At 73.4% G+C, this 115,343-nt stretch carries 89 protein-coding genes and 1 pseudogene (2 of these 90 cut by a window edge); 40 read left to right on the top strand and 50 right to left on the bottom strand.

What is annotated here, in order from left to right:
- Positions 1–451, bottom strand: the 5' portion of a protein-coding gene (locus J421_RS31440; RefSeq protein WP_025415106.1) for an alpha/beta hydrolase family protein. It extends 419 nt beyond the left edge of the window; 451 of the gene's 870 nt are visible here — the first part of the coding sequence; it begins with the start codon at positions 449–451; its stop codon lies beyond the left edge, outside the window.
- 100 nt (positions 452–551) lie between these two features.
- On the opposite strand from J421_RS31440, the gene J421_RS31445 reads away from it, so the two are divergent.
- Positions 552–2,582: a S9 family peptidase gene (locus tag J421_RS31445; RefSeq protein ID WP_025415107.1), complete on the top strand. Its 2,031-nt coding sequence runs from the start codon at positions 552–554 to the stop codon at positions 2,580–2,582.
- A 198-nt stretch (positions 2,583–2,780) separates the two neighbouring features.
- Here J421_RS31445 and J421_RS31450 read toward each other — a convergent pair whose 3' ends face one another.
- From J421_RS31450 to J421_RS31460, 3 genes are all read right to left on the bottom strand, one after another.
- A complete protein-coding gene (locus J421_RS31450) occupies positions 2,781–3,971 on the bottom strand; it encodes a metal-dependent hydrolase (RefSeq protein ID WP_025415108.1) in 1,191 nt (396 codons plus the stop codon).
- Between the two features lie 21 nt (positions 3,972–3,992).
- The gene (locus J421_RS31455; RefSeq protein WP_025415109.1) at positions 3,993–5,549 is read right to left on the bottom strand and encodes a Type 1 glutamine amidotransferase-like domain-containing protein; all 1,557 of its coding nucleotides are present in this window, start codon (positions 5,547–5,549) and stop codon (positions 3,993–3,995) included.
- Between the two features lie 131 nt (positions 5,550–5,680).
- Positions 5,681–6,682, bottom strand: coding sequence for a S41 family peptidase (locus J421_RS31460; protein ID WP_025415110.1), 1,002 nt, complete (start codon positions 6,680–6,682; stop codon positions 5,681–5,683).
- Positions 6,683–6,944: 262 nt separating this feature from the next.
- Here J421_RS31460 and J421_RS31465 point away from each other — a divergent pair, with 262 nt between their 5' ends.
- From J421_RS31465 to J421_RS31480, 3 genes and pseudogenes are all read left to right on the top strand, one after another.
- Positions 6,945–8,525 (top strand): N-acyl-D-amino-acid deacylase family protein, encoded by a 1,581-nt coding sequence (locus tag J421_RS31465; protein WP_025415111.1) that lies wholly within the window; start codon positions 6,945–6,947, stop codon positions 8,523–8,525.
- 195 nt (positions 8,526–8,720) lie between these two features.
- Positions 8,721–10,921 (top strand): annotated as a pseudogene (locus J421_RS34865) (penicillin acylase family protein).
- Between the two features lie 17 nt (positions 10,922–10,938).
- Complete coding sequence (locus J421_RS31480; protein WP_025415114.1) at positions 10,939–11,730, top strand: metallophosphoesterase; 792 nt, start codon at positions 10,939–10,941, stop codon at positions 11,728–11,730.
- Positions 11,731–11,829: 99 nt separating this feature from the next.
- Here J421_RS31480 and J421_RS31485 read toward each other — a convergent pair whose 3' ends face one another.
- From J421_RS31485 to J421_RS31500, 4 genes are all read right to left on the bottom strand, one after another.
- The gene (locus J421_RS31485; protein ID WP_025415115.1) at positions 11,830–12,192 is read right to left on the bottom strand and encodes a hypothetical protein; all 363 of its coding nucleotides are present in this window, start codon (positions 12,190–12,192) and stop codon (positions 11,830–11,832) included.
- Positions 12,193–12,374: 182 nt separating this feature from the next.
- Entirely contained in the window at positions 12,375–13,733 is a 1,359-nt protein-coding gene (locus J421_RS31490; RefSeq protein ID WP_025415116.1) for an ammonium transporter, read from the bottom strand.
- The gene (locus J421_RS31495) at positions 13,733–14,134 is read right to left on the bottom strand and encodes a P-II family nitrogen regulator (protein ID WP_025415117.1); all 402 of its coding nucleotides are present in this window, start codon (positions 14,132–14,134) and stop codon (positions 13,733–13,735) included. The genes J421_RS31490 and J421_RS31495 overlap by 1 nt, the downstream gene beginning before the upstream one ends.
- Before the next feature lie 292 nt (positions 14,135–14,426).
- Positions 14,427–14,924, bottom strand: a complete 498-nt coding sequence (locus J421_RS31500; RefSeq protein WP_158509015.1) for a TonB-dependent receptor plug domain-containing protein — start codon at positions 14,922–14,924, stop codon at positions 14,427–14,429.
- A gap of 191 nt (positions 14,925–15,115) precedes the next feature.
- Here J421_RS31500 and J421_RS31505 point away from each other — a divergent pair, with 191 nt between their 5' ends.
- Positions 15,116–18,178, top strand: a complete 3,063-nt coding sequence (locus tag J421_RS31505) for a SusC/RagA family TonB-linked outer membrane protein (protein WP_025415119.1) — start codon at positions 15,116–15,118, stop codon at positions 18,176–18,178.
- Between the two features lie 56 nt (positions 18,179–18,234).
- Complete coding sequence (locus J421_RS31510; protein WP_025415120.1) at positions 18,235–19,833, top strand: RagB/SusD family nutrient uptake outer membrane protein; 1,599 nt, start codon at positions 18,235–18,237, stop codon at positions 19,831–19,833.
- An 85-nt stretch (positions 19,834–19,918) separates the two neighbouring features.
- On the opposite strand, the gene J421_RS31515 is transcribed toward J421_RS31510, so the two are convergent.
- Positions 19,919–20,308 (bottom strand): TonB-dependent receptor plug domain-containing protein, encoded by a 390-nt coding sequence (locus J421_RS31515; RefSeq protein WP_158509016.1) that lies wholly within the window; start codon positions 20,306–20,308, stop codon positions 19,919–19,921.
- A gap of 252 nt (positions 20,309–20,560) precedes the next feature.
- Between J421_RS31515 and J421_RS31520 the strand changes: the two genes are divergently transcribed.
- Entirely contained in the window at positions 20,561–21,901 is a 1,341-nt protein-coding gene (locus tag J421_RS31520; protein WP_025415122.1) for an MFS transporter, read from the top strand.
- 315 nt (positions 21,902–22,216) lie between these two features.
- Here the strand turns inward: J421_RS31520 and J421_RS31525 are convergent, their stop codons facing one another.
- Positions 22,217–25,246, bottom strand: coding sequence for a hybrid sensor histidine kinase/response regulator (locus J421_RS31525; RefSeq protein ID WP_025415123.1), 3,030 nt, complete (start codon positions 25,244–25,246; stop codon positions 22,217–22,219).
- Positions 25,247–25,334: 88 nt separating this feature from the next.
- Positions 25,335–25,952: a PepSY-associated TM helix domain-containing protein gene (locus tag J421_RS31530; protein WP_025415124.1), complete on the bottom strand. Its 618-nt coding sequence runs from the start codon at positions 25,950–25,952 to the stop codon at positions 25,335–25,337.
- 84 nt (positions 25,953–26,036) lie between these two features.
- Between J421_RS31530 and J421_RS31535 the strand changes: the two genes are divergently transcribed.
- From J421_RS31535 to J421_RS31560, 6 genes are all read left to right on the top strand, one after another.
- Positions 26,037–27,785, top strand: coding sequence for a sensor histidine kinase (locus tag J421_RS31535; RefSeq protein ID WP_104023574.1), 1,749 nt, complete (start codon positions 26,037–26,039; stop codon positions 27,783–27,785).
- Positions 27,786–28,007: 222 nt separating this feature from the next.
- Positions 28,008–28,478, top strand: a complete 471-nt coding sequence (locus tag J421_RS31540) for a (2Fe-2S)-binding protein (RefSeq protein WP_025415126.1) — start codon at positions 28,008–28,010, stop codon at positions 28,476–28,478.
- Positions 28,475–30,685, top strand: a complete 2,211-nt coding sequence (locus J421_RS31545; protein WP_025415127.1) for a xanthine dehydrogenase family protein molybdopterin-binding subunit — start codon at positions 28,475–28,477, stop codon at positions 30,683–30,685. The genes J421_RS31540 and J421_RS31545 overlap by 4 nt, the downstream gene beginning before the upstream one ends.
- Before the next feature lie 123 nt (positions 30,686–30,808).
- Positions 30,809–31,921, top strand: coding sequence for a hypothetical protein (locus J421_RS31550; RefSeq protein ID WP_025415128.1), 1,113 nt, complete (start codon positions 30,809–30,811; stop codon positions 31,919–31,921).
- Between the two features lie 118 nt (positions 31,922–32,039).
- Positions 32,040–35,486 (top strand): WD40/YVTN/BNR-like repeat-containing protein, encoded by a 3,447-nt coding sequence (locus tag J421_RS31555; protein WP_025415129.1) that lies wholly within the window; start codon positions 32,040–32,042, stop codon positions 35,484–35,486.
- 102 nt (positions 35,487–35,588) lie between these two features.
- Positions 35,589–35,936: a PilZ domain-containing protein gene (locus J421_RS31560; protein WP_025415130.1), complete on the top strand. Its 348-nt coding sequence runs from the start codon at positions 35,589–35,591 to the stop codon at positions 35,934–35,936.
- Positions 35,937–36,008: 72 nt separating this feature from the next.
- Here the strand turns inward: J421_RS31560 and J421_RS31565 are convergent, their stop codons facing one another.
- Positions 36,009–36,512, bottom strand: a complete 504-nt coding sequence (locus tag J421_RS31565) for a TraR/DksA family transcriptional regulator (RefSeq protein WP_158509017.1) — start codon at positions 36,510–36,512, stop codon at positions 36,009–36,011.
- A gap of 192 nt (positions 36,513–36,704) precedes the next feature.
- Entirely contained in the window at positions 36,705–37,136 is a 432-nt protein-coding gene (gene gspG, locus J421_RS31570) for a type II secretion system major pseudopilin GspG (protein WP_025415132.1), read from the bottom strand.
- A 156-nt stretch (positions 37,137–37,292) separates the two neighbouring features.
- Here gspG and J421_RS31575 point away from each other — a divergent pair, with 156 nt between their 5' ends.
- The gene (locus J421_RS31575) at positions 37,293–40,355 is read left to right on the top strand and encodes a M14 family zinc carboxypeptidase (RefSeq protein ID WP_104023576.1); all 3,063 of its coding nucleotides are present in this window, start codon (positions 37,293–37,295) and stop codon (positions 40,353–40,355) included.
- Positions 40,356–40,455: 100 nt separating this feature from the next.
- Here J421_RS31575 and J421_RS31580 read toward each other — a convergent pair whose 3' ends face one another.
- Both J421_RS31580 and J421_RS31585 read right to left on the bottom strand, forming a co-directional pair.
- Complete coding sequence (locus J421_RS31580) at positions 40,456–43,062, bottom strand: serine/threonine-protein kinase (RefSeq protein WP_025415134.1); 2,607 nt, start codon at positions 43,060–43,062, stop codon at positions 40,456–40,458.
- A 61-nt stretch (positions 43,063–43,123) separates the two neighbouring features.
- Positions 43,124–44,659 carry a protein kinase domain-containing protein gene (locus J421_RS31585; protein WP_025415135.1) on the bottom strand — a complete coding sequence of 512 codons (1,536 nt, stop codon included), beginning with the start codon at positions 44,657–44,659 and terminating at the stop codon, positions 43,124–43,126.
- A gap of 113 nt (positions 44,660–44,772) precedes the next feature.
- On the opposite strand from J421_RS31585, the gene J421_RS31590 reads away from it, so the two are divergent.
- A complete protein-coding gene (locus J421_RS31590; protein WP_158509018.1) occupies positions 44,773–47,178 on the top strand; it encodes an ABC transporter permease in 2,406 nt (801 codons plus the stop codon).
- Between the two features lie 173 nt (positions 47,179–47,351).
- On the opposite strand, the gene J421_RS31595 is transcribed toward J421_RS31590, so the two are convergent.
- The gene (locus tag J421_RS31595; RefSeq protein ID WP_025415137.1) at positions 47,352–47,915 is read right to left on the bottom strand and encodes a Rieske (2Fe-2S) protein; all 564 of its coding nucleotides are present in this window, start codon (positions 47,913–47,915) and stop codon (positions 47,352–47,354) included.
- Positions 47,916–48,124: 209 nt separating this feature from the next.
- Between J421_RS31595 and J421_RS31600 the strand changes: the two genes are divergently transcribed.
- Entirely contained in the window at positions 48,125–48,670 is a 546-nt protein-coding gene (locus J421_RS31600) for a CHRD domain-containing protein (protein WP_025415138.1), read from the top strand.
- 67 nt (positions 48,671–48,737) lie between these two features.
- Here the strand turns inward: J421_RS31600 and J421_RS31605 are convergent, their stop codons facing one another.
- Together J421_RS31605 and J421_RS31610 are read right to left on the bottom strand one after the other, a co-directional pair.
- Positions 48,738–51,374 carry an ABC transporter permease gene (locus J421_RS31605; protein WP_025415139.1) on the bottom strand — a complete coding sequence of 879 codons (2,637 nt, stop codon included), beginning with the start codon at positions 51,372–51,374 and terminating at the stop codon, positions 48,738–48,740.
- Positions 51,375–51,389: 15 nt separating this feature from the next.
- The gene (locus J421_RS31610; RefSeq protein WP_025415140.1) at positions 51,390–51,728 is read right to left on the bottom strand and encodes a PadR family transcriptional regulator; all 339 of its coding nucleotides are present in this window, start codon (positions 51,726–51,728) and stop codon (positions 51,390–51,392) included.
- Between the two features lie 130 nt (positions 51,729–51,858).
- Here J421_RS31610 and J421_RS31615 point away from each other — a divergent pair, with 130 nt between their 5' ends.
- The 3 genes from J421_RS31615 (at position 51,859) to J421_RS31625 (ending at position 56,780) form a co-directional block, all read left to right on the top strand.
- Positions 51,859–52,206, top strand: coding sequence for a PadR family transcriptional regulator (locus J421_RS31615; RefSeq protein WP_025415141.1), 348 nt, complete (start codon positions 51,859–51,861; stop codon positions 52,204–52,206).
- Entirely contained in the window at positions 52,203–54,890 is a 2,688-nt protein-coding gene (locus tag J421_RS31620; protein ID WP_025415142.1) for an ABC transporter permease, read from the top strand. The genes J421_RS31615 and J421_RS31620 overlap by 4 nt, the downstream gene beginning before the upstream one ends.
- 213 nt (positions 54,891–55,103) lie before the next feature.
- A complete protein-coding gene (locus J421_RS31625) occupies positions 55,104–56,780 on the top strand; it encodes a hybrid sensor histidine kinase/response regulator (protein ID WP_025415143.1) in 1,677 nt (558 codons plus the stop codon).
- A gap of 20 nt (positions 56,781–56,800) precedes the next feature.
- On the opposite strand, the gene J421_RS31630 is transcribed toward J421_RS31625, so the two are convergent.
- Together J421_RS31630 and J421_RS32490 are read right to left on the bottom strand one after the other, a co-directional pair.
- Positions 56,801–57,808 (bottom strand): class I SAM-dependent methyltransferase, encoded by a 1,008-nt coding sequence (locus J421_RS31630; RefSeq protein WP_025415144.1) that lies wholly within the window; start codon positions 57,806–57,808, stop codon positions 56,801–56,803.
- 52 nt (positions 57,809–57,860) lie between these two features.
- On the bottom strand, positions 57,861–58,703 hold the full coding sequence (locus tag J421_RS32490) for a helix-turn-helix transcriptional regulator (protein ID WP_158509019.1): 843 nt from the start codon (positions 58,701–58,703) through the stop codon (positions 57,861–57,863).
- Positions 58,704–58,858: 155 nt separating this feature from the next.
- On the opposite strand from J421_RS32490, the gene J421_RS31635 reads away from it, so the two are divergent.
- On the top strand, positions 58,859–59,068 hold the full coding sequence (locus tag J421_RS31635) for a hypothetical protein (protein ID WP_148306670.1): 210 nt from the start codon (positions 58,859–58,861) through the stop codon (positions 59,066–59,068).
- An 83-nt stretch (positions 59,069–59,151) separates the two neighbouring features.
- On the opposite strand, the gene J421_RS31640 is transcribed toward J421_RS31635, so the two are convergent.
- Positions 59,152–60,507 (bottom strand): tetratricopeptide repeat protein, encoded by a 1,356-nt coding sequence (locus J421_RS31640; RefSeq protein WP_025415147.1) that lies wholly within the window; start codon positions 60,505–60,507, stop codon positions 59,152–59,154.
- Between the two features lie 143 nt (positions 60,508–60,650).
- On the opposite strand from J421_RS31640, the gene J421_RS31645 reads away from it, so the two are divergent.
- The 5 genes from J421_RS31645 (at position 60,651) to J421_RS31660 (ending at position 64,271) form a co-directional block, all read left to right on the top strand.
- On the top strand, positions 60,651–61,490 hold the full coding sequence (locus J421_RS31645) for a beta family protein (RefSeq protein ID WP_025415148.1): 840 nt from the start codon (positions 60,651–60,653) through the stop codon (positions 61,488–61,490).
- A gap of 38 nt (positions 61,491–61,528) precedes the next feature.
- The gene (locus tag J421_RS31650) at positions 61,529–61,798 is read left to right on the top strand and encodes a hypothetical protein (RefSeq protein ID WP_025415149.1); all 270 of its coding nucleotides are present in this window, start codon (positions 61,529–61,531) and stop codon (positions 61,796–61,798) included.
- Between the two features lie 206 nt (positions 61,799–62,004).
- A complete protein-coding gene (locus J421_RS31655; RefSeq protein WP_025415150.1) occupies positions 62,005–63,186 on the top strand; it encodes a S41 family peptidase in 1,182 nt (393 codons plus the stop codon).
- A complete protein-coding gene (locus tag J421_RS33355; protein ID WP_158509020.1) occupies positions 63,168–63,575 on the top strand; it encodes a hypothetical protein in 408 nt (135 codons plus the stop codon). Before J421_RS31655 ends, J421_RS33355 begins: the two co-directional genes overlap by 19 nt.
- 162 nt (positions 63,576–63,737) lie before the next feature.
- The gene (locus tag J421_RS31660) at positions 63,738–64,271 is read left to right on the top strand and encodes an outer membrane beta-barrel protein (RefSeq protein ID WP_158509021.1); all 534 of its coding nucleotides are present in this window, start codon (positions 63,738–63,740) and stop codon (positions 64,269–64,271) included.
- 12 nt (positions 64,272–64,283) lie between these two features.
- On the opposite strand, the gene J421_RS31665 is transcribed toward J421_RS31660, so the two are convergent.
- Positions 64,284–67,484: a protein kinase domain-containing protein gene (locus J421_RS31665; protein ID WP_025415153.1), complete on the bottom strand. Its 3,201-nt coding sequence runs from the start codon at positions 67,482–67,484 to the stop codon at positions 64,284–64,286.
- Between the two features lie 296 nt (positions 67,485–67,780).
- Here J421_RS31665 and J421_RS31670 point away from each other — a divergent pair, with 296 nt between their 5' ends.
- Complete coding sequence (locus J421_RS31670; protein WP_148306671.1) at positions 67,781–70,168, top strand: Ig-like domain-containing protein; 2,388 nt, start codon at positions 67,781–67,783, stop codon at positions 70,166–70,168.
- Between the two features lie 77 nt (positions 70,169–70,245).
- On the opposite strand, the gene J421_RS31675 is transcribed toward J421_RS31670, so the two are convergent.
- Positions 70,246–70,650: a hypothetical protein gene (locus J421_RS31675; protein ID WP_148306672.1), complete on the bottom strand. Its 405-nt coding sequence runs from the start codon at positions 70,648–70,650 to the stop codon at positions 70,246–70,248.
- 703 nt (positions 70,651–71,353) lie between these two features.
- On the opposite strand from J421_RS31675, the gene J421_RS33360 reads away from it, so the two are divergent.
- From J421_RS33360 to J421_RS31690, 3 genes are read left to right on the top strand one after another with little or no spacing between them, the layout of a single operon-like run.
- Complete coding sequence (locus J421_RS33360; protein ID WP_025415156.1) at positions 71,354–71,647, top strand: HNH endonuclease; 294 nt, start codon at positions 71,354–71,356, stop codon at positions 71,645–71,647.
- 33 nt (positions 71,648–71,680) lie between these two features.
- Positions 71,681–72,955, top strand: coding sequence for a serine hydrolase domain-containing protein (locus J421_RS31685; protein WP_148306673.1), 1,275 nt, complete (start codon positions 71,681–71,683; stop codon positions 72,953–72,955).
- An 18-nt stretch (positions 72,956–72,973) separates the two neighbouring features.
- Positions 72,974–73,513: a DUF2127 domain-containing protein gene (locus J421_RS31690; protein WP_025415158.1), complete on the top strand. Its 540-nt coding sequence runs from the start codon at positions 72,974–72,976 to the stop codon at positions 73,511–73,513.
- Here J421_RS31690 and J421_RS31695 read toward each other — a convergent pair.
- From J421_RS31695 to J421_RS31705, 3 genes are read right to left on the bottom strand one after another with little or no spacing between them, the layout of a single operon-like run.
- Entirely contained in the window at positions 73,510–74,424 is a 915-nt protein-coding gene (locus J421_RS31695) for a pseudouridine-5'-phosphate glycosidase (RefSeq protein WP_104023581.1), read from the bottom strand. The two genes, J421_RS31690 and J421_RS31695, sit on opposite strands and share 4 nt — an antisense overlap.
- 23 nt (positions 74,425–74,447) lie before the next feature.
- Complete coding sequence (locus J421_RS31700) at positions 74,448–75,083, bottom strand: HAD family hydrolase (protein ID WP_025415159.1); 636 nt, start codon at positions 75,081–75,083, stop codon at positions 74,448–74,450.
- A 10-nt stretch (positions 75,084–75,093) separates the two neighbouring features.
- Complete coding sequence (locus tag J421_RS31705; protein WP_025415160.1) at positions 75,094–75,966, bottom strand: AraC family transcriptional regulator; 873 nt, start codon at positions 75,964–75,966, stop codon at positions 75,094–75,096.
- A 119-nt stretch (positions 75,967–76,085) separates the two neighbouring features.
- On the opposite strand from J421_RS31705, the gene J421_RS31710 reads away from it, so the two are divergent.
- Genes J421_RS31710 through J421_RS31720 form a run of 3 tightly spaced genes read left to right on the top strand, consistent with a single transcriptional unit; the run spans position 76,086 to position 79,547 of the window.
- Entirely contained in the window at positions 76,086–77,066 is a 981-nt protein-coding gene (locus J421_RS31710) for a phytanoyl-CoA dioxygenase family protein (protein ID WP_025415161.1), read from the top strand.
- A gap of 53 nt (positions 77,067–77,119) precedes the next feature.
- Positions 77,120–77,737, top strand: coding sequence for a TetR/AcrR family transcriptional regulator (locus J421_RS31715; protein ID WP_025415162.1), 618 nt, complete (start codon positions 77,120–77,122; stop codon positions 77,735–77,737).
- 4 nt (positions 77,738–77,741) lie between these two features.
- Complete coding sequence (locus tag J421_RS31720) at positions 77,742–79,547, top strand: family 43 glycosylhydrolase (protein WP_025415163.1); 1,806 nt, start codon at positions 77,742–77,744, stop codon at positions 79,545–79,547.
- On the opposite strand, the gene J421_RS31725 is transcribed toward J421_RS31720, so the two are convergent.
- The 4 genes from J421_RS31725 to J421_RS31740 all read right to left on the bottom strand — a co-directional run bounded on the left by J421_RS31725 (position 79,531) and on the right by J421_RS31740 (position 83,998).
- A complete protein-coding gene (locus J421_RS31725) occupies positions 79,531–80,319 on the bottom strand; it encodes an SDR family oxidoreductase (protein WP_025415164.1) in 789 nt (262 codons plus the stop codon). The genes J421_RS31720 and J421_RS31725 overlap by 17 nt on opposite strands.
- A 166-nt stretch (positions 80,320–80,485) precedes the next feature.
- On the bottom strand, positions 80,486–80,863 hold the full coding sequence (locus J421_RS31730) for a cupin domain-containing protein (protein WP_025415165.1): 378 nt from the start codon (positions 80,861–80,863) through the stop codon (positions 80,486–80,488).
- 88 nt (positions 80,864–80,951) lie between these two features.
- A complete protein-coding gene (locus J421_RS31735) occupies positions 80,952–83,651 on the bottom strand; it encodes an ABC transporter permease (RefSeq protein WP_104023583.1) in 2,700 nt (899 codons plus the stop codon).
- On the bottom strand, positions 83,648–83,998 hold the full coding sequence (locus tag J421_RS31740) for a PadR family transcriptional regulator (protein ID WP_025415167.1): 351 nt from the start codon (positions 83,996–83,998) through the stop codon (positions 83,648–83,650). The genes J421_RS31735 and J421_RS31740 overlap by 4 nt, the downstream gene beginning before the upstream one ends.
- Before the next feature lie 133 nt (positions 83,999–84,131).
- On the opposite strand from J421_RS31740, the gene J421_RS31745 reads away from it, so the two are divergent.
- On the top strand, positions 84,132–84,461 hold the full coding sequence (locus J421_RS31745; RefSeq protein ID WP_025415168.1) for a PadR family transcriptional regulator: 330 nt from the start codon (positions 84,132–84,134) through the stop codon (positions 84,459–84,461).
- A 16-nt stretch (positions 84,462–84,477) separates the two neighbouring features.
- Positions 84,478–87,186: an ABC transporter permease gene (locus J421_RS31750; protein ID WP_104023584.1), complete on the top strand. Its 2,709-nt coding sequence runs from the start codon at positions 84,478–84,480 to the stop codon at positions 87,184–87,186.
- A gap of 7 nt (positions 87,187–87,193) precedes the next feature.
- On the opposite strand, the gene J421_RS31755 is transcribed toward J421_RS31750, so the two are convergent.
- Genes J421_RS31755 through J421_RS31775 form a run of 5 tightly spaced genes read right to left on the bottom strand, consistent with a single transcriptional unit; the run spans position 87,194 to position 91,446 of the window.
- Positions 87,194–87,976 carry a hypothetical protein gene (locus tag J421_RS31755; RefSeq protein ID WP_025415170.1) on the bottom strand — a complete coding sequence of 261 codons (783 nt, stop codon included), beginning with the start codon at positions 87,974–87,976 and terminating at the stop codon, positions 87,194–87,196.
- A 10-nt stretch (positions 87,977–87,986) separates the two neighbouring features.
- Entirely contained in the window at positions 87,987–89,747 is a 1,761-nt protein-coding gene (locus J421_RS31760; protein ID WP_025415171.1) for a hypothetical protein, read from the bottom strand.
- Positions 89,744–90,367 carry a DUF3052 family protein gene (locus tag J421_RS31765; RefSeq protein WP_148306674.1) on the bottom strand — a complete coding sequence of 208 codons (624 nt, stop codon included), beginning with the start codon at positions 90,365–90,367 and terminating at the stop codon, positions 89,744–89,746. The genes J421_RS31760 and J421_RS31765 overlap by 4 nt, the downstream gene beginning before the upstream one ends.
- Position 90,368: 1 nt before the next feature.
- Positions 90,369–90,914: an SRPBCC family protein gene (locus tag J421_RS31770; RefSeq protein WP_025415173.1), complete on the bottom strand. Its 546-nt coding sequence runs from the start codon at positions 90,912–90,914 to the stop codon at positions 90,369–90,371.
- 40 nt (positions 90,915–90,954) lie between these two features.
- Positions 90,955–91,446: a MarR family winged helix-turn-helix transcriptional regulator gene (locus J421_RS31775; RefSeq protein WP_025415174.1), complete on the bottom strand. Its 492-nt coding sequence runs from the start codon at positions 91,444–91,446 to the stop codon at positions 90,955–90,957.
- A 115-nt stretch (positions 91,447–91,561) separates the two neighbouring features.
- On the opposite strand from J421_RS31775, the gene msrB reads away from it, so the two are divergent.
- A complete protein-coding gene (msrB, locus tag J421_RS31780) occupies positions 91,562–92,068 on the top strand; it encodes a peptide-methionine (R)-S-oxide reductase MsrB (RefSeq protein ID WP_025415175.1) in 507 nt (168 codons plus the stop codon).
- 181 nt (positions 92,069–92,249) lie between these two features.
- Here the strand turns inward: msrB and J421_RS31785 are convergent, their stop codons facing one another.
- The 6 genes from J421_RS31785 to J421_RS31810 all read right to left on the bottom strand — a co-directional run bounded on the left by J421_RS31785 (position 92,250) and on the right by J421_RS31810 (position 98,696).
- Complete coding sequence (locus J421_RS31785; RefSeq protein WP_025415176.1) at positions 92,250–93,185, bottom strand: carbon-nitrogen hydrolase family protein; 936 nt, start codon at positions 93,183–93,185, stop codon at positions 92,250–92,252.
- A 39-nt stretch (positions 93,186–93,224) separates the two neighbouring features.
- Positions 93,225–94,058 carry a DUF3108 domain-containing protein gene (locus tag J421_RS31790; protein WP_025415177.1) on the bottom strand — a complete coding sequence of 278 codons (834 nt, stop codon included), beginning with the start codon at positions 94,056–94,058 and terminating at the stop codon, positions 93,225–93,227.
- Positions 94,059–94,139: 81 nt separating this feature from the next.
- Positions 94,140–94,820: a hypothetical protein gene (locus J421_RS31795; RefSeq protein WP_148306675.1), complete on the bottom strand. Its 681-nt coding sequence runs from the start codon at positions 94,818–94,820 to the stop codon at positions 94,140–94,142.
- 158 nt (positions 94,821–94,978) lie between these two features.
- A complete protein-coding gene (locus J421_RS31800) occupies positions 94,979–95,482 on the bottom strand; it encodes an Rrf2 family transcriptional regulator (protein WP_025415179.1) in 504 nt (167 codons plus the stop codon).
- A 77-nt stretch (positions 95,483–95,559) separates the two neighbouring features.
- Positions 95,560–98,337 (bottom strand): ABC transporter permease, encoded by a 2,778-nt coding sequence (locus tag J421_RS31805; RefSeq protein ID WP_025415180.1) that lies wholly within the window; start codon positions 98,335–98,337, stop codon positions 95,560–95,562.
- On the bottom strand, positions 98,337–98,696 hold the full coding sequence (locus tag J421_RS31810; protein ID WP_025415181.1) for a PadR family transcriptional regulator: 360 nt from the start codon (positions 98,694–98,696) through the stop codon (positions 98,337–98,339). Before J421_RS31810 ends, J421_RS31805 begins: the two co-directional genes overlap by 1 nt.
- Positions 98,697–98,836: 140 nt before the next feature.
- On the opposite strand from J421_RS31810, the gene J421_RS31815 reads away from it, so the two are divergent.
- Positions 98,837–99,181 (top strand): PadR family transcriptional regulator, encoded by a 345-nt coding sequence (locus tag J421_RS31815; RefSeq protein WP_025415182.1) that lies wholly within the window; start codon positions 98,837–98,839, stop codon positions 99,179–99,181.
- Between the two features lie 20 nt (positions 99,182–99,201).
- Entirely contained in the window at positions 99,202–101,838 is a 2,637-nt protein-coding gene (locus J421_RS31820; RefSeq protein WP_104023587.1) for an ABC transporter permease, read from the top strand.
- A gap of 85 nt (positions 101,839–101,923) precedes the next feature.
- Here the strand turns inward: J421_RS31820 and J421_RS31825 are convergent, their stop codons facing one another.
- From J421_RS31825 to J421_RS31855, 7 genes are all read right to left on the bottom strand, one after another.
- Entirely contained in the window at positions 101,924–103,141 is a 1,218-nt protein-coding gene (locus J421_RS31825) for a pilus assembly PilX N-terminal domain-containing protein (RefSeq protein WP_025415184.1), read from the bottom strand.
- The gene (locus J421_RS31830; protein WP_025415185.1) at positions 103,138–104,082 is read right to left on the bottom strand and encodes a hypothetical protein; all 945 of its coding nucleotides are present in this window, start codon (positions 104,080–104,082) and stop codon (positions 103,138–103,140) included. The genes J421_RS31825 and J421_RS31830 overlap by 4 nt, the downstream gene beginning before the upstream one ends.
- Positions 104,073–104,456, bottom strand: a complete 384-nt coding sequence (locus J421_RS33365; RefSeq protein WP_025415186.1) for a type IV pilus modification PilV family protein — start codon at positions 104,454–104,456, stop codon at positions 104,073–104,075. The genes J421_RS31830 and J421_RS33365 overlap by 10 nt, the downstream gene beginning before the upstream one ends.
- Positions 104,453–104,977 carry a pilus assembly FimT family protein gene (locus J421_RS31840; protein WP_025415187.1) on the bottom strand — a complete coding sequence of 175 codons (525 nt, stop codon included), beginning with the start codon at positions 104,975–104,977 and terminating at the stop codon, positions 104,453–104,455. The genes J421_RS33365 and J421_RS31840 overlap by 4 nt, the downstream gene beginning before the upstream one ends.
- Positions 104,978–105,061: 84 nt before the next feature.
- Positions 105,062–106,132 (bottom strand): M15 family metallopeptidase domain-containing protein, encoded by a 1,071-nt coding sequence (locus J421_RS31845; RefSeq protein WP_148306676.1) that lies wholly within the window; start codon positions 106,130–106,132, stop codon positions 105,062–105,064.
- 383 nt (positions 106,133–106,515) lie between these two features.
- Positions 106,516–108,069: an amidase family protein gene (locus tag J421_RS31850; protein WP_025415189.1), complete on the bottom strand. Its 1,554-nt coding sequence runs from the start codon at positions 108,067–108,069 to the stop codon at positions 106,516–106,518.
- An 82-nt stretch (positions 108,070–108,151) separates the two neighbouring features.
- Positions 108,152–108,577: a TraR/DksA family transcriptional regulator gene (locus tag J421_RS31855; protein ID WP_158509022.1), complete on the bottom strand. Its 426-nt coding sequence runs from the start codon at positions 108,575–108,577 to the stop codon at positions 108,152–108,154.
- Positions 108,578–108,771: 194 nt separating this feature from the next.
- Between J421_RS31855 and J421_RS31860 the strand changes: the two genes are divergently transcribed.
- Positions 108,772–110,097: an NCS2 family permease gene (locus tag J421_RS31860; RefSeq protein ID WP_025415191.1), complete on the top strand. Its 1,326-nt coding sequence runs from the start codon at positions 108,772–108,774 to the stop codon at positions 110,095–110,097.
- 238 nt (positions 110,098–110,335) lie between these two features.
- Here J421_RS31860 and J421_RS31865 read toward each other — a convergent pair whose 3' ends face one another.
- Together J421_RS31865 and J421_RS31870 are read right to left on the bottom strand one after the other, a co-directional pair.
- Entirely contained in the window at positions 110,336–110,563 is a 228-nt protein-coding gene (locus tag J421_RS31865; protein ID WP_025415192.1) for a hypothetical protein, read from the bottom strand.
- A gap of 49 nt (positions 110,564–110,612) precedes the next feature.
- Positions 110,613–111,905, bottom strand: a complete 1,293-nt coding sequence (locus J421_RS31870; RefSeq protein WP_025415193.1) for an MFS transporter — start codon at positions 111,903–111,905, stop codon at positions 110,613–110,615.
- 110 nt (positions 111,906–112,015) lie between these two features.
- On the opposite strand from J421_RS31870, the gene J421_RS31875 reads away from it, so the two are divergent.
- The gene (locus J421_RS31875; RefSeq protein ID WP_025415194.1) at positions 112,016–114,364 is read left to right on the top strand and encodes a bifunctional salicylyl-CoA 5-hydroxylase/oxidoreductase; all 2,349 of its coding nucleotides are present in this window, start codon (positions 112,016–112,018) and stop codon (positions 114,362–114,364) included.
- On the top strand, positions 114,361–115,343 hold the 5' end (the start) of the coding sequence (locus J421_RS31880; RefSeq protein ID WP_025415195.1) for a protein kinase domain-containing protein. Its footprint extends 1,747 nt past the window's final position; only the first 983 of its 2,730 coding nucleotides appear in the window; the start codon lies at positions 114,361–114,363; its stop codon lies off the right edge, out of view. The genes J421_RS31875 and J421_RS31880 overlap by 4 nt, the downstream gene beginning before the upstream one ends.

Consider the following 115,343-nt stretch of genomic DNA (forward strand, 5'->3'; position numbering starts at 1 on the left):
TGCTGTGCCCGACGAGCGCGACGCGCCGCGGATCCACGCGGTAGGTACGCGCGGTGTCCGCCTGCCGCGCCCAGCGCACCGCCGCGGCGACGTCGGCCTGCGCGTTCGCGAACGTGAACGTGCCGCCGCTGCCCCAGCTGCCGCGGTAGTCGATGTACAGCACGTTCGTCCCCGCGCGGCGCAGCGCCTGCGCGATGTCGATGTTGCGCTCGTTGCCGGGATAGCCGTGCAGCAGCACCACGAGCGGGTGCGGCCCCTTGCCCTGCGCGACGAGCATGAACGCGTTCATGCGCGCGCCGCCGCTCGTCAGCGCGAGCTCGGCGAAGCTCGCGCGGAACGCGGTGTCGCGCGGCGCGGGGTCGGCGGCGATCGGGTCGACGGACTGCGCGCCGAGCGCGCGCGAGAGAAGCGCGACGCACGACGTCGCGAGGAGGACGCGGAAGGATCGCATGAGCGGGGCGGTGGAAGCGCCGGAGAATAGCGCACCGTCGAGGGCTGGCGCGACCGGACGGCCGCTCTATGTTCGCGTCGAACCTCCGACCCCGCGCGCCATGCCCATCAGGAGCGTCACCGTCCTCGCGCTCTGCACCGCCGTCGCCGCGCCGCTCGCCGCGCAGCCGCAGCACTTCACGCTCGACCACCTGCGCAAGGTCGTGGGCGTCGGCGGCGTCGAGATCGCGCCCGACGGCCGCACCGTCGTCGTCACGGTCACGCGGCCGAGCTACGAGCGCGACAAGAACGAGTCGGAGCTGTACGCGGTGGACGTCGCGACGGGCGCCGCGCGCCAGCTCACGTTCGAGCGGCGCAGCGTCGGCGGCGCACGCTTCTCGCCCGACGGCCGCACGCTCGCGTTCCTCGCTCCCGACTCGGCGAAGGAGATGCAGATCTGGCTGCTGCCCATGGCCGGCGGCGAGACGCGGCGCCTCACGTCGCATCCCACCGGCGTCGAGCACTTCGCGTGGCGCCCCGACGGCGGCGCGATCGCGTTCGCGGCGAGCGACGAGCGCCCGAAGCGCGACGGCGAGGAGCGCTTCCTCACGACGTTCACCGTCGGCGATCAGGACCTGTTCCTCCGCGAGCGCGTCGAGCCGCAGCACGTGTGGCTCGTCGAGACGACGTCCGGGCAGGAGCGGCGGATCACGAGCGGCGCGTGGTCGCTGGAGTTCGTGCTGCCGCCGGGGAGCCCGCCGTCGGGACTGAGCTGGTCGCCCGACGGTCGCACCATCGCGCTCGCGCAGGTCCCGGCCGCGCAGTCGGGCAAGCTCGACTCCGTGCACGCGGCGCTGCTCGACGTCGCGAGCGGCGCCGTCAGGCCGCTCACGTCGGCGCGCCGCTTCGAGAACAACCCCGTGTTCTCGCCGGACGGCAGCTCGGTCGCCTACTGGTACCCGCGCGATGGGCGCTACGACCTTGGCTATGGGAACGAGGTGTACGTCGCGCCCACGTCGGGCGGCGAGGGGAGGAGCGTGACGAGAGCGCTCGACCGCAACCTGTTCGGCGCGCAGTGGCTCGCCGACGGCGCGTCGCTGCTCGTCGCGGGGAACGACCGCACGTCGGTGGGCGCGTGGATCGTGCCCACCGGTGGCGGCGCGCCGCGCCGGCTCGACACGGGGGGCCTCGTGATCAACGGCGCGTTCGGCTACGACATCGCCGCCGCGTCGCACGCGCCCACCATCGCGTTCACCGCGACCGCGTCGGACCGCCCGTCGGAGCTGTACGTGATGGACGGGCCTAACGGAAAGCCGCGCCGCCTCACGAGCTTCAACGCGTGGGCCGACGACGTCGCGTGGGGGAAGCTCGAGCGCGTGACGTGGAAGAGCGGCGCGTTCGAGGCCGACGGCGTCGTCGGCTATCCGCCCGACTTCGACCCGTCGAAGAAGTACCCGCTCGTGCTCTACATCCACGGCGGGCCCACGGCGTCGTCGAAGTTGTCGTTCAGCAGCACGGCGCAGCTCATGGCGGCGCAGGGCTGGATCGTGTTCCAGCCGAACTATCGCGGCAGCGACAACCTCGGCACCGCGTTCCAGGCGGCGATCGTGAACGACGCCGGCGCCGGCCCGGGGCGCGACGTCATGGCCGGCGTCGCGATGCTGCGTGCGCGCCCGTACGTCGACGCGACGCGCACCGCCGTCACCGGCTGGTCGTACGGCGGCTTCATGACGAGCTGGCTGATCGGCAACTACCCGAACGAGTGGAAGGCCGCGATGGCCGGCGCGCCGGTCACGAGCTGGGAGGACATGTACAACTTCGGCGACGGCAGCGTGACCATCCGCTACGCGTTCGGCGGCTCGCCGTGGACCCAGAACCGCATGGCCGCCTACCGCGCGCAGTCGCCGATCACGTACGCCGCGCGCATCCGCACGCCGACGCTCGTGATGTCGAACATGGAGGACTTCCGCGTGCCGCCGACGCAGGCGTTCGCGCTCTACCGCGCGATGAAGGACAACGGCGTCGAGACGCAGTTCGTCGGCTTCACGGGCCGCACGCACGCGTCGTCCGATCCGGTGAACGCGCGCGAGCGGCTGCGGCTCTGGGTGGACTGGGTGCGCACGCACATCGACGGACCGAGAGTCGTGCCGTGAGCGCCGTGCTGGCGACGGCGCTGGGTACGGCGCCGGCGATACGGCGCCGCCGATACGGCGCGATGAAGCGCTAGCGACGCCAACGTCGCTCGACCACGCGGTACGGCGCCGTGCAGCGATGCGAGCGTCGTTTGCGCGTCATCGCGCCTCTCCGCCAGCGCGGTCTCGCCCGCGCCCTCCCGAGCGCTGTTCAGCCGCCTAACGCAGCATCTCGACCCGTGGCGGCGTCCACGGCGGCACGTGGCGCGGGCACTCCTCCGGCGCGTCCGTCGTGGTGACGCCGGCGAAGCCGCCGCGCCCGAACCGCGCGTCCCAGAGGTCGATCTCCCCGGGATGCGACCACACCGGCACCCGCACGAACCGCAGCGCCGCCGCGACGACGCAGTTCCGCGCGAGCGTCGCGAGCTCCGCCCGCGGCGCGCTCCACTCGCCGCCCCACGCGATGCGCGTCGTGGACGTGCGCGACGGCGGGCCGAGGCCGCGAGCGGTGGGCGCGGGGCACCGCTCCGCGTCGCGCAGGGCCGGCCATGGCGCGACCGTCGCCGACGACACACGGTACGTCGATCCGTCGCGCTCCACGACGAGCGCCGAGTAGCACGTGGGGTCGCCGACGAGCGGCGTGAGCGCGGCGTCGGCGTAGGTGGGTCCCACGGCGGTCCGCACCCGGGCGCGCGCGGCCCACGACGAGACGAGGAACGTCGCCTCCACCGCGATCCACGCTCCGGCCGCGAGCGCCGCGCGCCGTCGCTCGGCGGCGAGGATCGCCACCCCCGTCCACGCCACGGCGCCCAACGTGAGCAGCACTGCCACCGGGCGCTGCACCATGTCCACCGACCACGCGGCGCCGACGATCAGGAGGAGCAGCAGGCCGACGAGCACGCGCGTCGCCGGCGCGCGCGCGAGCAGCAGGAGGGGCGGGATCGACACGATCCACAGCCACGGCTCGACGATGAACACCGCGTCGCCGTAGTACCACCGGTCGTCGAGCGGCCAGAACGGATGCACGCCGTAGCTGTTCGTCCAGTCGAGCGCGAGGTGCGTGAGCAGCGTGCCGGCGAGGCAGACGACGAGCAGCCAGCCGCGGTCGCCCGCTGCGCGGAGCGGGCGGCGGAGCGCGAGCGCGATGCCCCACACGGCGAGCCCGAGGAGCGTCGCGACGACCACCGTGTGCGTGTGGCCGCGGTGGTGCAGGAGGTAGCCGAGTCGGCCGACGCCCATCGCGTCGCCGGCGTACAGCAGGTCCGCGTCCGGCAGCTCGGCGCAGATCACGCCGACGGCGGCGGCCGCCCGACGAAACGGCTCCGACGGCGCGCCGCCGCGGGCGCGGCGGATCGCGACGACCGATTCAGCGAGTACGAGACCCGCGAGCGCGTGCGTGACGTTGTCCACCGCGCGCTCGGCCGCCGGTGCCTAACGCAGCCGGTCGGCGATCCGTCCCGCGATGCCCCGCGCGTCCGCGTCGTCCGCGTCGGTGAGCACGATCACCGTCGCGCGGCGCGCCGGCACGCGCACGAACGCCCCGCGGCGGCCGTCGTCCATCGCGTACGCCGCGAGGCGCCCGTTCGGCTCCGTGCGCCACCCCAGCTCCTCCCCCGGCAGCGGCGCGCCCGCCGACGCGGCCGTCGTGTCGGCGAAGACGCGCGCCGGGCTCTCCAGCGCGAGCGCGAGTCGATACAGCTCGTCCACGTTCGACTCGACGCGGCCGTCGATCGCGACGACGGTCTTGTGCGCGCCGATCGGCGTGAACACGCGCCGGTCGACGAGGCGCGGATACGGCGTACCGGCGCGCGCGGAGAGCAGCGCGGCGAGCCGCGCGCCGCCGTCGGGCACGCGCCGCGTGCCGGTGAGGTACTCGCGCACCGTGGCGCCGCCGGCGAGCGTGTCGTCGAGCGACAGCTTGCCGTCGCGCGCGAGCAGCCGTGCGGCGAGCCCGTGGAACACGTCCGCCATCTCGCCGAGCGGGATCTCGGGCACCGTGGTCGCCGGCATGTAGCGCGGGTGCGCGGCGACGCCGTATCCCTTGTCGACGAGCACGCGCCCGCCCTGCGCCACGAGCACCGTCGCCGCGCGGCCGCGCGCCGCGACCGGGGCGAGCAGCGAGTCGACGAACGCCTCGCTGATCGACGCACCGGCGATCGCGCGCCGCATCACGTGGCGCGCGCCGAGGTCGTAGCGGTCGCCCGGGTGCAGCGTGAGGAACGGCTTTCCCGCGTCCGTCGCGTCGCGTCCGCCGTACACGAACGCCTGCCCGCGTCCCACGATCTCCGCGGTGTCGCCGCGCACCACCCACGCGGTCCCCTCGTCCTCCGAGATGCCTAACAGATCGGGGTGGCGCGGGATCAGCGAGTCGGCGAGGTCGCGCAGCCGCTCGCGCGCCACGACGTGCTGGTCGATCGCCACGCCGCGCAGGAAGCCGAAGCCGGCCTCGTAGCCGGGCGCCATGACGACCGTGTTCCCCTCGCGCGCGCCGCGCAGCAGATAGCTCGCGAGGATCGACGCCCCGGCCGACGAGCCGCCGACCACGCCGCCGCGCGCGAGGACGTCGTGGAACGCGCGCTCCGTCTTCGTGCCGGCGTACGAGTCCACGAGGTGCCACTGCCGGCCGCCCTCGAACCACACGCCGCCCGCCTTCTTCAGCGGCGCGACGAAGCTGTCGGCGTCGGCGACGGTGCGGCTCACCGTGTGGAGCACGACCACGTTGCGCGCCCCCGCCGCCCGCAGCCCGCGCGTGCCGCGCCAGTCGGCCGGGTACACCGAGTCGCCGCCCGCTGTCGGCACGTCGACGATGAGCGCGTCGGGACCGCCGGCGAGCTCGATGAACCGGGCGTAGACCTCCGGGCCTAACGAGCCGCCGCCGACCACGATCACGGCGCCACGCGGCGGCCCGACCTTCGGGCTCTGGGCGACGGCGGGAGGAGCGGCGAGGACGAGCGCGAGTGCGGCGGCGACGACGATGCGAGGTGTCATGGTCCCGAACGTAAGGGGCTGACACCGGACCGGGGGAGGGGTGGGCGAGCGCGGTACGGCGCCGTGCCGCGCGGTGAGACGCCGTTCGCGCTTCATCGCGCCGTATCGTCGGCGCAGCATCGCCCGCGCCCTCACCGGCGCCGTTGAAGAGCGGCGAGGGCAGCGTCGAGGTACGGATCCCGCCCGGAGGCCGTATCCGCCGCCGTCCACGGCACCGCGATCGCCGGCGGCAGCCCGCGCCACTGGTACACGAAGCCGTCGGGCGTCGACTGCATCGACTGCGGCACGCGCAGCGTCCACCCGTCCGACAGCGTCATCGTGCGCGGGTTGCTTCCGAGGCCGAGCGTCGTGTCGCCGACCGTCGTGACGTGCGGCAGCGCGCGCATCATGAGCGTGAAGTCCTCTGCCGAGCTGCCGTCGAACCGATTCGTGACGAGCGCCACCGGCCCGGTGAAGCGGCGCGCGCCGGCCGGCGACAGCGACATCGACGACGCGGACCCGAAGTCGCCGTGGCCGGACCCGGAGCGGAAGCGCGTCACGCGGTAGACGCGCGTGCGGTCGTAGAAGCGCGCCGCGACGTCCTGGCCGATCCGCTCGTCGCCGCCGCCGTTGTCGCGGATGTCGACGACGATCGACGGCACGGCGCCGAGTCCCGCGAGCGCGTCGTCGATCTCGCCGCCCCAGCCGCTCCCGCCGAAGCTGCCGATGTAGACGTAGCCCGTGCCGTCCTGCAGTCGCGCGAAGTAGATCCGCCCCGAGCGCGTGGACCGGACCGGCTCGGCGAAGTAGCCGCGCCGCACGAGATCCGGCGCGAAGTGGTGCGCGTACGCGATCGGCGGCGGCCCGAAGACGCCGTACGGCGTCGCGAGATCGGCGTGGTAGTCGTTCAGCCGTCCGATCATCGCGCCGAGCAGCCGCGCGCGCTCGCGGTCGTCCGTCGCCGCACCGACGCTGTCGCGGTAGGCCGCGCCGAGCGCCGTCCAGTCGATGTGCCCGAGGTCGAAGAACGCGTAGTGGCGGTCGAACGCGTCCCACACCTCGTCGAACAGCGTGGCCGGGCGTGGTGACGTCGGCTCGCCTCGACAGCCGACGGCCAGGAGGAGGACGAGGAGGGCGCGGCGGGGGAGGGACATCGGCGGCGGGAGAGGGGGAGGCAGCGATCGCGTGACGCTCCCTGGACAGTCGGGGGCGCCGGATCCCCACACACCGGGTGCACGGCCGACTCAACGGCGAACCCGGCGGGTCCGTAAGGTCGGTGGGCAGGACGCCCCGGATCGTAGTTACCAGGGGGGCTCCCCCCCCTTCGCCCAAGGTTCGTCGCGCGCGCTCGCGCCGCGGTACCATTCCGACGCCGCTCGGCGCCACCCCGACGCACCGCCCACCCGCCCGACCCGCATGCTCCGAGGCCTCTCCGCCGCGCTCGCCCTCGCGTTAGGCACCCTCACGCTCGCCGCGGCGACGGCTGCCGCGCAGCAGCCGTACGACGTCGTCATCCGCCACGGCCGCGTCCTCGACGGCAGCGGCAACCCGTGGTTGTACGCCGACGTCGCCATCAAGGGCGACCGGGTCGTCGCCGTCGGGGACCTCCGGAACGCGCGCGCCGCGCGGACGATCGACGCCACCGGGCTCTACGTCGCGCCCGGCTTCATCGACGTGCACTCGCACGCGGGTCCCGGGCTCGCCACCGCGCAGCTCTCCGGCGGCGTGCCGCTGCTCGCCGAGGGGATCACCACCGTCATGGTGAATCCCGACGGCGGGGGGCCGGTGGATCTCGTGCAGCAGCGTGCCGCGCTCGAGGCGCAGCATCCGGGCGTCAACGTCGGCCAGCTCGTGCCGCACGGCTCCGTGCGCTCCGCCGTCCTCGGCATGCAGGACGTGAAGGCCGACTCCAACGCCATCGCGCGCATGCGTGCGCTAGTGAAGGCGGGGATGGACGCCGGTGCGTTCGGCCTCTCGAGCGGGCCGTTCTACGCGCCGGGCAGCTTCTCCAACACCGAAGAGCTGGTCGAGCTGTCGAAGGTCGTCGCGCCGTACGGCGGCGTGTACACGAGCCACATCCGCGACGAGTCCGACTACACCGTGGGCCTCTCGGCCGCGGTGGACGAGGTGATCCGCGTCGCGCACGAGGCGCGCGTGAAGGGGATCGTCACGCACATCAAGGCGTTGGGCCCGCACGTGTGGGGCATGTCGTCCAAGCTCGTGGCGCGCATCGACTCCGTGCGCGCGGCGGGCGACGAGGTGTTCGTCGACCAGTACCCGTACGAGGCGTCGGGCACGGGGCTCGTGCCGTCGCTCTTTCCGCGGTGGGTGGAGGTGGGCGGGCGCGACTCGCTGCGCGCTCGCCTCGCCGACATGTCGCTCCGGCCGCGGCTCGTGAAGGAGATGCGCGAGAATCTCGACCGGCGCGGCGGCGCGTCGCGGCTCCAGTTCCAGCGCTACGCGCCCGACCACTCGATCGAGGGGAAGACGCTGCAGCAGGTCGCCGACGAGCGGAAGCTGGATCCGATCGACGCGGCGATCGCGCTCGCCGCGAAGGGCGACGCCGGCATCACGTCGTTCAACATGGACGAAAAGGACATCGCCACGTTCATGCGCCAGACGTGGACGATGACGTGCTCCGACGGCGACCTGGTGCCGATGGGGCAGGGGGTGCCGCACCCGCGCGCGTACGGCACGTTCCCGCGGAAGATCCGGAAGTACGTCGTCGAGGAGAAGGTCATCCCGCTCGAGACGGCGATCCACTCCATGACCGGCCTCCCCGCCGCCGTCTTCCACGTCGCCGACCGCGGCACGCTCCGCGCCGGCGCGTTCGCCGACGTCGTCGTGTTCGACCTCGCGAAGGTGCGCGACAAGGCGACCTACACCGAGCCGCACCAGCTCTCCGAGGGAATGGTCTACGTCCTCGTGAACGGCAAGCTGGCCGTCGACGGCGGCAAGGTGACCGACGCGCGCGGCGGGCGCGTGTTGCGGCGCTGAGCAAATGCATCGACCGCCGAGGGCCGCAGAGCGCCGCAGAGCCTTTGCATTTGAACCACAGAGGACACGGAGGACAACCACTTTTATTGGTGTCCTCTGTGTCCTCTGTGTCCTCTGTGGTAAGAAGCCGTTGAAGTAGTTGTCGTTCTCTGCGGCCCTCTGCGGCCCTCTGCGGTTCAAACACACCGTGCACTCATGTCGTTAGTCCGCTACGCTCTCGCCTCCGCCGCCGCGCTGTCGCTCGGGACCGCTGCGCCCACGAACGTCAGGCACCGCCCGCCCGGCCCCCCGCCCGAGATCGCGAGCCACGTCGAGGTTCTCCGCACCGCGCACGGCGTCCCGCACATCCGCGCCGAGAACCTCGAGGCGGCCGGGTATGCGCTGGGCTACGTCATGAGCGAGGACTACGGCGCGCGCGTCGTGCTCGGCCTGCTGCGCGGGCGCGGCGAGAGCGCGCGCCTGTTCGGGCGCGACTCGCTCGAGGGCGACTTCTCCAACCGCATGTCGTACGCGCGCGCCGTCGCCGGGTGGCCCACGCTCGACGACGACACGCGCGCCGTCTACACCGGCTTCGCCGAGGGCGTCACGCGGTGGGCGGAGCTGCACCCCGAGGCGCTCCCCGCCGGCTTCGACGCGCGGTTCACCGGCTACGACGTGCTGTCGTACGAGGTGAACGTCGCCACGCCGGCGCAGGCGGCGCGCTTCCTCGCGCGCCTCGACCCGTCCGCCCGCCCGTTGGGCCGCCGCGCCGCGCAGCAGCCCGAGGGCGACCCGGTGGAGACCGAGCCGCTCGTCGGCTCCGACGCCGACGTCGGGTCGAACGCGTGGGCGCTCGCACCGAGCCGCACGAAGTCCAAGCGCGCCATCCTGCTGCGCAACCCGCACCTGCAGTGGAACGCCGGCTACTACGAGGCGCACGTCACGGTGCCGGGGAAGGTCGACTTCTACGGCGACTTCCGCGTCGGCTCCCCGTTCTCCGTCGTCGGCGGCTTCAATCGCGACCTCGGCTTCGCGACGACGAACAACGATCCGCTGCTGTCGCAGATCTACGCGCTCGACGCCGACACCGCGAAGGCCGACCACTACCTGCTCGACGGCGCGTCGCTCCCGCTCCAGCGCGAGGAGGTGACCGTGGAGTACGCCGACGGCCAGGCGATCGCCACCGAGACGCGCGGCATGTGGCGCACCACGCTGGGCCCCGTCGTCGCGCGGCAGAACGGCAAGATCTACGTCCTCCGCGCCGCCGGCGACGGCGACGTGCGCGGCGGCGAGCAGTTCCTGCGCATGATGCAGGCGCGCTCGCTCGACGAGTTCAAGACCGCCATGCGCATGCGCGCGCGCGCGTGACGTCGAACTTCACCTACGCCGACCGCGCGGGGAACATCTACTACGTGTGGAACGGCTCCGTCCCCGACCTGCCGCACCCCAGCGGCGGCGACTCGCTGGCCGTGCCGGCGCGCCGCACGTCGGACGTGTGGACGCGGCTCATTCCGTACGACTCGCTGCCGCAGATGCTGAACCCCAGGGGCGGCTACCTGCACAACGAGAACGACCCGCCGTACTACGCGAACATGCGGCAGCCGCTCGACTCCACGCGCTATCCGTCGTACATCTCGCGGCCGCGCCTCGGGCTCCGCAGCCAGCACGCCATCTCGCTGCTCGACAACGACCGCAAGTTCTCGCTCGAGGACGTCGTGAGGACGAAGCACTCGTATCGCATGCTGCTCGCCGAGCGCGTGCGCGACGACCTCGTGAAGGCCGTGCGGGCGAGCAACCCGAGCCCCGACGTCGCGCGCGCGATCGACGTGATCGCGAAGTGGGACGGCACGGTCGCGCCGGAGTCGAAGGGCGGCATGCTGTTCGAGACGTGGTGGCGCCGCTACACCGCTGGCACGCGCGCCGACACGATGTACGCCGAGCCGTGGACTCCGGCCCAGCCGACGGCGACGCCACGCGGCATCCGCTTCCTGCCGAGCGCGGTCGAGGCGTTCGCGTGGGCCACCACCGAGACGGCGCGCCGCTACGGCGCGGTCGACGTGGCGTGGGGCGACGTGCACCGCGTGCGCATGGGCAGCGGGCCTAACGCGGTCGACGTCCCCGTCGGCGGCTGCAGCGGCGACATCGGGTGCTTCCGCGTCCTCTCCTACCGCCAGGAGCCCGACGGGAAGCTCGCCGCCACGGTCGGCGACGGCTGGGTCCTCGCCGTGGAGTTCGGGAAGGACCAGCCGCGTGCGTACTCCGTGCTCGCGTACGGCGAGAGCTCGAGCGACGCGTCGCCGTTCCACAGCGACCAGGCGGCGATGTTCGCGCGCGGCGAGCTGAAGACCGTCGCGTGGCTGCCGAAGGACGTCGACGCGCAGACGGTGAAGCGCTACCGGCCGGGCACGGAACGGTAGCCGAGCGTCGGGCCGCCGTGCCGCGCGTCGCGTGGGCCACCGATCTGCACCTCGACCACGCCGACGCCGCGGCGCGCGCGCGGTTCGTCGACGAGGCGAGTGCGGCGGCACCCGACGCGCTGCTCCTCGCCGGCGACGTCGGCACGGCGTCGACCATCGGCGGCCACCTCGAGACGCTCGAGCGCGCGCTCGCCTGTCCGATCTGGCTCGTGCTCGGCAACCACGACTTCTACGGGTCGAGCATCGCCACGGTGCGCGCCGCGATGCTCGCACGCGGCGGCGCGGCGCGCTGGCTCCCCGCCGCGGGCGTCGTCTCGCTCAGCCCCACGACCGCGCTGCTCGGGCACGACGGGTGGGGCGACGCGCGCTGCGGCGACTACTGGGGCTCCAGCGTGCTGCTGAACGACTTCCGCTTCATCGAGGAGCTCGCGTGGCTCGACCGTGCGACGCTCTTCCCGCGTCTCCGCGCACTCGGCGACGAGGCCGCGCGCTACTTCGCGCGCCAGCTTCCCGCGGCGCTCGAGCGGCACGAGCGCGCGATCGTCGTCACGCACGTCCCGCCGTTCGCCGAGGCGGCGTGGCACGACGGGGGCATGTCGGACGCCGAGTGGCTTCCGTACTTCGCGTGCGGCGCGGCCGGCGAGGCGCTGCTCGAGGTCATGACCGCGCGCCCCGACCGCGAGGCGCTCGTCCTCTGCGGCCACACGCACGGCGCGGGCGAGCTGCAGCCGCTCCCGAACCTCCGCGTGCTCACCGGCGGCGCCGAGTACGGCGCGCCGCGCCTGCAGGGTGTGCTCGACGTGGCGTGAGTGCGCTCGGCACGGACCAAGCCGGCCGTCAGTCGATCCTCCGCGACAGCCAGTGGAGCACGTCGAGGCAGAACTGCTGGTCGTCGCTCCCGGGCACGTTCATCCCGCCGCGACCTCCGCAGCCGTGAACGCGGGCGTCGCGGGACCGTCGCTCCCGCTCGCGTTCGCGATCACGAGCACCGTAGCGCCCCGGAGCGACGCGTCGGTGAACCGCGCTCGACCCGGCTCGACGCGATAGCCGTCGTGGCGCAGCAGCGCGACGAACGGCGCGTAGCGGCCGGCGACCGTGTGGAAGTTGTGGTGCGCCTCGTCCAGGCGGACGATCGGGCCGGTCGCGCGATACGCGGGGCGCGCGACCGTGGCGTGGTACGCGGTGTCCGGACCCTGCTGCGCGCCGAGAGCGTTAGGCGCGCGGGACGAGAGCGCGATCAGCGCGGCGACGGCGAGGCGGCGGTCGGTCATCGATGGGGTGTCCCGCGGAGCCTCGGGGTCGGGCGCGGCCTGCTCGACGCTTCGCTCGTTCGCACTGGATGTGGCTCCGCTGCACACGCTCTCCAGCGCCCGACCCCGGCTCCCATCGGACCGCTCGTCTCGTGCGGCACACCATGCGCGCGCTCGCGTCGTTCCGCAAGCGCGCGCGCGGATCACGCCGCCGAGAGCCCCTCCACCGTCTTCGGCATGGACGCCGTGCGCTGCGCGATGACGACGCTTCCCGAGATCACGTCCGCGCCGCCCGACAGGTCGTCCAGACCGCCGCCGCGATACGCTTCCTCGCCGTGCTCGCTCCAGTCGAGGCCCGTGAGCTCGTCGGCGAGCGGCACGCGCAGACCGACCGTGGCCTTCAGCGCGACGACGATCGCCGCCGTGACCCCGCCGCAGAACAGCATCGTCGCGACGACCGCGATGGCCTGCACGCCGAGCTGTCCCGGATTGCCGGCGAGCAACCCATCGGCGCCGGCGGGGTTCACCGCCTTCGTCGCGAACACGCCGGTGAGGAGCGCGCCGACGATCCCCGCCACGCCGTGGCACGCGAACACGTCGAGTGCGTCGTCGAGCCGCGCGGAGAATCGTGACCGCAGCTGCATCGCGCCGTAGCTCGCGGCCGCGCCGATCGCGCCGACGGCGACCGCGGCGAGCGGCGTCACGAAGCCGGCCGCCGGCGTGATCGCGACGAGGCCGATCACGGCGCCCGTCGCCATGCCGACCGCCGTCGTGCGCTTCGTGCGGACGAGGTCGAGCAGCATCCACGCCGTCATGGCCGCGGCGGCGGCGGTGTGCGTGGCGACGAACGCGCTGCCGGCGAGCCCGTTGGCGGCGAGCGCGGAGCCCGCGTTGAAGCCGAACCAGCCGAACCAGAGCAGCCCCGCGCCGATGACGGTGAACGGCACGTTGTGCGGCACGAGCGTCGCGCGTCCCACGTCGCGCCGCCGGCCGAGCATGATCGCGCAGACGAGCGCCGACGTGCCCGCGCTGATGTGCACGACCGTGCCGCCGGCGAAGTCGAGCGCGCCGAGCGTGCGCAGCCAGCCGCCGGTGCCCCACACCCAGTGCGCGAGCGGGTCGTAGATCAGCGTCGTCCACGCGAGCACGAACAGCAGGTACGTCGGGAACTTCATCCGCTCCACGACCGCGCCCGAGATGAGCGCGACGGTGATCGCGGCGAACATGACCTGGAACATCGCGAACGCCGCGTGCGGGATCGTCGCCGCGTAGTCGCCGTTAGGCACCGCGCCGACGCCGGCGAAGCCCGCCCACTGCAGCCCGCCGACGAGCGAGCTGCCCGTGCCGAACGCGAGCGCGTAGCCGACGATCACCCACTGCACCGAGACGATGCCGAGTGGCGCCATGCTCATCGCGAGCGTGTTCAGCGAGTTCTTGCTGCGCACGAGCCCACCGTAGAACAGCGCGAGCCCGGGAAGCATGAGCATCACGAGCGCGGCCGAGGCGAGCACCCACGCGGTGTCGCCCGCCGAGATGGCGAGTGCTGGGGCACCGGGCTGCATCAGCCCACCTCGACTTCGACGTCGTGCTGGGCGCGGCGCTGCACCTCGTCGGCAGTCACCGGCGTGAGCGCCTCGACGTCGCGCTCGGCGGTGCGGATGCGGATGACCTGCTCCAGCGGCTGCACGAAGATCTTGCCGTCGCCGACCTCGCCGGTGCGCGCGGCGGAGAGGATGGCCTCGATGCACGGCTCCACGAACGGCTCGGAGCACGCCATCTCGATCTTCACCTTGTCGCGGAACTCGAGCACGAGCGACGAGCCGCGATAGTGCTCCACGAGCTCCTTCTCGCCCCCATGGCCGCTGACGCGGGAGAGCGTCATGCCGGTCACGCCGGCGCGGAAGAGGGCTTCCTTGACGGCGCGGAGGCGCTCGGGGCGCACGACGGCGGTGATGAGCTTCATGAGGATTGGCGGCAGAGGGTGTGGTCGGGTGCAGCCTCGTCGAGGGGACGATAGGCAGTGACCACCAGGGTGTCAAGCAATCCGCGCACCAATTGCAAAATTGCGTGCACACCTGTCCGTTGGTTGGGGCAAGATTCCGCTAGCTGCTCGCGAAAACGTGCAGAACTTGCACAAATCGTCGCACGCGACGACGAGCCTCACAGGGCCCGAAACGACGCCCGGCCCCGTCGCGGGGCGACGGGGCCGGGTGGGCGGAGCCGGTGGCGAGCGGCGCGGGTCTCGGCGGTGACCCTCAGCGCGCGCGTCGGGTCGTAATCACGATGACGCCGTTGGCGCCCCGCACGCCGTAGTACGAGGCCGCGGCGTCCTTCACGATCTCGATGCGCTGGACGTCGCGCGGCTCGATCCCGCGCAGGTCGGCCAGGGCGCGGGTCGCGCCGTCGATGATGACGAGCGGCTCGTTGCTCGACCCGAACGAGCTGGTGCCGCGGATCTGGATTGAATAACCGCTCCCCTGCTGGGTCACCGTGACGCCGGTGAACCGCGCCTGGATCATCTGCTCGACGCGGGTGAACCGCTTTCGCTCCTCGTCCGTGAAGTCGACCGCTTGCGTCGCCGAGCTGCGGCTCCGCTCCGCCCGCGCGCTCCGCGCCGAGTCCGCGCTCGCCACGCGTGCGCGCTCCGCCTCGAGGTCGGCCGAGTTGCGGCGCGCGCACGCGGCGGACACCGCGCACGTCGTGAGCGCGACGAGGGCGACGCGTACGCCGCGATCCACCGCTGGATGTGTCATGCTCGCGCCCCCGTGAGGTGGGGTTCCGCCATCGCCGCACCGGCCGCCCATAGTTAGGGCGCGGCCGCTCGGGCCGCTAGAGTGCAGTTGCACGTTTGTGCAGGAATGGACGTTTGACGACCGGCGCTACGCGTGCCAGCATATCGCCTGTTCGTGGAACGAAGTCGCGACCTATCACGGAGGAGGTCCGGATGTCCCCGACCGACCGCTCGACACGGTGGCGCACGACGATGTGCGCGCTCGTGCTCCTCGTCACGCCGCTCGCCGCCCAGGCGCAGAATGCGCAGAGTACCGGCACGATCAGCGGCACCGTGACCGACTCTGCGGGGACGCCCGTCGCGGGCGCCCGCGTCACCGTCGAGGGGACCGCGCTCGCGATCGGCTCCGGACAGACGGGCCGCTTCACGCTCGCCGGCGTTCCCACGGGCACCCGCGTCGTCAGCGCGCGCGTGCTCGGCTACCGTCCGCAGAACCAGACCGTCACCGTCACCGCCGGCGCCACGGCGACGGTGAACTTCCGCCTCGGCCGCGCGCCGGTGGAGCTCGCGACCATCGTCTCCACCGGCTACGCGACGCAGACGAAGGCGACGATGACCGGCGCCGCCGAAGTCGTCGGCGGCGAGGAGATCCAGAAGCGCCCGGTCGCGAACATCTCCAAGGGGCTGCAGGGCTTCATGCCCGGCGTCGTCGTGCGCGACTTCGGCGGGCGGCCCGGCAGCGACGGCGCGCAGATCCGGATCCGCGGCGCCGGCACGTTAGGCGACAACGGCGCGCTCATCCTCGTCGACGGCGTGGTGGGCGAGATCAACAACCTCGACCCGCTCGACATCGAGAGCGTGTCGGTGCTGAAGGACGCCGCGTCGGCCGCCATCTACGGCGCGCGCGCCGGCAACGGCGTCGTCATCATCAAGACGCGCCGCGGCCGCAACACGGGCAGCCTCAAGGTCACCTACGACGGCTACGCGGCGACGCAGGCGGCGCAGGACATGCCGCAGCGCGTCGACATCCGCACCGAGCTGAACGCGGTGAACCAGGTGTACGTCAACTCCGGCCAGGCGCCGAAGTACACCGCGGGCTACATCGACAGCACCGCGAACGGCCTCGACCCGATCAAGTACCCGAACACGAACTGGCTCAACCTGATCTACAAGAGCGCGCCGATGCAGGACCACACGGTGCGCGTCACGGGCGGCAACGACCTCGCGCAGCTCTCCCTCTCGGCGAACCATTTCGACCAGGAGGGGATCCTCACGACGGAGAACTTCTACCGCCGCACGACGCTGCGCGGCAACTCCGACTTCAACGTCACGAAGAAGCTCACCGCCGCCGCGGACCTCATGCTCATGGACGAGCACGTGGTGCGCCCGCGCGGCGAGGGCGACGCGCAGTTCCGCGCGCTGCACGACACGCCGCCGACGTCGCTCGCGTTCTACCCCGACGGCTCGTACAGCTGGTCGAAGAGCGCGTTCAATCCGGTCGCGCTGCTCCGCGAGCAGGGGAACGTGAACTCGCGCTGGCGCACCGCGTCGCTCAACACCCGCGCCGTCTACGACTGGAAGAACGGCCTCAAGGTGAGCGGCTACTTCACGGGCGACAACAAGGACAACCGCGACCTCGACTTCCGGCCCGCGTACCGCTTCGTCGACGAGGCCACGCCCACCGTGGCGCGCATGGAGAACGTGCGCAACGTCTCGCGCGACACGCGCAACAACGACTACAACATCGAGGTCCAGGCGACGGGCGAGTACGAGCGGATGTTCGGCTCGCACCAGACGCACCTGCTCGTCGGCTACGACCAGCGCCAGAGCGATCACGACGACGTGTTCGCCGAGCGCCAGGGCGCGTACAACAACGACCTGCAGCTGCCCGGGCAGGGCGACGCGTCGTTCCAGAACACCGGCAGCAACGCGCGGACGTCGCGCCTCGTCGGCATCTTCGGCCGCTTCAACTACAACTGGAACAACCGGTACCTGTTCGAGGCGAACCTCCGCCGCGACGGCTCGTCGCGCTTCGGCCCGAACAAGAAGTACGGCACGTTCCCGTCGTTCTCCGCCGCGTGGCGCCTCTCCGAGGAGCCGATGCTGCGCGGCCGCCTCGGCTTCATCGACGACCTCAAGCTGCGCGGCTCGTGGGGCCGGCTCGGCAACGACCGCATCGGCGACTACCTGTTCCAGCAGACCATCAACCTCAACTCGGGCAACTACACGTTCAACAACGCGCTCGCCTCCGGCGCGACGCCGGGACGCATCGCGAACCCCGACATCGGGTGGGAGACGACCGAGCAGACGAACGGCGGCGTCGACATGGAGCTGCTGCGCAACCGCCTCTCCATCACGGGCGACGTCTACCGCAAGATCACGACGGGCATCCTGCTGCAGATCCCGATCTCGTCGCTCGTCGGCGCGACGGCCCCGACGCAGAACGCCGGCGCGGTGAGCAACGTCGGCTGGGAGACGGGGATCAACTGGCGCGACCACATCAGCGCGCTGAACTACCAGATCGGCGTCAACCTGTCCGACAACAAGAACCGCATCACCGAGCTGCCGGGCGGTGACCAGATCGGGAGCGGCACGATCCGCCGGGTCGGCGAGCCGATCGACGCGATCTTCGGCATCCGCGCCGTGGGCATCTTCCGCGACTCGGCGGAGCTGAAGTCGTGGGCGACGCAGGTGCCGGGGAAGACGGGGCCCGGGGACCTCAAGTACCAGGACCAGAACGGCGACGGCAAGATCGACGGCAACGACCGCATCGTCATCGGCGATCCGTTCCCGCACTACATCTGGGGCGCGAACCTCTCGGCGCAGTTCAAGCGCCTCGACGTGAGCCTGCTGTTCCAGGGCGTCGGCAAGCAGGACGCGTACATGGACGGCGCGCTCATCGAGGGGCCGACGTGGGAGAACTTCTTCCCCGAGTATCTGCGCGACAGCTGGACCCCGCAGAACCTCGACGCGAAGTTCCCGCGCTTCGTGTTCCGCTCGGACCACAACCACAACGCGCCGGGCCGCAACTCGTGGTGGGTGCGCGACGCGCGCTACGCGGCGCTGAAGAACGTGAACGTGGGCTACACGCTGCCTAACGGTCTGGTGCACCGCGCCGGCCTCGGGAGCGCGCGCTTCTACGTCGCCGGCACGAACGTCTACACGTGGTCGAAGATGAAGGGGCTCCTCCCGGCGGAGCTCAACCCGAGCTCCTCGCGCGGCACGTACTACTACCAGACGCGCAACTGGAGCATCGGCACGAGCCTCAGCATGTGACGGCGCGCGACCATACGCGCCACCGCACACGGGCCCACCTTCATCTCGAGATTCCGATGACTTCCAGACTCCGCCTCCTGCTGGCCTGCGCGGCCGCTCTGCCGATCGCGCTCGCCGGCTGCAAGCCCGACAAGCTGCTCGACGTCGTGTCGCCGACCACCGTGTCGGACGACATCTTCTGGTCGCAGGAGAACGACGCGGTCATCTTCCTGAACGGCACGTACAGCGCGCTCCCGTCGTGGATCACCGTCATCGAGCTCGACGGCCTCACCGACGACGGCACGACGAACCGCCAGTTCGACGACCGCTACGTGTACTCCGACGGATCGTTCGATCCGCAGAAGCCCTATTCGCGCAACCACTGGAACAACTTCTACAACGGCGTCGCCCGCGCGAACGCGCTGATCGCGAACATCGACCGCATCCCGGCGGGTCGCATCGACCCGGCGCGCAAGGCGCGGTACGTGGCCGAGGCGAAGTTCCTGCGCGGCGTGTTCTACCTGCAGCTCGTGAGCATGTTCGGCGATGTGCCGATGCCGCTCACGCCGCTCACCGACGCCGAGGCGCGGAAGATGACCAACACGCCGGCGGCGAAGATCTACGACCAGGTCCTCGCCGACCTCGACGCCGCCGCGGCCGTGCTGCCGACGACGTACACCGGCGCCGACGTCGGTCGCGCGACGAAGGGCGCGGCACTCGCGTTCAAGGCGCGCGCCGCGCTGTACGCCGGCCGCTACCAGATCGCCGCCGACGCCGCGAAGGCGGTCATGGATCTCGGCATCTACCGGCTGAACGCCGACTACGGGCAGCTCTTCCTGTACGCCGGCGAGAACAGCCCCGAGATCATCTTCGCGCACAAGTACTCGAAGACGGCGCAGGCGGCGGGGCAGAACAACAACATCTTCGGCGAGTTCGGCCCGCCGTCGAACTCCGCCAGCGCCCACATGGTGCCGATCCGCAACCTGGTCGACTCGTACCAGATGACGGACGGCAAGTCGATCAAGGACTCGCCGCTGTACAACCCGGCGCCGGACAAGATGTACCTCAACCGCGACCCGCGTCTCGCCGCGACGATCCTGTTCCCCGGCGCGTCGTGGGACGGCCGCACGTTCGACTCGCGGCCGAAGCCGCTCTCCACGCAGCCCGAGGCGATCGACCTGCAGAACGAGAACACGTCGGTGACCGGCTACTACATCCGCAAGTGGATCGACCTCACCGACAAGACCGACCGCGGCAACGGGGGCATCGACGTGAGCCTGATGCGCTATGCCGACGTGCTGCTGATGTACGCCGAAGCGAAGCTCGAGGCGGGGCAGCCCGACGCGTCGGCGCTCGCCGCGCTGAACCAGGTGCGCGCGCGCGTGAGCATGCCCCCGGTGGCCGCGCTCACCCGTGACGCGGTGCGCTACGAGCGCCGTGCCGAGCTCGCGTTCGAGGGGCTGCGCCTGTTCGACATCCGCCGCTGGAAGATCGCCGAGCAGGTGATGCCGACGCCCGTCGTGACGGGGATCGACTACATCGACGCGAGCGGCCAGCTCCGCACCGCCACCGTCCCCGCCTCCGCCCGCGCGTTCCCGCAGCGCGACTACCTGTGGCCGATCCCGCAGGCGGAGCTCGATCTCAATCAGAACCTGAAGCAGAACCCCGGCTTCTGACGAAGCGCGAGGGCAGGAGGGCAGGAGGGCAGGAGAGGTTCGGACTCTCCTGCCCTCCTGCCCTCCTGCCCTCCTGCCCTCCGCGTCAGCGGATCCGGTGCGTCGTGACGACGATCACGCCGTTGCCGCCGCGGACGCCGTAGAGGCTCGCCGCGGCGTCCTTCAGGACCTCGATGCGGACGACGTCCTTCGGGTTGACGCTCGAGAGATCGCTCACGCTGTTCATCGTCGCGCCGTCCACGATGAGCAGCGGCTCGGTGCCCGAGTTGAACGACTCCGCGCCGCGGATGTGGATGTGGTAGCCGGCGCCGTTCGCCGACACCTCGACGCCGGAGAACTTCGCCTGGATCATCTGCTCCACGCGCGTGAAGCGGTCGCGGTCCGCGTCGGTGATGTCCACCGCCTGCAGCCCCGAGCTCACGCGCCGCTTCGCGGCCTCGCCGCGGAGGGAGTCGAGCTGACCGGCGGTCGCCACCTGCGGGTCCGTGCGCGAGGCCGCGCCGTGGGCACAGGCCACGCCGGTCGAGAGGATGCCCGCGCAGGCCGCGAGCCGGAGGGACCGGTGCAATTCAGAGTGTCGCATGCTGGCTCCCGTCGCATCGAGGTGTTCCCATCGCGCGGACCGCATCGCCCACATAGGTAGGTCGCGGACGCACCGGGCGCCAGCGCGAACGTCGGGACAGATTCCTGGGATGCGACAGACCCCGGAGTCACGCTCGGCGGACTCGTGCGACATCTCGCCGGCCGCGCGGTCATGACCGACGCCGATCGCCCCACGCGCCCCGCGCTCCCCGCGCGGCGCGCGCGCGGCGCGTGGCTCGCGCTCGCGCTGCTGACGCTCGCGAACGTGTCGGGGTTCGTGGACCGGCAGGTGCTGAGCCTTCTCGTGGAGCCGATCCGCCACGACCTCTCGCTCACCGACACCCAGGTGAGCCTGCTCATGGGCCTCGGCTTCGTCGTCGTGTCGTCGACGCTCGCGCTGCCAATGGGACGCGTCGCGGACACGCGCAGCCGCCGCGGGCTGCTCGCCGCCGGCGCCGCGGCGTGGAGCCTCGCCACGACGCTGACCGGGCTGGCGCGCGGCTACGGGCAGCTGCTCGTCGCGCGCATGGCGGTCGGCGCGGGCGAGGCGGCGCTGCAACCGGGCGCGATCTCGCTGCTCGCCGACCTGTTCCCGCCGGCGCAGCTCGGGCGCGCGATGAGCGTCTACACGTTAGGCACGTTCCTCGGCTCGGGCATCGCGTACGTGCTCGGCGCGTGGGGGATCGCGTTCGCCGCCGAGCACCTCGCGACGTGGCCGGTGCTCGGCGCGGTGCGGCCGTGGCAGAGCGTGTACCTGCTCGTCGGGCTCGTGAGCTTCGTCGTCGCGCCGCTCCTGCTGCTCGTGCGGGAGCCGCCGCGCCGCGAGACGGCGCGCGTGCCGGTGCGCGCGGTGGCGGCGTACGTGCGCGCGCACGCCGACGCCGTGGTGCCGCTCAGCCTCGGCTTCGCGTGCTCGGCGGCGGTGAACTACGGCATCGCCGGATGGCTCGCGACGTTCTTCGTGCGCACGCACGGGTGGAGCGCGGCGCGCGCCGGCGTGCTGCAGGGCTCCCTCACGATGACCGTGGGCGTGCTCGGCGCGCTCGGCGGCGGGTGGCTCTCCGACCGGCTCGTGCGACGCGGGCGCGTCGACGGGCCGCTGCTCGTCGGCGTCGTCGGCGCGTTAGGCATGCTGGTGTGCGCCGGCGCCTACCCGCTGCTCGCGTCGGCGACGGCGGCCGCGGTGCTGCTCGTGCCGGTGAACGTGTTCGCGGCGCTGCCGTGGGGGCCCGCGAACGCGGCGATGGCGGAGCTGATGCCGGAGCGCATGCGCGGCCAGGGTGCCGCGCTCATGCTGCTCGTGGTGAACCTCGTCTCCGGCGCGTTAGGCCCGACCGCCGTGGCGCTGGCGACCGACCGGCTGTTCGGCGGCGCCGCGGGGCTGCGCTACGCGCTGTCGACCGTGTCCGTGGTGGGCATGCTGCTCGCCGCAGGGCTGCTGCTCGCCGCACGCGGGCCGTTCCGGCGCACCGTGCGCGGCGCGTGACCTTGAGGGCCGTAGAGCACATCGATGGGGCGAGGTGCCAGGCGAGTACTCTGGGGATCCACGTGCGATTGAAAAGATCTCGCGATCCTCTTCATCGCCGTTGGATCCCCAGGGTACTCGTCTATCCCTCGAACCTGTCGAAGAGACCGTCAACTGCCATTGACCACGGAGGGCACAGAGCACACAGAGGAGAACCCTTCAAGAGAAGAAGTTGGTTTCCTCCGTGCCCTCTGTGCCCTCTGTGTTTCAATTCAAAGAGAGCAGTCCTCTGCGGCCCTCTGCGTCCTCTGTGGTTCATTGACGAGCAATGTCCGCTCAGGCGTCGCGCGGCGCGCGCAGCACGCTCGTCACGGCCTGCAGCAGCGCCTCGCCGGTGAACGGCTTCTCGACGAAGCCGTCCGCCGGTTCCACCGCGCCGCGGTCGACGTAGCCGGAGAGGTACACCACCGGCAGCGCGGGGCGGTCGGCGCGGATCTGCGCGACGAGCTCGCGGCCACCCATCTCCGGCATGCGCAGGTCCGTCACGCAGCACACGATGTCCGCGCCGTGCTCGCGCCAGACGAGCAGCGCGTCCGCCCCGTGGCGCGCCTCGAGCACCGCGAAGCCGTGTCGCTCCAGCACGCGCCGCGTCGTCAGCCGTACCGATGCCTCGTCCTCCACGACGAGCACCGTGCCGCGGCCGCGCGGCAGCGACGTGCCGCCGCCGCGCTCCGCCGCGGCCACGCGTCCACCCTGATACGGCAGCAGGATCGTGAACGTCGCGCCGGCGCCCGGCTCGCTGTCGACGTGCACCGCGCCACCGGCCTGCGTGACGATGCCGTACACCGTGGCGAGGCCGAGCCCCGTGCCGGCGCCGACCGCCTTCGTCGTGAAGAACGGCTCGAAGATGTGCGCGCGCGTCGTCGCGTCCATGCCGTGGCCGGTGTCCGAGACCGTCAGGCGCACGTAGCGTCCCGGTCCCGGCGTCCAGCCCTGCGCCTCGCGCGGCGAGAGGCGCACCACGTCGGTCACGAGGGTGAGCGTGCCGCCGGTGCCGGCGCGCCCGTGCGCCGTGGTCAGCATCGCGTCGCGCGCGTTCACGGCGAGGTTGAGGAGCACCTGCTCGAGCTGCCCGCGGTCGGCGCGCACGACGGCCGGCCGCTCGGCGAGCGTCGTCGCGAACGCGATCTCCTCGCCGAGCACGCGGCGCAGCAGCGCCTCCGCGCCGCGCACGACGTCGTTCACGTCGATCTCCTCCGACTGCACCACCTGCTTGCGGCTGAACGCGAGCAGCTGGCGCACGAGCGCCCGCGCGCGCTCCGCCGCCTGCGCGACCTGCGCGAGATCCTCCTGCGCCTGGTGGTCGGGATCGATGTCGTTGCGCGCGAACTCCAGGTTCCCGTTGATGACGGTGAGCAGGTTGTTGAAGTCGTGCGCGACGCCGCCGGCGAGCTGCCCGACGGCCTCCATCTTCTGCGCCTGCCGCAGCTGCGCTTCGAGCCGCACGCGCTCGGAGACGTCGATCAGCACCACCACGCCGCCGACGATGCGGCCTTCCGCATCGCGCACCGGCTCGGCCGCGCTCAGCACCGTCGCGCTGCCGCCGTCGAGGCGCTCCAGCTCCAGCTCGCGCGGCGGCGTGGACTCGCCGCGCAGGGCACGCGTGAGCGCGCGCTCGTCGTCCGTGAGCGGACGATTGCTGCCGCGCAGGCGGGCGCGGTAGCGGCCGTAGCCGTCGACGTGCTCCGCCGTGACGTCGCCGCCCCACAGCGCACGCGCCTGCCGCGTCGCGCGCACGATGCGTCCGTCGGCGTCGGCGAAGATGACGCCCGCCGGGAGCGCCTCGAGCACCGCCTCGAGCCGCGCGCGCTCCACGTCGGCCGCGGAGCGCGCCCGCGCTTCGGCCTCCTCCGCCTCGCGACGCGCGGTGATGTCCTCCACGGTGCCGAGCGAGCTCTCGGGCTCTCCCGCGGCGTTGCGCAGCAACACCATGTGCCCGCGGATCCAGCGCGTGCGGCCGTCGGGGAGCACGATCTGGTACTCGCTCGAGAACTGCGCGCCCGCCGCGAACGCCGCGATGCCGTCGCGGCGGAGGCGCGATGCCTCCTCCGGCGTCATGCGCGTGAGCCAGCCGTTGCCTAACGCGGCCTCGCCGCGGAGCTCCCAGATCTCCTCGTAGCGCGGGTTCGCGTAGAGCACGCGCCCGTCCGCGTCGCCGAGGAAGATCCCGACGGGGGCCGCCGCGGCGAGCTGACGGAAGCGCGCATCGTTCGCGCGCCGCTCGGCCTCGGCGTGCTTCTCCGCCGTGACGTCGGCGACGATCGCGATCATGCCGGTGGGCCGGCCGTCGGCGTCGCGCTGCCGGCGCAGCGTGGAGTGCACCCACCGTACGGTGCCGTCGGCGCGGCGCAGCCGGTACTCCGACGTCGTCTCGTCCGCCTCGCCGGCGAGGAACGCGTGCGCGTCGCGCTCGGCCGCCGCGAGGTCGGCGGGGTGCATCGCGGCGCGCCACGTCGCGTCGGTGATCTGCTCCAGGTCGATGCCGAGGATCTCGGCGAACCGCTCGTTGCGGTAGAGCGCGTTCCCGGTCGCGTCGAGCAGCGCGATGCCGGCCGGCGCCGCCGCGGCGAGCGTGCGGAACCGCGTCTCGCTCTCGCGCAGCCGCTCGGCGTCGGCGTGGCGGTCGCTGACGTCGTGCGTCACGCTGAGCGCGGCGACGACGTTGCCGGCGTCGTCGCGCAGCGGTGCGGCCCGCGTCTCGACGCGGCGCGTGTGTCCGCCGAGCGTCACGATCTCGAGCTCCGCGCGCGCCGCCGTTCCGCCGAACACGCTGGCCAGCACGCGACGCAACGCGCCGCGATGCCGCGGCACGACGATCTGCTCCACGGGGCAGCCGATCACCGCGTCGCGCGACGGCGCCTCGAGCATCGCGAGCCCCGCGCCGTTCATGTCGAGCAGCGTGCCGTCGCGCGCGACGACCTTGATGCACTCCGGCACCGTGTCGAGCACCGCGTGCAGGTAGCGCGTGCCCTCGACCCCGGCCGCCGCGTCGCTCCACGGCTCGCCGTCGAGCAGCAGCAGCGCGCCCTCGGGGCTCGGCACCACCCGACCGGGCACCGGCTCGCTCACGGTCGTCGCGCGCTGCGTCGCGACGGCGGCGGCGATCGCGTCGTGCAGCACATCCGCCGCCGGCAGCACGTCGGCGAGCGAGCGCCCCACGAGCGCCACGTCGCCGAGTCCGAGCAGCGCGGCGGCGTCGTGGGTGGCGTGAGTGCAGCGGCCGCTGCGATCGAGAACCAGGAATGCGGGAGCCGCGGGGGCGTGCGGCTCGGCGGACGGCGAGACGCGGACGGGCGAGGCAGTCATTGAGTCGGGACGGCGGACGGCGGGCGCAGGCGCGGCGCCCACCGGAAGATATTCACGCCACCCCGCCTGACCGTCGAGCCCGGCTCGATCAGTGCCAGAACAGCCGCCGGATCCCGGTCGCGCCCCGCCGCCGGATGCGCCACCAGATCACGATGCCGGTGAGCGACAGCACCGCGAGCGCGAGCCCCCACCCCATCGCGACCACCAGTCCGCCGTCGCCGAACGCCTCGCCGCTGTGCAGCCGGTACAGGAACGGCTTGTCGGCGTAGTCCTCCACCGACACGAGCGCGCCGGTGCGCGCGTTCACGACGAACTGCCGGTCCTCGCCGCCGCCGCGCTTGCCGGTGAACACCGCCACCGTCGGCGCGGGGCCCTTGAACTGCACGATCACCTTGTCCACCGGCGCGTCCGGGCTCTGCGCGGCGACGGTGGCGAGCGCCCGTCCGACGCTCGCCGTCCACTCGGCGGCCGCGCTGGCCGTCGACACGGGGCTCGTGACCGTGCGCAGCTGCTCGCGCAGCGCCTCGTCCTCGCCAAAGAACTCGGTGCCGGCGACGACCACGCCGGTGAGCGCGGACCAGAGCAGGAACACGGCGGCGGGAAAGCCGATCCACCGGTGCCACCGGCGCCAGAACGCGACGCTGCGGCGGCTGGGGGGCAGGTGCTCGCCGGGAGCGCGCGGTGTGGTCGGCGTCGAGAGTGTCATTCGTCGGGAGGAAGGAAGAGCGGCGGCCCGCAGTATCGTGCGGGGGTCGCCCGCGGTCTACCCCGCGCCCATTCTTCGCTTCACATGCCGCGCTCCGGATCCACCTCATCGACCGCCCCGACCCAACGCGCCACCGATCGCGCCACCGACCGCCGCCACGCGCGGCAGGACGAGATGCTGGCCGCCGTCGACGTCGGGCTGTGGTACTGCGACCTCCCGTTCGACGAGCTGCAGTGGGATCGCACCGTGAAGGAGCACTTCTGGCTGGCGCCGGACGCGCGCGTGACGATCGACACGTTCTACGAGCGGCTGCACGTCGACGACCGCGAGCGCACGCGCGAGGCGATCGAGCGGTCCATCGCGACCCACGCGCCGTACGACATCGAGTACCGCACCGTGGCGCCCATCGACTCCCCCCGCGCGGGCGAGGTGCGCTGGTTGCGCGCGATCGGCAACACGTTCTACGACGACGCCGACCGCCCGATCCGCTTCGACGGCGTGACGGTGGACGTGACGGCGCAGAAGCACGCCGCGGAGGCGCTGCGCGACGCCGAGCAGCGGCTGCGCGAGGAGGCGCACCTCGTCGAGACGCTGCACCGGATCGGCGCGGGGCTCGCCATCGAGTTCGACGTCGACCGCATCGTGCAGACGGTGACCGACGAGTCCACGCGGCTCACCGGCGCGCAGTTCGGCGCGTTCTTCTACAACGTGCTGAACGAGAAGGGCGAGTCGTACATGCTCTACACGATCAGCGGCGTGCCGCGCGACCACTTCTCGAAGTTCCCGATGCCGCGCAACACGCACGTGTTCGATCCGACGTTCAAGGGCCTCGGCACCGTGCGGTCGGACGACATCACGAAGGACCCGCGCTACGGCCAGAACCCGCCGTACCACGGCAAGCCGAAGGGGCACCTGCCGGTCGTGAGCTATCTCGCGGTGCCGGTGAAGTCGCACGACGGGACCGTGATCGGGGGCCTGTTCTACGGCCACGCCGAGCCGGGGATGTTCAGCGAGCGGCACGAGCGGCTCGTCGAGGGGATCGCGGGATGGGCGGCGCTCGCCATGGACAACGCGCGGCTGTTCGCGGCGCAGCGGCGCGCGCGCGCCGAGGCGGAGGACGCGCGCGCCGAGGCGGAGCAGGCGAACCGCGCGAAGAGCGACTTCCTCGCCGCCATGAGCCACGACCTGCGCACGCCGCTGAACGCGATCGGCGGCTACGCACAGCTCGTGGAGCTCGGCGTGCACGGTCCCGTGACCGACCAGCAGCGCGAGGCGCTGTCGCGGCTGCGTCGCGCGCAGGAGCACCTCCTGACGCTCATCAACGACATCCTGAACTTCGCGCAGATCGAGGCCGGCAAGCTGTCGCTCGTGATCGGCGACGTGGACGTCGCGACGCTGCTCGAGGAGCTGCAGACGTTCATCGAGCCGCAGGCCGCGGCGCGCGGGCTGACGTTCCGGTGCGAGCACGGGCCCGCGGCGGCGGTGCACGCCGACCGCGAGCGCGCCGCGCAGGTGGTGCTCAACCTCCTCACGAACGCGGTGAAGTTCACGGAGCCCGGCGGCGCGGTGCGCGTGCTCTGGCGCGCCGACGGCGACGCCGTGCGCATCTCCGTCGCCGACACGGGGCGCGGCATCTCGGCCGACCGGCTGGAGTCGATCTTCGACCCGTTCGTGCAGGCCGCGGCGAAGGTCAGCGAGCGCACGCAGGGCGTCGGCCTCGGGCTGGCGATCAGCCGCGACCTCGCGCGCGCGATGGGTGGCGACCTCACGGTCGACAGCGAGGTCGGCGTCGGGAGCACGTTCACGTTGACGCTGCCGCGGGCGGCTCTTTGAATTGAAACGCAGAGGGCCGCAGAGAACATCAACAGCAATACCTGGGGATGAAAGGATCCCAGGATCCTAGGAATCCTTTCATCCCCAGATCTTTTGCCGTTCGAAGAGGCAGTCCTCTGCGGCCCTCTGCGTCCTCTGCGGTTCGATGTCGTTCGCACCGCGTCACGCGCGTCTCGTCCCTGACGTCTGGCGCCTCGCACGCGGGCCCCGGAGCTTCGGCCCATGCCACCGATCTCCCTGCGCGTGAACGGCCGGCCGCACTCCGTCGACGCCGACGCGAACACGCCACTGCTCTGGGTCCTGCGCGAGACGCTCGACCTCACCGGCACGAAGTTCGGCTGCGGGATCGGCGCGTGCGGGGCGTGCATGGTGCACGTCGATGGGGCGCCGGTGACGTCGTGCGTGACGCCGCTCGGCGCGGTCGCCGGGAAGGCGGTGACGACGATCGAGGGGCTCGACCCGCGCGGCGCGCACGCGGTGCAGCGCGCATGGACGGAGCACGACGTGCCGCAGTGCGGCTACTGCCAGGCCGGCCAGCTCATGTCCGCCGCGGCGCTGCTCGCGCGCCGGCCGTCGCCGACCGACGCCGACATCGACGACGCGATGTCGCGCAACCTCTGCCGCTGCGGCACCTACGACCGCATCCGCGCCGCGGTCCACCGCGCGGCCGAGCTCCGGGGCGCGGCGCGATGAGCGTGCCTGACGCCGACGCTCGATCGGCCATCACGCGCCGCGACTTCGTCACCATCGGCACGACGGTGCTCGGCGGGCTGCTCGTCGGCGTGCGCGCGGCGCCGGATGCGCTCGCGCCTAACGCGTTCGTGCGGCTGGAGCCCGACGGCGCGGTGGTGATCGTCGTCGCGCGTCCGGAGATGGGGCAGGGCGTGCGCACGACGCTCGCGATGCTCGTGGCCGAGGAGCTCGATGCGCCGTGGGAGCGCGTGCGCGTGGAGCAGGGCGATCTCGACCCGTCGCGCTACGGCGAGCAGTACACGGGCGGCAGCGCGGTGGTGCGCACGTCGTGGGAGCCGCTGCGGCGTGCCGGCGCCGCGGCGCGGGCGCTGCTCGTCGGCGCGGCCGCGGCGCGGTGGGGCGTGCCGGTCGCGGAGTGCACCACCGAGCCGGGCGAGGTCGTGCACGCGGCGACCGGCCGACGCGCCGCGTACGCCACGCTGCTCGACGACGCACGGCGTGGGACGCCGCCGGCCGAGCCGCCGCTGAAGGAGCCGGGCGCGTATCGGATCATCGGCCGGCCGACGCGTGGCGTGGACGTCCCGGACATCGTGACCGGCCGCGCGCGGTACGGCGTCGACGTGCGCGTGCCGGGGATGCTGTTCGCGAGCGTCGAGCGCAGTCCGGTGTTCGGCGGCCGGCTCGCCGCGGTCGACGACCGAGCGGCGCGCGCGTCGCGGGGCGTCGTCGCCGTGGTGCGGATCGACGCCGACGCGATGCCGGCGTTCGCGCCGAACAGCCCCAAGCCGCCTAACGGCGTCGCCGTCGTCGCCGACGGCACGTGGCACGCGACGGAGGGGCGCCGCGCGCTGCGGCTCACGTGGGACGCGCGCGGCGGCGAGGTGGAGAGCACGCGCCGCATGCGGGACGAGGCCGTCGCCGCGTCGGGCCGCGCGCCGCGCCTCGTGCGACGGAACGACGGCGATGTGGATCGCGCGCTCGCCGGCGCCGCGCGCACGCTGGACGCCGTCTACGAGGTGCCGCTGCTCGCGCACGCGCCGATGGAGCCGATGAGCTGCACCGCCCACGTGCGCGTCGACAGCTGCGAGATCTGGGCGCCGACGCAGAACCCGGAGGACGTGCGCGACGTCGCCGCGCGCGTCACGGGGCTCGAGCCGTGGCGCATCACGGTGCACGTCGTGCGGATGGGCGGCGCGTTCGGCCGGCGCTTCTACTCGGACTTCGCGGCCGAGGCGGTCGCCGTGTCGAAGCAGGTCGGGCGCCCGGTGCAGGTGGTGTGGACGCGCGAGGACGACGTGCGCCACGACTTCTATCGACCGGCGGGCTACTACCACATGCGCGCGGGGCTCGACGCGAGCGGCGCGCTCGTCGCCTGGACGCAGCACCTCGTGAACGCGTCGCGCGGCCACTACCTGAACTGGCCCCCGGGCGACGGGCAGCGCGAGCTCGATCCCGGCGAGCTGGAGCCGTTCGACGCGCCGGCGGGGCTGGTGCCGAACGTGCGGCTCGGCTACACGCCGCTCGCGTCGCGCATCCCGCGCGGCCAGTGGCGCGCCGTGGAGCCGTCGTCGACGGTGTTCGTGTCGCAGTCGTTCCTCGCCGAGGCGGCGCAGGCGGCGGGGCAGGATCCGCTTCCGTACCAGCTCGCGCTGTTAGGCGCGCCGCGCACGCTGCCGTTCTACGGCGGCACCTACGACACCGGCCGCCTGGCCGCGGTGCTGCGCGTCGCCGCGGAGCGCGGCCGGCTCGGCGAGCGCGTGCCGCCTAACGAGGGGCGCGGGATCGCGGGGTCGTACTCGAACGGCATCTACGTGGCGCACGTCGCGCACGTGGCCGTCTTGCCCGACGGCGCGGTGCGTGTGAAGCGCGTCGCGACCGCCGTGGACGCGGGCCGCGTCGTGAACCCGCTCGGCGCGCGCGCGCAGGTGGAGGGCGCGATCGTCTACGGGCTGTCGGCAGCGCTGAAGCAGGAGATCACCGTCGAGAGCGGGCGCGTGGTGCAGCGCAACTTCGACGACTACCCGGCGCTGCGCATCCACGAGGCGCCGGCGATGGACGTTACGTTCGTGCCCGGCGGCCCGGCGCCGCGCGGGCTCGGCGAGGGCGCCCTGCCGTCGATCGCGCCGGCGGTGACGAACGCGATCTTCGCGGCGACCGGGGTGCGGGTGCGGCGGCTGCCGGTCGGGCGCGTGACGCGCCGCGCCTGACGTCGGCGCGCATCGCTCGGCGCTCGCACCGTGCGGGCGCGTTGCGGCGCACATGGCGGGGCGCCCGGTGGAGCACCATACTCGGGAGCGGCCGATCGAACGCCCCTCCCCACCACGCCGGCCATGCTCACCTCGCTCACGATCAACCGCGTCACCTACGACGCCGTCCACCTGCTGTCGCTGCTGCAGCAGGCCTATCCCCAGCAGTCGCCGCCCGCGTCTGGCAACGGCGCCGACGCGAAGGGATGGCAGACACCGTGGAAGCCGGATGCGGCTCGCGAGTGGTTCTGGTGCGCGAAGCGCATCGCCCGGTACACGCGCAAGGAGAAGTTCGACATCGGCACCGCGACGGACGCGCCGGGCGCCCAGTTCTGGTTCGACGTGGGCGGGCAGCTCATATCGATCGCCGCCAACACGCTGTACGCGCGCTACCACGGCGCAGTGCCGACCGTGCCGCCGAAGGGCGCTCCGGGGAAGCTGAAAGCCGAGATCTCCTACGCCGGCATCTACATGAAGCTTCTCGAGGACCACCAGAACCACGTCTCCGACACGGCCACGGCGGCCGCCATCCGCGCCATCCTCTCCGGCGGCACGGCCGCCGGAAACGACCAGGCCCTCACGCTGCTCGTGTCGGTGATGTTCCTGTCGGAGGTCGCGCGCAACCACACCGCGTTTCACACGGGGCTGATGCTCCTCGACCTGATCGAGAAGGGGATCAAGGTCGACACGAGCACCTTCCAGTACACGCTGCAGAACTCCCTCTGCAACCCCGGGACGATCGATGCGCTGGTGGCGAGAAGGACCGTGCCGACCACGCCGGTGCCGAAGCTGACGGGCGAGGCGGATGTGAAGCCCGCCAGCGGCGGCGAGCAGGCGATCGTCGCGGCGGGCATGGGCCTGGCGCCGATGAGCCACGCGTTGTCCGAGTCGGGCGGTGCACTCGATCTCGCGGGGCGCGGCCGCTTCGTGCCCGCCCAGACGCAGCCCACCGATCCGATGAGCCAGACCCGTCGCAAGGAGGCCACCCTGCTGATCCGCTGGCTGTTCGAGGCGCTGAAGAAGAAGGGCGGCGTGGAGGTCGCGGTGGGCGACGGCGCGATCGCGTTCGATCGATCCCAGCCCTACAACTTCGACGATCGATACTTCGCCGACACCCCGGGGGCGGGGATGATGGACATGGTCCACGCGATGCCGCTGCTGGCCCAGCGCGCGAGCACCCTCGACTGCATGCTCTAGCCGCGCGGCGCCCTCTCCCGCGCCGGGAGTAGCGCCGAGCGAGTGCACGGGCGGTATCATTCCGACGCCCGACGCGTCACGCCCAACGCGTCATGCTTCACGCGTCACTCGCTCTCCCATGCTCCGTCGCATCGCGCTCCTCGCCGTTCTGTTAGGCACGCCCCTCGCCGCTCAGCAGCCGCCCGCCCGTCAGCCGGCGCCCGCGCCCCGCCGCGGCGCCCCGCAGGACTCCGGCCGCGCCCGCACCCTGGGCTCCGACACCACGCGGAACCGCCGCGCCGCGAACCAGGACACCGCCGGTACGTCCGGGGCCGGGCCCGGGGGCGGGGCGCCTAACGATTCCGCGGGGGGCGGCGAGCGCGGCGGCGGTCCGCTCGCCGGCATGCGGCTCCGCGCCATCGGCCCGGCGATGATCTCGGGCCGCATCAGCGACCTCGCCGTCCATCCGCGCGACAGGAAGACGTGGTACATCGGCGTCGCCGCCGGCGGCGTGTGGAAGACGACGAACGCGGGCACGACGTGGACGCCGGTGTTCGACGCCCAGAGCTCGTACTCCATCGGCACCGTCGTCATCGACCCGAAGAACCCGAACGTCGTGTGGGTCGGCACCGGCGAGAACAACGCGCAGCGCGCCGTGAACTACGGCGACGGCGTGTACAAGTCGGTCGATGCGGGGCGCACGTGGACGAACGTGGGTCTCCGCGAGTCGGAGCACGTCGGCAAGATCGTCATCGACCCGCGCAACTCCGACGTCGTCTACGTCGCCGCGCAGGGGCCGCTCTCGGTGAAGGGCGGGGACCGCGGGCTGTACAAGACGACCGACGGCGGACGCACCTGGAAGCAGGTGCTTCCCGGCGGCACGTGGGCCGGCGTGAGCGACGTCGTGCTCGACCCGCGCAACCCCGACGTGCTGCTCGCCACGACGTGGCAGCGCGTGCGCCGCACCTACGGCTACATCGCCGGCGGGCCGGAGAGCGGCGTGTGGCGCTCGACCGACGGCGGCGCGACGTGGAAGCGCTCGCAGGCCGGGCTGCCTAACGACGAGCTGGGACGCGTCGGTCTCGCCGTGTCGCCCGTGAACCCGGACGTCGTCTACGCCATCCTCGAGGCGGCGAACGACCGCGGTGGGTTCTACCGCTCGCGCGACGGCGGCGTGACGTGGGAGCGGATGAGCGACTACAACACGACGGGCCTCTACTACGGCGAGATCTTCCCCGACCCGGTCGACGTCGACCGCGTGTACGCCGTCGACGTGCGCAACATGGTGACCGAGGACGGCGGCCGCACGTTCCGGCCGGTGGGCGAGCGCGACAAGCACGTCGACAACCACGTGATCTGGATCGACCCCGCCGACGTCGACCACCTGCTGATCGGCTGCGACGGCGGGTTGTACGAGTCGTTCGACCGCGGCCAGACGTACAAGTACTTCGCGAACCTCCCGTTAGGCCAGTTCTACCGCGTCGACACCGACACCGCGACGTTCTACCACGTCTACGGCGGCACGCAGGACAACAACTCCGTGGGCGGCCTGTCGCGCACCCGCAGCAGCGCCGGCGTGACGAACGCCGAGTGGTTCGTGACCGCCGGCGGCGACGGCTTCGTGTCGCGCGTCGACCCGCAGGACCCGAGCACCGTCTACGCGGAGTCGCAGCACGGCAACATGCAGCGCTTCGACCTGAAGACCGGCGAGAGCGTGAACATCGTGCCGCAGCCGGAGCCGGGCGAGCCGGGGCTCCGCTGGTACTGGGACTCGCCGATGATCGTGAGCCCGCACAAGCACACGCGCCTCTACTTCGCCGCGCAGCGGCTGTACCGGAGCGAGGACCGCGGCGACTCGTGGACGCCGGTGAGCCCCGACCTGTCGCGCGGCATCGACCGCGACAAGCTGCGCCTCATGGACCGCGTGTGGAGCATCGACGCCGTGGCGCGCAACACGTCGAGCTCGTTCTTCGGCGCGATCGTCGCCGTCGCGGAGTCGCCGCTGAAGGAAGGGCAGCTCTGGATCGGCACCGACGACGGCACGATCCAGGTGAGCGACGACGGCGGCGCGCACTGGTCGAAGACGGAGCGCTTCCCCGGCGTCCCCGACACGACGCAGGTCGCGCGCATCACGCCGTCGCGCCACGATGCGCGCACCGCGTACGCCGCGTTCGACAACCACATGTCGGGCGACTACAAGCCCTACGTGCTGAAGACGACGGACCTCGGCCGCACGTGGACGCCGATCGCCGGCAACCTGCCGCAGCGCGGCACGGTGTACGTCGTGATCGACGATCCGAAGGACGCGAACATCCTGTACGCGGGCACGGAGTTCGGGCTGTTCTTCACGCGCGACGGCGGAGCGACGTGGACGCGCCTGCGCGGCGGGCTCCCGACGATCCAGGTGCGCGACCTCGCGATCCAGGAGCGCGACGACGATCTCGTGGTCGCGACGTTCGGCCGGTCGTTCTACGTCCTCGACGACCTCGCGCCGCTGCGCGCGCTCACGCGCGAGGTGGCGGCGCGCGAGGGCGCGCTGCTGCCGATCCGCCGCGCGCCGCTGTACGTCCAGTCCAACACGTTCGCCGGCGGCACGAACGGGACGCAGGGGAGCGGCTTCTTCGCCGCGCCGAACCCGCCGTTCGGCGCCGTGATCCCGTACTACCTGCGGACCGAGATCCGCACGCGCCGCGCCCAGCGCCAGGCCGCCGAGCGCGCGCTCGCGCGACGCGGGGCCGACGTGTTCCCGCCGTCGTGGGACTCGCTGCGCGTCGAGGACCGCGAGGAGGCGCCGGCGATCGTGCTCACCGTCACCGACGCCGCGGGCAAGGTGGTGCGCCGTCTCACTGGCCCGGCGCAGGCGGGCGTGCAGCGCGTCGTGTGGGACCTGCGCTGGGCGGGACCGACGGCGCCCAACGCCGGCGCGCAGCGCGGCGGCGGGGGCGGCGAGGAGGGCGACGAGGGCGGGCCGCGCGGCGGCGGCGCGGGGCCGCTCGTCGTGCCGGGTGCGTACCGCGTCGCGATCGCGAAGCGCGTCGACGGCGTGGAGACGCCGTTAGGCACGCCGCAGACGGTCGAGGTCTACATGCTCGACAAGGACGCCACGCCGCGCGCGGCCGCCGTGCTCGCGTTCCAGCAGCGGGTGACCGATCTGCAGCGCGCGGTCGCCGGCGCGAGCGCGTACGCGGGCGAGCTGTCGACGCGCGTGCAGGCGCTGGAGCGTGCCGTGCGCGAGACGCCGGGCGCGGACGCCAAGGTGGCGGGCGACGTGCGCGCACTGTCGTCGCAGCTGCGCGACCTGCGTGAGGCGTTCACCGGCGACCCCACGATCGCGCGCCGTCAGGAGCCGACGCCGCCGTCGCTCCTCGGGCGCGTGGGCATCATGGCGCAGGGCACGCGGTCGCTCGGCGCACCGACCGCCACCCAGCGGCGGCAGTACGACATCGTCGCCGCCGACTTCGCGAAGGTCCTCGGCCAGCTCCGCAGCCTCGCCACCACCGACCTCGCGCGCGTCGAGACGGCGGCGGAGGCGGCGGGGGTGCCGTGGACGCCCGGGCGGATGCCGGAGTGGCGGGCGAACCCGTGACGGACTTCAGAACCGGCGCGCGCGTGCCGAGAACATAGTGGGATGCCCCGCGACACCTCGTCGCGGGGCCGCCCCCGTCGTCGCCGCCACGCAGCCGTCCCGATGCCCGTTCCCAATCGCCGCGAGAGCTACCGCGTCGCCTACCCCCTGAGAGCCAGCCCGACGTTCGCGTGGAACGGGGTGACCGCGCGCGTGATCGACTGCTCGGAGCACGGCTTCTGCGCGCAGCTCGATCCGCACCGGACGCTGCCGGCGATCGGCTCCGAGATCGCGGGACGCATCGTCTTCCTCGACGGCTCGTCCGTCGACGTGCACGGCGTCGTGCGCCACGAGCGCGAGCACGTCATCGGCGTGCAGCTCGAGAATCCCGGCGTGCCGTACCGCGTGCTGCTCTGGGAGCAGGTGCGGCTCCGCGCGCTCGAGTCGGGGTGGGTCGAGGTCGGGGACTGATCGCCGCGAGGTAGCCGAGCGCGTACCCCGCGACGTCGGGCAGCGCAATGCCGACGGCCGACCGCGCGACACTCAGCCCGCGTAGCGGTCGTTGTGCTCCGCGCTTCGCGCGTCGGCCTCGGCCGCACGTCGCGCTGTGGCGCCTGCCGGCGGGTCGTCCACGCGCGTGCGCGCCCACGGGATGATCTCCAGGCGCTCGAACGGGATCTCCTCGCCGGTGCGCTCGTCGCGCCCGAAGTGCTCCGGCTGCGCGTAGAGCCGCTGCAGCGCCTCGTCGATCGCCTGCAGCTCGCGCGTGAGGCGCGACGCCTCCTGCGCGTCGAGCTCGCGGTCGAACCCGTCGGACCCTTCGTCCGCGGGGTGGAATGGGAACTTCGATAGGTCGCCGCTCGCGTCCTGACCCGTGACTGCCAGTTCTTCGTCGTAACGGCCGAGCGCGCGGAGTACGCGCGTACGCTCCCCGCGCAACCGTCGAGCGAGGTGCTCGCGTTGCGATTGGCTCAGCGGCATGTGCGCTCCCGTCGGATGGTGCAGGATGATCGGCGGCGCCCGCGACGCGCGTCGAGCGCTCGACACGATCGTACACTCGAGTGCCTCGCGCGCGCTACGGCGACGGCCTGCGACCGGTCCGCGCGTCAGGACGTCACCGCCGCGGCGACGCGACCCCTGACCGCATCGCGCCTGACTGCAGCGCGCCTAACGGTGTCGTAGAGCGGCGCTGCGCGGCTGGTCGGAGCCGATCGTCCACGCTGCTCGCCGCGGCGTCGCCTAACGCCGCGCCGCCTCCCACTGCCGCAGGTCCGCGTCCTCGCCCTCGCCGCCCGGCCGGCCGTCGCGGCCGTAGCTCTGCAGGTCGAAGCCCGACGGGTTGGCCTGTCCCGGCGACGCGTACACGTAGGGATGCCCCCACGGGTCGACGGGCACTTCCTTGCGCAGGTACGGCCCGCGCCAGTTCGCCGCGCCGGGCGGCGCCTTCCACAGTGCCTCCAGCCCGTCGCGCGTCGACGGATAGCTGCCGTTGTCGAGGCGATACGTGTCGAGCGCCGCGCCGAGGATCTCCATCTGCGCGCGCGCGGTCGTGTCCTTCGCGGCGCCGACGTGGCGGAACACGTTCGGCGCGACGAGCGTGGCGAGGATCGCGATCACGATGATGACCACGAGGATCTCGAGCAGCGTGAAGCCGGGGCGGGCGCGGGACATGCCCGGAGGATGACACGGCGAACCGGACCACGCCACCGGGGGCCGGCCGGTGTGGCGCGCCGGCACAGCGATTCGCCGGGCGGAGACGTATCCCAGGAGCCGAGGCCGGGTGACCGGTCGGGCCCACCCCTCGTCCCACCACCCCCGCGAGGCCGCATGAGGCACCCCCTCTCGCGTACCCCCTGGCTCGCCGCTGCCCTCGTGGCCGCGGCGGCGACGGCCGGCGCCCAGAGCGCGCAGCCGATCGACCAGGAGTACACGGCGAAGATCAAGCAGAACCTGTCCGACCCGCGCATCTCCACCGAGCTGGTGGACCACCTGCCGGCGTCGGCCACCGTCCCCACGCCGCTCAAGTTCCTCGGCCACATCGTCGGCCAGAACGGGGAGCTCGACCACGCGGCCGACATCCACCGCTACCTCAAGGCCGTCGCCGACGCGTCGAACGGGCGCGCGAAGCTGTGGACGATCGGCCGGACCGAGGAGGGGCGCGACCTCGTCCTCATGGCCATCGCCGACCCGCAGACCATCGCGCGGCTCGACGACTACAAGGGCTATCTCAAGGCGCTCACCGACCCGCGCAAGACCACCGAGGCGCAGGCGCAGCAGCTGTTAGGCACCGCGAAGCCCATCTACTACATCACGAGCGGCATGCACTCGCCGGAGAGCGGCGGCCCCGAGATGCTGATGGAGCTCGCCTACCGCCTCGTCGTCGAGGAGACGCCGCTCGTCCAGAACGTGCGCAACAACGTCATCACCTTCATCACGCCGGTCATCGAGGTCGACGGGCGCGAGAAGATGGTCGACACGTACTACTGGAACAAGGCGAACCGCGCCACCGTCGGGAACCTGCCCCTCATGTACTGGGGCAAGTACGTCCAGCACGACAACAACCGCGACGGCATGGGGCAGTTCCTCGAGCTGACGAAGGCCGTCACGCGCGTGCAGAACGAGTGGACGCCGACGATCATGCACGACCTGCACGAGGCGCAGACGTACCTCTACGCCTCGACCGGCACCGGCCCGTACAACGACGCGCTCGACCCCATCACGGTCGACGAGTGGTGGATGCTCGCGAAGAACGACGTCATGGAGATGACGAAGCGCGGCGTGCCCGGCGTGTGGACCTACGGGTTCTACGACGGCTGGGTGCCGAACTACATGTTCTTCATCGCGCACTCGCACAACGCGACCGGCCGCTTCTACGAGGTGCAGAGCTACGGGCCCGACCCGTACGTCGTGAAGCCCGCCGCGACGACGACGAGCCGCGAGTGGTTCCGCCCGAACCCGCCGCTGGACTCCATCAACTGGGGCCCGCGCGCGAACACGAACATCCAGGAGTCGGCGATCCTGTTCGCGCTGAACCACGTCGCGAACAACAAGCACACGTACCTCGAGAACTACTGGCTGAAGAACAAGCGCGCGGTGGCGAAGGCGCACACCGCCGGCCAGATCACGGCGTGGGTCATCCCCGCCGACCAGCACGCGAAGCAGAACGCCGCCGAGGCGGTGAACGACCTGCGCACGCAGGGGCTCGAGTTCCACCGCGCGACGAGCGCGTTCCAGGCGGGGAAGGTGAGCGTGAAGCCGGGTGACTACATCATCCGCGGCGACCAGCCGTTCCGCACCATCGCCGACATGTACTTCTCGCTCCAGAACTTCTCGCCGACGAACCCGTCGCCGTACGACGACACCGGCTGGACGTTCCCGCTCATGCGGAACCTCACGATCGCCGAGGTCACCGACCCCGCGATCCTCGACGCGCCGATGTCGCCGCTGCCCTCGGCGCCGGTCGTCGCCGCGGGCGGCGTGACGGGCAAGGGCAACACCGTCGTCGTCGACAACACGAGCGACAACGCGCTCGTCTCGTTCCGCTTCAAGCTGCGCGACGTGAAGATGGACGCGGCCGAGGAGGGCTTCGACGCCGCCGGCCGCCACTTCGGCCCGGGCGCGATCGTCGTCCGCGGCGCGCGTGCCCGCATCGAGCCGGAGCTCAAGCGGCTCGGCCTGTCGGGCTACGCCGTCGCGTCGCTGCCTAACGGCGTGAAGACGCACCCGCTCGACGTCCCGCGCATCGGCTACGTGCACTCGTGGACGCGCACGCAGGACGAGGGCTGGTGGCGCGCGGCGCTCGACACCTACGGCGTGCCGTACAGCTACTTCGGCGAGCCGGAGCTGAAGAAGGGCAACCTGCGCGCGAAGTACGACGTCATCATCTACCCGTACGGCGGCACGCCGCTCGGCAACAACGCGGCGGCGGCGGGGCAGTTCGCGGCGGGCGCGGGCGGCGGTGGCGGTCCCACGTCGCGCGGCCGCGACGGTGGGCAGGTCGGCACGCAGCCGGTCCCGTACAAGAAGACCGCGCAGTTCCCGGCGCTGGGCTACCCCGATTCCACCGACGACGTGCGCGGCGGCGTCGGGGCGGACGGGTTCAAGGCGCTCTACGAGTTCGTGCGCGCCGGCGGCACGCTCATCACCGAGGGCAACACGGCGCAGAACCTCGTCGAGCTGAAGATGACGCCCGGTGTGACGTCGGAGGCCGGCCGCGGGCTGTTCGCGCGCGGCACGATCCTGCGCGGCGTGGTGGCCGACAGGACGAGCCCCCTCGTGTACGGCTACGAGTACGACGAGTTGCCGGTCTACTTCAGCAGCGGGCCGCTGTTCAACGCGAGCAACCTGCCCGCGGTGCAGGTCGCCGCGGGCGCGAACGCCACCGGGCGCGCGGGCTCCGTCGCGCAGAACACCACGCCGATGGCGACGCCGCTGAAGCTCTCGCCGTGGGATCCGGCCCGGACCGGCACCGCCTACGGCGTCGCGTCGGTCACCGGCCCGAGCGCGGCCGCGGGCCGCGGCGGCTTCGGTGGCGGCGGCGGTGGTGGTGGCGGCTTCGGTGGGCAGGGCGCCGGCGGCACGCCGCCGGACCTCGGCCTCGCCGCCGAGCCGAACGCGCGGCCGCGCGTCGTGCTGCAGTTCCCCGCGAAGGCGGACGACATGCTGCTCTCCGGCACGCTGGAGAACGGCCAGCTCCTCGCCAACCGCGCGCAGCTCGTCGACGAGTCGCTCGGCAAGGGCCACATCGTCCTGTTCGCGATCCGCCCGTTCTGGCGCTGGCAGACGCAGGGCACCTACGCCCTCGGCTTCAACGCGATCCTGAACTGGAACGATCTCGACGCGGGGCGCGGCATGCCGGTGACGAAGGAAGCGACGTCGAATACGCACTGAACGAAACGGCGGCGCTGGTATGGCGGCGCTGAAACGGCGGCTCTGAAACTGCGGCGCTGAACGCGCGCGGTATCAGCGCCGCCGTTTCAGCGCCGAACCATCAGCGCCGTCTCTTCAGCGCCGCCGCACCGAGCATGCTCGGCGCGGCAAGGACGCCTAACGCGACGACGCCCCAGAGTGCAAAGGCGGACGTGTCCGCGCGCAGAAGGGCGACCGCGTCGGGCAGGCCCGCGTACACGAACGCGGCGACCAGTCCCGCGAGCACGCCGAAGCGCCACACGACGAACGCCAGCAGCAGCATCCACGCGACGCCGTACGCCGCGGTGATCGGCCCGTCGACCGGCAGCGCGCCGAGCGTCGCCACCGCCGCGACGGCGGCGAACGGGACCACGGCGGGCAGGCGGCGCGCCGCGGCCGCGGCGAATGCCAGCGCCATCGCCGCGACGACGAGCGTGCCGCCCAGGATGCCGTTCACGAGCGCGAGCGGCGGCACGGTCAGCTCGAACGCGTTGGGCAGGGCGCCGCTCCACTCGCCGGCGCGCTGCGCCAGCCAGGCCACGGCCGCCTCGAGTCCGGTGCCCAACAGCGCCGCGGCCGTGCCGAGCAGCGCCGCGGCGGGCAGCTCCGGCGCGTCCCACCGCGCGCGCACCGCGTCACGCGTGCCCGCGAACAGCAGCGGCGCGCGCTGATGGCTCAGCGACTCGGCGGCGGCGAGCGCGCCGGCGAGCGCGCACAGCAGCGCCGGCGCCGAGACCACGAAGCCGATCGTCTCGCTCACCCACCCGTGCGTGTCGGCCGTCGACGGCGCGCTCGCGTCGAGCCACACCGTGCGCACCATCGCCGCCAGGAGCGCCAGCACGCCGGGGAGCGCGAGCCGGAGCCCGAGCCCCCACTGCACGTCGTCCACGCGCGACCGTCGCACGCCCACCGCCGTCGCGATCGAGAACACGAGCACCGCGAGCCCCACGAGCGAGCCGCCCTTCCACTCGAGCCACAGGTCGTGCCACGCGCTCGGCGCGCCCGCCGGCAGATCCGCGGACTCGCGGTACAGCGCCACGTGCGCGCCGCGCACGCCCACCGTCACGCGCGTCGTGACGGAGTCGCCGCGCGCGCTCCGCACGGTGCTGCCCGGGACGCGCCACGCGAACGCGTGGTCCGCGCGGGGCACGGTCGCCGCGATCGGGCGCAGCGAGTCGACGTGCCAGCCATGCACGGCCAGCGTCCGCTCGGCGAGCGTCCGCGCGGCCGCCGGCGACAGTCGCGCGCCCCACGACGTCGTGTCGGGCGCGATGCGCTCGAGCCCCGTCACGCGCGTGCCCGCCCCGGCCACCGTCACCTGCCACACCTCGTCGCGCGCGCGGTCGTAGGCGCTCACGCGCCACGCCCACCCGGTGCCGTCGCGCTCCGCCCGCGCCGCGGCGCCCGCGGTGCCTAACGCGCCGCCGAGCCACCGCAGCAGCGAGTCGCGCTGCACGAGCTCCGCGCGCTCCGCGAGTCCCGCCGGGGCGCCCTCCGCGCGCATCGCGCGCTCCGCCGCCGCGACGGCGGCCTCGCGGGCCGACGCCTGGCGCACGCCGGCCGCCGGCGACAGCGCGCCGCCTGACGCTGCGGTGAGCGCCGCGCCCACCACCGCCGCCACGCCAGCGGGCCGCCGCCAGCGCGCGAGCAGCGCACGCACCGCGGCCGCGCGCGCGTCGCGCGACGGCCACCGCCGCCGCGTGCCGAACGCCGGCGTCGTCGCCACGCTCTCGCCGAGCGCCGCGGCGAACGCGTCCATCGACGGGAAGCGGTCCGCCGGGTCGCGGGCGAGCGCGCGGGCGAGCGCGTCGGCGAGCACCGCCGGCACGTCGGCGCGCAGCGCATCGGCGCGCGGCGCGGGCTGCGTCGCCTGCTGGTACAGGTAGCTCTGGAACGACTCCGCCTCGAACGGCAGCCGCCCCGTGAGCATGAGGAAGCCCACCGTCGCCAGCGCGTACTGGTCGGTGCGATGGTCGAGGTTTCGTTCGCCCGCGCTCTGCTCGGGACTCATGAACTGCGGGCTCCCCATCACGAACCCGGTGTGCGTCAGGTTCATGTCGACCGCGTCGGCGATCTTCGCGATGCCGAAGTCCATCACCACCACGCGGCGCTCGGGCCCCTCGAGCATGAGGTTCTCCGGCTTCACGTCGCGGTGCACGACGCCCGCGCGGTGCGCGGCATGCAGCGCGCCCGCCGCCTCGCGCAGCACGCGCACGCTCTCGTCCACGCCGAGCGTCCCCTCGCGCCGCACGGCCGCGGCGACGTGCTCGCCGTCGATGAGCGGCATCACGAAGTACACGACGTCGTCGGCGTCGCCCACCGCGTAGATCGGCACGACGTGCGGGTGCCGCAGCTGCGCCACGGTCTCCGCCTCGAGCCGGAACCGCTCGCGCACCAGCGCGTTGGTGGCGAGATCGGCGCGCAGCGTCTTGATCGCGACCTGCCGCTTGAGCTGCGAGTCCCACGCCGCGTACACCTCGGCGAACCCGCCGCGGCCGACGAGCCAGCGGATCTCCCACGCCGGGCCGAGCGCGCGCTGCAGTCGGTCGCGCACCTCCGGCTCCGGGGCCGCGCGGCGCGGCTCGCGCGCATAGACGCTGGTCGCCGCCGTGCCACACGTCGGGCAGTACGCGGCGTCGGGCGGCAGATGGGCGCCGCAGCCCGTGCAGGCGCGGGTCAGGGTGGTCATGAGACCCCGACGATGCCGCCCGCGTGCTCGGGCGGCATGGGTCGAACGACCCAGCCGCCGCCTAACGCCGGTCGAACGCCGCGACGATCGCCGACGACACGAGGTCCTGCAGCGCGAGCACGTTCGTCGTCTGCCCGTCGAAGGTGCGCGACCACACCGTCGACTCGATCGCCGGATCCACCGCGCGCACCGTCACCCGCACCCGCTCCCCCTCGCGCTGCACCGTCCCCTCGAGCAGCAGCGTCACGCCGAGCGTGCGCGCGATCTCCACCGGCGCCGCGCGCCGCGCGCGCAGGGCCGCGGATCCGGACTGCGACGCGACGCGCATCCCCGGCACGCCCGCGAGCGCCGTCGCGATCTCCGCCGTCAGCCCCTCGCCGATCGACGCCGCGCGCTCGTCGCGTCCCACGGCGTCGAACGACAGCACGGCGATGGAGCGCGCGAGCGGCGGCGGCGACGGCAGCGTGAGCGCGGCGCCGGCGGCCGCCGCGACCGCGGTGGAGTCGGCGGCGCGCGACTTCGTTCCCGGCCGCAGCGCCCACAGCGCGCCGACCGCGACGATCACCGCCACGAGCGGCAGCGCGAGCGTGAGCAGCTGCGACCGCCGCCGCCGCGCGACGACCGGCGGCGTCGCGAACGCGCCGCTCAGGATGTCCGGCTCCTCCAGCGTGCGCAGCACCTCGGCCGCCGAGCGCGGGCGACGCGTCGAGTCCTTCTCCAGGCAGTGCATGATGAGCGCGGCGAGCGCCATCGGCACGTCGTAGCGCCGCGCCGCGATCGGCGGCGGCGTCTCCGACATCTGCGCGGTGAGCAGCGCCTGCGGCGTGCGGCCGTGGAACGGCGGCGAGCCGACGAGCATCTCGTACATCACCACGCCTAACGCGTACAGGTCGGCGCGGAAGTCCACGTTCGGGTCGGCGGCGGCCTGCTCCGGCGCCATGTACGCCGGCGTGCCTAACGACGTGCCGATCGCCGTCAGCGTCGCGCCCCCCCCGGCCCCCGACGGTCGCTCCGGCAGCGGCCGCGCGCGCCGCTCGCCGCTGCTCGGCCGCGCCGCCGACGCCTGCAGCGCCTTCGCCACGCCGAAGTCCGTCACGACCGCCGCGCCCGCGGAGAGCAGGATGTTGCCCGGCTTGATGTCGCGGTGCACCACGCCGCGCCCGTGCGCGAACGACAGCGCCCGCGCGACGTCGCGCGCCACGCTCACCGCCTCGCGCACCGACACCGGCCCGCGCACGAGCCGCTCGCGCAGCGACTCCCCGTCGACGTACGGCATGACGAAGTACGGCACGCCCTGCGCGGCGCTCCCTTCGCCCGCGCCGCCGGCCGGCTCGGCGAACGTCCCCGCCGAGAGCACGGGGACGATGTTGGGGTGCTGCAGCCCCGCCGCGAGCTCCACCTCGCGCCGGAACCGCTCGACCGACAGCGCGGCGGCGAGCGTCGGCCGCAGCACCTTGATCGCCACGCGGCGGCCGAGCGTCTCGTCGATCGCGACGAACACGCGCGACATGCCGCCGCCCCCGAGCTCGCGCTCGATGCGGTAGCGGTCACCCAGCTCCGCCTGGAGCCGGTCGAGGACGTCCTGCTCGTCGGTCACGTTGCGGACGATGACGACCGGACGACGCGAAATGAAGGCCTGGGACGAACCGAGCTGGCGCGGGGGTGCGCCGGCGCGGAGAATCTCGACGCACCCGAACCGGAGGCGTCATGATGTCGTTGGGCAAGGACGTCCGCCTCGCCGTGCGCGCGCTCGCGCGCAGCCGCGGCTTCACCGTCGTCGCCGCGCTCTCGCTCGCCCTCGGCATCGCCGCGTGCACGCTGATCTTCAGCGCGCTCGACACGCTGATCCTCCGCGCGCTCCCGTTCGAGGCGCTCGATCGCCTCGTCGGCATCTCGGAGACGACGCGCGACTGCCCGTCGTGCAGCAGCTCGGTGGGCGACTACGCGGTGCTGCGCCGCGACGCCCGTGCGCTGCGCGGCGTGGCGACGACGGTGCCGTGGAGCGGCACGCTCGCCGGACGCGACGGCGCCGAGCGCGTGGAAGGGCGTCGCGTCACGCCCGGCTTCTTCGCGCTCCTCGGTGCGCGGCCCGCGCTCGGGCGCACGTTCGACGGCGACAGCCTCGCGCCGCCGCCGCTGCGCTCCGTGGTCCTCGGCGACCGACTGTGGCGCACGCGCTTCGGCGGCGACTCGACGATCGTGGGGCGCACCATCACGCTGAACGGCCTCGCGTACACGGTCACGGGCGTCATGCCGCCGCGGTTCGCGTTCGGCGGCGTCGACGACCTCTGGATCCCGCTCTGGTTCTCGCCCGGGCAGGAGCGCGATCACCTCTCGCACGGCTACCTCCTCGCCGCGCGCCTCGCCCCCGGCGCCACGCGTGCGCGACTCCAGACGGAGCTGGATGGGATCTCGAAGCGCATCGCGGCGACGTACCCGGAGCAGAACCTCGGCATGCGGCTGCGCGCGAGGCCGCTGGCCGACGCGCTCGTCGGGGACATCCGACGCTACTTCGTGCCGTTGCTCGCCGGCGTCGGCTTCGTGCTGCTCATCGTCTGCGCGAACGTGGCGAATCTCACGCTCGCCCGCGCGAGCGAGCGACGGCGCGAGATCGCGCTGCGCGCGGCGTTGGGCGCGCGCCGGTGGCGCGTCGCGCGACAGCTCCTCGTCGAGAGCGCGCTCCTCGCCGCCGCGGGCGTGGTGCTCGGACTCGGCGTCGCGGCGGTGTGCGTGCCGGTCCTGCGCGGCGGCGTGCCCGCGCATCTGCGCCAGTCGCTCCCGGGATGGGACGCGCTCGCGCTGGACGCGCGCGCCGCGGGGTTCTCGGTCGCCGTGGGTGTCGCGTGCGTGCTGCTGTTCGGCGTCGTTCCCGCGCTGCGCTCGTCGCGCCCCGATCTCTCCGCCGCGCTGAGCGAGGGGAGCCGCGGCTCGACGAGCGCCGACGGCGGCTCGCTGCGCCGCGCGCTCGTCGTCGCGCAGCTCGCGCTCGCGCTGTCGCTGCTCGCCGGCGGAGCGCTCATGACGCGCAGCCTCGCGAAGCTCGTCGTCGCCGACACGGGCTTCCGCGCCGAGCGCGCGCTCACCATGGCGCTGCAGGTGCCCGCGCGGAAATATGCCGGCGCGGACGCCGCGCGGCGGTTCGTCGAGCGCACGCGCGCGCAGATCGCGGCGCTCCCCGGCGTCGCCGCGGTCGCCGGCACGTGGAACCTGCCGCTCAGCGGTGAGCGCAACTTCACGCAGTACGACCTCGCCGGCCGCGCGCCCACGCCGCTCGCCGAGCAGCCGAGCGCCACCGACGCGTGGGTGACGCCCGGCTACTTCGCGGCGTTGGGCATCGCGCTGCGACAGGGACGCGACTTCACCCCGCAGGACGACTCCACCGCGCCACGCGTCGTGCTCGTGAGCGAGTCGTTCGCGCGGCGCGCGTGGCCCGCGGGCGACGCGATCGGGCGCGGCGTGATCACGAACGGCACGACGTACGCCGTCGTCGGCGTCGTCGCCGACGTGCGGCAGGATGGCGTGGAGATCGCCGCCACGCCGGCGATCTACCGCGACATCGAGCAGACCTCCGGCGGCATCCCGACGGCGCTCGTCGTGCGCGCGCGCGCCGAGCCCACGGCGCTCACCGCGTCGATCCGCCGCGCGCTCTCGGCGATCGATCCCGACGCGGCGATCGCCGACGTGCGCACCATGCCGCAGGTCGTCGGCGACTATCTCGCTCCGTGGCGGCTGCTCGCCGCGCTCCTCGGCGCGTTCGCCGGCGCGGCGCTCGGCATCGCCGCGGTCGGCATCTACGGCGTGATGGCGTACGCTGTCGCGCAGCGCACGCACGAGATCGGGATCCGCATGGCGTTAGGCGCCGAGCGCGCTCGCGTGATGACGATGGTGCTGCGCCAGGCGATGGCGCTCGTCGCCGCGGGCGTCGCGTTCGGCGCCCTCGGCGCGCTCGGCACCGCGCGCGCCCTGTCGTTCCTGCTCTACGGCGTCGGCGCCGGCGACCCGCTCGCCCTCGGCGCCGTCGTCGCGCTGCTCGCCGTCGTCGCGCTCGTCGCGGCGTGGGTGCCCGCGCGGCGCGCGGCGCGAGTAGACCCGGTAGTTGCTCTACGAGCGCCGTGAAGGCGTCGACGGCGCGGGCGATACGGCGCGGGCGATACGGCGCGATGAAGCGCTAGCATCGCTCACATCGCTGAACTGCGCCGTACTGCGCCGTCGAGCGGTGCGAGCGTCGTTCGCGCATCATCGCGCCCCACCGTCGGCGCGGTATCGCCGGCGCCGTTTGCGCTCTTGTATCACCCGCGCATCACGGTGAGCGTCCGCGTCGCGGCATCGAGCTTCACCGTGTACTCGGTGAGCGCGCGCGTTGCCGGCCCCGCGGCCACGCGGCCGTTGCTGTCGAACTCCGAGCCGTGACAGAAGCAGCGGATGCGGCTCCCCGTGAAGTCGCCCACCGTGCACTGCTCGTGCGTGCAGATGCTGGTGAACGCGCGGAACTGGTCGGGGCCGACGTTGATCACGATGACGTCGGGACGTCGGCCGCTCGTCGCGTCGCGGACGTCGTTGTCACCGCCGTTCGTGATGAGGAACCCGCCGGGCTGCGCGAGCGCGGTCACGCTCGTGAGCGGGATCCACACGACGCCGTTCGAGAACGTGACGCCGCTCGCGCTCGGCCCCTTCACGCCACTCAGCCCCTCGCCGCCGCCGCACGCGCTCGCGAGCGCCGCGGCGAGCGCGGACCACGCCGCCGTCGAGACGAAGCCGCGCCGCGAGAGCGTGAGCGCGGCGAGCTCGCCGCATCCCGCGGGCGGTGTCGTGTCGTGTGCGTCGGCGGCGGGAAGCGTGGGCAGTGATCGCATCGTCGGCGGTTCGGGGCGGCGGGGGGAGCGAAGCGTGGGACCCACGAGGTCGTCGGGGCGCAGCGGCCGACTATTCCCGTACGCCATCGTGCTGCGCCGGGGAATAGTGTGTGGTGTCGACGCGACTCCGGGCAATGTCATCGCGCCGGATGACGCATGTCGCACGCATGCGCGTCGCGCATCAACCCTCGGGCCGGAGAATTCCCCCCATGCTCTCACCCCTCGCGACGCGTCGCCGCGTCGTCGCTGCGACCGTCGCTGCGCTCACCGGCGGGGCCGCGCTGCTCGCCTTCGCTGCGTGCAGCAGCGACGACTCCACCACCACGACCCCCGCCGGTCCGCCGACGACGTTCGTCACCACGCTGAGCGCCGCGAACGAACGCCCCGTCGTGAACGCCCCGGGCACCGGCACCGCGACCGTCACGTTCACGAGCAGCGTGCCCGGCGGGCCGCTCACCGGCGGCACGTACACCGTCACCGTGCAGGGGCTCACCGGCGCGCCCACCGCGTCGCACATCCACGCCCCGGCCGACGTCAACACGTCGACGGGCGTGCTGCTGAACTTCAACCCGGCGTCGGTCACGACGACGAGCGGCACGTTCAGCGCCGGCTTCTCGCAGGCCGACATGCGCAACCAGGCCGTGTCGATCGACTCGCTCGTGAAGCTCGTGCGCGCCGGCCTCGCCTACGTCAACGTGCACACGTCCACGAACCCCGGCGGCGAGATCCGCGGGCAGCTCGTACCGAAGCCGTGAGCGCGGAGCGCGGAGCGCGGAGCGTGGAGTGCGTTAGGCTCCACGCTCTACGCTCCACGCTCCACGCTCACTCTCCTCGCAGCACGACCACCGGATCCGTCCGCGCCGCGCGCCGCGCGGGGAGATAGCTCGCCGCGAGCGCGACGCCAACCAGGACGATCGACGCGCCCGCGAGCACGCCGCCGTCCGCGGGCCGCACCCCGAACAGCGCGCCGGCGAGCAGCCGCGCGCCGGCCAGCGACGCCGCGATGCCTAACGCGCCGCCCGCCGCCGCGAGGCGCAGCCCGCGTCCAACCACCAGGCGGCGGATCACCGTCGGCGTCGCGCCGAGCGACGCACGCACCCCGAGCTCGCCCCGACGCTGCGCCACGGCGTACGCCATCACGCCGTAGAGGCCCACCGCGGCGAGCACCAGCGCCGTCGCCGCGAACGCGCCGAGCAGCACGAGCACGAAGCGGCGCGGCGCCGTCTGCGCGCGCAGGAGCGTCTCTTCCGTCGTCACGTCGAACACCGGCTGGTCGGGATCGATCGCGCGCAGCGTCGCGCGCACCGAGGGAGCGAGCGCCGCGGCGGGCGTTCCCGGCGCCGCGCGCACCACCAGCGTCACCCATCGCCACGCCGACTGCGCGGCCGAGACGTACAGCTGCCCCACCGCCGGCGCGTCGAGCCCGGCGTGCCGCACGTGCCCCACGACGCCGACCACGCGCATCCACGTCGTGTCGCCGCACGTCACCCGCATCCCGATCGGCGATCCGTTGGGCGCGAGCCGGCGCGCGAACTCCTCGTCCACCACCGCCACCCGCTCGTGCCCCGCAGCATCGGTCGGCTCGAACGTGCGTCCGGCGCGCAGCGGGATGCCGAGCGCCGCGAAGTATCCCGCGCTCACGATGAAACGCTCGGCGTCGAGCTTGTCGACGCCGGGCCGCAGCGGCTCGCCGTACACGTCCACGCCCACGTGGTCGTAGTTGTCGCCGAACGGCATCGTGCTCGTCACCGCCGCGGCGCGCACCGCCGGCAGCGCCGTGAGCCGGCCGATCAGCGCGTCGTACATGGGCCACAGCCTGTCGCGCGGGTACTTCGACGCCGGCAGGTTCATCGACATCGCGAGCACGCCCTCGGCCCGCACGCCGGGATCGACGCGCTGCAGCCGCACGAGGCTCTTCACGAGCAGGCCGGCGCACGTCACGAGCGCGAGGGCGAGCGCGAGCTGCGTCACGGCGAGCGCGTCGCGCGCGCGCAGCGATCCACCGGTCGTGCCGCGCCCGCCGGCCTTCAGCGTCGCCTGCGGGTCCGTGCGCGCGGCGTGCAGCGCGGGCACCAGCCCCGCCACGAGCGCCGTCGCCGCGAGCACGAGCAGCGTGAACGCGAGCACGCGTCCGTCGAGTCCTGCGGGCTGCGCGCGCACCACCGCCGGCGCGAGGCCCAGCGCGCCCCGCAGCGCCACCGCCGCGAGCGCGGCGCCGGCCACGGCGCCGAGCGCGGCGATCACGAGACTCTCCGCGAGCACCTGCCGCACCACGCGTCCGCGTCCCGCGCCTAACGCCGATCGCACCGCGAACTCGCGCGCCCGCGCGAGGCCGCGCGCGATGAGCAGGTTCGACAGGTTCGCGCACGCCACCACGAGCACCAGCCCCGCCGCGCCGAGCAGCAGCAGCAGCGCGCGTCCGGCGTCGCCCACCACGTGGTCGCGCAGCCGCGTCACCGCCGCCTCGAGTCCCTTGTTCTCGAGCGGGTACGCGGCGCGCAGCCGCGCCGAGATGCCGCGCATCTCGAGACGCGCCCGCTCCAGCGTCACGCTCGGCGCGAGCCGCGCGAGCGCGCTCAGGTAGCGCGCCGAGCGGACGTCGGTCGAGTCGAACGTGTTGTTCCCCCACACGTCCGCGTCGAGGATGTCCGGCCCGTGGAATCCCGCGGGGAGCACCGCGATCACCGTGCGCGGCACGCCGTTCAGCGTCACGGCCGTGCCCACGACGTGCGGATCGGCGCGCAGCCGGCGGCGCCAGAACCCGTCGCTCACGACGACGATCGGCGCGCTGCCGGCCTCGTTGTCCGACGGCAGCATCGGTCGCCCGAGCGCCGGCACCACGCGCAGCACGTCGAACATCCCGGCCGTGACGAGCGCGCCCTTCACGCGCTCCGGCTCTCCGGCGCCGGTGAACGCGGGCCCCCATCCGTTGAACAGCGCCATCGCCTCGAAGCTGTGGCTCGCGCGCTGCCAGTCCACGAAGTTCGGGTACGACGTCGTCATGCCGCGCAGCCCGCTGCCGATGCTCACCTCGCCGAGCGTCACGATGCGGTCGCCGTCGCGGCAGGGGAGGGGGCGCAGCAGGACGGCGCTCACCACGCTGAACACCGCCGTCGTCGCGCCGACGCCCAACGCGAGCGTGAGCACGGCGACGAGCGCGAAGCCCGGGCTCGCGCGCAGCGTGCGCCACGCGAACCGCACGTCCTGTCGCAGCGCGTCGAGCGCCGCCACGCCGGTCGCGTCGACCACCCGCTCGCGCGCGCGTGCCGGATGCCCGAACCGTGCGCGGGCCGTGCGCGCCGCGTCAGCGGGCGACGCGCCCGCGTGGCGCGCGTGCATCGCGTCGAGATCCATGTGGAAGCGGAGCTCCTCATCGAGCTCGGCGCGCCACGCGGCGCGGTCGAACAGCGCGCGCCGGAGCGCGCTCAGTCGGTAGCGGACGGCGTCGAAGGCGGACATGGCGGTCCCTCGTGTTCAGGCTCGATCGAGCACGCGCGCGATGGCGAGCGAGACGCGGTCGTAGCGGGCGAGCTCCTCGCCGAGCCGCGCCCGACCGCTGTCGGTGATGGTGTAGTAGCGCGCGCGCCGCTTCGTCGGCGTCTCGCCCCACGCCGACGTCACCCACCCCTTCCGCTGCAGGCGGTCGAGCGCCGGGTACAGCGACCCCTGCTCGACGCGGAGGACGTCGGCCGAGACCCGCTCGATGTGCTGCGCGATGGCGTAGCCGTGCATCGTGCCGAGGGCGAGGGAGCTCAGGACGAGCATGTCCAGGGTGCCGGGGCGCAGCTCGTCGCGGGTCGGTGCGTCGCTCATGGGAAGTCCGTCTACAGGTAGATAGGCTACATATGTGAAAGGTTTGTCCGGGCGTCAAGCACGCCGTCTTTCCCCTTGCGTCACCAGGGAGCGGATCCCATCTTCCCTTGCGTCACCAAGGGAGAGCCCCATGTCCGACTCCGAGCTCAACGTCCTCCGCAGCAGCCTCGATCTCGTCATCCTGAAGGCGCTCATCTGGGGCCCGCGCCACGGATACGCCGTCGCGGAGTGGGTCGAGCACGCGACCGACGACGTGCTCCTGCTCGAGGAGGGCACGCTCTACCCGGCGCTCCACCGCCTCGAGCGCAAGGGCTACGTCAGCACCGAGTGGGGCGTCTCCGACAACAACCGGCGCGCGAAGTTCTACCGGCTCACCCCCGCCGGCCGCGCCCAGCTGAACGCCACCTCGCCCACCTGGCTGCGGCACGCCGAGGCGATCGCCCGCGCGCTCCGCACCGAGTCGCCGGAGCTCGCATGACCGGCCGCTCGCTCCCCGACGGCGTCCGCCGCGCGTTCCGCCTCGTCGTCGGCGGCCGCGCCGCGCAGCGCCAGGCCGCCCGCGACGTCGACGACGAGATCGCGTTCCACCTCGCGATGCGCGCCGACCGCCTCCGCGCCGCCGGCCTCTCCGACGACGAGGCGCTCGCCGCCGCGCACCGGCGCTTCGGCGACGTCACGCGCGTGGCCGAGGCCTGCCGCGTCGAGGACGACGCGCGCGACCGCGCCATCGGCCGCGGCGAGCTGTTAGGCAGCGTGTGGCAGGATGCGCGCTTCGCGCTCCGCGGCCTCGTCCGCACGCCGCTCACCACCACCGCCGCGCTGCTCACGCTCGCCCTCGGCGTCGGTGCGACGACGGCGATCTTCAGCGTCGTCTACGGCGTGCTCCTGCGGCCGCTCCCGTACCGCGAGCCCGATCGGCTCGTGCAGCTCTGGCAGACGGCGCGGGTCACCGGCGATGCGCACAACCCGCTCTCGGTGCCGACGTACCGCGACTGGAAGGAGCGCGTCCGCGCGTTCGACGGCACGATGGCCTACGCGTTCAATCGGATGACGCTCGCCGACCGCGACGGCACGCCGGAGCAGGTGCGCGGCGCCATGCTGTGGGGCGACGTGGCCCGGGTGCTCGGCACGCGCCCGCTGCTCGGTCGCTCGATCATGGAGTCCGACGCGCACGACCCCGTGGCGGTGCTCGGCGAGGGACTCTGGCGTCGCCGCTACGGCGCCGACCCCCACATCGTCGGACGCTCCATTCGCATGAACGGCGTGCCGCACACGGTGGTCGGCGTCATGCCGGCGCGGTTCCGCTTCGGCAGTCCCGACGTCGAGCTGTGGACCGGCTACGCGCAGATCCTCGCCGACACGCTGTGGAGCACGCAGCGCGGGCGTCGCTTCCAGCGCGTCATCGCGCGGCTGAAGCCCGGCGTCACCCCGGCCGCCGCGGCAGCGGATCTGAGCGCCGTCGCGCGCGAGCTCGGGCGCCTGTACCCGGACAACGAGGCGAACACCGGCGCGGTGCTCGTGCCGCTGCGCGAGGAGCTCGTCGGCGACGTGCGCCCGGCCCTGCTCGTCCTGTTCGGCGCCGTCGGCTGCGTGCTGCTCATCGCCTGCGCGAACGTCGCGCACCTGCTGCTCGCCCGCGCCACCGCGCGCGAGCGCGAGCTCGCGGTGCGCGCGGCGTTGGGCGCCGGACGCGGGCGCGTCGCGCGGCAGCTCCTCACGGAGAGCCTCGTCCTCAGTGCGCTCGGCGGCGCGTTGGGCATCCCGCTCGCCTACGTGGGCGTGCGTGTTCTGGCGCGCCTCGCCGGCGACTCCGTTCCGCTCATGGAGACGGTGCGCGTCGACGCGTCGGCGCTCGCGTTCACCGCGGCCGCCGTCGCCGTCACCGGGGTGCTCGTCGGGCTCGCGCCCGCGCTGCGCTCCGCACGGCGCGATCTCGCGTCGAGCGTGCGCGAGGGCGCTCGCGGAGCTGGGCAGAGCCGCCGGCAGCACGGCGTGCGCGGCGTGCTCGTGACGCTCGAGGTGGCGCTGTCGCTGCTCCTGCTCGTCGGCGCCGGCACGCTGCTCCAGAGCTACGTCCGCCTGCGCGCCGTCGCTCCCGGCGTCCGCACCGACGGCGTGCTCGCCGCGCTCGTCGCCGCGAGTCCCACGAAGTATCCGGATGCCGCGCGCCGCGTGGCGCTCTACGATCGCGTCGCCGAGCGCATCTCCGCGATCCCCGGCGTGCGCGCCGTCGGCACCTGCGACTGCATGCCTCCCGAGCACGTCAGCCAGTCCGGGGGCGTGCTGGTCGAGGGCGTCGACCCGGGGAGCTCGTGGCCGATCGTGCAGCAGCCGCGCGCCGGCGCCGGGTACTTCGCCGCGTTAGGCATCCCCGTGCGCGCCGGGCGCGCGTTCACCGCTGCCGACCGCATCGACGCGCCGCCCGTCGCCGTCGTGAACGAGACGTTCGCGCGCCGCCTGCTCGGCGGGAGCGGCGACCTCGCGCGCGCGGTCGGCCGACGCATCACGATGGACGGCACGACCTGGATGACCGTGGTGGGCGTCGTCGGTGACGTGCACTACAGCGGGCTCGCGGCGCCGGTCGATCCGCTGATGTACACGCCGTTCGCGCAGGCCCCGTCGCCCGGGATGGACCTGTTCGTGCGCACGGGAGACGATCCGGCTCGTCTCGTCCCCGCGGTGCAGCGGGCGCTGCTCGAGATCGATCCGGAGCTGCCGCTCTCCATGGCGCGACCGCTCGAGGCGGCGGTGCTCGAGTCGATCGCCGCGCCGCGCTTCCAGACGACGCTGATCACGCTGTTCGGCTGCGTCGCGCTCGCGCTCGCGGTGGTCGGCGTGTACGGCGTCGTCGCGTACGGCGTGACGCAGCGGCAGCGCGAGATGGGGGTGCGCGTCGCGCTCGGTGCCGGACGCGCGCGCGTGCTGCGGCTCGTCGTGTCGCAGGCGCTCGGACCGGTGTGGGCCGGCGTGGCGATCGGTCTCCTTGGCGCGCTCGCGGGGGCGCGGGTGCTCGGACGCTTCGTGTACGCGACGAGCGTGCACGAGCCGGCGACGTACGTGGCGGTCGCGGGCACGCTGGTCGCGGTCGCCGCGGCGGCGGCATACCTGCCGGCGCGCCGCGCGGCAGCGGCGGACCCGGCGTCGGTGCTGCGCGCGGACTGATCCGTCCCGTCGGGGCGGGACTGGCGCGGGTCGCCGTCGGCGGTCAGGTTGTGCCTCTCGCGCGCCTCGCGCGCGTCGACGGGGCGCCGTCGGCGTGCCGAGCGCGCCGCCGTCCGACCCGCCGCTCCACGCCCTGCGCGCCATGCTCGTCGGTCTCCGTCGTCACGAGTTCGCGTCGTCGTCTCACCCGCGCGCCACGTCGCGTTGCGCGCGATGACGTCGGAGGACGATTTCTGCGCCCACGCCGTCGCGAGCGGCGGGGCCGGAGTGGTCGCCGAGCGCCTCGACGGCGTCATCGCCGACGCGAACGAGGCCGCGTGCCGGATGCTCGGCTATCCGCGTGACGATCTCGTGGGAAAGCCGTACTCGGTGCTCTGCGTCCCCGAGGACCGCACGAGCCAGTCCACGCTCCGCGCGGCGCTGGTCGCCGGCAAGCGCGCGTCGCACGTCGGGCGCTGGCGCTACGTGCGACAGAACGGCACGACGCTCGTCGCCGACGTGATCACGTCGCGCGCGCCCGACGGCGGCGACGGCCCGCGCCACATCGTGTGGGTGCTCCACGAGCGCCTCGCCCCGGCCCCCGACGATCCGGTGCCGGACGCGGCGGTGGTCGGCGAGCGGCTCGAGTCGTTAGGCATGCTCGCCGGCGGCATCGCACACGACTTCAACAACGTGCTCGCCGTGGTGCGCGGCAATCTCGAGTTCGCGCGCGACGCGCTGGAGGAGCAGGTCCCCGACGTGCGCACCGCGCTCGCCGACCTCCACGCCGTGGAGCGTGCGGCGGAGCGCGCGACGTCGCTCGTGCGGCAGCTGCTCGCGTTCGGCCGCATGCAGACGCGCTCCCCCGAGTCGCTCGACCTGAACGCGGTCGTGCGCGACGTCCTGCCGCTGCTGCGGCTCTCCGTCGGCGGCGAGATCCCGGTCCAGCCGCATCCGGCGCCGTCGCTCCCGCGCGTGGTCGCCGACCGCACGCAGATCGAGCAGGTGCTCATGAATCTCGTCGTGAACGCGCGCGACGCGGTCGTGGAAGCGGTGTCGCAGTCGGAGGCGGAGGGGAGCGCCGAGGGCACCGTGCATCGCATCACCATCTCGACGACGTACGCCACGCTCGACGACGCGGGCGCCGGCCGCGTCGGCGTGCCGCGCGCGGGCGAGTACGTCTGCGTGTCCGTCACCGACACCGGCATCGGCATGACCGAGGAGACGCGCGCGCGCATCTTCGAGCCGTTCTTCACCACGAAGTCGGTCGACCGCGGCACCGGCCTCGGGCTCGCCGCGGCGTGGGGCATGGTGCGCCAGTCCGGCGGCGCGATCCACGTCGAGACGCGCTACGGCGCCGGCAGCACGTTCGCCGTCTACCTCCCATCGATCACGTCGCCGGCGATCGACGGCGACGCCGACCGCAACGGCGACCTCCCGTCGCGCGACCCGTCGGAGCGTGCGCGCGCGGTGCGCGAGCGTGGCCCGGCACGCCGGACGGTGCTGCTCGCCGAGGACGACCACGCGGTGCGGCGGGTGACCGCGCGGATCCTGCGCGGCGCCGGCTACCGCGTGCTCGAGGCGGGCGACGGCGCGGGCGCGCTCGAGCTGTGGCGCGCCTACGGCAGCGAGATCGACGCGCTCGTCGCCGACATGCGCATGCCGCGCCTCGGCGGCGAGTCGCTCGCGCGCATCGTCGCGACGGAGCAGCCGGGCTTCCCGGTGGTGCTCATGACCGGTGGTGCCGGCGGCGGCAACGGTCACGGCGAGCGGGGCGCGGGCAGTGCGGCGCACACCGAGGTCCTCGCGGCGCGCGCCGGCGACGTCCCGCCGCTCGAGAAACCGTTCGCCGCCGCGTCGCTGCTCGACCGGCTGGCCGCGCTGCTGCCGGCGGGCGACGCGGTGCGTTAGGCGGCCCGTTAGGCAGGTCGTCAGGCGCGGCGTCGCGCGTACACCTCGAGCCACGGCGCCCACTCCGCCTCGTCGCCGGCCAGGAGGCGAAGGGCGCCCTTCAGCAGCCGCTCCTCCCACGCCGCCCACGGCCGCGTCCACTCGTCGGCGATGGGCACCAGCGCGTCGCCGTACACGCGCACGACCTCGAAGCCGAGCGGCTCGAGCAGACGTCGCAGCGACCCCGGCGTGAATCCGTGCCGATACGGGAAGGCGAGCAGGTTGTTGTGCGCGAGCAGCCGCTCCGCCACCGGCCCGAGCGGCCCGTCGAGTCGCTCGCGGATCGCGGCGTAGAACGCGCCGTTAGGCACCCGCAGCGCCAGCACGCCGCCCGCGCCGAGCAGCGCCGCCGTGCGGTGCGCCGCGCCGCGCGGGTCGGGGAGCTGCTCGAAGCAGTTCCACACCGCGACCGCGTCGAACGCGCCGGCCACCGTGTCGCCGCGGGCCGCGTAGCCGTCGAGGTCCGCCTCCTCCACCTCGACGTCGTCACCCACGGCCTCGCGCGCCACGGCGAGCGCCGCGGCGTTGATGTCGATCCCCGTCGCGCGCCATCCGCGACGCGCCGCCGCGGCGAGGAAGCCGCCGACGTAGCTCCCCACCTCGAGCACGCGCCCGCGGCGGCCGAGCACCTCCTCCAGCCGCTCGGCCTGTGCGCCGTACGCATCGCGCTGGGTGTCGTGCAGCGCGCGCAGCGCGTCCGCCTCGACCGCCTCGTCGGCGTACGCCTCGCGCAGCGCGATGTCGCGCTCGCGCGGGTTGCGGTACACGAGCGTGCACTGCGCACAGCGCGCGAGGCCGAGCGGCAGCCGCTGGGAGAACGCCACGCGATCGACGAGCCGCTCGACCGGCACGCCGGGTCGCAGCCGCGCGTCGTGGAACGCCCACAGCCGCTCCTGCTCGGCGCGCAGCGCGTCGCCGTCGGCGAGCGTGTCGCCGGGCGCGTGGCCGCACACGGGGCACGCCGTGAGCTCGTACGTCGCCGTCGTCACGGAAGGGAGCGGACGCGCGTCGCGGCGTGCCGACGCGCCTAACGGCGGACGGTCAGACGGCCGCCGTGGGCGGAGCGCCGGCGGTCGCGATCGTGGCCGCGAACGCGGCGAGCACCGGCGCCGCGCCGTCCTGCCGCGCGTCGCGCACCTTGATCCCCGCGTACCGCCGCAGCGCGTTGCGCAGCCCGTTCCCCGACGGGAAGTGGAGCGTGATCGCCACCTCGTCCACCGTGTCGGCGCGGTCGGCGAGCATGCGTGCCGCGAGCAGCAGTCGGCACCAGGTGAGGATCTCACGGGGCGCCGGCACGCCGGCTCGGCGCGCGCGGTCGACGAGCGCCTGGCGGCTGATCCCGAACGCGCGCGCGACGTCGGGCACCGTCGCCGCGTCGCCGTGGTGCTCGAGGCAGTAGCGCACCACCGGCATGATCGACGACGGGACGATCGCCTCGACGTCGGCCACGAGGCGGTCCGCCGCGGCGCGCTGCCCGGCCTTCGCGAGCGCCGCGCGCAGCGCGAGGCCGCGGTCGTCCACGCCCTCGACGATCAGCTCGTGCACACCGGCGCGGGCGAAGTCGAGGATCGCCGACGAGAGGTCCGTCATCCGCGCGTAGCCGACGACGACGGCGTCCGGCTGCGCCGCGCGAATGCTTTGGATCACGGCATCCGTCGGCACGTGATCCGCGTCACGCGCTTCCACGACGACCACGCCCCACCGTCGGTCGGTCAGCGCCGCGCGCAGCTCGGAGATGCGCTCGACGCGATGGATCCCCACAGTCGACACGGACCGTCCCGGGCTCCCCGAGGGGCCGGGCCGGATCGCCTGGTTCAGCCGCGCCACCGCTTCACGGTCGCACAGCAAGGCCAGCACGTCGCCGCGTCGCGCCGTGGTGCTCACCATCCTCCTCCACTGCAGGGCCCGCAACGGTCGGCACAACAAATCGTACGGCTGTGCGTTACCGGTTGACGCGTGGTGTGGTCACTTGTCACCACGTGTGGGCGTGGTGCAGGGCGCCAGTACATCCCTACAGCACACCCCGTTCGGAGTCCTTCATGCGCCCTGTGTTCGTTCGCTCCGTGCTGCGGCTCGTGACGATCGCCGTCCCCACGGCGGTCGCCTTCGGTCTGGCCGCTTGCCGCAGCGTGACCGGCCCCGGTGAATCGCCGCGTGCTGCCGCGCGCGACTCCGCCTCCATTGCGCAGCGCGCCACGCATCTCGGCGACACCGCCGCCGCGAAGTGCTGCGTGCAGCCCTGGTACTGAGCGCGCACAGCCCGCGCCTGCGCGCTCCCGATCGGAGCCGCGAGTACCCACCGCAGCCGATGCGACGACTCCCCGCCGCCGACTCATCGCGCCAGCCTCTCCGCGTACCGCCGAGCGGCCGGCAGCGCTTCGAGCGTGCGCAGCACGGCCTGGACGCGCGGCGACTGCGGCGCGGCGACGCGCCGTGCGCGTGCCGCGTCGCGTGTGGGACGCTGGGCGCCGAGCGACACGGCGTCGGTGACGCGCTCCGCGCGCAGCCGCACCTCGTGGAACGCGCCCGCGGCGGCGAGATCGGAGGACCGCGCCGCGTACTCGGCGGCGCGCGGATCGCCGATGGCGAGCAGCGCCTCGGCGAACGCGGCGAGCGCCTGCGCGTTCTCGAATGGCTGGCCGGAGCGGCCGATCGTGCGCTCGAGATCGCGCGCGAGATGCTCCACCAGTCGCCGCTCGCCGAGCGCCGCGGCCGCACGCGCGGCCGCGCCGATCGCCGGCAGACGGATGCGCGCGAGATCGCTCAGCTCCAGCGCACCGAGGCACGCACTGAGCGCCGCGCGGTGCTCGCCCGCGAGGTGCCCGGCCTCCGCCAGGTTCACGAGCGCCTCCGCGCGCTGGTCCGGCGCGTCGGGCGACGTCTGACGGAGCGCGGCCCAGCCATGCGGGAGCGCGGTCTCGATGTCGCCGGCCGTCACCGCGGCGATGAACAGGCCCTGGTGCGCGGCGCGTCGCATCTCCACCGAGCCGGCGCGGCGCGCGGCGACCACCGCACGCCGGAAGCAGCGGCGCGCCTCGGGGTAGTTGCCGCGCATGTTCGCGACGACGCCCATGCCGAGCAGCGCGCGGGCGCGGACGTCGGTCGCGTGCGCCGGACGCGCCACGTCGAGCGCGGCGCGGTACGACTCCCGCGCCGCCTCGAGCGCGCCGAGCTGCCGCGCCGCGCGCCCCTGCTGGGCGAGCAGCAGTCCCTCGCAGCGGGCGCCGAGGATGGGCGCGGCGGCGAGCCGCAGCGCCGCGAGATTCGTGAGGGCGAGTCGGAACGCGCCCGCCATCTCCTGCTCCGCGACGAGCCGCTGCAGCGCGGCGACCGCGCTCTCGCGGTCGCCGTCGGACGCACCGCCGAGGAGCCGACCGAGCGCGTGCAGCGCATCGCCTGCCGCGGCCGCGGCGTCGAGCGCCCGCGTCGCCGCATCGTCGTCCGCGGCATGTCGGCCGCGCGTCGCCGCGACGACGGCCTGCACCGCGTCGCCGCCGGCAGCGAGCAGGGCGGGGCGGTCGGCATGGCCGAGCGAGGCCGCGCGGGCGAGCGCATGGGCGGCGATCAGCCAGGCGTCGTCCGCTGCCCCGATGGGCGATCGACCGCCCAGCCGCGCTACGTCCTCGCGGTAGGCGTCGAAGGGAGCGACGGGTGCGAGCAGGTCGGGTTCGTGGGCGAGGCGCGTCACGTCGGGATTCGATCCGGAACCATTCCTGGCCGTCCATGCGACGTCGCCGAACGCGGGCCGGGTCGGCTCTCTGCCCTAGGATACAGAACGATCCCGGCTCCAACTAGTGGCGGCGACGCCACAGGTCCCGTGGCGGGTACTGCATGAGGCCCGCCACGTACGCGCCGATCTACGTGCCGATCCTCCCCGTGGAGCCGAGCCAGCTCGCCGGGCTCGCCGCCACGAGCGAGGAGGTGAAGGCGTCGCTCACGCCGCTGTTCGACGTCGTGTCGTTCGGTCCCGAGCTGGCCGACGGCGGTGGCGGCGTCGAGCGCGCGCTCTCGCGCCAGCTCGACGCGATCGCCAGCGCGTGGGGCGACCGGCGCGCGTACCTCGACTGCCGCACCGGCCGCGGCGACGAGCGTCTTCCCGACGGACGCGTGCACCTCGCGCATCTGTTCGACGAGGAGCAGGCGCGCGGACTGCGGCTCGTCCCCGTGACCGGGCTGCAGCGCCCGACGGCGTACCAGCTCGCGGTGGCGGCGGCGGCGAGTGAGCGCGAGCGCGGCGCGTGCCTCCGCCTCGAGCTGGCCGACCTCGGCGACCGCTGGCGCATCGACACGTGCGTGCACTCGTTCCTCGCCGCGCAGCGGCTCGCGCCGGAGATGCTCGACCTGCTCGTCGACATCGGCGAGATCGGCCACGCGCGGCTGCCGCTGCTGGAGATCACGGCGCGCGCGGTGCTCGAGCCGCTCGCGCTGCTCGCGCCGTGGCGATCGGTGATCCTCGCCGCGTCGGCCCCGTCGCCCGCCGCCGGCGGGCACTCGGCCGCGGCGCGCAACGCGTGGATGCTGTGGCGCTTCCTCGCCAACTCGTCGGCGCTCGGGCAGCGGTTGCGCTTCAGCGACCACGCCGCGGCCGGTCCCGAGCCTGCCGATTTCGCCGTCGCTGCGGCGACGACCGAACACCTCACCGTGGTGGTCGAGCAGCTCGCTGCGCTCTGACGCGCGGCTGGCCGACCTCCCTCTACCCGAACGATTCCATGCTCCGCGTCCGCCGCTCCCTTCCGCGCCGTCCCGCGCCGTCGTCGTCGCGCACGTACGTCGTGCTCGCCGTCGGGGAGCCCGCCACGGCCGGCGGCGTGCGCGCGTTAGGCACGCTGAGCGCCCCCTGCCGAGGTGCGGCGCGTGCCCTCGCGCAGGCGCTGCACGCCGACGTGCTGCCGTGCCGGCTCCGCGTGGTCGCGGCGGGGAGCGCGCCGGGCGACCTCGTGGCGCGCGCGCTCGCCTGCGACGGCCAGGCCGTGGCCTGAGGGCGCCTAACGGGGCGGGGCGGCTCCGACCGGTCCCGGCCGGTCCCAGCCGGTGAACGGTTCGTCACGCGGGAGCCCGGCCTCCGCCCTCGGGCGCGAAAAAAAGCATCCCTCCGATTCGTGTGAGTGTCGTATGTTGAGACGCGCCGCCCCGGACACGGGACGGCGCGTCACGCGCCGGGCTCACCCTCATCGCCGCAGCCGCCATGCGCCTCTCGTCCCTCGCTCGCCGGGCCTCGATCGGCCTGGCGCTCTGTGCCCTGGTCGTCGGAGCCGGAGCCGCCCTGCCGCGCCGCAGCCCGGAGGAGCTGCTCGGGCAGGTCATGACGCTCGTGCGCGACCGGTACGCGGCGTCGGAAGTCACGGACGTCTACGCTGCCGCGGCGCGCGGGCTCGTGCGCGAGCTCGGCGACCCGTACAGCCAGCTCCTCTCGCCGAAGGAGCTCGAGGACTTCTCCCGCTCGACGCTCGGCCGGTACGCGGGCGTGGGCATGGAGGTGGTGCCGGTCGACAGCGCGTTCTACGTCGGCGAGGTGTTCCCCGGCGGCGCGAGCGAGGCGGCCGGCTTCCGGCGCGGCGACCGCGTCACGCGCGTGGACGGACGCGCCGTCGACGGGATGCCGCTCGACAGCGTGGTGGGGCGGCTGCGCGGCGCGCCTAACAGCACGGTCGACGTGGAGACGCGCCGCGGCGCCGCCGGGCCGGCGATGGCGACGCTGCGCCGTGGCACGGTGCACGTGCCGGCGGTGCCGTTCGTCGTCGCGCAGCGCGGCATCGTCTACGTGCCGCTCCCCGGCGTCTCGGGATCGGCGGGCGCGGAGGTGCAGAACGCGATCTCGCGCGCGGCGTCGAGCGGCGCGAAGGGGATCGTGCTCGATCTGCGCGGCAACGGCGGCGGCGCGGTGGACCAGGCGGTGCGCGTGGTCAGCGGCCTGCTGCCGCCGCAGAAGCCGGTGCTGGAGATCCGCGAGCGCACGGGATCGATCGTGCTGCGCACCGAGCCGGGGCCGCAGGTGAACCTGCCGCTCGTCGTGCTGCAGGACGGTGGCACGGCGTCGGCCGCGGAGATCATCGGCGGCGCGCTGCAGGACCATGACCGCGCGCTCATCGTCGGCACGCGCTCGTTCGGCAAGGGGCTCGCCCAGTCGGTGTTCCCGCTCGACGGCGGATGGGCGCTCAAGCTGACGACCGCACGCTGGTTCACGCCGGCCGGCCGCTCGATCCACCGCGACCGCACCGCGGCCGACTCGGCGCGCCACGTCGCGCTCGTCGGCGACGTGCCGGCGGGGCAGGTGACGGAGGCGCGGGCGTTCCGCACGGCGGGGGGCGGCCGCTGCGCGGCGACGGCGGCATCGCGCCCGACGTCGTGGTGCCCTACGACACGTTAGGCGGCGCCGACCGCGCGATGGCGCTCGCCCTCGGCCGCGACGGCGCGGGCGCGAACCGCGCCATCGCGCGTCTCGCCCACGAGCTCTCGCTGCGCGTGGACACGTCGTTCGCGGTGACGCCGGCGTGGCGCGAGCAGCTCCGCCGCGAGCTCGCACGCGAGCACGTCACGGTCGACTCCGTGCAGTGGGCCGCGGCATCGACGTGGGTCAACCAGCTCCTCGAGCAGCGCGTGGCGACGTTCGCGTTCGGGCCGGGCGAGGCGCGCCGCCGCGCGCTCGCCTACGACCGGCAGTACCAGGTCGCCGACTCGCTGCTGCGCGCGGCGACGACGGCGCGCGACCTGGTCTTCCGCGTCGGGGCCACCGCGGCGACGAAGGGCGGGGCGTGAGCCGTTAGGCGCTCGGCGGGAGCCCGACGACTTGTCGCCCCGCGGCACGCGCCGTAGTTTCGCGCGGCCGTCGAGGTGTCCGCCGCGGTTCCCGTCGAGACTCTCTCACTCCATCCCGCCATGCGCTGCGCGCTCACCCTCGCGTTGGTCACCGTCGCCAGTGTGGCTCACGCACAGTCCGAGCGGCCGTACTCGATCCAGGCGGCGGGCCTCCTGACGTCGCTCAAGCTCGGGCGCACCGGCAACATCGGCGGCGCGGGGTTCGAGGTGCAGGGGCGCTACACGCCGCTCAGCAAGCTCTCGTACGGTGTCGGCGTGCAGTACAGCACGCACTCCTCGTTCAACCCGGGGCTGAACTCCGACGACAAGCTCACGCTGAGCGGCGTGTTCGTCGAGCCGCGCTACGCGGTCCCGCTCACGGCGGCGCGCGTCGGCGTCTACCTCGCGGGCCGTCTCGCCGGGCTCCGACAGACGAACAACTTCGGGTCGAGCTCCAGCGGCTGGGCGGTCGGCGCGGGCGCGGGCGTGCTGTTCCACCTCAACCAGCGCGTCGATCTCGATGGCGGCGGCGCGGTGATCCGCCAGTCGCTCGGCGACGTCACCCTGAACAGCGGCGGCGCGGCGACGTTCCCCTCGTTCACGGGCTACGTCGCGAAGCTCGGCCTCAACGTCGGCTTCGGCACGCGCAAGCTCTGATCGCCGCCGCGGTCAGGGGAGCTTCGACAACAGCGCGACCGACTCGATCGCCCACGCGCCGCCGTCGCGCCGCCACGTCACGCGGAACGTGGGGTGCCGCGTCTGCAGCGAGCCGAACGTGGCCCACCGCACGTTGAGCGTGACGTCCGCCGACGTGCGGCCGTTCTCGCTCGGCACGGGCGCACCGACGCTCTCGACGGCGGTGCCGATCGACGAGATCCGGCCGAGCCAGGTGAAGAACGGGCCGCGATTCTCGGCGCCCGCGCTCGCGCGCCCCATGAGATCCGACAGCTTGCGGTCGTCGTGCGACTTGATCGCGTTGGCGATCTGAGACGCGGCGCCGCGCACGTCGTCCGCCGTTAGGCTCGCGGCTGCGACTTCGGTGCGGGGCGGCGTGTTCGGCGTCGCCGCCGGCGGATTCGCGGGCACGGTCGGCCGGGTCGACGGCTCGCTCGTGGACGGCGTCGTCGCGTGCGGCGCGTCCTGCACCGGAGTCGGCGCGGTGGTCTTCGCGGTGTCCACACGCGGGGCCGCCGAGGCGACGGCGAGCGCGTGCTTGCGCAGCGAGTCGCTCCGGGCGCGCGCCGCGATGCGCGCGCTGTCGATGCTCGCCTTCGACGGCGTCGCCGGCGTCTTCGGGATCACGCTCGGCGTGGGCGCCGCCGCGACCGGCGGCGTCGCGGTCTGCGACGACGCGACGTTCGACGTGGCCGGTTGCGTGGCCGGCTGCGTGGCCGGCTGCGTGGCCGCCGGCGCGACGGCCGTCACGGGCTCCGTCGTGCCGCTCACCGGCTCCGGGCCGCTCGGCCGGAGCAGCAGCGTCGCCGCGAGCCCGATCGCCGCGACGAGGACCGCCGCCGAGAGCAGCATGATCGTCCGGCGGCGCGTGTCGTCGCTTGGCGCCGCCTCGACGCGCGCGGCCTTCGCGGCTTTCGCCGCGAGCGCGGCGGCCTGCGCGGCGGCCTTCTCCTCCGCCTTGCGGCGCGCGGCCTCGGCGCGCTCCGCTTCCCGGCGCTCCTTCTCGAGGCGGGCCTGCTCGGCGCGCTCCGCATCGAGGCGCTGCTTCTCGAGCCGTTCCGCCTCGCGCCGCTCCGCCTCGAGGCGCTGCTTCTCGGCGCGCTCGGCGTCGCGACGCGCGCGCTCCTGGCGCTCGGCCTCGAGCCGCGCCTGCGCCGCGCGCTCCGCCTCGATGCGCGCGCGCTCCTGCCGCTCCGCCTCCTGCCGCGCCTTCTCGAGACGCTCGCGCTCGCGCTGCTCCGCCTCCAAACGCGCCTTCTCGGCGCGTTCGGCCGCGAGCCGCTCCTTCTCGCGCCGCTCGGCCTCGTGGCGCTCCTGCTCCTCGCGCGCGAGGCGGGCCCGCTCGGCCTCGCGGCGCTCCGCCTCGATGCGCTCGCGCTCGAGACGCTCGGCGGCGAGTCGGGCCTGCTCCAGGCGCTCGGCCTCGCGGCGGGCCTGCTCCGCGCGCTCGCGCTCGAGGCGCTCCGCCTGGAGCCGTGCCTGCTCGGCGCGCTCGCGCTCGAGGCGCTCGCGCTCCAGGCGTTCGGCCTCCAGCCGCTGCTGCTCCTTGCGCTCGGCCTCCAGGCGCGCCTGCTCCGCACGCGCCGCCCGCGCCGCTTCCAGGCGCTCGCGTTCCTTCCGCTCCGCCTCGAGCCGCGCCGCCTCGGCGGCTTCCGCCTCGCGGCGCGCGCGCTCCGCGCGCTCGGCGACGACGCGCGGGTCCTCGTCGACGACGAGCGCGGTCTCGGCGCGCACGCGCTCGTGCGTGGCGACGATGCGCACCGTGCCGACGCCCGTCGTCGTCACCGTGCCGTCGCGGTCGATCGACGCGAGGTGCGCCGGCTCGCACGTCCACGCGACGGCGAGGTCCGGGATCCGCGTGCCGCGCACGTCGACCACCTCCGCGACGACGCGCGCGCGCTCGCCCACCGTCACGCGCGGCGGCACCACCGCGAGCTTGATCGCGGCGGGCTGCGGGATCGGCGCGAACAGGTCGCTCGGCGAGAGCGGCGGCGCGTCGACGGTGGGCGTGTACGGGAGGCCGAGGTCCCAGCGCGGCCCCACGGGCGTGGCCGACGCCGGCGTGACGGGCGGCGGCGTGTACGGCGGCGCGATGTGCGGCGGCGTCACCGGCGTGGCCGGCGGCATCGGCGTCGCGTCGGTGCCGGTCGGACGGCCTAACGGAACGGGGCTCTGGGGCGTCTTCGGCAGCGGCCCGCCGTCGGCCGCGGTGGCCGGCGGGATCATCGCGCCGAGCGTGGCGCGCATCGCCATCGGGTCGCCGAACGCGTGCGGGTCGAGCGCCGGGAGCACGTCGGCGAGCGACGGCCAGCGGTCGCTCTTCCGCTTCGCGAGCATGCGCAGCACCGCCGCCTCGAGCACGGGCGGGCAGTCCGGACGCATGGGCCGGATCGGCGCGGGCTCCGCGTGCAGGTGCTGCTGGAGCATCTCCGGGAGCGAGCCGTTGAACGGCGCGTGCCCGGTGAGCACCTGATAGGCGATGATGCCGAGCGCGTACTGGTCGGAGGCGCTTGTCGGCGTGTCGGCGCCCCACTGCTCGGGGCTCATGTACGCCGGGGTGCCGATCGCGAAGCCGGTCTTCGTGAGCTGCTCGCCCTGGGCGACCTTCGCGATGCCGAAGTCGGTGACGACGGCGAGCCCCTGGCGGTCGATCATGACGTTGCCGGGCTTCACGTCGCGGTGCACGACGCCGCGCGCGTGGGCGTAGTGTAGCGCGCGCGCGACCTGATCGAGCACGAGGCACGCGAGCCCGATCGGGAGTCGCTCGACGAGATGCAGCATCTGATCGAGCGAGCACCCGTCGATGAACTTCATCACGAAGTAGCGCAGCCCCGCGCTCTCCTTCGCGCGGTAGATGCGGACGACGTTCGGGTGGTCGTCGAGGTTCGCCGCCGTGCGCGCCTCCTGCAGGAAGCGCTGCGACATCGCGTCCCGGTGGGCGAGCTCCGGGAACATGACCTTGATGGCGACGTAGCGCGCGAGCTCGAGGTCCCACGCGAGGTACACCGCCGCCATGCCGCCCTGGCCGAGCGAGCGGACGATGTCGTACTCGCCGAGGGTGGCCTGACGCAGGCGCGCGAGGAGCGGATCCTCCTGCTCGACGGCGCCGAGGATCGACGCGCCGCAGGCGCCGCAGAAACGCGAGTCCGGGGAGACAGCCGTGCCGCAACGCGGACACGCGGTGATGACAGCCATGCGCAAGGATGTGACGCGCGTCGCGGTCTCGCAACATCGGTTCTCGGGCCCGACGCGCGCCCCGTGATGGGCGGGATTCCACCCGGGTGCTATGGCTGAGACCGTCGCTTGACGCTCCCCGCGGGGCGCCGTAGCGTCGCCACCGGTGACCGAGCTGTGGCCGACTCGCCGGAGCAGTCCCCGTCGGCACGCGATCGAACGTGGCACGAACGTGAGGCGCCTCACGACGTCGTGAGCGCCACCCCTTGCGCCGTCGCGGCGGCGCACCTCCCGCCAGTCACTCGCGACCGCCTCCCATGCCACTCGCCCGTCTCGTTAGGCGCCGCCTCCTGGCCGCCCCCGCCGTCCTCGCCTGCCTAACGTTCGCCGCGTGCGGTGGCGGCGACACGCTCCGCGTCATCCAGCACGTGAAGAGCGTGGAGATCAACCCGTCGACGGACACGGTGGACGTCGGCACGACGCGCACGCTGCAGGCGCGCGTCGTGCCCGACAATCCGGACGCCGAGGCGCCGCCGAACCTGTCGTCGATCACGTGGACGTCGTCGGACACGAGCCGCCTAACGATCAGCGCCGCGGGCTCCGCGGTGACCGTGTCCGGCAAGGCGGCCGGATCGGTCACGCTGACGGCGCGCTCCGTCGCCGACCCGAACGTCGCGGCGACGGCGCAGATCGTCGTCACGCCGCGGCCGGCGATCACGCTCGCGGTGGTCCCGGCCGCCGTGAGCCCGGTCGGCGGCCAGACCGGCGCCGACGTCACCCTGACCCGGGTCGGCCGCGTCACGTCGCCCGTGGACGTCACGGTGGAGGACCTGCCTAACGGCGTGACCCCGACGGTGACGCCGGCGACGCTATCCGGCGGCGTGACGACGGCCCACGTCACGCTCGCCGTCGCGGGCGCTGCCACGCCGGGCGACTTCCCGCTCACCGTGCGCGGCAAGACGCAGGGCGTCAGCGACGCGACCGCGCCCCTCATGCTCCGCGTGCCCGGCTTCTCGCTCGCGCTGCCGACGAGCACGATCTCCGTCTCGCGGGGACTGAGCGGCGGGAGCACCGCACGGGTGGCCGGCGTCGGCGGGTTCGCGATCCCGGTGGCGCTCAGCCTCGACCCGGCGCCCCCCGGCATCAGCGCGACGCTGTCCAGGTCGACCGGCGCGGCCGGCGATACGGTGCGCATCTCCGCGCGTGTGGACTCGACGATGGGCGCCGGCACGTACCCGCTGACGCTGCGCGGTAAGGCGAACGGGTTCGCCGACCAGATCGCGCGGCTCACGATCGCCGTTCCTCCGCCGGTGGCGGCGCGGCTCGTCGTCACGGCGGGCGACAACCAGGTCGCGGCCGGCAACACGCCGACGCCCATCCAGCCCGCCGTCCGCGTCGTCGACGCGAACAACTTCCCGGTGCCTAACGTCACCGTCGACTTCCGCGTCACCGGTGGCGCCGGGAGCGTCACCACCCGCACCGACATCAGCGACGCGAACGGCATCGCACAGACGACCTGGACGCTCGGACCGTCGGGACCGAACACCCTCGTCGCGTCGGTCCCGAGCGTGCCCGCGGTACCGGCGGTGACGTTCAGGGCGACCGCCAGTACGGGGCTGACGTCGATCGTGCTCGGCGACGCCTTCTCATGCGGGATCAACTCGTCGCGCCAGGTGGTCTGCTGGGGCGACAACACGTACGGACAGCTCGGCGACGGGACGCGCACGTCGCGCGGGGTGCCGCGTACCGCCGGCACGTCCGCGCAGTTCACCCAGCTCGTCGCCGGTGCATCGCACGTGTGCGGGCTGACGACGAACGCATCGAACCAGGTGTACTGCTGGGGGCGCAACGTCGGCGGGGCGTTGGGACTCGGTGACACCCAGGACCGGCTGCTGCCCACGCCGATCCAGGGGACGACGCTCGCCAAGCTCTCCGCGCTCGCGGCGGGCACCGACTTCACCTGTGGGCTCACCGTGGCGACGGGCCAGGCCTATTGCTGGGGCGTCAACACCGACGGGCAGCTCGGCGACGGCACGACGACGAACCGGACGCGCCCCGTCACGGTCTCCGGGGGCGCAACGTTCAGCGCGATCGCGGCGGGCGGTGCGCACACCTGCGGCACGACGACCGCCGGGGCGACGCTGTGCTGGGGACGGAACGCCGACGGCCAGCTGGGCGACAGCACCACCGCGGCGCAGGGCCGCCCGACGCTCGTGAAGGGCGGCCAGTCCTTCGTGTCGCTGTCGCTCGGCCTCGCGCACTCGTGCGCGGTCACGAACGCCGGCCAGGCGTACTGCTGGGGAAACAACGCGTCCGGGCAGCTCGGCGACGGGACGACGACGTCGCGGCTCACGCCGGCCCTCGTCGCCACGAACCAGCTCCTGAGCCGCATCGGCACGCACAGCGGGCACACGTGCGCCGTGACGTCCACGAGCGGCGCGCTGTGCTGGGGCGCGAACGCCGACGGGCAGCTCGGCGACGGTGGTACGGCGCCGCACGCGACGCCCGCTGCGGTCACCGGCGGGCTGCTGTTCACCACCGTCGACGTCGGCGCGTCGCACTCGTGCGGCATCGCCGGCGGCATCGGGTACTGCTGGGGGAAGAACGCGTCAGGACAGCTCGGCGACAACTCGACCACGAGCCGCGTCCAGCCGATGCCGATCGCGCTCGGCGTCCTCGGGAACGTGCGCGTGCCAGATCGTTAGGCAGGGGGATACGTCATGCGGCGCGGGCGGAGACCGTTAGGCCTCCGCCCGCGCCGCTTTTCGATACCTCGTGCGCATCAGCTCTTCACGCGGCCGCGCAGCACGCCTTCCTGCTCGCCGCGCGACCAGCGGCCGGTGACCTCGCCGCCGGTGACCCGCTGCGCCTGCTTCTCGAATACCAGCTCGAGGACGCCCTTCTCCGTCTCGCCGACGACGACGAGATCCTCGCCGTACACGAACACGCCCATGCGGTGCTCCGACTGATCCTTCGCGAGGCGGTAGCTCGCGACGAGCTGTCCCGCGGAGTCGCCGACGACGACGACCGCGGGCATGGTGCGGTCGTGGTTGTACGTCGCGACGCGGAAGGTCGCGACGGGACGCGTGGCGGGCGTCGCGGACTGCGCAGCGAGTGGGGCGGCGGCGACGATGCCGGCGACGCCGAGCGCGCCCGTGAGCACACGGGCAAGAGTGCGAGCGTTCATTGGAGAAGACCTCATCGAATGGTGAGCGTCGTGCATCGTCTCGTGTCGTCGATCGTGATGTTTCGCCGGCGTGAGGGCTCTACGCCGGGCCTCGTGGCGGAGTTTCAACGCCGCGCACACGGATGCATCACGCGCGATCGTTAGGCACGTCCGCGGGCGGACGACGGCACCATTCATGGCATCGCGGACGCGAGCGGCTCCCGGTCCGGAACCGGGACGGAGCGGGCCTCCGCGCGCCGGCCGGCGGGGTTCACCTCGGTCGGGGCGGCGGCGGGCGCGGCGGCCGATCGATGCGGCCCGCGTCACGCTGGATCCCGGCTGGGCGGTGCCTGGCGGCCTCTGTGGTGTATCATTCACGTGCTAGCACTCGCGTATCGATCGGCATGGGCCGGTCGTCATCACGTGAGCCGCACCGTTTTCCGTACCAGCAGTACCACAAGTGACCGCACGACCGACAAATCGTTCCCGCTCCGGGCCGAAACCGGGGGGCCGCCCAGCCGACGCCGCCCCCTCCCGCGCCCCGGAGCACCGCGGACATCCCGACCACAGCGGCCCCGAGCCGCGCGGGCGCCCCCGGCGCCGCAAATCCAAGGGTTCCGCCCCCGCCGTCCGCCTGACGTCGCTCCCGACCGGGCGCCGCGCCTATACCGACACCCGCGAGTGGCTGCTCGACCGCCACGGCCCGGTGTGCGCCTACTGCGGGTTGAAGCACGAGCCCACGGCCATCACGCTCGACCACGTGACCCCGCGGCGCGGGCAGACCGCGTACGACCGGCGCGACAACCTGGTCCTCGCCTGCCAGCGCTGCAACGGCAACAAGGCGGACACGCCGATCCTCGCCTTCCTGCTCGGCCGCCCTCAGCGGGCGGAGACGCTGCTCCGCTACGGGCAGCACCTGAGCCCCATGCTGCTCGACCTCGCGCGCCAGGTCGCCGGCGAGGAAGCGGCGGCCCGCGCCGAGCGGCTCGCCGACCCGGACTACCCGTACGCCGACTGACCCCGCGTGGGCCGTCGCCCCCGGGTCTCCCGCGTGCCCCACGGGGCCGTCGCCGGTACCCTCGCCGTCAGCGCGCTCGTCGGCGCCTGCGCCCCCGCGCCGGTGCGCCGCCCCACCGTCCCCGCTCCGGTGACGGTCGAGCCCAGCCGCCTGGCCACGGTCGCCACGCTCGTCGCGGCGCCGCCCGCCGCGGTGGGGATGGACCCGCGGCTTCCGGCGCGCCTCGACTCCATCGTCCGCGCGGCGCTCGCCGCCGATGCCGCGCCGGGCGCCAGCCTCGCGGTCGGCCGCTGGGGACGGCTCGTCCACCTGCGGGGCTACGGCGCCACCGACTGGGCCCCCGGCGCGCCCGCCGTCACCGACTCGACGCTCTACGACCTGGCGTCGCTCACGAAGGTGATCGCCACGACGACGTCGGCGATGATCCTCGAGGAGGAGGGCCGACTCGACGTGTCGCGCCCGGTGCACGACTACCTGCCGGAGCTCGATGCGCCGGACAAGGCGGCCATCACGGTGCGCATGCTGCTCACCCACTCGGGCGGCCTGGAGGCGTACGCGCCGCTGTACACCAAGTACCGCGGGCGGGCCGAGTACCTCGCGCAGATCAACGCGCGGCCGCTGAAGTACGTGCCCGGGACGCAGATGGTGTACAGCGACTGGGACATGGTGCTGCTGCAGGCAGTGATCGAGCGCGTCACGGGACAGACGCTGGACGCGTTCGCCGCGGCGCGGGTCTTCGCGCCGTTAGGCATGCGCGACACGCGCTTCACGCCGGACACGGCCGACGCGGCGCTCATGCGGCGCACGGCGCCGACGGTGGTGGACACGTCGCGCGGCGGCTTGCTGCACGGCGTGGTGCACGACGGCAACGCGTGGGCGCTCGGCGGCGTGTCCGGGCACGCGGGGCTGTTCTCGTCGGCGCGCGACCTCGCGACGTTCGCGCAGACGGTCCTGAACGGCGGCACGTACGGCGGCGTGCGCGTGGTGGCGCCGCAGACGCTCGCCCGCTGGACGGCGCCGCAGGGGCCGGGCTCGAGCCGCGCGCTCGGCTGGGACACGCCGTCGGGAGCGTCGAGCTCCGGCCGCTACTTCTCGCCCCGCAGCCTCGGGCACACCGGGTTCACGGGCACCTCCATCTGGATCGACCCGGAGCGCGGACTGTTCGTCGTGCTGCTCACGAACCGCGTGAGCAGCCGCGGCGAGGGGCCGGTGCCGACCGCGCTGCGGCGCGCCGTGGCCGACGCGGTGCAGCGCGCGGTGCTCGACGCGCCGCTCGTCGACTGGGAGGCGTTCGGGGAGCGCCGTTAGGCGCTCGCCGTCAGGCGCATGACCGTCCCCGACCTCGCCGCGCCGCGGCACCACCACCGGCTGCACCTCGGGCCGCCGCCGCCACCGATCCGGCAGCGCGACCGCGTGCTGCTCGCGATCGCGTCGTTCAAGTTCGTGAAGGCGGCACTGTTCGTGGTCGTCGCGCTCGGCGCGTTCGGGCTGCTGAGCCGCCGGGCCGCCGCCCGCGCGCAGGACTGGGTCGCGACGCTCGCGGCGACCTACGACCGCGGACTCACGCACCGCGTCGTCGCGCTGCTCGAGCGCATCAGCGCGCTGAGCCGGCACCGCCTCGAGGCGCTCGGCGTGGCGGCGCTGCTCTACGCGGCGCTGTTCGTGACCGAGGGGATCGGCTTATGGCGCTGCCGCCGGTGGGCCGAGTACCTCACGGTCGTCGCGACGGCGTCGCTCGTGCCGTTCGAGGTGTACGAGATCACGCGCCGCGTCACGGTGCCGCGGGTGGGCGCGCTCGTCGTGAACCTGCTGGTCGTCTGGTACCTCGTGCGCCAGATCCGGCGCACGGCCCACCACCACCGTTAGGCGCCCTCCGCCGCGAGCGCGACGGCGATCTCCGCGGCGACGCGCGCGTTGTGCTTCACGAGCGCCACGTTCGCCGCGAGGCTGCGGCCGCCGGTGATCTCGACGATGCGCTTCAGCAGGAACGGCGTCGTCTCCTTGCCGACGATGCCGGCCGTGTCCATCTCGGTCAGCGCGCGCGCGATGATCGGGTCGATCTCCGCGCGCGGGATCTCGGCATCCTGCGGGATCGGGTTCGCGACGAGTGTGCCGCACGCGAGGCCGAGCGCGCGCTTCGCCCGCAGCATGGCGGCGACGTCGGCCGGCGTGTCGAGCGTGAGCGGCGCGGGGAAGCCGCTGTCGCGCGAGTAGAACGCGGGAAACGTCCGCGCGCCGAGCACGATCACGGGCACGCCGAGCGTCTCGAGCACCTCGAGCGTGCGGCCGATGTCGAGGATGCTCTTCACCCCCGCGCTCACGACGGCGACGTCGGTGCGCGCGAGCTCGGTGAGATCGGCCGACACGTCGAACGTCGACTCCGCGCCGCGGTGCACGCCGCCGGTGCCGCCGGTGGCGAACACGCGCACGCCGGCGAGCGCCGCGAGGCGCATCGTCGCCGAGACGGTCGTCGCGCCGTGGCGACCCGCGGCGATCACGTACGGCAGGTCGCGCACGCTCGCCTTCAGCACCGTGCGGTCGTTGCCGAGCAGCTCCAGCGCGTCGTCGTCGAGACCCACGGTCGGGACGCCGTGCAGCACCGCGATCGTCGCCGGCACGGCACCCGCGTCGCGCACCACGCGCTCCACGGCGCGCGCGGTCTCGACGTTCTGCGGGTACGGCATGCCGTGGCTGATGATGGTGCTCTCGAGCGCGACCACGGGCGCGCCGCGGTGGAGCGCGTCGCGCACCTCGTCGGTATGTCGGATGTCGATCATGCGCGGAATCTAGGGACGACGCGTCACGGCCACGCGTCCAGCATCGCGCGCAGCTCGGCCAGATCCGCCACGTGCGCGGTCGCGCGCGCGCGCACCACGCCGGGTCGCAGGATCTGGACGGCGCGCAGACCCAACCGCTCGGCGGCGGCGAGCTCGGAGTCGGGATTGTCGCCCACGACGAGCACGTCGTCGCGCGGCAGGGCGTGGCGCGTCATGAGGTCGACGAACAACCACTCCTTCCCGCGCCGGTCCGGCTCCTCGATCGCGTCGACCAGGAGCTCCTCGAAGTGCGCGCCGATGCCGAGCGCGCGCACCTTGCTCTCCTGCAGCCGCCTGAACCCGGACGTCACGAGGAAGCGGCGGTCGCCGAGGTGCGGCAGGACGTCGAGATCGCCGTAGCCGCGCATCGGCGCCCGCACCTCGATCTCGCTGAACGCGCGCCAGCCGGCGTCGCGCATCGCGGGCGTGAAGCCGTGGCGCTCGGCGACGACGTCGAACGCATGCACCCAGAAATCGCGGAGCGCCGCGTCCAGCGCGTCGGGCTCGACGTCGCCCCGATTCGCGCCGCGGATGGCGGCGAACACCGGCTCGACCAGCGACTCGTGGACCTCGCTCGCCGGCGCGAGACAGTTGTCGAGGTCGAAGATGATCGCGCGCAACGGCGGGTGCCTAACGGATCGACCGGCCGACGGCATGCTCGCCGCGTCGATGCCGCTGGCGGAAGCGGAGCGGGTTCTCGCCCGTCACGCGCCGGAACACCTTGTTGAAGTACGACACGCTCTCGAAGCCGCACGCGAGCGCGGCCTGCGTCACGCTGTGGCCGGTGAGCAGCAGCCGCTGCGCCTGGTGCACGCGATACCGGTTCACGAACTGGGTGAACGTGAGCCGCGTCATGCGCTTGAAGAAGCGACAGAACGCCGCATCGGTGAGGTTGACGACCGCCGCGGCCTCACGCAGCTGGATCTTCCGCCCGTACTCGTCGGCGACGAACCGGCCGAGCGCGCGCATGCGACGCTGCTCCTGCGGGTCGTACGCGTCGGCGGCGCACTCGGCGCGCAGCGGCGTCGCCTCGTCGCTCGACGCGAGCCGCTCGAAGATGCGGAGCAGCAGGAGCAGACGCTGGAACGGGGGCAGCGCGGGGAGGCGCGTGAGCTGACGCCCGACCGCGGCCTTCGTCGCGCCGTGGAACGAGAGGCCCGACCGCGCGCGCTCGAACAGTGCCGCGATCGGCGCGAGCTCCGGGGCGTCCCACGCGGTGGCACCGAGGAAATCGGGCTTCAGCTGCACGACCACCTTGCGGTACGCCGTGGTCACGCCGTAATCGAAGTTCAGGTGCGGCACGTTCGGTCCGATGAACACCAGGTCGCTGCCCTCGTAGCGCGAGATGTGGTCGCCGACGTGGCGCGTGCCGCTCGCCCCCTCGATGTAGACCACCTCGTACTCGGGGTGGTAGTGCCAGAGGAAGACGTCCGGGAGGTGCGGCGTCAGCAGCCGGAACGAGCTGTTCGGATCGGGCTCGACGTGCTCGAGGATGCTCCGCATCGGTGCGCTCCCGGGTGCCGGCGAGCAAGATAGTGCAAGAACCGGCCAGTCGCGGCCAAGCGCGTGCCGCCCGGTCGCGTCACCTTGGTGCATCGGCTCACCCCAACCGCGAGGCCCGCATGACCGTCCAGACCATGGCGCCTGCCGCCGCGCTGCCCGACAACGCGCACACCGACATCCCCGGCAACCCGACGACGGCGACGAGCAGTGCGGTGCGGCTCCGCGAGCACGCCGACGCGTCGACGCTGCGGGTGCTCTCCGAGGACGACTGGCGGTTCTGGAAGCGGAACGGCTACGTCGTCGTGAAGCAGGTCGTGCCGCGCGAGAACCTCGAGCGTCTCGCGTCGCTGCTCTGGGAGTTCGAGGAGAAGGATCCGAACGACCCCGAGACGTGGTACGCCCCGCCGCGCGCGGAGATGAAGATGAAGGAGCTGACCAACAGCGGCATGGTGGAGCTGTACAACCATCAGTACGAGTGGGACAACCGACAGCACCCGCGCGTGTACGACGCGTTCGTCGACGTGTGGGGCACCGAGAAGCTGTGGGTGACGATCGACCGTGCGAACCTCAACCTGCCGATGCGGCCCGGGTTCGAGTTCAAGGGGTTCATCCACTGGGACTACGACCCCGAGACGAAGCCGCAGAACGTGCAGGGGGTGCTCGCGCTCGCCGACCAGACCGACGAGAACATGGGCGGCTTCCAGTGCGTGCCCGAGCTGTTCCGCACGTACGACACGTGGAAGCTCGGGCAGCCCGCCGACCGCGATCACTTCAAGCCGGACGTCACCGGCTTCGAGATCGTGAAGGTGCCGATGGAGGCGGGCGACCTGCTGATCTTCAACAGCTCCCTCGCGCACGGGATCCGGCCCAACAGATCGAACGGCAAGGTGCGCATGGCGCAATACATCTCGATGATGCCCGCGCAGGAGGAGAACGAGGCGCTGCGACAGTGGCGCATGTCGTCGTGGCGCGATCGCATCCCGCCGGAGGGCTACGCGTTCCCCGGCGACCCGCGCGGCTGGGAGCAGACGCGCTACGCGCGCGCGACGCTCACGCCGCTCGGCGAGAAGCTGCTCGGCCTGCGCTCCTGGGACGACTGAGCGCGATCGACCCGGCGCTTGCGCGACGTCGCCGCCGCGTATACGGTGTACACATGGCGGCGACACGCGACCGGATCCTGGCGGCGGCCGAGCGACTCCATCAGAAGGAAGGGCTCGACGCGGTCTCCATGCGGCGGATCGCCGAGGAGGTCGGGCTGACGCCGATGGCGCTCTACCGGCACTACCGCGACAAGGACGCGCTCCTCGACGCGCTCGTCGACGAGGGGTTCAGCCGGTGGGAGCAGTATCTCGCGCGCGCCGCCACCGCGGCCACGCCGCTCGAGCGGATCCGCGGCGCGCTCACGGCGTACGTCGGGTTCGCCCTCGGCGAGCCGAAGCTGTTCCAGCTCATGTACCTCGTGCCGCGTCCCAACCTGCCCGACGCGCCGGCGTCGCTGCGCACGACGACGTCGCCGGCGTTCGGCGCGATGGTCGATGCGGTGAAGGAGGCGATGGACGCGGGCGAGGTGCGCGCCGGCGATCCGGCGGAGCTGATCCAGGTCGCGTGGGCGACGGTGCACGGCCTCGTCACGCTCCACTTCGGCGGACGCTTCGGCTTCGACGACGCGCGCTTCCGCACGATCGCCGCGCGCACCATCGAGACGCTGCTGCTCATGCTCGCGCCGCCGACGGCCGGCCCGCTGCGGCGCTCGTCCCGATCCGCGACGTGACGTGATGCGCCGCCTGATCGCGGCCGCGGTGCTCGCCGCGCCTAACGTCATGGCCGCGCAGGCAGCGCCGGGGCGCACCTACGCGAACCCGCTCGACCTGGACTACAAGTACAACTTCGAGCAGCTCAACCAGGGGATCTCGTACCGGCAGGGCGCCGATCCGGTGATCGTGCCGCACCGCGGCGCGTACTACCTGTTCGTCACCGTGTCGGGTGGCTACTGGCGGTCGACGGATCTCGTGCGGTGGTCGTTCGTGACGCCGAGTCGCTGGCCGTTCCTCGACGTCGTCGCGCCGGCCGCGATCTCCACGGGCGACACGCTGCTGCTGCTGCCGTCGGCGACGATGCCGCAGCCGATCCTCTACTCGACGCGGCCGGAGACGGGACGGCTCGAGTTCTACAACCGGCTGCTGCCGCCGCTGCCGTACGCCGTGCAGCAGGGGAGCGAGCGCGCGGGGCAGCTCGTGCACCCCGACTCGGTGCAGCCCGGCCCGTGGGACCCGACGCTGTTCCGCGACGACGACGGGCGCTGGTATCTGTACTGGGGCTCGTCGAACGCGTACCCGCTGTACGGACTCGAGCTGGATCCGGCGCGGCGGCTCGCGTACAAGCACGAGCACCCGACGCATCTCCTGCGGCTGCATCCCGACGCGCACGGGTGGGAGCGGTTCGGGCGCGACCACCGCGACACGACGATCACGCCGTTCGTCGAGGGCGCGTGGATGACGAAGCACGGCGGGCGCTACTACCTGCAGTACTCGGCGCCGGGCACCGAGTACAACGTGTACGCGAACGGCACGTACGTCGGCGACGCGCCGTTAGGCCCGTTCACCTACGCGCCGTACAATCCCATCTCGTACAAGCCGGGCGGCTTCGTCACGGGCGCGGGGCACGGCAACACGTTCGCCGACGCGCACGGCAACTGGTGGAACACCGGCACGAGCTGGGTCGGCGTCAACTGGCCGTTCGAGCGGCGCGTCGTGATGTTCCCCGCCGGCTTCGACCGCGACGGCCAGCTGCACGTCGACACGCGGTTCGGCGACTTCCCCCACCGCGCGCCGACGTCGCGGTGGGACGACACGCGATCGACGTTCACCGGCTGGATGCTGCTCTCCTATCGCCGTCCCGCGGTCGCGTCGACGACGCGCGACACGTTCCCGGCGCGCAACGTCACCGACGAGGACCCGCGCACGTTCTGGGTGTCCGCCGCGAACCGCGCCGGCGAGACGCTCACCGTGGACCTCGGCGCGCCGCGCACCGTACGCGCGGCGCAGGTGAACTACACCGACTGGCGGTCGGACCGCTTCGCGAGCGACTCGTCGGTTTACACGACGTTCCGGCTGCAGACGTCGACCGACGGGACGACGTGGCGGACCGTCGCGGATCTCACGCGTGAGCGACGCGACCACGCGAACGCGTACGTGGAGCTCGCGGCGCCGGCGCGCGCCCGCTACGTGCGCTACGTGCACGGCCACGTCGGCGCGGCGAATCTCGCGATCAGCGACCTGCGCGTGTTCGGCACCGGTGATGGCGCGCGGCCGGGGACGCCCGACGGCCTAACGGTCCGCCGCCACGCCGACGCGCGCGACGCGACGATCACGTGGAGCCCCGTGCCCGGCGCGGTCGGCTACAACGTCCTGTGGGGGATCGCGCCGGACAAGCTGTACCAGACCTACCAGCTGTGGGCCGACCGCGGCACGTCGCTCGAGCTGCGCGCGCTCACCGCGGGACAGGGGTACTGGTTCGCGATCGAGGCGTTCGACGAGAACGGCGTCTCCGGACAGAGCCGGGTGGTCACAGCAGCGCCTTGATCCACCCGCCGTCGACCGGGATCGACGTCCCCGTGATGTAGCTCGCCCGGTCCGACGCGAGGAACGCGACGAGCGCCGCGAACTCGCGCGGCTCGCCGAGTCGTCCCATCGGGATCTCGCGCTCCCACGCCGCGAACGCCGCGGCGGTGTCGGTGCCGCGTGCGGCGGCGTTGTGCGCGGCGAGCTGCTCGACACGCTCGGTGCGCGTGTAGCCGGGGAGCACGTTGTTCACCGTGACGTTGTACGCGGCCACCTCGTTCGCGAGCGTGCGCGCCATGCCCGTGACGGCGGCGCGGATGCTGTTGGAGAGGACGAGGTTCTCCACCGGCTGCTTCACGGCGATCGACGTGACGTTGATGATGCGTCCCCAGCGGCGCTCCTTCATGCCGGGAAGCACGCCGCGCGTCAGCTCGAGCACCGAGTCGAGCAGCTGGCCGACGGCGGCGTGCCACGCGTCGCGCGAGTGGCTCTCGAACGGCCCCGGCGGCGGACCGCCGGTATTGGTCACGAGCACGTCGACGCGCCCGAACGCGTCCCTCGCCGCGGCGAGCACGCGCTCCACCTGCGCCGGGTCGCCGAGGTCCGCGGGATACGCGACGACGCGCACGCCCGACCGTCCGATCGCGTCCGCCGCCTCGCGCAGCGGCCCCTCGCCGCGCGAGCAGAGCACGAGGTCCGCGCCCTCCGCCGCCAGCTCCTCCGCCACCGCGCGTCCCAGCCCACGGCTCGCGCCGGCGACGAGCGCGACACGGCCGCGCAATCCGAGATCCATGCGAGTATCTCCTTATGGATCTCACGCCGAGGCGCGGAGAGCGCGGAGCACTGCAACGACCACTGGCGATCCAAGAGCGATGGTAAGGATCTCGAGATCCCTTCGATCGCCTGTGGATCCCCAGAGATAGTTGTCCGCGTTCTCCGCGTCTCCGCGTGAGACGGCGTTACTTCCGATGAAAGTACGAGTCCGTCCCGTCGAGCCAGTCCTGGCGCGGCGGGTTGAACACGTCGACGTCGAGCGTGTCCTCGAGCGCCGTCGCCTCGTGCGGCACGTTGGACGGGATCACCAGCACCTCGCCCGCGCGCACGTCGACCTCCCGCTCGCCGTTCTCGCCGAGGCGGAATCGGAGCGCGCCCTCGAGGATGTAGGTGATCTGCTCGTTCTCGTGCTGGTGCCGCGGGACGTGGCCGCCCTGCTTGATGTAGACGTGCGCGATCATCATGCGCGGGCCGGTGATGATGCGACGGTCGATCGTGTCGGTCACCCGCTCGCGCGGCATGTCGTCCCAGCGGAAGTGGCGGACGTCGGACTCGGTGGGCATGTACGCTCCGGATGTGGGCCGCCGCGAAACGTACACGGCGGCCCACGGCGCGTCACGCCACGAGTCACGCCACGATGCGCGCCACGACTCACTCCGCGCGCAGCGCCTGCGTCGGGCTGACGGCGAGCGCGCGCCGCGCCGGCACCGCGCACGCCAGGAGTCCCACGCCGAGCAGCCCGAGCACCACCGCCGCGAACGTCGGTGGGTCGACGGCCGAGACCTCCACGAGCAGTGAGCGGACGAGCCGCGTCAGCACGAGCGCGAACGCGACGCCGACGACGAGCCCCACGCCGGTGAGCCGCATCCCCTGCCGCAGGACGAGCCCGACGACCGCGCCGCGCGGCGCGCCGAGGGCCACGCGGAGCCCGAGCTCGTTCGTGCGCTGCGCGACGAGGTACGCGACCACGCCGTAGATGCCGATGCCGGCGAGGACGAGCGCGACGCCGGCGAACACACCGAGCAGCGTGGTGGTGAAGCGGCGGCTCGCGATGGAGCCGGAGACGATCTCGTTCATGGTGCGCACCTGGGTGATCGGCGCCGCTGGCGCCGCCGCGCGGATCGCGCGGCGCAGCGCCGGCGCGAGCGCGGCGGGGTCGCCCGTCGTGCGCACGGCGAGCGTCATCGACCAGGGAGTGTAGAGCGCGGCCGCCGTACCCTGCGCGTGCGCCACGTAGAACGTCGGCGGAACCTCGGCCTGGAAGCCGCCGGAGCGTACGTCGCGCACGACGCCCACCACGGTCGCCCACTCACCGCGACCGAACAGGCGAACCGTGTGGCCTAACGGATCCCGGTTCGGCCACATCTGCCGCGCCATCGTCTCGTTCACGACCATCACCGCGGGCGCGCCCTCGCGGTCGGTCGGCAGCAGTGGGCGGCCGCGCACGACGTGGATGCCGAGCGTGCGGAAGAAGTCGGGCGTCACGTGCACCGGCTTCGCCGACGGTGACTCGCTGATGTTCTTGAGCACGCGCCCGTCGAGGAGGATGCTCCAGCGGCTGTCGTCCTCGTTCGCGACGGGGAGCGTCGTCGCGGCGGCCGCGGACCGTACGCCGGGCACGGCCGACACGCGGTCGAGAATCTCGCGCCAGCGCTGGGCCGTGGTGGCGTCGGTCACGCTCGGGTCGTTGGGCGAGATGGGGGAGACGCGTGCGGTGAGCACGTGGTCCGGGGAGAAGCCGAGGTCCGTCGCCTGGATCTTCCACAGGCTGCGCAGCATGAGCCCCGCGCCGGACAGCGTCACGACGGCGAGCGCGACCTGCGCGACGACGAGCGCCGAGCGCGTGCGCCGCGTGGCGACCGACGTCGCGGCGCCGCGTCCGCCCTCGCGCAGCGGCTGCGCGGGCGCGCCGCGCGCCGCGCGCACCGCCGGTACGAGCGCCGCGAGCAGCCCGGAGAGCAGCGACACGCCGCCGGTGAATGCGAGCACGGCGGGATCGATCCGCACCTCGTCGAGGCGCGGGATGTTCGACGGCGCGAGCGCGAGCAGCCCGCGCGTCGCGGCCCACGCGGCGACGAGTCCCAACACGCCGCCGCCGATCGCCAGCAGCGCGCCTTCGGCGAGCACCTGCTGCGCGAGCTGGGTGCGCGACGCGCCGAGCGCCGCGCGCACCGCGAGCTCGCGTCGGCGCGACTCGCCGCGCGTGATGAGCAGGTTCGCGACGTTCACGCACGCGATGAGCAGCACGAACCCGACGGCGCCCATGAGCGCGAGCAGGAACGGCCGCGTGTCGCCGACGATCGCCTGCACGATCGGGTCGACGCGCGGTACGATCGGCGTGTCGGCGCCGTAGATGTCGGGGAAGTCGCGCTTCCAGCGCGCGACGAGCGTCGTCATCTCGGTGCGCGCCGCCTCCACCGTCGCGCCGGGACGTAGCCGCGCGACGCCGATCATCACGTGGTTGTTGCGCGTGTCGAGCGAGTCGGGGTTGAGCCGCATCGGCACCCACCCGGCGACCTCGGAGGCCGGATAGTCGAAGCGCGGCGGCATGACGCCGATGACGGTGCGCGGCACGCCGTTGATGTCGATCTTGCTGCCGACGATGTCCTTGCGGCCGCCAAGGTAGCCCTTCCACAGCGCGTCGCTGAGGATGATCGCGCGCGGCCCGCCGGGGCGCTCCTCCTCCGCGGTGAACGTGCGGCCCATCGCGGGCGACGCGCCCAACGTCGAGAAGAACTGGTCGGTGACGCGCGCGAGCGTCACGCGGTCGGGCTCCGCGCCGCCGGTGATCGTCGCGTCCGCGCCGCTGTAGCCGGCGATGGACGTGACGGCGCGCATGTCGCGCCGGAGGTCGTACAGCTCCATCTCGGCGAGCTGCGAGTACGGGTCGGCGAGCGTGACGCGCACGACGCGCTCTGGCTCGCGGAACGGCAGCGGGCGCAGGAGGATGCCGTTCACGACGCTGAAGATCGCGGCGTTCGCGCCGATGCCCAGCGCGAGCGTCGCCAGCACCACCGCGACGAACCCCGGCCGGCGGGAGAGGCTGCGCATCGCGAGGCGGAGATGACGGGACGACATCGGGTCGCGCTCCTGGTGCGGGAGTGGGGAAGGGATGCGCCGACGTGCGCGCTCGGCGAGGTGCTCGGCGGGCGCGTGCGCCGCGAGGTCGCCGAGCACGCGGAACCAGAGCGTGACGGCGCCGCCGCCTAACGCACGGTGCTCGCGCCATCGGTCGCGGTAGAAGTCGACCATGTCGTCGCCGACGCGGTCGCGGAACGCGGCGGGGTACACGCGGAGCAGCAGCCGGAAGAGACGCTCGCCCGGCGCGGGATCGCTGGAGCGCGGCGTCATGCCGGCTCCGGCGGGATGAGGCGCCGCGCCTCGGCGAGGCGCACGAGCGCGCGCAGGCGCAGCATCTCGGCGGCGAGCGCACGGTGGCCGGCGGCGGTGATGCGGTAGTACCGGCGCCGCTCGTCGTCCGCGTCGGGTGCGGCGCGGCGCCCGGACTCGTCGACGAAGCCGAGGTCCGTGAGCCGGCGGATCGAGCGGTACAGGTTCGCCGCCTCGAGCCGCAGCGCGCCGTCGGTGTGGTCGATGATGTCCTGCCGGATGCCGTAGCCGTGGCGCTCGCCCGCGGTGAGCATCGTGAGGATCAGGACGTCGACGTTCTTCAGGGGGAGGAACGTGTCGCTGGGCATGGCTCCTATGGTCGGATCGACTATAGGCGATCTGACAGCATGATGTGACGAATGGTTGCGAACCCCTCGTTGACTTAGGCGTCGCCGCGCCGTATCCCTAAGCCACGCAGGGGTCCCTCACCCGGAGCCGCTCATGGCCAGCGACCTGTTCGTCGGCACGCTCGACATCCTCGTGCTCAAGGCGGTGAGCTGGGGACCGCGCCACGGCTACGCCATCGGCCGCTGGATCCGCGACACCACCGCCGACGCGCTCACCGTGCAGGAGGGGGCGCTGTACCCCGCGCTGCACCGGCTCGAGAAGCGCGGCCTCCTCGCCGAGGAGTGGCGCGTCACCGACACCGGGCGCGAGGCGAAGTTCTACTCGCTCACCCCGACGGGCCGCGGGCAGCTCCGCGCCGAGGTGGAACGGTGGAACCGCTTCTCGCAGGCCGTCACGACCGCGCTGTCCTCGACCGCCGCCTAACGCCGGAGCCCGCGCCATGCCCACCCCACTTCGCCCCCGCGACGTGAAGGCCGACCCCCGCCGCGACGTCGACGCCGAGCTGCGCTACCACCTCGACATGCGGGCCGCCGAGTTCGAGGCGCACGGCATGTCGCCCGACGAGGCGCGTCGCGCCGCCGCCGCGTCGTTCGGCGACGTCGACGCCGTGGAAGAGGAGTGCGTCGACATCCGCGAGGAGCGCGAGCGCGTGCGGCGCGTCGCGACGGTGCGGTGGAACCTCGCGATGGACACGCGCTACGCGCTGCGCACGCTGCGCCGCTCGCCGCTGTTCACGATCGCCGCCGTGCTGACACTGGCGCTGGGCATCGGCGGTGCGGCGGCGGTGTTCACGCTCGTGAACGGCGTGCTGCTCCGCCCCCTGCCGTACGCCGACCCGTCGCGCCTCGTGATGGTCTGGTCCGCCGGTGACTTCGGCGGGTGGACCTCGACGGGGATGCCGCTGTCGGCGCCGGACTTCCTCGACATCCGCGAGCAGACGCGCGCGCTCTCGTCGATCGCCGCGTTCCGCTCGTCGCCGTACACGCTCGCGGGAGACGCCGCCGGGCAGGGGGCGACGATGGTCGCCGGCGTGCGCGCCGACCCCGCGCTGTTCCGGACGCTGGGCGTGCACCCGCTGCTCGGCCGCGACCTCACCGCCGACGACGCGCTCCCCGGCGCCGCGCGCGTCGCCGTCATCGGCTACGACCTCTGGCAGCGGCGCTTCGGCGGCGACCCGCGCATCGTCGGGCGTACGGTGACGCTGAGTGGCGAGTCGTTCAGCGTGGTCGGCGTGATGCCGAGCGGATTCGCGTTCCCGCGCGGCGCCGAGCTGCTCGCGGGGCTGCAGTTCCGGCCGCGCACCGAGCTGTGGACGCCGCTCATCTTCTCCGACCAGGATCGCGCCGCGCGCGGCACGGAGAACCTCGCCGCCGTCGCGCGGATCAAGCCGGGCTTCTCGACCGTGGACGCGCGCGTCGACCTCGCGCGCATCCGGCAGGCGCTCGCCGAGGAGTTCCCGAAGCTCTACGGCAAGATCGGCTTCGCCGCGATCTCGCTCGCCGAGCAGGCCGCGCGGCCGGTGCGCCGCGGACTGCTCATGCTGCTCGGTGCCGTCGGCTTCGTGCTGCTCATCGCGTGCGCGAACGTCGCGAACCTGCTCGTCGCCCGCGCGGCGCGGCGGGAGCGCGAGTTCGCGACGCGCGCCGCGCTCGGCGCCACGCGCGGCCGCGTCTTCCTCCAGCTCGTCGTCGAGAACGCGACGCTCGCGCTGACGGGCGGCGTGCTGGGGCTGGCCGCCGCGACGTTAGGCACGCGCGCGCTGCTCGGCCGTCTGCCGCACGACCTGCCGCGCGCCGACGACGTCGTGATCGACCTGCGCGTGGTCGGCGTGACGCTCGCCGCGGCGCTGCTCGCCGGCGTGGTGTTCGCCGCGGCCACGACCGCGCACGCCGGCGCCAGCGTCGCCGCGGCCGCCACGGGCGTGCGGACGACGAGCGGACGCGGGCAGCGCGCGGGACGCCGCCTGCTCGTCGCCGCCGAGGTCGCGCTGTCGCTCGTGCTGCTCGTGGGCGCGGGACTGCTCACGCGCAGCTTCGTCAAGCTCCAGTCGATCCAGCCGGGCTTCGACGCGCGCGGCGTGATGACCGCCGGGCTGCTCGCCCCGGTCGTCGGCGGATTCAACCCGCAGCGCGACGGCGACAAGTGGGCCGCGCTGTTCACCCAGTACGCCGAGCGTCTCGCCGCGCAGCCGGGCATCGCGGCGTCGGGCGGCGTGAGCGGGCTGCCGCTCACCGGCGCTGAGGAGGGGACAAACGTCCGCGTGGACGACCGCTCGCTCGAGGATCAGCCGGCGCACACGAACTACAGCATCGTCGTCGGCGACTACTTCGGCGCGATGCGCATCCCGCTGCTCGCCGGCCGCGCGCTGAACGCGCAGGACGGACTCGGGAGCCCGGGCGCGGCCGTCGTGAGCGAGACGTTCGTGCGCAAGTACCTGCCGGGGCTGTCGCCGTCCCAGGCGTTAGGCCATCGCCTCGGCATCGGCTTTCCTTTCGGCCTGCAGGGCCCCCGCGCGATCGTCGGCGTGGTCGGCGACGTGAAGACGTCGTCGCTCGACGCCGACGCGCCGGCGATGATGTACCTGCCGATCGGCCAGGTTCCGTACCCGGGCATGAGCCTCGTCGCGCGCGCGCGCAGCGGTGCGCCGACGGCGGCGCTGCCGCGCATGCGCCAGTCGCTCGCCGCAGTGGCGCCCACGCTCGCGTTGAGCGACGAGCGCCCGCTCGCCGACGTCGTCGCGGCGTCGATCTCCCGGCAGCGGTTCGCGCTCGCCGTCACCGGAGCGTTCGCAATCGTGGCGCTCGTGCTGTCGGCGGTCGGGCTATACGCGGTGATCGCCACCAGCGTCTCGCAGCGCACGCGCGAGCTCGGCGTGCGGCTCGCGTTGGGCGCGGCACCGCGCGACGTGCGCGCGCTCGTGCTGCGCGAGGGGCTGCGCGTGACCGGCTTCGGGGTCGTCGTGGGTCTCGCCGGCGCGTTCGCGGCTGCGCGTCTGCTGCGCGGCCAGCTCTACGACGTCGGCATCGCGGATCCGCTGGTGTACGTCGGCGTCGCCGTGCTCACGGCCGCCGTCGCGCTCGCGGCGACGTGGGTGCCGGCCCGTCGCGCGACGGAGGTCGACCCGGTGCTCGCGATCCGCGCCGACTGACGAGCGCTCACTCCTGCCACCCGCCCTCGTCGAGCTCCATGCCGACGAGGGCGCGCAGCGCGTCGAACGCGTCGCGCCGCTCGAAGTAGCTGGAGTGCGCACCGAGATGCGCGAGGACTCGCCGTCGCATGTCGTCGGGCGCGCGCGCATCCGCGCCGGTGAGCTTCAGCAGCAGCGCGGCGCACGCGGGCGCGCAGTCGGTGGCGTTCCAGCTCGCCCACAGCAGCGCCTGACGCACCGCGGGCGTGTCGTGCGACTCGGCCAGCGTGAGCGCGCGTCCGAGACCGTTCGCGGGGCGATCGAGCGCCCGGATGGCGCGCGCGAGCACGCGCTCCAGGTCGAACGACGGATCGATGCGGTGCAGGGCCGCCGCCGCGACGAGCCGCCTGTCGATCGACAGCCGATCGTTCACGGCCTCGCGCAGCGCGGCGACGGATATCTCTTCGATGCGCTCGGGCGACGGCGCCGGTGTCCGGCGTCGCTGGATCGCGCGCGGCACGTTCGGCGTGCGCGGATGCGCGATCTCGATCACGCCGCGCTCGAGATCGAGCGCGAACGGCGCCCCGTCCGCGCGCCGCCGCGCCGCGGCCGTGGCGACCGCCTCGTAGATCTCCCGCTGCCGCCCGGCGGCCCACGGATGCTGCCCGTCCCACGCCGCGGCCGTCGGTCCGAAGATCAGCGCGAGCGTCGGCGGCAGCGCAAACTGCCAGTCGAACGCGGCGACGTGCTGCTGCTCGCGGTAGTAGATCGACCCGCCGCGGCCGCTCTGCGTGATCTCGATGGTCGGCACGGTCGCGCGATCAGCGCCCGAACAGCGCGTCGTGCTTGCCGGTCGCGAGCTCGGCGTCGAACCGTCGCGCGATCGTGTCGAGGATGCGCGTGTCGGGCGCCTGATACTCCGTCTGCACGTCGACGTAGTGATCGTCCGGGCGGCACGCGACGGTGATCTGCTGCCCGTCGATGCGCAGCGGGTGCTCGCGCGCATCCGATTCGCGCGGCAGCGGCTCGGCGCGGAACTCGCGCGCGAGGAACGCGAGCACCGCGTCGCACAGCGCCGCCGTCGCGGGCTCGAGACGGTACCAGCGCACGGAGCTCGAGACGTCGGACAGCTCGCCGCGGTACGGGATCGGCACGAAGCCGGTCCGCTCGACGAGCCGGTCGACGCCGGCCGCGTCGCGCCGCCACGCGAAGTGGTGCGTCACCCACGCCGGATCGAGCGCGTCGACCGACTTGTAGCGCATGCGCCGCGGGTCGATGGGGAGCGCGTAGTTGCGGCGCTCCACGGCGTCGGTGACGACGAGCTGCGGCCGTCCTTGCTCCTGGCCCGCGTGGCCGAAGCGCACGAAGCTGCGCCGGTCCGGGGAGAGGCCGAGCGGCGGGATGCCCGCCACCTGCTCGCCATGTCCGGCCTGGAGCGGCCGCACCATCAGGCGCCCGGCGTCGAGGACGACGTCGCGCAGCAGGAACACACCGCCGCTGCCTAACGTCTCGCGGTCGACACGGCCGCTCGTGCGCTCGCGACGCCGGGCGGCGTGCCATCGCTCCGCGTCGCTCGTGAGCTCCACCGCCTCGCTGGCGCCGTAGCACTCGCCCACCAGCTCGACGTGCGGCTCACCGCCTTCCTCGCGCGCGAGGTAGCAGGTGCCCGAGCCGTCGCCCGCGTCCGGCGCGTGCAGCAGCAGCGCCCGCCCGCCGGGAAGCGCGGCCACCTCGTCGAACCGGTCGTGGCGCGCGCCGTCGTGCTCCGCGGCGACGACCTTGCCGCCATGCCGCACCGTGAACTCGACGGTCCCGCTCGTGGTCCTGCCCGACTGGTGGAATTCGTGGCCGAGTGTGACGATCTCGAACGGGCCCGACGTCTCGGAGCGTACCGGCTCGCCGTCGAGCGCCACGCGGTAGCGGACCGCGAACCCGTCGCGCGTCCGCGGCACCCAGTCGCTCCACGCGCGGTCGGACGAAGCGGGGCGCGCGCGGAGCGGCAGATCGAATCCGGCGACGATCGAGTCGCCGAGCTGCACGAACAACGCGCGCCGGCCACGCGTGGTGAAGACGTTGACGACGCCGGGTGCGATCCAGCGGCCGTCGACCAGCCGCGCGTCGTCCTTCCACAGCGGGCCGAGGCGCGAGGCGCGCGCGACGCCCGACGTGACGCGCGAGAGCCGCACGAACGCCTCGCCAGGCTCCGTCGCGGGCGACGCGGCGTTCGTCGCCGGCCACTGCACCTCCACGGCGAGCAGCAGCTCCTTGCCGTCGATCTCGGGCGGCACGTCGGCGAGCGCGCGTGCCGTCAACCCGACGACGCCGACGAGCGCGAGGATGCTTCCCTCCGAAGCGCCTAACGCCTTCACGAACCCGCTGCCGACGGTGCGGCTCGCGACGAGGCCCACCACGACGCCGGCGACGCCGCCGACGAGCGCGAGCCCGACGACCATGTAGCCCGCGCCTCCCTCGAACGACGACACGCGGTACCAGCCAACCGCGAGGTTCGCGACGTAGCCCGCGGCGAGCATGCCGACGACGCCCGTGAGCAGCGCGATCGCGATGGAGCCGGGCCAGCTCACGTACGTCTCCGCACCAGCTTCTCGGCCGTGTGCGTCGCCGACCAGCGCGCGACCTTCGTCGCGGTGAGGCCGACGTCGTTGCCGGCGGCGAAGATCGCGGTGTCCAGCACACCGCCCGGCCCCTTCGGGTGCACGACCCACAGCGCGCCACGCTCGGCGAGCGCCGACACCGCCTTCGCGATGCGCGGCAGCTCGGCGTCGCGGTCGACGGCGAGGAAGATCACGTCGCACCCGGTGGCGCGCGGCGAGGTGGTGACGTCAGGCGTGCGCTCACGCAGCGACGCGAGGAACGCGTCGTCGGCGAGGCCGAGCACGCAGACCTTCGCGCCCGGCTTCACGTCCAGCTTGTCGATGAGCGGCTTCGGCGCCTCGGCCACGCGCGCGCGCCACTTCTCGGCGTCGGCCCCGAGCACGAGCGAGAGCGTGCCCGCGGCGTGCGTGACGGTGAGCGTGCCCTTCGCGGCGCGCACGTCGGTGATCGACGCGCGGGGAATGCGCACGCGCGCCGGTCCGCGGACGATCAGCTCGTCCGTCTCCAACAGCACGGCCGCGTCGTCGGCCTCGCGTGTCGCACCGTCGACGTCGCGCACGCGCACATGGCAGCGGGTCTCGAGTCCCACGTCACGCCCCCAGCGTCTCGACGGCGACCGGACGCGGCGTCGGCTCGGCCCCGAACTTCCGGCCCAACGCGCGGAGCGTGCGGTCGATCGTCGCGGTGTGTCCCATGACGAAGCGCGACACGAAGCGGAACAGCGGGTTGTGGACGGAGCCGCGCTCGATGACGGTGACCGTGCTCGCGCCGTCGCCGTCGGGGACGATGCGCCAGTCCCACGCGCCGCCGAACGGGAGGTCGGCGTCGGTGATGCGGCTGACGAAGCGTCGCGGCGGGTCGGCGAGCTCGGTGGCGTAGCTGATCGGACGCTCGCCGCCGTGCTCGCGCCACGCGGGACCGTTAGGCGCATCGGGAAGCCGCTCGACGCGCTGCACGTCGTCGCGCCACGTCGGCAGCGCGGCCGGATCGGCGATCAGCGCCCACACGGCCGTCGGCGGCGCGGCGATGCGCGCGGTGAGCGCGGCGACGTGGTCGCGGGGGAGCGTCCAGCCGACGGCGGCGACGAGCAGCACGAGGGCGACGACGGCGCCGAGTCCATAGGCGAGCCAGCGCATGCGAGGGACGGGTTGGATGTTGGGTCGAGCAGGTCGCTCGCTATGCTCTTGACGACTTCGAGAGGGAGCGGGAGCGGCGCTGCTGGGCGGCGACGGCGGCGCGGGCGAGCGCGGCGAGGCCGTCGAGCGCGGCACGGCGCTCGGCGGCGGGGAGCTCGGCGAGCATGTCCGCGACGAGATCGGGCTCGAGCACCGAGTGCGCGGCGCGGACGCGGGCGCCGGCATCGGTCAGGCGGAGCTGCACGCGACGGCGGTCGGCGGGGTCGAGCACGCGGTCGACGTAGCCCTGCCGGACGAGCCGCCCGACGGCGATGGACATGGTGCCGGGCGTGACGCCCATGTGCTCGGCCAGCTCGCCGAGGATCGTCGGCTGCACGGTATCGAGGTGGTCGAGGATGCTGACCTGGTGGGTGCTCACGAGCGCGCCGCTGTCCGGGTCGCGCACGTGGCGGCGGTGGCAGCCGAAGTAGATCCGCGGATAGTCGCGGAAGACGGCGGCGACGTCGTCCGGCAGAGTCGGCGGGGCAGTCACGGGCCCACGATAGGGCATTTATTTGGTTTGTCAATACAAAACATTTTTCGGGAACACCGGGCATCCGGTCGGCGTTTCAAGGACGTAGACCGTGCGACTCCTTCCGACCACCGCCATGACCCGCGCCTTCCTGTTCGCCGCCGCGCTGCTCGCTGCGCTCCCCGCCGCCGCCCAAACGACCGCGAAGCGGAGCGACGCCGACCTGCGGCGCGCGCTCACGCCGCTGCAGTACGAGGTCACGCAGCACGCCGCCACCGAGACGCCGTTCCGCAACGCGTTCTGGGACAACCACCGCGCCGGCATCTACGTCGACATCGTCTCCGGCGAGCCGCTGTTCTCGTCGCTCGACAAGTTCGACTCGGGGACCGGCTGGCCGAGCTTCACGCGGCCGCTCGAGCCGACGAACATCAAGCAGAACGTCGACCGCGAGCTCGGCATGGTGCGCACCGAGGTCCGCTCCACGCACGCGAACTCGCACCTCGGCCACCTGTTCGACGACGGACCGGCGCCGACGGGGCTCCGCTACTGCATCAACTCCGCGTCCCTGCGCTTCGTGCCGGTCGATTCGCTGCAGGCGCTCGGCTACGGGAAGTACGCGGCGGCGTTCAAGGCAAAGCGTTAGGCGGGTCGGCGGACCTCACGCGGAACTTTGAACCGCAGAGGGCCGCAGAGAACGGCAACTGCTTTTCAACCACAGAGGACACAGAGGACACGGAGGAAACCACCTCTTTTGAAAGGTTCTCCTCTGTGTCCTCTGCGTCCTCTGTGGTTCAAAACGAAAGGCTCCGCGGCCCTCTGCGGTTTCAATTCGAGGAGCCCCGAGTGCCGCGCGTCACGCCGAGCCGGAGCACGTCCGGCCGCGCGTAGTGGCCGGTGACGTCGAGCGACATGCGCTCCTCGTGCAGCCGCGCGAGATCGAGGTCGGCGACGATGAGGCGCGGCTCGTCGTAGACCGGCTCGACGACGTAGCGGCCGTCGGGGCCGACGATCGCGCTGCCGCCACGCATGACCCACTGGTCGGGGTGCGTCACGCGGCCGGGGTGGGGCTCCAGCTCCGGCGGCAGCGACGACGCGCGCAGGAGCGAGCCGGCGACGAGCACGTAGCAGCGCCCCTCGAACGCGTACGAGCGGCTCGCGACCTGGAGCATCTCGTGCGCGGTGGGCCACAGCGCGACGTGAAGATCTTCCCCGGACTCGTGCAGCGCATGACGCGCGAGCGGCATCCAGTGCTCCCAGCACACGAGCGCGCCCACGCGGCCCGCCGGCGTATCGACGGCGCGCAGCCCATCCGCGTCGCCCGGTCCCCACACCATGCGCTCGGTATAGGTCGGCACCAGCTTGCGATGATGGTTGAGCAGCCCGCCGTCGGGACCGAACGTGAGCGCCGCGTTGTACAGCGTGCCGCGCCCCGGTCCCGCATCCACGCGCTCCACGACGCCGACGACGAGCGTCACCTGCGCGTCGCGGGCGAGCGTGCCTAACGCGTCCGCCGCCGGCCCGGGCACCGCGACGGCGTTCGCCATCATGCGCGCGTGGACCGCCTTCACCGGCGCATGGTCCCAGAGCGCGACGTCGCGGCAGACGTCGAGCCACACCGGGTAGCCGGGAAGCCACGTCTCCGGAAAGACGACGAGCTGCGCGCCCTGCTCGGCGGCAGCTCGTGTCAGCTCTTCGGTGCGGCGAAGTCCCTCGTCGAGGGTCGGCGCGATCTCGTGCTGGGCGATGGCGACGCGGGGCATGCGTTCAACTTACACGCGGAGCCGTGCGCCGCCGCGCGCTCAGTCGCGTCCCCCGATGGCGGCGACCTGCGTCACGTCGATCCCGCCCACCGCCATCGACGAGAGCGTCAGGGTGAGCGAGAACTTGGAGAACTTGGTCGCGATCTTCACCGGGTAGCGCGCGTCGTCGTCCGTGAACCAGATGCGCGCGTCGCCGTCCTCGGCGAACAGGCCCTTCGTGCGGATCGTCGGATGCACGACGACCGTCGCGAACGTGCCCGCGCCGACGGTGACGGTGTCGCGCGCGACGCCAGTGAGGACGACCGGGTTGCGATCGGGCTTGAAGTAGCGGTCGAAGCGCTGCGTCTCGCCCACCCGGACACCGGCGTGGCGCACGGCGTAGATGAACGAGCCATCGTCGAGCGGGTTCGCGACGCTCGCTTCGGCGGAGTCGCCGTCTTCCTGGTACACGGCGCGCTCCGGGTAGATCTCGTACGTGCGCGACCGCTTGTACTTGCCCTCGGAGATGGACTGCGCGAAGCGGAGCGACGCGTGCGTCGCCGTGTCCACCCAGCTGTCGTAGCGGTCGTGCACGCGGAAGAACGGCACACCGCCGTCGACGGTGAACACGAGGTGGTAGGCCGGGCGCCCGCGCACGATCTCGATCCCCTCGACGCGCATGCGGGCCGTGCCCGCGCGGATGCCGCCTAACGTGGCCTTGTAGGTCAGCTCCTCGCCCACGGCGAACGTCGCACGGGCCTCACCCCCGGCGCCCGCGCGCGACGCGACCGTCGCGATCTGCGCGTCGGCGGTCGCCGCCAGTCCGGCGAGCGCCGCTGCCGCGGCGAGGGTCAGCGCACGACCGGTGCGCGCGGCGAACGTGTGGCTGCTCATATGGGCTCTCCGCGCGCCGGGGCGCGCAGCTCGATGTCGTGTGGTGCTACGTCGGATCCGTCCGTGTGGATCTCACGCGGTTCACGGCGCGACGCGGACAGCGCGCCAGAGACCGCGCTCCTCGCCGACGAGCGTGGCCGCGCCCTCCACGGTGAAACGACCGGTGAGCGTGTCGCCCCTCACCGTGCCGCGGAACGTCGCGCGCGCCGTGCAGTTGCATGCCGGGTCGAAGAACGAGTCGAGGCGCAGGACGAGCTGATCGCCGTCGCGCGTCGCGTCGACGACAGGTACGCGCACGAGCGTCACCGCGTCGTCACCGGCGCGTCCGAACGCGTCGTGGGCACCCGCCGCGCGCCACGCGACCGTGCCGCCGACGCCGTTCGCCGATGGGCCGAGCGCGAGCGCCAGCGCGCCGCGCTGCCCGTAGGTGCGACCGACGTAGGTGCCCTGCCACAGCTCGACGGCCGGTGCCGCGGCGCGCGGCGCGAACGCCGGCGCGACCAGCGGACGAGCGTCGCGCGTGAGCGCGGTCGTGCGGGCCGCCGGGCCGGCCGGCGCGAGCTCGGCGAGCGTGATCGGCGCGAACGTCGGCGCACGCTGGGGCGCGACCGGCGCGAGCGCGACCTCGCCGGCGGACGCCTCGCGCACCGTACCGCCGTGGGCGCAGGCGCCGAGCGCCAGCATCGATGCGGCCGCGACTGCAGCGATCAGGATGCGGGCGTGCGGACGACGAACTGCGGTGGCGGTGGACTCGACTCGCATGGCGGTACCCTCCTGAACGGCTCCTTCCGGGCGGCGGCTCGCTCCACCGTTACGTCGAACGAGCGGCGGCCGGATCGACATTCCCGGGGAGGCCGGCTGTCAATACGTAATGCTCAGTGCTACAGAATGGTTCACGTCGAAGGACGGCTTCGGCATCGTCAGACCGTCGTGGTCAGGGCCAGCAGCTCCGCGGTCGGCACCGGGTGCTCGCGCGTCTCGCACGCGAAGCGGTGGTCGGCGCCGGCGCGCGCGTGCACGCGGGCGATGACGTCCGCGAGGGTGACGCCGGCGAGCGAGCGCTCGAGCGCCGAAGTGGCGTCGGCGAAGACCTCGCCCAGCACCGGCCGCACGGCGCGGTTCAGGGAGCAGGACGGGTTGCCGCCGCTCCGCGGGAGCGCGAACAGCTCGTCGTCGTCGACCGCGCGCCAGATGTCGGCGAGCGTGATCTCCTCGGGCGCCCGGCCGAGCCGCGCACCCCCGTTCGGCCCCATCTGCCCGACCACGAGCCCGGCCTTGCCGAGCGCCTGGAACAGCCGGCGGATCGAGACGGCGTTCGTCTGGACGCTCGCCGCGATCCGGTCGGACGTGACCGCGCACTCGTCGGCGCAGGCGAGCATGCCGAGAGTGTGGATGGCGACGGCGAGGCGGGCGTTGGCGGACATGGAGTGTAACCTATGATGTTACGCATTGACCCGCAAGGACCCTCGAACGGCGCCGCACCCGCTTCCGCGGTATCCCGCTAGTCGGCCCGCAGGGCCTCGAGCGGCGCCGTGCGGGCGGCGCGGATCGCGGGCAGCGACGCGGCGGCGAGCGCGCTGGCGGCGAGGACGCCGACGGCGAGCGCGATCGACGGCAGGTCGAAGCGGTTCACCTGGAAGAGCTGGTCGCGGAGCAGCGACGTCGCGAGCAGCGCCGCGGGGATGCCGATCGCGACGCCCGCGGCGAGCAGGCGCCCCGCCTCGCCGAGGACGAGCCGCGTGACGCGGCGGCCGTCGGCGCCGAGGGCCATGCGGAGGCCGAACTCGTTCGTGCGCCGCATCGTCGAGAACGCGATGACGCCGTACAGGCCGAGCGCGGCGAGGACAAGCGCGAGGCCGCCGAACAGCGAGACGACGTGCGACACGAGCCGGTCCTGTCCGATGGAGTCCTTCACGAGGTCGTCGACCGCGTCCACCGAGAGCACGGCGACGGCCGGGTCGGCGGCGCGGAGGGCGCGCCTAACGGCGTCGACGAGCCGGCGCGGCTCGCCCTCCGTGCGCACCTGGAAGTAGACCTGCCCCGGAAGCCGCTGCATCTGCAGCATCGGCACGTACAGGCGGCGTCCCGGGGGCTCTCGCACGCCCTGCTCCTGCACGTCGCGCACGATGCCCACGATCTCGTACGACGCGCTGTCCATGGTGACGTGCCGGCCGATCGCGTCGGCGTGCGGGAAGTAGTAGCGCGCCATCGTCTCGTTCACGATCGCGACGCGCGCGCCGGTCCCGTCGTCGCGCGTCTCGACGTCGCGCCCGCGGAGCAGGTGGGCCCCCGTGGCGCGGAAGTAGCCCGGGCCGACGTCGTCGTAGGCGACGAGCGTGTCGCTGTCGGCGCGGGCGCGGAAGGCCTCGATCTGCAGCGTCGTGCCCGACTCGGTGCCGCTGAAGATGCCGTTCTCGGAGTACGTGACGTCGTGCACGCCGGGAACGCGGCGCGCGCGCTCGGTGAGGTCGGCGAGGAGCGCGCCGAGGCGCGGACCCTCGTAGCCGGCACGCTGCGCGTCGACGCGGGCGACGAGCAGGCGATCGCGGGCGACGCCGATGTCCGCGCGCTCGAGCTTCTGCGTGCTGCGCACGAGCATCCCGGTCGCGACGAGGAGCAGCGTGGAGAGCGCGACCTGCGCCACGACGAGCAGGCGGCCTAACGGAATGCGCCCGGTGCCGCGCGCCGTGCCGGTGAGACCGCGTCCCTGCGTGCGCAGCGCGGCGGCGAGCTGCACGCGGGTGGCGTGCAGCGACGGCGCGAGCCCGAACACGAGCGCGGTGAGCACCGCGAGCCCCGCGGTGAACGCGAGGACGCGCACGTCGACGCGCGCATCGAGCGGGATGGGAGACGCGCCGGGGCTCGCGAGGCGGAGCAGGGCACCGCTGCCCCACACGGCGACGAGCGCGCCGAGCGCGCCGCCAGCCATGGCGAGGACGAGGCTCTCGACGAGGAGCTGCTGCAGGAGCCGCAGCCGACCGGCGCCGATCGCCATGCGCACGCTCATCTCGCGCCCGCGCGCGGTGGCGCGCGCGAGCAGGAGATTGGCGACGTTCGCGCAGATGACGAGCAGCACGAGCGCGACGGCCGCGGAGAGGATGTAGAGCGCGGCCGCGTAGGTCTTGCGATAGTAGGAGAAGCCGCGCGCCCCGGCCTCGACCATCACGCCCTCGTCCTTCAGCTGCCGCTCGACCGCGGCGACGTCGTTGCCGGTGGCGTGGGTGCGCAGCGACCGCGCGGTCGCCGCGGCGATCGCGACGCGCGCCTGCTCGAGCGTGACGTTCGGCGCGCGCCGTCCCATGAGCAGCAGCCAGCTCGTGCCGCGGTCCTCGAGCCATGGGCTGTTGGGCATGAGCGCGGGCTGCATCATGAGCGGGATCCAGACGTCCATCGCCTGGCCCACGACGTCGCCCGTGAAGCCGGGCGGCGCGACGCCGACGATGGTGAGCGGCGTCCCGTTCACGGTGATCGACGATCCGACGGCGGCACGGTCGGCGCCGAAGCGGCGCGTCCAGTAGCCGTGACTGATGACGACGACCGGCGCGCCGCCGGGCGTGCGGTCCTCCTCGGCGGTGAACGTTCGGCCGAGGAACGCGGGGACGCCGAGGACGGAGAAGAAGTTCGCGGAGACGTAGCGCGCGCGCGGGTGCTCCGGCTCGGCGCCCGCGCGCACGGCGCCGGTGCTGTCGCGCGAGATGAGCACGTCGAGACGGCTGGAGCGGCCGGTGGCGTAGAGCCCCGAGACGGCGCGTCCCTGTACCGCGTCGCGCACGTCGGCGAACAGCGGGACCGAGAACAGGTCGGCGCGCGGCGAGCCGTTGGAGAGCGAGCCGGTGCGCCACGGCGCGCCGACGGTGACGAGCTGCTCCGGGTGCGCGACCGGGAGCGCGCGCAGCAGCAGCGCGTCGACGAGCGTGAACATCGCGGCGTTCGCACCGATGCCCAGCGCGAGGATGGCCAGGAGCACGGCGGTGAAGCCCTTGCGCTGCGCGAGCGAGCGCGCGGCGTAGGCGGCGTCCTGCCGCAGATCGTCGAGTCGGATCGCGCGTCGCATGGCCCGGTCCCGTTCGCGGTCGATGGTGAGACACTCGCTGCGGACGGCGGCGAGGTCGCCGAACAGCTGCATCGCCTGCTCACGCGCCGCGGCCTCGTCGACGCCCTGGGCGACGAGGCGCTTCACGCGCATGGCCAGGTGGAACTCCAGCTCGGAGTCGAGGTCGCGCTCGACGCGTCGCGGGCCCGCGGCGAGGCGGAACGCGGGGCGCCGCTCGTCGCGCATCAGACGGGCACCGGCGCGGCGCCGGGCCCGGTGGCGCGGAGCGCACGCCCCGCGGCGTCGACGAACTCGTGCCATGCGGACGAGCCGCTCTGGAGCCGGCGCCGGCCGGCGGGGCTCAGGCGGTAGTACTTCGCTGTGCGGTTGTTCTCGGAGAGGCCCCATTCCGCCTCGACGAGTTCCTGACGCTCGAGCCGGTGCAGCGCCGGGTAGAGCGTGCCCTCGCCGACGCCTAACGCGGCATCGGTGGCCTGCTCGATCCACTCGGCGACGCCGTAGCCGTGGCGCGGCCCCCACGAGAGCGCCTTGAGGATCAGGAGGTCGAGCGTGCCGCGCATGAGACTGACGTCGAGCTCGGACATCGGGCCGTCGCTCCGGGTACGGGTCGGGGTTTCCGCCAGGATGACGCCCGTCCCATCGTGACGCAAGGGGTCCGTGACGAACTCCCCTTGACATCCGATGTATCGAGCCGGATGATGCATCGACATCCGAGGGGAATACTATGGCCAAGCCGTCCGTCGACCTGCTCCAGGGCACGCTCGACCTGCTCATCCTGAAGACGCTCTCCTGGGGGCCGGCGCACGGCTACGCCGTCGCGCGCTGGATCCAGCAGCTCACCGGCGCGGTGCTGCAGGTGGGCGAGGGCTCGCTCTACCCCGCGCTGCACCGCCTCGAGGAGCGCGGGTGGGTGGACACCGAGTGGCGCCTGTCGGAGCACAACCGGCGCGCGAAGTTCTACACGCTCACGTCGAAGGGCCGGCAGCAGCTGCGCACCGAGACGGCGACGTGGAACCAGTTCGTCGACGCCGTGGGGCGCGTGCTGCAGGCGACGTCGCAGCCGGCGTGACCGCCTAACGGCCCGCGTCCATGCGCCGCCTCCTCTTCCGGCGCGCCGACCTGCGGCGCGAGGTGGACGACGAGCTCGCGTTCCACCTCGAGATGCGCGTGCGCGACCACGAGGCCGAGGGCCTCGCCACGCCCGCGGCGCGCGCGGCGGCCGAGCGCGAGTTCGGCGACGTGCGCGCGATCCGCGCCGCGTGCCTCACCATCGACGAGCGCCGCCGCCGGCGTGCGCGGAGATCCGAGTACATGAGCGACCTGTGGCAGGATCTGCGGCTGGCCGCGCGCGCCCTGCGGGCGAGCCCGGTGTTCGCGCTGACCGCGGCGGCGTGCGTCGCGCTCGGCGTCGGCGTCACGACGACGATCTTCTCGATGGTGAACGCGGTGATCCTGCGACCGCTCCCGTACCGCGACGCCGACCGGCTCGTCGCCGTGTACGCGCAGAACGTGCAGCGCGGCTACCACGGCACCAACATCTCGTACCCCGACTACCTGAGCTGGCGCGACGACAGCCGCTCGCTCCAGTCGTTAGGCATCTGGACGTGGACGTCGCACGCGCTGTCGGGCCCGGGCGGCGACGCGGAGCGCGTGGAGGGCGCCGCGGTGGCGGCGAACCTCTTCCCGCTCCTCGGCGTCGCGCCGCAGCTCGGGCGCGGGTTCCTGCCGGAGGAGGAGCAAGCGGGGCGCTCGCGCGTGGTGCTGCTGAGCGACGGGCTCTGGCGACGCCGCTACGACGGGGACCGGTCGATCGTCGGCAAGTCGATCACCGTCGACGCGCAGCCGTACACGGTGGTGGGCGTGATGCCGCCGGGGTTCGCGTTCCCCGACCGCGGCACGATGTGGGTGCCGTTCGTCCAGGAGGGGTGGATGCAGGGGCGCGGCAACCGCGGGATCGCGGGCGCGATCGGCCGGCTCAAGCCGGGCGTGAGCCTCGAGCAGGCGCGCGCGGATCTCGCCACGGTGTCGGCGCGGCTGGAGCACGAGTACCGCGACGACAACACGGGATGGGCGGCGGAGCTGACCCCGCTGCGCGAGGATCTCGTGGGCGAGCTGCGGAAGCCAGTGCTCGTGTTCCTCGGCGCGGCCGCCGGGGTGCTGCTCATCGCATGCGCGAACGTCGCGAACCTGACGCTCGCGCGCGGCGCGGCGCGGCAGCGCGAGCTCGCGGTGCGCGCGGCGATCGGCGCCGGGCGCGGCCGGCTGGCGCGGCAGATCCTCACCGAGTGCGTGGTGGTCGCGGCGTTAGGCGGCGCGGTCGGCGCGGTGCTCTCGGTCGCCGGCGTGGCGCTGCTGGCACGCGCGACACCCGACGGCGTGCCGTTCTACGTCCAGTTCTCGGTGGACCGCGTGGTGCTCGCGTTCGCGGTGCTGCTCTCGCTGGCGACGGGGCTCGCGTTCGGCCTGGGACCGGCCGTGCGCACGTCGCGCGTGAGCCTGTCCGAGCCGCTCCGCGAGGGGACGCGCGCGACGGGCGACAGCGCGGCACGCGGGCGAGCGCGCGGCGCGCTCGTGGTGACGGAGGTGGCGCTGTCGCTCGTGCTCATGATCGGCGCGGGACTGCTCGTGCGCAGCTACCGTGCGCTGCTGCGCACCGATCTCGGATTCACGGAGAGCGGCGTGCTCACGGCGCGGGTGTCGCTCCCCGAGGCGACGTACAAGGAGGCGTCGCGCCGGCAGGCGTTCTACGACGCACTGCTGGAGCGCGTCGCGGCGCTGCCCGGCGTGCGGTCGGTCGGCTCGGGGCAGGGGATCCCGTTCAGCGGGTGGGACGTGCAGGCGGGCGTCACCGTCGAGGGGCGCGGGCCGGCGCGGCCGAACGAGGACGTCGACGCGCTGTATCAGTATGTGACGCCGGGCTTCCTCGACGCGATGGGCGTGCCGATCGTGCGCGGGCGCGGGCTGCGCGCGGCGGACCGCGACACGGCGGCGATGGTGGGCGTGGTGAACGAGCTGTTCGCGAAGACGTTCTTCCCCAACGTCGATCCGTTAGGCCGCCGCGTGCGCACCGGCCCGCAGGAGCCGTGGGTGACGATCGTCGGCGTGGCGCGCGACTACCGGCACTTCCGGCTGCCGAGGCCCGCCGGTCCGGCACTCTATCTCCCGTACGCGACCTACCCGATGAACACGCAGACGCTCGTCGTGCGCACGTCGCTCGCCGATCCGCTGGCGCTCGCGCCGGCGGTGCGCGCGGCGGTGCGCGCGCTCGACCCGACGGTCCCGGTGTACCGGGTGCAGTCGATGGAGGAGCAGGTGGCGCGCTCGGTGTGGCGGCAGCGGCTGCAGGGGCAGGTGCTCGCCGTGTTCGCGGCGCTCGCGCTGCTGCTCGCGGTGGTCGGGATGTACGGCGTGATCTCGTACGCGGTGGCGCAGCGCACGCGCGAGCTGGGGGTGCGGCTCGCGTTAGGCGCGTCGCGCGCGCAGGTCCTCGGTCTCGTGCTGCGGCAGGGGACGCGGCTGGCGCTCGTCGGCGTGGCGATCGGCCTCGGCGCGGCGTTCCTGCTGTCGCGCGTCGTGGCGAGCCTGCTCTACGAGGTGACGGCGCGCGACCCGCTGACGTTCGGCCTCGTGCCGCTGCTGCTCGCCGCGGCCGCGGTGCTCGCCTCGCTCGCGCCGGCGCGGCGCGCGACGCGGGTGGATCCGCTCATCGCCATGCGGGCGGACTGAAAGGGCAGGAGGGCAAGAGGGCAAGAGGGCAGGAGAGCTTCGGACTCTCCTGCCCTCCCGCCCTCCTGCCCTCCTGCCCTCGACGTTAGAAGAGCTGTGCCCAACTCCGCTCGCGGACCGGCCGCAGCACGGCCGAGCCGCGCAGCGCGCTTTCGACCGCGCACTTCGAGTACTGGACGAACTGGTTGCCGGTGAAGTTGCTGCCGCCGGTCGACAGGTTGATGTTGCGCGCGAGAATGGCGCCGGTGATGGTGGCCGTACCGGTGCCCTTGTTGACGTCGTCGCGCACGATGATCAGCCCCGAGAAGTCGAACGTGCCGTCGATCTCGAGACTGCCGTTGACGAGTAGGATCCCCTGCCCACGGCCGTTGCCATTGAGCGTCAGGTTCCCGTTGACGTAGATGATCGGGAAGCGCTCGTAGCAGCTCGGTGCCAGGTCGTTCGCCGAGCGGAACGGCTCGCCCCAGTTGTACGGCGTGTCGACGCAGGTGCCCGACGAGTCGACCGGCCCGATGTTCTGGTTGTAGACGCCGGACGGCAGCTTGATCGACGCGTTGTTCGTGAGCGTGATCCACGACTCGGTGCCGAAGCGCACGTAGCTGTTCGAGTCGGCGGCCAACGCGTCGCGCTGGACGGCGGGGCTCGACGTGATGTTGTTCGGTCCCGCGATGACCTTCGCGCCGGGCGGCACGTCGACGGCGGGGAGCCCGGGGCCGCGCATCGTCGAGCACTTCGTGGAGTCCCACTGGTTGGCCGTGCCGGCGTACGGCAGCACGTCGTTGCCGTTGATCGTCCCCGAGCCGTTGACCTGTACGTCGCCGTCGGCCATGACGGCGCCACGCGGCTGGATCGTGGGGTAGGCGAGCCGCACGAATGCGGAGACGTCGCGCGTCGCCTGGAGGTTCGGGTTCGGGATGCTCGCGCGTCCGATCGACTCGATCCAGTAGAGCATGTTGTCGAGGCGCGTGACGCGCACACGTGCGGTGTCGCCGTTGAACACGGCCACCATGCTGTCGTTCACCGCCCCGATGGGGAAGCCGCCGGCGACGGGTGGGACGTTGAGCGCGGGGTCCCACTTCGCCATGCGGAGGTTGAGGCCGTACTCGGCGACGCCGAACGCGCGCTGCTCGACGAGCGCGTTGCGGCCGCCGCGGTACGACTGCTGCGACGCCGCGAACCCGCCGGCGGCGACGAGGCCGAGGGCGACGAGACAGACGAGAGTGACGACGAGCGCCGCGCCGCGGCGCACGCCGTTGGGCAACGCGCGCGGGGCGCGCCTCGTGGAGCGTCTGGAGTTCGTCATTGGGTCTGCCGGTTGCGGAGAGCGATGCGAAGGAGCAGCGAGTCGCGCACGACCACGGTGTCCTTCTCGCCGCGGACGCGGGCTGCGCCGCGCAGCGTCACGTCGACGCGCCCGATGCGCGCGCCGAGGCCCGGCGGCGTCGGGAGCAGCACGCCGGTCGTGTCGTAGTACCGGAAGCGCACGCCCGACCCCGTCGCCGCGTAGGGCGCGAACGGGCCGGCGACCGCCTCGGTCGCGTTCCACTTGCCGCCGACGCTGTCGGCGTAGCCCAGGTACCAGCGCTTCGTCGTGGTCGACGCCTGGTAGAGCGCGTACCGCACGAGGCGGAGGAACCGCACCGGCCTCCCGGGCCCCCCGTCGACGACGGACACGGTGTCGTTCAGTGTCACGCGCCAGCGCGGCTTCGACGCCGGCGGGTCGAGCACCGGGTCCGTGAACGGCGCCCCGGGGCACGAGGTGCTGGGTGCCGCCCCGATCGAGACGATCTGCAGCATGCGCCAGCTGTCGTTCGACGGGTCGAGATCGTTGGTGACGTACACCGCCACCCAATCGCCCGGCTTGGGGTCCGTGTACCACGAGGTGAGGACGTTCCGCGCCAGGTTCTGCGGCGGCAGGTCGAGCGTGCTCGTGGTGGGCCGCCCGCAGATCACCGAGGTGCCGAAGTTGGCCCGCAGACGCACCGCCGAATCGGACATCGACACGACGTCGCCGAGCTGCACCGATGCCGCGCGCAGGTCGACCGGCAGCAGACCGAGCCCGGTGCGCAGGTCGCGCTGGATCGCGACCGACTCGCGCGTGCGGTTGTAGCCGCGGAGCTGTGTGACGAACACCTTCGCCACGGCGCCGCCGATGACGAGCACCAGCACGATCGTGACGAGCAGTTCGACGATCGAGAAGCCGGGGCGCGCGGCGCGCCGGCCGGAGCGTGGCGTCAGCGGCATGGGAGCACGTTCCTGTAGACGAGGGGGCGCGAGCGGCCGGGCACCGTCAGCGTGTCCTGCAGATCCAGGCGGTACGTGGCGGCGGTCACGACCCACCGTTCGGTGATGCCGCGATAGACCGGCGGCTTGCCCGTCGTGGTCCCCGCGGAGACGAACGTCTGACACGGGATGCTGGCGAGGGAGTCGAAGCGCGCCTGCGCGAGGGCCGACGCCACCGTCTGCACGCTTCCGCCGCGCGTCATCTTCGACGACGTGACGCCGAGCGTCGCGAGCGCGAGGAGGCCGACCGACAGCAGCAGGATGGCGAACACGACCTCGACGAGAGTGAAGCCGCGGCGCGCGTGGCGCGGCGGCGCGGCGACGCGCGCGCTCACAGCGAGCACCCGCGCGGCATGACCTGACCGAGATTCGTGATGCACACCGAGTCCTTGGCGGTGCCCTTGGTGATGATGACTCTCGCGATGCGGCCGAGGCGCGGGTTCGCGAAGCCCCGCCCGTCGTACGCCACCAGCGTGTCGCCGGGCGAGGCGAGCGACAGCTTGGCGCCGTACGCGGTGAGAAAGTCCTCCGGGGCCATCACGGTGTACGTACCGACCACCGAGCCGCCCGCGATCGCGACGGTATCGACGTACGCGAGCACCGCGTTGCCGCGAACGACGAATCGGCCGGTGCGGCCACGCTGCACGGCGCCGGCCCGCGCCGCGTCGAGCACGGCGGTGATGGTCTGGCGCACCGCACGCACCGCGAACGCATTGCGCGCACGCGCCAGCGGCGACCCGGCCATCGTTGCGAGGATGCTGGCCATCACGAGGGCGATCAGGAGCTCCGTGAGCGAGAACCCGGACCGCGCGAACGGCGAGCGACGACGCGTGACGGAATCAGTGATGTGCACCATGCCTCGGGAGGTCTCGACACGTGACGCGGACAAGTTGAGCGTCCGCGATGAACGCCGGCGTGCGCGGTACGATGCGCTCGCGCTCTACCGGCTGACGGGCGAGACCGAGCGCACGTCACCATGTCGCGCGTTCGCGAGTGTGACGGGCGTCGCGAGTGTGTCGGTGTGTCGCGCGTGCGCGACACGTGCACGCAGTGTGGCGCGCGCGCCATCGTCGCGCGGCAGCGCGCAGGGATCGTCGTCGGCGTCGCGCGGCGGCGTCGTTAGGCACGTGCGCGCGGCGTCGAGCAGCTCGTCGACGGAGCGGAAGCCGACGGGCGGATCGGCGAGCTCCACGTGCGGCCAGTCGAACGTGTCGGACGGCGTGCCGACGAGGCGGAAGCGGCCCTCGCCCCACGCGAGCACCCACCGACGGAAGCGGATCCACTCGCGCACCTTGCGCATCGTGTCGATGCGGCCGTCGCCGACGAGGATGTCGGCGGCGCGCCCGTACTGATGCGCGGAGGTCGCGGTGAACGTCTGCCCGTTGCCGTGCGCGAGCAGGTACGCCTGTCGCTCTGGGGCGCGGTACGTCTCGGCGACGCGCACGGTGAAGCCGGCGGCGCGCGCGGCGTCGAGCAGCTCGGCGAACGCGACGCGCGCATCGGCGTCGAGCCACGCGAGGCCGGTGTGATACGAGCTGCGCGCCGCGCCCGGCCACGCGCGACGATCGAGCGCGCGGATGCGGGCGACGAACGCCTCCCACGTCTCGCCGTGCCGCCGCCACGAGCGGTAGCCGACGCGTGCCGCGAGACCGCCGGCGCCGTCGTAGCGAAGCACGGCCGCGGGCGTGGAGTCGGGGAGCCAGAGCCGGTTCGGGTCGGCGATGCCGAACGCGTCGCGGAGCAGGGCGCGCTCCTCGTCGGTGAACGCGCGCCGCACGTAGCGCGGCCGGCGGTGCGCGTCGCGGCCGGCGTAGGCGAGGGCATCGGCCTCGCGCGCGGATGCCGAGCTGTCGACGACGGCCGGCGGCGCGGGCGCGGGCGCCGGCGCCGGCGCGGCGGGCTCGGCGAGCGCGGTCGGGGTGCGCAGGCCGCGGACGCCGAGGCACGCGCCCGCGAGCAGGAGGATGCCGGCGAAGGCGAGCGCGGTGCGACGGACGTGGGCGCGCTGCACGGGGGCGGGCGCCACCCGCTCCCGTGCAGGAATGCGCGTCTGCGTCTCGGACGACGGGGGCGCGACCCTCGTGCGCCGCCGGCGTCGGGTCATCCGGCGAGCTGCTGCCACGTCTGCCTCACTGCTACGTCGAGCGGCGCCGCCCGGGGGGTTGGGACGGGCCGCCGGAGTTCGAGAGGCCAGGATCGTGCCGCGGCGGGAGCGCGACTGACGGCGGGACGATCCACGGCGGGACGATCCACGGCGGGACGATCCACGGCGGGATCGCTCGCGCGGGATCGTAGTTATCAGGGGGGCTCCCCCCCCTTCGCCCAAGGTGCTGCTCGGTCGACGCGCCGCGGTACCGATCCGACGCCGACCGGATCCCGCGCGACGCACCGCCGTCAGCGCGCGCCGAGCCCCGGAGCCGACGCGGGCGGGCGGCGGTGGTGGGTCGCCTGCTCGTAGCCGTAGACGAGCCGGAACAGCGGGCCCTCGGTCCACGGGCGGCCGAAGAACGTCATCCCCGCCGGCAGCGCGCCGGCGCCGGTCGCGTTAGGCGTCCACCCCATCGGCACCGTGACCGCGGGGAAGCCGGTCATCGGCGAGAAGATCTGGCTGTTGTCGCCCGCCGGCGTGTTCAGGTCGCCGATGAGGCGCGGCGGGTTGCTCCACGTCGGGTAGACCAGCGCGTCGAGCTTCAGGGAGTCCATCATCGCGAGCACCGCGGTGCGCAGCTCGGCGCGCGCGCCCTCGTAGCTGCGACACCCCGCGCTCGTCTCGGGCGGCTCGGTGGCGCCCTGCGCGTTGCGCAGCCGGAGCTCCACGGTCGGGTGGAAGCGGCGCGAGCGGAGCACGTCGTCGACGGTCTTCACCGGTGCGTTAGGCGCACGCGCGGCGAGATACCGCTCGAGATCGTACTTGAACCGGTTGCAGCCGCCGCTCCGTCGCAGGATCGCGTCGAGCGAGTCGACGCGCGCGGGGTCGACGACGACGGCGCCGGCGGCGCGCAGCTCGTCGAGCGCGTGGGCGAACACGCGCAGCACGGCGGAGTCGGCGGACGGGCGCTCGTACGCTTGCCGGAGCACGCCGATCCGCGCGCCCTTCAGGCCACCGGGCGTCAGAAACGCGCGATAGTCGCGCTCGCGCCGGGCGCCGACGGTGACGGAGTCCGCGGGGTCGGCGCCGGCGACGACGTCGAACACCGCGACGGCGTCGGCGACGGTGCGCGCCATCGGGCCCGCGATGTCGGCGACGGCGCTCAGCGGCACGACGCCGGCGCGCGACGTGAGTCCCATCGTGGAGCGGATGCCGACGAGCGCCTGGAACGACGACGGCCCGCGGATGGAGTTGCCGGTGTCGGTGCCGAGTCCGACCTCGCCGAGGCTCGCCGCGACGGCGGCCGCGGTGCCGCCGCTGGAGCCGGCCGTCACGCGGTCGAGCGCGTAGGGGTTCTTCGTGTAGCCCGGAAGGATCGAGCTCACGGTCTCGTACGGCGTGAACGCCCACTCGGCCATGTTCGACTTCGCGAGCACGATCGCCCCGGCGGCGCGGATGCGCGCGACCATGGTCGCGTCCTGCGGCGGACGCCATCCCTGCAGCGCGAGCGAGCCGGCGGTGGTCTGGAGATCCGCCGTCTCGAAGTTGTCCTTCACGATCATGGGGACGCAGTGCAGCGGTCCCGTTAGGCCCTCGCGCGCGAAGCGCCGGTCGAGCGAGTCGGCGACCGACAGCGCCGCGGGATTCACCGTCACGAGCGCGTTGATCGCGGGGCCCTTCTTGTCGTACGCCGCGATGCGGTCGAGATATGCCTGCACGAGCGCGCGGCAGGTGAGCCGGTGCGCGCGCATCGCCGCGTGGACGTCGGCGATGGTGGTCTCCTCGACGCGGAACGCCGGGCGTTGGGCGAGGACGGCGGACGGCGCGAGCAGGAGTGCGACGAGAGCGTGGGGACGCATCATCTCCATTGCGTTACCATGATTTCCATCGGTCTCGATGCCGATGGACATGATGTTAACGCAATGGCGATGATGCGTCGGACTATCGTGTCGGCGCGTGGGCCTTGCACGCCACGCAGTAGCGCGTCTGCGGGATCGCGTCGAGCCGGTCGAAGCTGATGGTCTGGCCGCAGTTATCGCAGACGTCGAACGTCTCGGGCGATCGGTAGAGGCGGCGCAGCGCGTCGTCGATCCGCCAGAGCGTGCGCGACTCCTGGCTCGCGAGCAGGAAGCTCGTCTCCTGCTGCATGGTGTCGGTGCCCTGGTCCGCCATGTGGAACGGGTAGTTCGTCAGATCGCCGTCCGACTCGCTGGAGCCCGCGCCGAACTGCTCCGCGTTGCGCCCGAGCTGACGGATCAGGAGACGCCGCTCCTCGAGCAGGCGCTTCTGGTAGTGCGCGAGCCGCTCCGCGCGCGCCGCCGCGTTCGGGTCGTCGTCCTCTGGTTTCGCCCTGCGCGGTGCCGCCATCGGGTCCTCGCCGGCCATGCGATTGCGGGGGGATCTCGTGCGGGGAAAGGGCAGGGGGCGTGCCCGGACGACGGGGTGCGTCGCCGTTGCGGGGTCGGGCGTTCGTTGGGTACGGTACCGCGCGTCGCGACGTGCCATGTTGGGCGTGGGGGGGGGAGCCCCCTCGGCGCTCAGTACCCGCGCAGACCCCGCTCGTGCCCTTCCTATTCCTTCAGCCCGAGCGCCGAGGCTCCACCGTCGGCACGGAGGTGCGCGGCGCCGTCGCGACGTTCCTCACGATGGCGTACGTGCTCGTCGCGAACCCGTCCATCCTCGCCGCGGCCGGGGTGCCGGTCGTCCCCGCGGTGGCGGGAACCGCGGCCGCGGCGGCGATCGCGTCGATCCTCATGGGCGTCGTGGCCGACTTCCCGCTCGCGCTCGCGTCGGGGATGGGGCTCAACGCCGTCATCGCGTTCCAGATCGCGCCCGCGGTGGGCTCGTGGCAGACGGCGATGGGGCTCGTCGTGCTCGACGGCCTGGTGGTGCTCGCGCTCGTGCTGTTCGGCCTGCGCGAGGCGGTGATGCGCGCGATCCCGCACGACCTGCGGCTCGCGATCGGCGTCGGCATCGGACTGTTCATCGCGTTCATCGGCGCCGTGAACGCGCGGCTCGTCGTCGTGCCGGCGGGGACGATCGCGGTGCTCGGCCACACACCGACCGCCGTGCTCCCGCCGGTGACCTACGGGTCGCTGCACGCGCCCGAAGCGATCGTCGCCCTCGTCGGGACGTGCCTCACGGCGGCACTCGTCGCGCGGCGCGTGACGGGCGCGATCGTGATCGGCATCGTGGCGAGCACGGTGCTCGCGTTCGCGCTCGGCATCGCGTCGCTGCCGGCGGGCGGACTGCTCGCGTCGCCGCGCTTCGACACGTTCGCGCAGGCGAATCTGCGCGGCGCCCTCGCGCCGGGCGCGCTCGCCCTGCTGCTGCCGATCATGCTCGTGGACTTCTTCGACACGATCGGCACCGCGACGGCGATCGCCGAGGAGGCGGGGCTCGAGGACGACGAGGGGCGCATCCCGGGGCTCAAGCGCGTGCTCGCGATCGACGCGCTCGCGGCGTCGATCGGCGGATTGTTCGGCGTGAGCTCGGTGACGGCGTACATCGAGTCGGCGGCAGGCGTGGCGGAGGGCGCGCGCACGGGACTGCACTCGATCGTCGTGGGGCTGCTGTTCGCGCTCGCGATGTTCGCCGCGCCGCTCGCCGCGGTGGTGCCCGCCGCCGCGACGGCACCGGCGCTCATCATCGTCGGCTTCCTGATGTGCGCGCAGGTGACGCGCATCGACTTCCGCACGGCGGCGACGGGCATCCCCGCGTTCGTGCTGCTGGCGACGATCCCGTTCACGTACTCGATCTCGCACGGGATCGGCTACGGGTTCATCACGTACACGGTGGTGCAGCTGCTCGGCGGCCGGTGGCGCGAGCTGCACCCGCTGATGCTCGGCGCGTCGCTGCTGTTCGCGGCGTACTTCGTGTTCGGCTGAGTGATATTGAACGGCGGAGGACGCAGAGGGCCGCAGAGGACTGTCCTCTTTGATCGAACCACAGGTCCGAGGTGCTGGGCGAGTACAACTGGGGATCCAACGGCGATGAACAGGATCTCGAGATCTTTGCAATCGCACTTGGATCCCCAGAGTACTCGCCTGCCACCTCGCCCCATCGGTGTTCTCTGCGGCCCTCTGCGGCCCTCTGCGGTTCATTCACAAGGCAAGGGCCGCATCGTTAGGCCCCGTCCGCCTGCGCCCGCAGCTCGATGTCCGCGAGCAGCCGCGCGACCTCGTAGCGCCGCCGCTTCTCGGCCGCGTCGGGCTCGGGGCTCGCGGGGCCGGCGATCTCGTCGACGTCCTCAGGGAGCACGACGGCGGCGATGCGGCGGCCGTCCTCGAGGGTGCGCTCGAAGACGAAGGTCCCGTCGGGGGTCTGGGTGCAGTTCGGGTCGTGGAAGGACATCGACCGCCGTGCGCAGCAAGCCCGGTACCGTCGTCGCGCCGGAGCGCGGTCACGCCACCCGCGCCAGGTCGGTGCCCGCCGTCTCGCGCGCACGCCAGAGCGCGACCAGCCCCGGCAGCGCCATCGCCGCGGCGTACGCCGACACCGGCACCGTCGAGCCGAAGCGGCCGAGCAGCGCGACCCCGATGAGCGGCGCCACGGCCCCGGCGCCGACCGTGGCGAGCTGGTAGCCGACGGAGAAGCCGGTGTAGCGCGCCGCGGTCGGGAACAGCTCGACGAAGAACGCCGACATGCCGCCGACGATGACGCCGTGCACGAGCCCCCCGACCGCCGCCGCGCCCAGCACCGCGGCCTCGCTCCCTCGCGCGCACACCGGAAAGAGCACGAACGCCCACACCGCGGCGCCGGCGAGGCCTAACGCCGTGACCGGCCGACGGCCCACGCGGTCCGAGAGCGCCCCCGCGGCGAAGATGGCGCCGACCTCCACCACCGACGACACGAGCGTGCCGCCGAGGGCGAGCGCGCGCGGGCGGTGCAGCACGCGCGTCACGTACACGACGAAGAACGTCGTGAAGACGTAGAACAGCGCGTTCTCGCCCGCCTTCACGAACAGCACCGTGAGCATCGCCCGCCAGTGCTCGGCGAGCGTGCCGCCCAACGAGAGACGCGGCCGCCCGGCGCGGCGGGCGACGTACGCGCGGTAGAGCGGCGACTCCTCGACGCGCCGCCGCACCCACACGCCGACGACGATGAGCAGCCCCGAGGCCACGAACGCGACGCGCCACCCCCACGCGACGAACCGCGCCTCGCCGAGGGTGGCGCCGAGCAGCGCGAGCATGCCGGCGGAGAGCAGGTTGCCGACCGCACCGCCGATCATCGGCCACGCGCTCCACAAGCCGCGCCGCTCGCGGCTCAACGTTTCCGTCACGAGCAGCAGCGCGCCCCCGACCTCACCGCCGACGGCGACGCCCTGCAGCAGTCGGAGAAGCACGAGCAGCGCCGGCGCGGCGAGGCCGATCGTCGCGTACGTCGGTACGAGCCCGACGGCGACCGTCGCGAGCCCCATGAGGACGAGGCTCCACACGAGCGCGCGCTTGCGCCCCACGCGGTCGCCGAGGATGCCGAACACGATGCCGCCGACGGGACGCGTCACGAAGCCGACGGCGTAGGTCATGAGCCCGAGCAGCACGCCGACGAGCGGCTCGACGCGCGGGAAGAACGCGCGGTCGAACACGAGCGCCGCGGCCGACGCGAACACGAAGAAGTCGTACCACTCGATGATCGTCCCGACGGAGCTCGCCGCGCGGAGCGTTCGCTCCGCCTGCGTGGAGGTCGAAGTCATCCGGTGAAGCTAGGGCACGAGGGCACGAGGGCAGGAGGGCAGGAGGGCAGGAGTCATCGCCTCTCGTGCCCTCCTGCCCTCGTGCCCTCCTGCCCTGTAGTATGAACCCCGTGAGAGTCGTGATCGTCGGCGGCGGCCCGGCGGGCCTGTACACCGCGCTGCTGCTCAAGCGCGCGGACCCCGCGCACGACGTCACGGTGGTGGAGCGCAACCGTGCCGACGACACGTTCGGGTGGGGCGTCGTGTTCTCCGATCAGACGCTCGAGAACTTCCGCGCCGCCGACGAGCCGACGTTCCGCGCGATCACCGAGCACTTCGCGCACTGGGACGACATCGACGTCGTGATCCGCGGGCGCCGCATCACGTCGGGCGGACACGGGTTCAGCGGCATCGCGCGGCGCACGCTGCTCCACATCCTCCAGCAGCGCGCCCGCGAGCTCGGCGTCGACCTCCGCTTCTGCACGGAGGTGCCCGACGGCGACCCGGCGGCGATCGGGCTCACCGACGCGGACGTGATCGTCGCGGCGGACGGCGTGAACAGCGGGGTGCGCGCGCGCCACGCCGCGGCGTTCGCGCCCGACCTCGACGTGCGCACGAACCGGTTCGTGTGGCTCGGCACGAGGTTCCCGTTCGACGCGTTCACGTTCTACTTCGTGGAGAACGCGCACGGCGTCTTCCAGGCGCACTGCTACCGCTTCGAGGAGGGGGCGTCGACGTTCATCGTCGAGTGCGACGAGCGGTCGTGGCGCGCCGCGGGGCTCGACGCGGCGGACGCCGGTGAGACGGTACGCGCGTGCGAGGCGCTGTTCGCCGAGTGGCTCGACGGGCACCCGCTGCTGTACAACGGCGCGCGCGCGGCGTCGCCGTGGGAGCGGTTCACGCGCGTGCGCACCGCGCGGTGGCACCACGACAACGTCGTCCTCGTCGGCGACGCGGCGCACACCGCGCACTTCTCCGTCGGGTCGGGCACCAAGCTCGCGATGGAGGACGCGATCGTGCTGGCGCGCGAGCTGTCGTCCACGACCGACCTCGCGTCGGCGTTCGCGCGCTACCAGGACGAGCGGATGACCGAGGCGCTGCGGCTGCAGAACGCGGCGCGCAACTCGATGGAGTGGTTCGAGCACGTGCGGCGCTACGTGCATCTGCCGCCGGAGCAGTTCGCGTACTCGCTGCTCACGCGCAGCCAGCGGGTGAGCCATGAGAATCTCCGCCTGCGGGACCCGTCGTACGTCGCGGGCGTGGAGCGGTGGTTCGCCGGAGTGAGCGTAGAGCGTGGAGCGTGGAGCGTGGAGGGGACCGACGAGCGCTTCACGCTCCACGCCCCACGCTCCACGCTCACCGTCCCGCCGATGTTCACGCCGTTCACGCTGCGCGGGATGACGTTGTCGAATCGGATCGTCGTCTCTCCGATGGACATGTACAGCGCCGTGGACGGTACGCCGAACGACTTCCACCTCGTGCACCTCGGCGCGCGCGCGCTCGGCGGCGCGGCGCTCGTGATGACGGAGATGGTCTGCGTGTCGCCCGATGCGCGCATCTCGCTCGGCTGCACGGGGCTGTACCGCGACGAGCACGTCGCGCACTGGCGCCGCGTGGTGGCGTTCGTGCACGAGTGGACGCCGGCGAAGATCTGCCTGCAGCTCGGCCACTCGGGGCGCAAGGGCTCCACGCGGCTGCCGTGGGAGGACGGGGGCGCCGACGCGCCGTTAGGCAGCGACGCGGCGTGGGAGTGCGTGGGGCCCTCGGCGGTGTCGTACAACGCGCTGCAGCCGCCGCCGCGCGAGATGACGCGCGCCGACATGGACGCCGTCCGCGACGCGTTCGTGCGCGCGACGCGCCTGGGGCTCGACGCGGGATTCGACATGATCGAGCTGCACGCGGCGCACGGCTACCTGCTCTCGAGCTTCCTCACGCCGGTGAGCAACCGCCGCACCGACGCGTACGGCGGCTCGCTCGAGAACCGGCTGCGCTTTCCGCTCGAGGTGTTCCGCGCCATGCGCGACGCGTGGCCCGCCGATCGCCCGATGTCGGTGCGCGTCTCGGCCACCGACTGGGTCGAGGAGGGGATCACGGCCGAGGAGTCCGTGGCGATCGGACGCGCGTTCGTCGACGCGGGGGCCGACATCATCCACGTCTCCACGGGGCAGACGACGAGCGGCGCGACGCCGGTGTTCGGCCGGCTGTGGCAGACGCCGTACAGCGACGCGATCCGCAACGAGGCCCGCGTGCCGACGATCGCCGTCGGCAACGTGACGGAGCCCGACCAGGTGAACGCGATCGTCGCCGCGGGACGCGCGGATCTCGTCGCGATCGGCCGGCCGCACCTCAGCGACCCGCAGTGGACGCTGCACGCCGCGGCGGAGCTGGGCTACGCGGGCGTCGAGTGGCCGCGCCAGTACTACCTCGGGCGCGTGCAGCTCGAGCGCGAGACGGAGCGGCGGCGGGGCGCGTCACGATGACCATCACCGGTCCCCTGCGGTCGTCGCTCGCCGGCCGCTACGCCGTGGAGCGCGAGATCGGTCGCGGCGGCATGGCGACGGTGTACCTCGCGCGCGACCTGCGGCACGACCGGCTCGTCGCGCTCAAGGTGCTCGACCCCGAGCTCGGCGCGGTGCTCGGCGCCGGTCGATTCCTGGGCGAGATCAAGACGACGGCGGGGCTGCAGCACCCGCACCTGCTCCCACTGTTCGACAGCGGCGAGGCGGACGGGCTGCTGTTCTACACGATGCCGTTCGTCGACGGCGAGAGCCTGCGCGCGCGCCTCGATCGCGAGCGGCAGCTGCCGGTGGCGGAGGCCGTGCGCATCGCCGCGGCGGTCGCGGACGCGCTGGAGCACGCGCACCGGCGCGGCGTGGTGCATCGCGACCTCAAGCCCGAGAACGTGCTGCTCGACCGCGACGGCCACGTGCTCGTCGCCGACTTCGGCATCGCGCTCGCCGTGTCGCGCGCCGGCGGGGCGCGGGTCACGCAGACCGGGCTGTCGTTGGGCACCCCGCAGTACATGAGCCCCGAGCAGGCCGCCGCCGACCGCGCGCTCGACGCGCGCTCGGACGTGTACTCGTTAGGCGCCGTGGCCTACGAGATGCTCGCCGGCGAGCCGCCGCACGTCGGGCCGACGGTGCAGGCGATCGTGGCGCGCGTGCTCACGGAGACGCCGCGCGACCTGCGCCTGCTGCGGCCCGCGGTGCCGGAGCCGGTCGCGCGGGCGGTCGCGCGCGCGCTGGAGAAGCTGCCCGCCGACCGATGGCAGACGGCGCGCGAGTTCGGCGAGGCGCTGCGGGCGGGCGAGGACACGCCGGTCCCGGGCGCGCCGCCCCGCGCGCCGGCCGTTAGGCGGCGGCGCGACCCGCTCGTGCTCGCGCTGGCCGCGACGAGCGTGGCGTCGTTAGGCCTCGCGGCGTGGGGGTGGCGGCGCGCGCTCGCGCGGCCCGAGGCGGC

The sequence above is a fragment of the Gemmatirosa kalamazoonensis genome (assembly GCF_000522985.1).
GTDB lineage: Bacteria > Gemmatimonadota > Gemmatimonadetes > Gemmatimonadales > Gemmatimonadaceae > Gemmatirosa > Gemmatirosa kalamazoonensis.

Bases quoted from the DNA above. Each gene is read 5' to 3' on its own strand.
- J421_RS31800 (WP_025415179.1), bottom strand. From the start codon at position 95,482: ATGTCCGCCAACGCCCGCCTCGCCGTCGCCATCCACACTCTCGGCATG.
- J421_RS31575 (WP_104023576.1), top strand. From the start codon at position 37,293: ATGAGGCACCCCCTCTCGCGTACCCCCTGGCTCGCCGCTGCCCTCGTG.
- gspG (WP_025415132.1), bottom strand. From the start codon at position 37,136: ATGTCCCGCGCCCGCCCCGGCTTCACGCTGCTCGAGATCCTCGTGGTC.
- J421_RS31870 (WP_025415193.1), bottom strand. From the start codon at position 111,905: ATGACTTCGACCTCCACGCAGGCGGAGCGAACGCTCCGCGCGGCGAGC.
- J421_RS31460 (WP_025415110.1), bottom strand. From the start codon at position 6,682: ATGTCCCTCCCCCGCCGCGCCCTCCTCGTCCTCCTCCTGGCCGTCGGC.
- J421_RS31635 (WP_148306670.1), top strand. From the start codon at position 58,859: ATGCGCCCTGTGTTCGTTCGCTCCGTGCTGCGGCTCGTGACGATCGCC.
- J421_RS31445 (WP_025415107.1), top strand. From the start codon at position 552: ATGCCCATCAGGAGCGTCACCGTCCTCGCGCTCTGCACCGCCGTCGCC.
- J421_RS31840 (WP_025415187.1), bottom strand. From the start codon at position 104,977: ATGGTGCACATCACTGATTCCGTCACGCGTCGTCGCTCGCCGTTCGCG.
- J421_RS31675 (WP_148306672.1), bottom strand. From the start codon at position 70,650: ATGAACGCTCGCACTCTTGCCCGTGTGCTCACGGGCGCGCTCGGCGTC.
- J421_RS31560 (WP_025415130.1), top strand. From the start codon at position 35,589: ATGCCCGTTCCCAATCGCCGCGAGAGCTACCGCGTCGCCTACCCCCTG.
- J421_RS31605 (WP_025415139.1), bottom strand. From the start codon at position 51,374: ATGTCCGCCTTCGACGCCGTCCGCTACCGACTGAGCGCGCTCCGGCGC.
- J421_RS31595 (WP_025415137.1), bottom strand. From the start codon at position 47,915: ATGCGATCACTGCCCACGCTTCCCGCCGCCGACGCACACGACACGACA.
- J421_RS31600 (WP_025415138.1), top strand. From the start codon at position 48,125: ATGCTCTCACCCCTCGCGACGCGTCGCCGCGTCGTCGCTGCGACCGTC.
- J421_RS31720 (WP_025415163.1), top strand. From the start codon at position 77,742: ATGCGCCGCCTGATCGCGGCCGCGGTGCTCGCCGCGCCTAACGTCATG.
- J421_RS31710 (WP_025415161.1), top strand. From the start codon at position 76,086: ATGACCGTCCAGACCATGGCGCCTGCCGCCGCGCTGCCCGACAACGCG.
- J421_RS31650 (WP_025415149.1), top strand. From the start codon at position 61,529: ATGCTCCGCGTCCGCCGCTCCCTTCCGCGCCGTCCCGCGCCGTCGTCG.
- J421_RS31785 (WP_025415176.1), bottom strand. From the start codon at position 93,185: ATGCCCCGCGTCGCCATCGCCCAGCACGAGATCGCGCCGACCCTCGAC.
- J421_RS31810 (WP_025415181.1), bottom strand. From the start codon at position 98,696: ATGTCCGAGCTCGACGTCAGTCTCATGCGCGGCACGCTCGACCTCCTG.
- J421_RS31555 (WP_025415129.1), top strand. From the start codon at position 32,040: ATGCTCCGTCGCATCGCGCTCCTCGCCGTTCTGTTAGGCACGCCCCTC.
- J421_RS31735 (WP_104023583.1), bottom strand. From the start codon at position 83,651: ATGACGCCGCGCTCCAGCGATCCCGCGCCGGGCGAGCGTCTCTTCCGG.
- J421_RS31730 (WP_025415165.1), bottom strand. From the start codon at position 80,863: ATGCCCACCGAGTCCGACGTCCGCCACTTCCGCTGGGACGACATGCCG.
- J421_RS31815 (WP_025415182.1), top strand. From the start codon at position 98,837: ATGGCCAAGCCGTCCGTCGACCTGCTCCAGGGCACGCTCGACCTGCTC.
- J421_RS31615 (WP_025415141.1), top strand. From the start codon at position 51,859: ATGTCCGACTCCGAGCTCAACGTCCTCCGCAGCAGCCTCGATCTCGTC.
- J421_RS31610 (WP_025415140.1), bottom strand. From the start codon at position 51,728: ATGAGCGACGCACCGACCCGCGACGAGCTGCGCCCCGGCACCCTGGAC.
- J421_RS31725 (WP_025415164.1), bottom strand. From the start codon at position 80,319: ATGGATCTCGGATTGCGCGGCCGTGTCGCGCTCGTCGCCGGCGCGAGC.
- J421_RS31580 (WP_025415134.1), bottom strand. From the start codon at position 43,062: ATGACCACCCTGACCCGCGCCTGCACGGGCTGCGGCGCCCATCTGCCG.
- J421_RS31655 (WP_025415150.1), top strand. From the start codon at position 62,005: ATGCGCCTCTCGTCCCTCGCTCGCCGGGCCTCGATCGGCCTGGCGCTC.
- J421_RS31540 (WP_025415126.1), top strand. From the start codon at position 28,008: ATGCCACCGATCTCCCTGCGCGTGAACGGCCGGCCGCACTCCGTCGAC.
- J421_RS31695 (WP_104023581.1), bottom strand. From the start codon at position 74,424: ATGATCGACATCCGACATACCGACGAGGTGCGCGACGCGCTCCACCGC.
- J421_RS31620 (WP_025415142.1), top strand. From the start codon at position 52,203: ATGACCGGCCGCTCGCTCCCCGACGGCGTCCGCCGCGCGTTCCGCCTC.
- J421_RS31525 (WP_025415123.1), bottom strand. From the start codon at position 25,246: ATGACTGCCTCGCCCGTCCGCGTCTCGCCGTCCGCCGAGCCGCACGCC.
- J421_RS31855 (WP_158509022.1), bottom strand. From the start codon at position 108,577: ATGGCGGCACCGCGCAGGGCGAAACCAGAGGACGACGACCCGAACGCG.
- J421_RS31545 (WP_025415127.1), top strand. From the start codon at position 28,475: ATGAGCGTGCCTGACGCCGACGCTCGATCGGCCATCACGCGCCGCGAC.
- msrB (WP_025415175.1), top strand. From the start codon at position 91,562: ATGACCCGCGCCTTCCTGTTCGCCGCCGCGCTGCTCGCTGCGCTCCCC.
- J421_RS31530 (WP_025415124.1), bottom strand. From the start codon at position 25,952: ATGACACTCTCGACGCCGACCACACCGCGCGCTCCCGGCGAGCACCTG.
- J421_RS31690 (WP_025415158.1), top strand. From the start codon at position 72,974: ATGACCGTCCCCGACCTCGCCGCGCCGCGGCACCACCACCGGCTGCAC.
- J421_RS31745 (WP_025415168.1), top strand. From the start codon at position 84,132: ATGGCCAGCGACCTGTTCGTCGGCACGCTCGACATCCTCGTGCTCAAG.
- J421_RS31820 (WP_104023587.1), top strand. From the start codon at position 99,202: ATGCGCCGCCTCCTCTTCCGGCGCGCCGACCTGCGGCGCGAGGTGGAC.
- J421_RS31830 (WP_025415185.1), bottom strand. From the start codon at position 104,082: ATGCCGCTGACGCCACGCTCCGGCCGGCGCGCCGCGCGCCCCGGCTTC.
- J421_RS31510 (WP_025415120.1), top strand. From the start codon at position 18,235: ATGACTTCCAGACTCCGCCTCCTGCTGGCCTGCGCGGCCGCTCTGCCG.
- J421_RS31825 (WP_025415184.1), bottom strand. From the start codon at position 103,141: ATGACGAACTCCAGACGCTCCACGAGGCGCGCCCCGCGCGCGTTGCCC.
- J421_RS31645 (WP_025415148.1), top strand. From the start codon at position 60,651: ATGAGGCCCGCCACGTACGCGCCGATCTACGTGCCGATCCTCCCCGTG.
- J421_RS31505 (WP_025415119.1), top strand. From the start codon at position 15,116: ATGTCCCCGACCGACCGCTCGACACGGTGGCGCACGACGATGTGCGCG.
- J421_RS31790 (WP_025415177.1), bottom strand. From the start codon at position 94,058: ATGAGCAGCCACACGTTCGCCGCGCGCACCGGTCGTGCGCTGACCCTC.
- J421_RS31465 (WP_025415111.1), top strand. From the start codon at position 6,945: ATGCTCCGAGGCCTCTCCGCCGCGCTCGCCCTCGCGTTAGGCACCCTC.
- J421_RS31590 (WP_158509018.1), top strand. From the start codon at position 44,773: ATGTCGTTGGGCAAGGACGTCCGCCTCGCCGTGCGCGCGCTCGCGCGC.
- J421_RS31850 (WP_025415189.1), bottom strand. From the start codon at position 108,069: ATGCGTCCCCACGCTCTCGTCGCACTCCTGCTCGCGCCGTCCGCCGTC.
- J421_RS31715 (WP_025415162.1), top strand. From the start codon at position 77,120: ATGGCGGCGACACGCGACCGGATCCTGGCGGCGGCCGAGCGACTCCAT.
- J421_RS31625 (WP_025415143.1), top strand. From the start codon at position 55,104: ATGACGTCGGAGGACGATTTCTGCGCCCACGCCGTCGCGAGCGGCGGG.
- J421_RS31500 (WP_158509015.1), bottom strand. From the start codon at position 14,924: ATGACACATCCAGCGGTGGATCGCGGCGTACGCGTCGCCCTCGTCGCG.
- J421_RS31740 (WP_025415167.1), bottom strand. From the start codon at position 83,998: ATGCCCAGCGACACGTTCCTCCCCCTGAAGAACGTCGACGTCCTGATC.
- J421_RS31795 (WP_148306675.1), bottom strand. From the start codon at position 94,820: ATGCGAGTCGAGTCCACCGCCACCGCAGTTCGTCGTCCGCACGCCCGC.
- J421_RS31770 (WP_025415173.1), bottom strand. From the start codon at position 90,914: ATGCGCTGGCTCGCCTATGGACTCGGCGCCGTCGTCGCCCTCGTGCTG.
- J421_RS31865 (WP_025415192.1), bottom strand. From the start codon at position 110,563: ATGTCCTTCCACGACCCGAACTGCACCCAGACCCCCGACGGGACCTTC.
- J421_RS31485 (WP_025415115.1), bottom strand. From the start codon at position 12,192: ATGACCGACCGCCGCCTCGCCGTCGCCGCGCTGATCGCGCTCTCGTCC.
- J421_RS31535 (WP_104023574.1), top strand. From the start codon at position 26,037: ATGCCGCGCTCCGGATCCACCTCATCGACCGCCCCGACCCAACGCGCC.
- J421_RS31550 (WP_025415128.1), top strand. From the start codon at position 30,809: ATGCTCACCTCGCTCACGATCAACCGCGTCACCTACGACGCCGTCCAC.
- J421_RS31665 (WP_025415153.1), bottom strand. From the start codon at position 67,484: ATGGCTGTCATCACCGCGTGTCCGCGTTGCGGCACGGCTGTCTCCCCG.
- J421_RS31490 (WP_025415116.1), bottom strand. From the start codon at position 13,733: ATGCAGCCCGGTGCCCCAGCACTCGCCATCTCGGCGGGCGACACCGCG.
- J421_RS31455 (WP_025415109.1), bottom strand. From the start codon at position 5,549: ATGACACCTCGCATCGTCGTCGCCGCCGCACTCGCGCTCGTCCTCGCC.
- J421_RS31750 (WP_104023584.1), top strand. From the start codon at position 84,478: ATGCCCACCCCACTTCGCCCCCGCGACGTGAAGGCCGACCCCCGCCGC.
- J421_RS31670 (WP_148306671.1), top strand. From the start codon at position 67,781: ATGCCACTCGCCCGTCTCGTTAGGCGCCGCCTCCTGGCCGCCCCCGCC.
- J421_RS31495 (WP_025415117.1), bottom strand. From the start codon at position 14,134: ATGAAGCTCATCACCGCCGTCGTGCGCCCCGAGCGCCTCCGCGCCGTC.
- J421_RS31805 (WP_025415180.1), bottom strand. From the start codon at position 98,337: ATGCGCGACGAGCGGCGCCCCGCGTTCCGCCTCGCCGCGGGCCCGCGA.
- J421_RS31705 (WP_025415160.1), bottom strand. From the start codon at position 75,966: ATGCGGAGCATCCTCGAGCACGTCGAGCCCGATCCGAACAGCTCGTTC.